The sequence below is a fragment of the Paenibacillus arenosi genome, assembly GCF_014841135.1.
Lineage (GTDB): Bacteria > Bacillota > Bacilli > Paenibacillales > Paenibacillaceae > Paenibacillus_B > Paenibacillus_B arenosi.
Window position 1 is genome coordinate 115,343 of record NZ_JACYTN010000001.1, and the last position, 115,343, is coordinate 230,685.

103 protein-coding genes, 4 tRNA genes and 1 other annotated feature (2 of these 108 running past the window's edge) are annotated in these 115,343 nt (G+C 44.4%); of the genes, 87 read left to right on the forward strand and 20 right to left on the reverse strand.

The features are described from left to right. The 5 genes from IFO66_RS00510 to IFO66_RS00530 form a co-directional block, all read left to right on the forward strand. Positions 1-57: the end of a YggT family protein gene (locus IFO66_RS00510; protein WP_036605384.1), read on the forward strand. Its footprint begins 222 nt before the window's first position; 57 of the gene's 279 nt are visible here — the last part of the coding sequence; the start codon falls outside the window, past its left edge; the stop codon is at positions 55-57. 12 nt (positions 58-69) lie between these two features. Further along, the gene (locus IFO66_RS00515) at positions 70-852 is read left to right on the forward strand and encodes a YlmH family RNA-binding protein (protein ID WP_192023228.1); all 783 of its coding nucleotides are present in this window, start codon (positions 70-72) and stop codon (positions 850-852) included. 153 nt (positions 853-1,005) lie between these two features. After that, a complete protein-coding gene (locus IFO66_RS00520; RefSeq protein ID WP_192023229.1) occupies positions 1,006-1,515 on the forward strand; it encodes a DivIVA domain-containing protein in 510 nt (169 codons plus the stop codon). 108 nt (positions 1,516-1,623) lie between these two features. After that, positions 1,624-1,903 (forward strand) — a binding site (T-box leader). Positions 1,904-1,993: 90 nt separating this feature from the next. Continuing rightward, positions 1,994-5,086, forward strand: a complete 3,093-nt coding sequence (ileS, locus tag IFO66_RS00525; RefSeq protein ID WP_192023230.1) for an isoleucine--tRNA ligase — start codon at positions 1,994-1,996, stop codon at positions 5,084-5,086. Positions 5,087-5,254: 168 nt separating this feature from the next. Beyond that, positions 5,255-5,635, forward strand: coding sequence for a DUF5665 domain-containing protein (locus tag IFO66_RS00530; protein ID WP_225445400.1), 381 nt, complete (start codon positions 5,255-5,257; stop codon positions 5,633-5,635). Positions 5,636-5,650: 15 nt separating this feature from the next. On the opposite strand, the gene IFO66_RS00535 is transcribed toward IFO66_RS00530, so the two are convergent. Next, complete coding sequence (locus IFO66_RS00535; protein WP_192023231.1) at positions 5,651-6,376, reverse strand: TraR/DksA C4-type zinc finger protein; 726 nt, start codon at positions 6,374-6,376, stop codon at positions 5,651-5,653. A 188-nt stretch (positions 6,377-6,564) separates the two neighbouring features. Here IFO66_RS00535 and lspA point away from each other — a divergent pair, with 188 nt between their 5' ends. The 10 genes from lspA to pyrE all read left to right on the forward strand — a co-directional run bounded on the left by lspA (position 6,565) and on the right by pyrE (position 18,859). After that, positions 6,565-7,071, forward strand: a complete 507-nt coding sequence (lspA, locus tag IFO66_RS00540) for a signal peptidase II (protein ID WP_192023232.1) — start codon at positions 6,565-6,567, stop codon at positions 7,069-7,071. Between the two features lie 7 nt (positions 7,072-7,078). Further along, positions 7,079-8,083 carry an RluA family pseudouridine synthase gene (locus IFO66_RS00545; protein WP_192023234.1) on the forward strand — a complete coding sequence of 335 codons (1,005 nt, stop codon included), beginning with the start codon at positions 7,079-7,081 and terminating at the stop codon, positions 8,081-8,083. Between the two features lie 151 nt (positions 8,084-8,234). After that, entirely contained in the window at positions 8,235-9,488 is a 1,254-nt protein-coding gene (locus tag IFO66_RS00550) for an LL-diaminopimelate aminotransferase (RefSeq protein ID WP_192023236.1), read from the forward strand. 488 nt (positions 9,489-9,976) lie between these two features. Continuing rightward, positions 9,977-10,528 (forward strand): bifunctional pyr operon transcriptional regulator/uracil phosphoribosyltransferase PyrR, encoded by a 552-nt coding sequence (gene pyrR / locus IFO66_RS00555; protein WP_192023238.1) that lies wholly within the window; start codon positions 9,977-9,979, stop codon positions 10,526-10,528. Between the two features lie 3 nt (positions 10,529-10,531). After that, complete coding sequence (locus IFO66_RS00560) at positions 10,532-11,443, forward strand: aspartate carbamoyltransferase catalytic subunit (RefSeq protein ID WP_192023239.1); 912 nt, start codon at positions 10,532-10,534, stop codon at positions 11,441-11,443. Between the two features lie 162 nt (positions 11,444-11,605). Next, positions 11,606-12,886 carry a dihydroorotase gene (locus IFO66_RS00565; RefSeq protein WP_192023241.1) on the forward strand — a complete coding sequence of 427 codons (1,281 nt, stop codon included), beginning with the start codon at positions 11,606-11,608 and terminating at the stop codon, positions 12,884-12,886. A 78-nt stretch (positions 12,887-12,964) separates the two neighbouring features. Then, positions 12,965-14,095, forward strand: coding sequence for a glutamine-hydrolyzing carbamoyl-phosphate synthase small subunit (gene carA, locus IFO66_RS00570; RefSeq protein WP_192023248.1), 1,131 nt, complete (start codon positions 12,965-12,967; stop codon positions 14,093-14,095). A 2-nt stretch (positions 14,096-14,097) separates the two neighbouring features. Next, complete coding sequence (gene carB, locus IFO66_RS00575) at positions 14,098-17,310, forward strand: carbamoyl-phosphate synthase large subunit (protein ID WP_192023255.1); 3,213 nt, start codon at positions 14,098-14,100, stop codon at positions 17,308-17,310. Positions 17,311-17,475: 165 nt separating this feature from the next. After that, positions 17,476-18,213 carry an orotidine-5'-phosphate decarboxylase gene (pyrF, locus tag IFO66_RS00580; protein ID WP_192023257.1) on the forward strand — a complete coding sequence of 246 codons (738 nt, stop codon included), beginning with the start codon at positions 17,476-17,478 and terminating at the stop codon, positions 18,211-18,213. A 1-nt stretch (position 18,214) separates the two neighbouring features. After that, a complete protein-coding gene (pyrE, locus tag IFO66_RS00585) occupies positions 18,215-18,859 on the forward strand; it encodes an orotate phosphoribosyltransferase (RefSeq protein ID WP_192023259.1) in 645 nt (214 codons plus the stop codon). 176 nt (positions 18,860-19,035) lie between these two features. Here the strand turns inward: pyrE and IFO66_RS00590 are convergent, their stop codons facing one another. From IFO66_RS00590 to IFO66_RS00605, 4 genes are all read right to left on the reverse strand, one after another. Next, positions 19,036-19,758, reverse strand: a complete 723-nt coding sequence (locus tag IFO66_RS00590) for a PepSY domain-containing protein (protein WP_192023260.1) — start codon at positions 19,756-19,758, stop codon at positions 19,036-19,038. 197 nt (positions 19,759-19,955) lie between these two features. After that, positions 19,956-21,161, reverse strand: coding sequence for a PepSY domain-containing protein (locus IFO66_RS00595; RefSeq protein ID WP_192023262.1), 1,206 nt, complete (start codon positions 21,159-21,161; stop codon positions 19,956-19,958). A 102-nt stretch (positions 21,162-21,263) separates the two neighbouring features. Then, on the reverse strand, positions 21,264-22,625 hold the full coding sequence (locus IFO66_RS00600; RefSeq protein ID WP_192023264.1) for a sensor histidine kinase: 1,362 nt from the start codon (positions 22,623-22,625) through the stop codon (positions 21,264-21,266). A gap of 7 nt (positions 22,626-22,632) precedes the next feature. Next, positions 22,633-23,337, reverse strand: a complete 705-nt coding sequence (locus IFO66_RS00605; RefSeq protein WP_192023266.1) for a response regulator transcription factor — start codon at positions 23,335-23,337, stop codon at positions 22,633-22,635. A 670-nt stretch (positions 23,338-24,007) separates the two neighbouring features. Here IFO66_RS00605 and IFO66_RS00610 point away from each other — a divergent pair. From IFO66_RS00610 to IFO66_RS00665, 12 genes are all read left to right on the forward strand, one after another. Continuing rightward, positions 24,008-24,733, forward strand: a complete 726-nt coding sequence (locus IFO66_RS00610; protein ID WP_420488640.1) for an ABC transporter ATP-binding protein — start codon at positions 24,008-24,010, stop codon at positions 24,731-24,733. Further along, positions 24,696-25,820 carry an efflux RND transporter periplasmic adaptor subunit gene (locus IFO66_RS00615; RefSeq protein WP_192023267.1) on the forward strand — a complete coding sequence of 375 codons (1,125 nt, stop codon included), beginning with the start codon at positions 24,696-24,698 and terminating at the stop codon, positions 25,818-25,820. The genes IFO66_RS00610 and IFO66_RS00615 overlap by 38 nt, the downstream gene beginning before the upstream one ends. Beyond that, positions 25,820-28,702 (forward strand): ABC transporter permease, encoded by a 2,883-nt coding sequence (locus IFO66_RS00620; protein WP_192023269.1) that lies wholly within the window; start codon positions 25,820-25,822, stop codon positions 28,700-28,702. Before IFO66_RS00615 ends, IFO66_RS00620 begins: the two co-directional genes overlap by 1 nt. A gap of 3 nt (positions 28,703-28,705) precedes the next feature. Further along, complete coding sequence (locus IFO66_RS00625) at positions 28,706-29,569, forward strand: ABC transporter ATP-binding protein (protein WP_192023271.1); 864 nt, start codon at positions 28,706-28,708, stop codon at positions 29,567-29,569. Between the two features lie 5 nt (positions 29,570-29,574). Continuing rightward, positions 29,575-31,056 (forward strand): ABC transporter substrate-binding protein, encoded by a 1,482-nt coding sequence (locus tag IFO66_RS00630; protein ID WP_192023272.1) that lies wholly within the window; start codon positions 29,575-29,577, stop codon positions 31,054-31,056. A gap of 253 nt (positions 31,057-31,309) precedes the next feature. Next, complete coding sequence (locus IFO66_RS00635) at positions 31,310-31,474, forward strand: hypothetical protein (RefSeq protein WP_192023274.1); 165 nt, start codon at positions 31,310-31,312, stop codon at positions 31,472-31,474. A gap of 135 nt (positions 31,475-31,609) precedes the next feature. Continuing rightward, a tRNA-Met gene (locus IFO66_RS00640) sits at positions 31,610-31,686 on the forward strand. 29 nt (positions 31,687-31,715) lie between these two features. Then, a tRNA-Ile gene (locus IFO66_RS00645) sits at positions 31,716-31,792 on the forward strand. Between the two features lie 39 nt (positions 31,793-31,831). Continuing rightward, a tRNA-Leu gene (locus IFO66_RS00650) sits at positions 31,832-31,920 on the forward strand. 132 nt (positions 31,921-32,052) lie between these two features. Further along, on the forward strand, positions 32,053-32,730 hold the full coding sequence (locus tag IFO66_RS00655) for a uracil-DNA glycosylase (RefSeq protein WP_192023276.1): 678 nt from the start codon (positions 32,053-32,055) through the stop codon (positions 32,728-32,730). Positions 32,731-32,838: 108 nt separating this feature from the next. Beyond that, positions 32,839-32,914, forward strand: a tRNA-Val gene (locus IFO66_RS00660). Between the two features lie 199 nt (positions 32,915-33,113). Continuing rightward, positions 33,114-33,317, forward strand: a complete 204-nt coding sequence (locus tag IFO66_RS00665) for a hypothetical protein (RefSeq protein WP_192023277.1) — start codon at positions 33,114-33,116, stop codon at positions 33,315-33,317. 144 nt (positions 33,318-33,461) lie between these two features. On the opposite strand, the gene IFO66_RS00670 is transcribed toward IFO66_RS00665, so the two are convergent. Further along, on the reverse strand, positions 33,462-33,665 hold the full coding sequence (locus tag IFO66_RS00670; protein WP_192023279.1) for a hypothetical protein: 204 nt from the start codon (positions 33,663-33,665) through the stop codon (positions 33,462-33,464). Positions 33,666-33,770: 105 nt separating this feature from the next. On the opposite strand from IFO66_RS00670, the gene IFO66_RS00675 reads away from it, so the two are divergent. The 3 genes from IFO66_RS00675 (at position 33,771) to helD (ending at position 37,267) form a co-directional block, all read left to right on the forward strand. Continuing rightward, a complete protein-coding gene (locus tag IFO66_RS00675) occupies positions 33,771-34,214 on the forward strand; it encodes a GNAT family N-acetyltransferase (protein WP_192023281.1) in 444 nt (147 codons plus the stop codon). Between the two features lie 142 nt (positions 34,215-34,356). Continuing rightward, positions 34,357-34,587, forward strand: a complete 231-nt coding sequence (locus IFO66_RS00680) for a DUF3892 domain-containing protein (protein WP_192023283.1) — start codon at positions 34,357-34,359, stop codon at positions 34,585-34,587. Positions 34,588-34,909: 322 nt separating this feature from the next. After that, positions 34,910-37,267, forward strand: a complete 2,358-nt coding sequence (helD, locus tag IFO66_RS00685) for an RNA polymerase recycling motor HelD (RefSeq protein WP_192023285.1) — start codon at positions 34,910-34,912, stop codon at positions 37,265-37,267. Positions 37,268-37,385: 118 nt separating this feature from the next. On the opposite strand, the gene IFO66_RS00690 is transcribed toward helD, so the two are convergent. Next, complete coding sequence (locus IFO66_RS00690) at positions 37,386-38,123, reverse strand: MBL fold metallo-hydrolase (RefSeq protein ID WP_192023287.1); 738 nt, start codon at positions 38,121-38,123, stop codon at positions 37,386-37,388. A 201-nt stretch (positions 38,124-38,324) separates the two neighbouring features. Between IFO66_RS00690 and IFO66_RS00695 the strand changes: the two genes are divergently transcribed. The 6 genes from IFO66_RS00695 (at position 38,325) to IFO66_RS00720 (ending at position 43,816) form a co-directional block, all read left to right on the forward strand. Further along, a complete protein-coding gene (locus IFO66_RS00695) occupies positions 38,325-39,098 on the forward strand; it encodes an N-acetylmuramoyl-L-alanine amidase (RefSeq protein WP_192023289.1) in 774 nt (257 codons plus the stop codon). A gap of 108 nt (positions 39,099-39,206) precedes the next feature. Beyond that, entirely contained in the window at positions 39,207-39,773 is a 567-nt protein-coding gene (locus IFO66_RS00700) for a stalk domain-containing protein (protein WP_192023291.1), read from the forward strand. A 122-nt stretch (positions 39,774-39,895) separates the two neighbouring features. Continuing rightward, positions 39,896-40,207, forward strand: a complete 312-nt coding sequence (locus tag IFO66_RS00705) for a DUF1292 domain-containing protein (RefSeq protein ID WP_028595777.1) — start codon at positions 39,896-39,898, stop codon at positions 40,205-40,207. 228 nt (positions 40,208-40,435) lie between these two features. Next, positions 40,436-42,172 carry a sensor histidine kinase gene (locus tag IFO66_RS00710; RefSeq protein WP_192023293.1) on the forward strand — a complete coding sequence of 579 codons (1,737 nt, stop codon included), beginning with the start codon at positions 40,436-40,438 and terminating at the stop codon, positions 42,170-42,172. Beyond that, positions 42,169-42,978 carry a LytR/AlgR family response regulator transcription factor gene (locus tag IFO66_RS00715; RefSeq protein WP_192023295.1) on the forward strand — a complete coding sequence of 270 codons (810 nt, stop codon included), beginning with the start codon at positions 42,169-42,171 and terminating at the stop codon, positions 42,976-42,978. The genes IFO66_RS00710 and IFO66_RS00715 overlap by 4 nt, the downstream gene beginning before the upstream one ends. Before the next feature lie 400 nt (positions 42,979-43,378). Further along, the gene (locus IFO66_RS00720) at positions 43,379-43,816 is read left to right on the forward strand and encodes a hypothetical protein (protein ID WP_192023296.1); all 438 of its coding nucleotides are present in this window, start codon (positions 43,379-43,381) and stop codon (positions 43,814-43,816) included. Between the two features lie 183 nt (positions 43,817-43,999). Here the strand turns inward: IFO66_RS00720 and IFO66_RS00725 are convergent, their stop codons facing one another. After that, the gene (locus IFO66_RS00725; RefSeq protein ID WP_192023298.1) at positions 44,000-45,478 is read right to left on the reverse strand and encodes an aminotransferase class I/II-fold pyridoxal phosphate-dependent enzyme; all 1,479 of its coding nucleotides are present in this window, start codon (positions 45,476-45,478) and stop codon (positions 44,000-44,002) included. A 218-nt stretch (positions 45,479-45,696) separates the two neighbouring features. On the opposite strand from IFO66_RS00725, the gene IFO66_RS00730 reads away from it, so the two are divergent. Beyond that, the gene (locus IFO66_RS00730; RefSeq protein ID WP_192023300.1) at positions 45,697-46,878 is read left to right on the forward strand and encodes an MFS transporter; all 1,182 of its coding nucleotides are present in this window, start codon (positions 45,697-45,699) and stop codon (positions 46,876-46,878) included. Between the two features lie 145 nt (positions 46,879-47,023). Here IFO66_RS00730 and IFO66_RS00735 read toward each other — a convergent pair whose 3' ends face one another. Then, entirely contained in the window at positions 47,024-47,650 is a 627-nt protein-coding gene (locus tag IFO66_RS00735; protein ID WP_192023302.1) for a YktB family protein, read from the reverse strand. 249 nt (positions 47,651-47,899) lie between these two features. Between IFO66_RS00735 and IFO66_RS00740 the strand changes: the two genes are divergently transcribed. Together IFO66_RS00740 and gndA are read left to right on the forward strand one after the other, a co-directional pair. Beyond that, positions 47,900-48,496 (forward strand): hypothetical protein, encoded by a 597-nt coding sequence (locus IFO66_RS00740; RefSeq protein WP_192023303.1) that lies wholly within the window; start codon positions 47,900-47,902, stop codon positions 48,494-48,496. A 225-nt stretch (positions 48,497-48,721) separates the two neighbouring features. Then, positions 48,722-50,137, forward strand: a complete 1,416-nt coding sequence (gene gndA / locus IFO66_RS00745) for an NADP-dependent phosphogluconate dehydrogenase (RefSeq protein WP_192023305.1) — start codon at positions 48,722-48,724, stop codon at positions 50,135-50,137. Positions 50,138-50,228: 91 nt separating this feature from the next. On the opposite strand, the gene IFO66_RS00750 is transcribed toward gndA, so the two are convergent. Then, the gene (locus IFO66_RS00750; protein WP_192023307.1) at positions 50,229-50,570 is read right to left on the reverse strand and encodes a methyltransferase; all 342 of its coding nucleotides are present in this window, start codon (positions 50,568-50,570) and stop codon (positions 50,229-50,231) included. Between the two features lie 192 nt (positions 50,571-50,762). On the opposite strand from IFO66_RS00750, the gene IFO66_RS00755 reads away from it, so the two are divergent. Beyond that, positions 50,763-51,299: a shikimate kinase gene (locus IFO66_RS00755; protein WP_225445401.1), complete on the forward strand. Its 537-nt coding sequence runs from the start codon at positions 50,763-50,765 to the stop codon at positions 51,297-51,299. Between the two features lie 17 nt (positions 51,300-51,316). On the opposite strand, the gene IFO66_RS00760 is transcribed toward IFO66_RS00755, so the two are convergent. Beyond that, positions 51,317-51,634, reverse strand: coding sequence for a rhodanese-like domain-containing protein (locus tag IFO66_RS00760; protein ID WP_192023309.1), 318 nt, complete (start codon positions 51,632-51,634; stop codon positions 51,317-51,319). A gap of 160 nt (positions 51,635-51,794) precedes the next feature. On the opposite strand from IFO66_RS00760, the gene aroA reads away from it, so the two are divergent. The 4 genes from aroA (at position 51,795) to ptsP (ending at position 57,506) form a co-directional block, all read left to right on the forward strand. Continuing rightward, complete coding sequence (gene aroA / locus IFO66_RS00765) at positions 51,795-53,093, forward strand: 3-phosphoshikimate 1-carboxyvinyltransferase (protein WP_192023310.1); 1,299 nt, start codon at positions 51,795-51,797, stop codon at positions 53,091-53,093. A 44-nt stretch (positions 53,094-53,137) separates the two neighbouring features. Further along, complete coding sequence (locus IFO66_RS00770; protein ID WP_192023312.1) at positions 53,138-53,578, forward strand: CoA-binding protein; 441 nt, start codon at positions 53,138-53,140, stop codon at positions 53,576-53,578. 250 nt (positions 53,579-53,828) lie between these two features. After that, on the forward strand, positions 53,829-55,706 hold the full coding sequence (locus IFO66_RS00775; RefSeq protein WP_420488633.1) for a glucose PTS transporter subunit IIA: 1,878 nt from the start codon (positions 53,829-53,831) through the stop codon (positions 55,704-55,706). A gap of 6 nt (positions 55,707-55,712) precedes the next feature. Next, on the forward strand, positions 55,713-57,506 hold the full coding sequence (gene ptsP / locus IFO66_RS00780; RefSeq protein ID WP_192023316.1) for a phosphoenolpyruvate--protein phosphotransferase: 1,794 nt from the start codon (positions 55,713-55,715) through the stop codon (positions 57,504-57,506). A gap of 123 nt (positions 57,507-57,629) precedes the next feature. Here the strand turns inward: ptsP and IFO66_RS00785 are convergent, their stop codons facing one another. Then, on the reverse strand, positions 57,630-58,154 hold the full coding sequence (locus tag IFO66_RS00785; protein WP_028595767.1) for a type 1 glutamine amidotransferase domain-containing protein: 525 nt from the start codon (positions 58,152-58,154) through the stop codon (positions 57,630-57,632). A gap of 306 nt (positions 58,155-58,460) precedes the next feature. Here IFO66_RS00785 and IFO66_RS00790 point away from each other — a divergent pair, with 306 nt between their 5' ends. The 4 genes from IFO66_RS00790 (at position 58,461) to IFO66_RS00805 (ending at position 61,239) form a co-directional block, all read left to right on the forward strand. After that, positions 58,461-58,898 carry a hypothetical protein gene (locus IFO66_RS00790; RefSeq protein ID WP_192023318.1) on the forward strand — a complete coding sequence of 146 codons (438 nt, stop codon included), beginning with the start codon at positions 58,461-58,463 and terminating at the stop codon, positions 58,896-58,898. Positions 58,899-58,986: 88 nt separating this feature from the next. Continuing rightward, the gene (ytxJ, locus tag IFO66_RS00795) at positions 58,987-59,328 is read left to right on the forward strand and encodes a bacillithiol system redox-active protein YtxJ (RefSeq protein ID WP_192023319.1); all 342 of its coding nucleotides are present in this window, start codon (positions 58,987-58,989) and stop codon (positions 59,326-59,328) included. A gap of 118 nt (positions 59,329-59,446) precedes the next feature. Continuing rightward, positions 59,447-60,457, forward strand: coding sequence for a catabolite control protein A (gene ccpA, locus IFO66_RS00800; protein ID WP_192023321.1), 1,011 nt, complete (start codon positions 59,447-59,449; stop codon positions 60,455-60,457). Positions 60,458-60,540: 83 nt separating this feature from the next. Beyond that, positions 60,541-61,239, forward strand: coding sequence for a 5'-methylthioadenosine/adenosylhomocysteine nucleosidase (locus IFO66_RS00805; RefSeq protein WP_192023322.1), 699 nt, complete (start codon positions 60,541-60,543; stop codon positions 61,237-61,239). A 39-nt stretch (positions 61,240-61,278) separates the two neighbouring features. On the opposite strand, the gene IFO66_RS00810 is transcribed toward IFO66_RS00805, so the two are convergent. Both IFO66_RS00810 and IFO66_RS00815 read right to left on the reverse strand, forming a co-directional pair. Next, positions 61,279-62,463 carry an acetoin utilization protein AcuC gene (locus IFO66_RS00810; RefSeq protein ID WP_192023323.1) on the reverse strand — a complete coding sequence of 395 codons (1,185 nt, stop codon included), beginning with the start codon at positions 62,461-62,463 and terminating at the stop codon, positions 61,279-61,281. Positions 62,464-62,483: 20 nt separating this feature from the next. Then, on the reverse strand, positions 62,484-63,116 hold the full coding sequence (locus tag IFO66_RS00815; RefSeq protein ID WP_192023324.1) for a GNAT family N-acetyltransferase: 633 nt from the start codon (positions 63,114-63,116) through the stop codon (positions 62,484-62,486). A 248-nt stretch (positions 63,117-63,364) separates the two neighbouring features. Here IFO66_RS00815 and acsA point away from each other — a divergent pair, with 248 nt between their 5' ends. Then, complete coding sequence (gene acsA, locus IFO66_RS00820; RefSeq protein WP_192023325.1) at positions 63,365-65,089, forward strand: acetate--CoA ligase; 1,725 nt, start codon at positions 63,365-63,367, stop codon at positions 65,087-65,089. A 91-nt stretch (positions 65,090-65,180) separates the two neighbouring features. Here the strand turns inward: acsA and IFO66_RS00825 are convergent, their stop codons facing one another. Together IFO66_RS00825 and rpsD are read right to left on the reverse strand one after the other, a co-directional pair. Further along, positions 65,181-68,333 (reverse strand): penicillin-binding protein 1A, encoded by a 3,153-nt coding sequence (locus IFO66_RS00825; RefSeq protein ID WP_192023326.1) that lies wholly within the window; start codon positions 68,331-68,333, stop codon positions 65,181-65,183. Between the two features lie 341 nt (positions 68,334-68,674). Further along, entirely contained in the window at positions 68,675-69,274 is a 600-nt protein-coding gene (rpsD, locus tag IFO66_RS00830) for a 30S ribosomal protein S4 (RefSeq protein ID WP_192023327.1), read from the reverse strand. A gap of 524 nt (positions 69,275-69,798) precedes the next feature. On the opposite strand from rpsD, the gene IFO66_RS00835 reads away from it, so the two are divergent. From IFO66_RS00835 to IFO66_RS00860, 6 genes are all read left to right on the forward strand, one after another. Further along, positions 69,799-71,769 carry a sensor domain-containing diguanylate cyclase gene (locus tag IFO66_RS00835; protein ID WP_192023328.1) on the forward strand — a complete coding sequence of 657 codons (1,971 nt, stop codon included), beginning with the start codon at positions 69,799-69,801 and terminating at the stop codon, positions 71,767-71,769. An 87-nt stretch (positions 71,770-71,856) separates the two neighbouring features. Continuing rightward, entirely contained in the window at positions 71,857-72,651 is a 795-nt protein-coding gene (locus IFO66_RS00840) for a hypothetical protein (RefSeq protein ID WP_192023329.1), read from the forward strand. Between the two features lie 113 nt (positions 72,652-72,764). Continuing rightward, positions 72,765-73,880 (forward strand): aminopeptidase, encoded by a 1,116-nt coding sequence (locus IFO66_RS00845; protein ID WP_192023330.1) that lies wholly within the window; start codon positions 72,765-72,767, stop codon positions 73,878-73,880. 137 nt (positions 73,881-74,017) lie between these two features. Further along, positions 74,018-74,260, forward strand: a complete 243-nt coding sequence (locus tag IFO66_RS00850) for an HPr family phosphocarrier protein (protein ID WP_144991290.1) — start codon at positions 74,018-74,020, stop codon at positions 74,258-74,260. Between the two features lie 145 nt (positions 74,261-74,405). Continuing rightward, positions 74,406-74,705, forward strand: coding sequence for a DUF1507 family protein (locus IFO66_RS00855; protein WP_192023331.1), 300 nt, complete (start codon positions 74,406-74,408; stop codon positions 74,703-74,705). A 267-nt stretch (positions 74,706-74,972) separates the two neighbouring features. Further along, positions 74,973-75,362: an Asp23/Gls24 family envelope stress response protein gene (locus IFO66_RS00860; RefSeq protein ID WP_192023332.1), complete on the forward strand. Its 390-nt coding sequence runs from the start codon at positions 74,973-74,975 to the stop codon at positions 75,360-75,362. Between the two features lie 11 nt (positions 75,363-75,373). On the opposite strand, the gene ftsW is transcribed toward IFO66_RS00860, so the two are convergent. Together ftsW and IFO66_RS00870 are read right to left on the reverse strand one after the other, a co-directional pair. Next, positions 75,374-76,552 carry a putative lipid II flippase FtsW gene (gene ftsW / locus IFO66_RS00865; protein ID WP_192023689.1) on the reverse strand — a complete coding sequence of 393 codons (1,179 nt, stop codon included), beginning with the start codon at positions 76,550-76,552 and terminating at the stop codon, positions 75,374-75,376. A 112-nt stretch (positions 76,553-76,664) separates the two neighbouring features. Continuing rightward, positions 76,665-77,012 (reverse strand): YugN family protein, encoded by a 348-nt coding sequence (locus IFO66_RS00870; RefSeq protein WP_192023333.1) that lies wholly within the window; start codon positions 77,010-77,012, stop codon positions 76,665-76,667. Positions 77,013-77,327: 315 nt separating this feature from the next. On the opposite strand from IFO66_RS00870, the gene IFO66_RS00875 reads away from it, so the two are divergent. From IFO66_RS00875 to IFO66_RS00915, 9 genes are all read left to right on the forward strand, one after another. Beyond that, entirely contained in the window at positions 77,328-78,536 is a 1,209-nt protein-coding gene (locus IFO66_RS00875) for a M20 metallopeptidase family protein (RefSeq protein ID WP_192023334.1), read from the forward strand. Positions 78,537-78,632: 96 nt separating this feature from the next. Continuing rightward, positions 78,633-79,058, forward strand: coding sequence for a CBS domain-containing protein (locus IFO66_RS00880; protein WP_192023335.1), 426 nt, complete (start codon positions 78,633-78,635; stop codon positions 79,056-79,058). Between the two features lie 124 nt (positions 79,059-79,182). Next, positions 79,183-80,892 (forward strand): DNA repair helicase XPB, encoded by a 1,710-nt coding sequence (locus IFO66_RS00885; RefSeq protein WP_192023336.1) that lies wholly within the window; start codon positions 79,183-79,185, stop codon positions 80,890-80,892. Continuing rightward, positions 80,861-82,900, forward strand: a complete 2,040-nt coding sequence (locus IFO66_RS24170; protein ID WP_192023337.1) for a helicase-associated domain-containing protein — start codon at positions 80,861-80,863, stop codon at positions 82,898-82,900. Before IFO66_RS00885 ends, IFO66_RS24170 begins: the two co-directional genes overlap by 32 nt. 44 nt (positions 82,901-82,944) lie before the next feature. Next, the gene (locus tag IFO66_RS00895; RefSeq protein ID WP_192023338.1) at positions 82,945-83,421 is read left to right on the forward strand and encodes a YlbF/YmcA family competence regulator; all 477 of its coding nucleotides are present in this window, start codon (positions 82,945-82,947) and stop codon (positions 83,419-83,421) included. Positions 83,422-83,457: 36 nt separating this feature from the next. Then, positions 83,458-83,721, forward strand: coding sequence for a YlbG family protein (locus IFO66_RS00900; protein ID WP_144991283.1), 264 nt, complete (start codon positions 83,458-83,460; stop codon positions 83,719-83,721). A 262-nt stretch (positions 83,722-83,983) separates the two neighbouring features. After that, on the forward strand, positions 83,984-84,421 hold the full coding sequence (locus tag IFO66_RS00905) for a hypothetical protein (protein ID WP_028595745.1): 438 nt from the start codon (positions 83,984-83,986) through the stop codon (positions 84,419-84,421). A gap of 217 nt (positions 84,422-84,638) precedes the next feature. Then, positions 84,639-85,565: a LysR family transcriptional regulator gene (locus tag IFO66_RS00910; protein WP_192023339.1), complete on the forward strand. Its 927-nt coding sequence runs from the start codon at positions 84,639-84,641 to the stop codon at positions 85,563-85,565. A gap of 28 nt (positions 85,566-85,593) precedes the next feature. After that, complete coding sequence (locus tag IFO66_RS00915) at positions 85,594-86,487, forward strand: PHP domain-containing protein (RefSeq protein WP_225445403.1); 894 nt, start codon at positions 85,594-85,596, stop codon at positions 86,485-86,487. Between the two features lie 327 nt (positions 86,488-86,814). On the opposite strand, the gene IFO66_RS00920 is transcribed toward IFO66_RS00915, so the two are convergent. Beyond that, on the reverse strand, positions 86,815-88,590 hold the full coding sequence (locus IFO66_RS00920) for an Rqc2 family fibronectin-binding protein (protein WP_192023341.1): 1,776 nt from the start codon (positions 88,588-88,590) through the stop codon (positions 86,815-86,817). 192 nt (positions 88,591-88,782) lie between these two features. On the opposite strand from IFO66_RS00920, the gene IFO66_RS00925 reads away from it, so the two are divergent. From IFO66_RS00925 to spoVM, 19 genes are all read left to right on the forward strand, one after another. Continuing rightward, on the forward strand, positions 88,783-91,581 hold the full coding sequence (locus IFO66_RS00925) for a calcium-translocating P-type ATPase, SERCA-type (RefSeq protein ID WP_192023342.1): 2,799 nt from the start codon (positions 88,783-88,785) through the stop codon (positions 91,579-91,581). An 88-nt stretch (positions 91,582-91,669) separates the two neighbouring features. Next, a complete protein-coding gene (dapF, locus tag IFO66_RS00930; protein ID WP_192023343.1) occupies positions 91,670-92,506 on the forward strand; it encodes a diaminopimelate epimerase in 837 nt (278 codons plus the stop codon). 250 nt (positions 92,507-92,756) lie between these two features. Then, positions 92,757-94,661 (forward strand): bifunctional homocysteine S-methyltransferase/methylenetetrahydrofolate reductase, encoded by a 1,905-nt coding sequence (locus IFO66_RS00935; protein WP_192023344.1) that lies wholly within the window; start codon positions 92,757-92,759, stop codon positions 94,659-94,661. A 38-nt stretch (positions 94,662-94,699) separates the two neighbouring features. After that, a complete protein-coding gene (locus IFO66_RS00940) occupies positions 94,700-95,584 on the forward strand; it encodes a YicC/YloC family endoribonuclease (protein ID WP_192023345.1) in 885 nt (294 codons plus the stop codon). Positions 95,585-95,619: 35 nt separating this feature from the next. Next, complete coding sequence (gene remA, locus IFO66_RS00945; RefSeq protein ID WP_005548256.1) at positions 95,620-95,880, forward strand: extracellular matrix/biofilm regulator RemA; 261 nt, start codon at positions 95,620-95,622, stop codon at positions 95,878-95,880. Between the two features lie 15 nt (positions 95,881-95,895). Then, entirely contained in the window at positions 95,896-96,468 is a 573-nt protein-coding gene (gene gmk, locus IFO66_RS00950) for a guanylate kinase (protein WP_192023346.1), read from the forward strand. Between the two features lie 78 nt (positions 96,469-96,546). Then, entirely contained in the window at positions 96,547-96,756 is a 210-nt protein-coding gene (gene rpoZ, locus IFO66_RS00955) for a DNA-directed RNA polymerase subunit omega (RefSeq protein ID WP_192023347.1), read from the forward strand. 207 nt (positions 96,757-96,963) lie between these two features. Further along, positions 96,964-98,253 (forward strand): bifunctional phosphopantothenoylcysteine decarboxylase/phosphopantothenate--cysteine ligase CoaBC, encoded by a 1,290-nt coding sequence (gene coaBC, locus IFO66_RS00960; protein WP_192023690.1) that lies wholly within the window; start codon positions 96,964-96,966, stop codon positions 98,251-98,253. Beyond that, positions 98,246-100,900: a primosomal protein N' gene (gene priA, locus IFO66_RS00965; RefSeq protein ID WP_192023348.1), complete on the forward strand. Its 2,655-nt coding sequence runs from the start codon at positions 98,246-98,248 to the stop codon at positions 100,898-100,900. Before coaBC ends, priA begins: the two co-directional genes overlap by 8 nt. A 90-nt stretch (positions 100,901-100,990) precedes the next feature. Then, entirely contained in the window at positions 100,991-101,467 is a 477-nt protein-coding gene (gene def, locus IFO66_RS00970) for a peptide deformylase (protein WP_192023349.1), read from the forward strand. Between the two features lie 3 nt (positions 101,468-101,470). Beyond that, a complete protein-coding gene (gene fmt, locus IFO66_RS00975) occupies positions 101,471-102,412 on the forward strand; it encodes a methionyl-tRNA formyltransferase (RefSeq protein ID WP_192023350.1) in 942 nt (313 codons plus the stop codon). A 248-nt stretch (positions 102,413-102,660) separates the two neighbouring features. Continuing rightward, on the forward strand, positions 102,661-103,986 hold the full coding sequence (rsmB, locus tag IFO66_RS00980) for a 16S rRNA (cytosine(967)-C(5))-methyltransferase RsmB (protein ID WP_237684584.1): 1,326 nt from the start codon (positions 102,661-102,663) through the stop codon (positions 103,984-103,986). Between the two features lie 381 nt (positions 103,987-104,367). Continuing rightward, complete coding sequence (gene rlmN / locus IFO66_RS00985) at positions 104,368-105,420, forward strand: dual-specificity RNA methyltransferase RlmN (protein WP_192023352.1); 1,053 nt, start codon at positions 104,368-104,370, stop codon at positions 105,418-105,420. A gap of 5 nt (positions 105,421-105,425) precedes the next feature. Then, positions 105,426-106,193 (forward strand): Stp1/IreP family PP2C-type Ser/Thr phosphatase, encoded by a 768-nt coding sequence (locus IFO66_RS00990; RefSeq protein WP_192023353.1) that lies wholly within the window; start codon positions 105,426-105,428, stop codon positions 106,191-106,193. Beyond that, a complete protein-coding gene (pknB, locus tag IFO66_RS00995) occupies positions 106,190-108,472 on the forward strand; it encodes a Stk1 family PASTA domain-containing Ser/Thr kinase (RefSeq protein WP_192023691.1) in 2,283 nt (760 codons plus the stop codon). Before IFO66_RS00990 ends, pknB begins: the two co-directional genes overlap by 4 nt. 3 nt (positions 108,473-108,475) lie before the next feature. Beyond that, a complete protein-coding gene (gene rsgA, locus IFO66_RS01000) occupies positions 108,476-109,396 on the forward strand; it encodes a ribosome small subunit-dependent GTPase A (RefSeq protein WP_192023354.1) in 921 nt (306 codons plus the stop codon). A 5-nt stretch (positions 109,397-109,401) separates the two neighbouring features. Next, complete coding sequence (rpe, locus tag IFO66_RS01005; RefSeq protein WP_192023355.1) at positions 109,402-110,064, forward strand: ribulose-phosphate 3-epimerase; 663 nt, start codon at positions 109,402-109,404, stop codon at positions 110,062-110,064. Then, positions 110,003-110,350 carry a hypothetical protein gene (locus tag IFO66_RS01010; RefSeq protein WP_225445404.1) on the forward strand — a complete coding sequence of 116 codons (348 nt, stop codon included), beginning with the start codon at positions 110,003-110,005 and terminating at the stop codon, positions 110,348-110,350. The genes rpe and IFO66_RS01010 overlap by 62 nt, the downstream gene beginning before the upstream one ends. 164 nt (positions 110,351-110,514) lie before the next feature. Next, positions 110,515-110,595: a stage V sporulation protein SpoVM gene (gene spoVM, locus IFO66_RS01015; protein WP_018751565.1), complete on the forward strand. Its 81-nt coding sequence runs from the start codon at positions 110,515-110,517 to the stop codon at positions 110,593-110,595. Positions 110,596-110,808: 213 nt separating this feature from the next. Here the strand turns inward: spoVM and rpmB are convergent, their stop codons facing one another. Further along, positions 110,809-110,997 carry a 50S ribosomal protein L28 gene (gene rpmB / locus IFO66_RS01020; protein ID WP_028595726.1) on the reverse strand — a complete coding sequence of 63 codons (189 nt, stop codon included), beginning with the start codon at positions 110,995-110,997 and terminating at the stop codon, positions 110,809-110,811. 203 nt (positions 110,998-111,200) lie between these two features. Here rpmB and IFO66_RS01025 point away from each other — a divergent pair, with 203 nt between their 5' ends. The 4 genes in view from IFO66_RS01025 to recG are tightly spaced (at most 54 nt apart) and all read left to right on the forward strand, a layout consistent with a single transcriptional unit that may run on beyond the window. Then, positions 111,201-111,560, forward strand: coding sequence for an Asp23/Gls24 family envelope stress response protein (locus IFO66_RS01025; protein ID WP_192023356.1), 360 nt, complete (start codon positions 111,201-111,203; stop codon positions 111,558-111,560). 54 nt (positions 111,561-111,614) lie between these two features. Continuing rightward, positions 111,615-113,336: a DAK2 domain-containing protein gene (locus tag IFO66_RS01030; protein WP_192023693.1), complete on the forward strand. Its 1,722-nt coding sequence runs from the start codon at positions 111,615-111,617 to the stop codon at positions 113,334-113,336. A gap of 34 nt (positions 113,337-113,370) precedes the next feature. Continuing rightward, positions 113,371-114,255, forward strand: a complete 885-nt coding sequence (locus IFO66_RS01035; protein WP_192023357.1) for a DegV family protein — start codon at positions 113,371-113,373, stop codon at positions 114,253-114,255. After that, positions 114,252-115,343 carry the 5' portion of an ATP-dependent DNA helicase RecG gene (gene recG / locus IFO66_RS01040; RefSeq protein WP_192023358.1) on the forward strand. 957 nt of this gene lie beyond the right edge of the window, so the window shows 1,092 of its 2,049 coding nt (coding positions 1-1,092); it begins with the start codon at positions 114,252-114,254; its stop codon lies beyond the right edge, outside the window. Before IFO66_RS01035 ends, recG begins: the two co-directional genes overlap by 4 nt.

Genomic DNA, 115,343 nt, shown 5'->3' on the forward strand with positions numbered 1-115,343 from the left:
TTCGTATTGGAATTTGTAAAAATCGGTTTGATTACTGTAATCACATATATTTTGTAGGACAGTTAAACGATGAGTGAGCAGATTAAAGTACATTTTCACCCTGACGAGCGCCCTTTCGTAGATCGCGCATCAGAATGGATTACACGAGCAGCAGAACGTCATGAAGTCCGTTTAACGGACTTCCTTGACCCAAGACAGGCCTATATTGTTCAGTCGTTAGTGAATCGCAGAGATGATGTAGCACTGCGTATTGACGGCGGATATGAAGGTGCTGAGCGATGCAGGGCAATCATTGCACCTGAATATGTCTATGTCGAGGCCGAGCCGATGGAGATGACAGTACTTTCTATCTCTTCATCCGATCAACGGATGAGCGAGTTGGAGCATGGTGACTATTTGGGATCATTGCTTGGGCTTGGCATTAAACGAGACAAAATTGGTGATATTCATACGAGTGATGCTGGTGCTCATGTACTGGTCACCGCTGATATCGCTTCCTTTTTAGACACCCACTTGAGGCAGGTCCATCGCGTTCCGGTATTAACGGATTTACTTCCTTTTACCGAATTGCGTGTCACTGGGCAAGAGTGGAAGCCATTTACGATATCGGTTGCTTCCATGCGACTGGATGGAATTGTGAGCGATGTATTTCGTTTAAGTCGTGCGAAAGTAACAGCCCCGATCAAAAGTGGGCGTTGTAAAGTCAATTGGAAAGTAGAAGAAAACCCTTCTGTTCCGTTGGCTGTTGGTGATGTTGTTTCTTTGCAAGGCTTTGGTCGATTCAAAGTGCTTGAAATAGAAGGGGTATCTAAAAAGGGACGCATGCGTGTGATGGTGGGGACTTATCAATAAGGGTACAGCATGAGACATGAAGGAGCATATTGCTCCTTCCTTTCACCGATACACCAAATAAGGCATTGAATTGCTACGATTCGACGCAGATGTCGGACGTATATTTCATAACATCAATAAGATAGGTTCGACATTTATAAGGAGGTGCATGCAATGCCATTGACACCATTGGATATACATAACAAAGAGTTTCCGCGTAAGCTTCGTGGTTACGATGAGGATGCAGTAAACGAATTTCTAGATCAAATCATTAAAGATTATGAAGCGCTCATTAAAGAAAATAAAGAAATTCATAATCATGCTCAAAGCTTGCAAGATAAGCTTGATCATTTTGCGAATCTTGAAGAAACGTTGAGCAAAACGATCATTGTTGCGCAAGAAGCAGCGGACGATGTGAAAAGCAACGCAAAGAAAGAATCGCAGCTCATTGTTAAGGAAGCAGAGAAAAACGCAGATCGCATTGTAAATGATGCACTTGCCAAGTCACGTAAGATCGCATTGGAAGTAGAAGAGCTGAAGAAGCAGGCTTCTATTTACCGTGCTCGATTCCGTACGCTTGTGGAAGCTCAGCTTGAGTTGCTTAGTCAAGATGGCTGGGAAGCTCTTGAGCGCGCAGAAGTGAGCAGACTTGAGCGTGCAGAAGTAAGTAGAGAAGAGTATTAATTTGGAGCCCTATAGAAGAGCTGATTGCTGCGTTAAGCTGGCAAGTAAGCTGCATTGACTTTTTGCTCGAAACACGATATAACATAGTAATAATCGAAATATGATGATTAACAATCAGCGACGGGAACACACCATTGCATCCGTTTATTCCATCAGAGAGTCGGGGTAGCTGAGAACCGATGAATGAACCGCATGTGGACATCATCCCTGAGATATTAAGCTGAACGTACGTTAAGTAAGCTTAATCGGCTGTCGGCCGTTATCCGACTGCGTCTTTGCACTAGGTGAAGATGCTTCAGAGTGCTATCCGGCTTTAACTGCCGATGACGAGTAGGTCATCTGTACGGATAGAACAAGGGTGGTAACGCGAGTCAACCTCGTCCCTTTATGGGACGGGGTTTTTTGGTGTTTTTGGCCGGAGACTTGTATTACTAGGCTATCGACAGTGATTCTGTATAGAGAAGAAAGGATGAGGACAATGAAGAAAGTAGACGTCAAAGAACGAGCTAGGGAACGTGAACTCCGCATCTTGGAGAAGTGGAATCGCGAAGATACATTTAAACAGACGATTGAAAATCGTCAAGGCAAGCCAAGCTTTGTATTTTATGAAGGACCTCCTACAGCGAATGGAGCGCCTCATATCGGGCATGTGCTTGGTCGAGTTATTAAGGATTTCATTTGCCGCTATAAGACGATGTCAGGCTATTATGTTCAACGTAAAGCGGGTTGGGACACGCATGGTCTTCCTGTTGAGTTGGGCGTAGAGAAACAGCTAGGTATCTCTGGTAAGCAAGAAATCGAAAATTACGGTGTAGAAGCATTTATTCAAAAATGTAAAGACAGCGTATTTGAATATGAACATAAATGGCGTGAATTGACGGAAGCAATCGCTTATTGGACTGACTTGGACAATCCGTACATTACGCTTGATAACAAATATATCGAGAGCGTATGGCACATTCTATCTACGATTCACAAGAAGGGTCTACTCTACCGTGGTCACCGTGTAAGCCCATATTGTCCTTGCTGTCAAACGACTTTGAGCTCTCATGAAGTTGCGCAAGGATACGAAACGGTAAAAGACTTGTCTGCTACGGTGAAGTTCAAGCTTGATGATTCTGGTGATTATGTCCTTGCATGGACGACAACGCCTTGGACGCTGCCATCTCATGCTGCGCTCGCAATGAATCCGTCTATGGACTATGTACGCGTGAAGCAAGATGACGAAGTATACATCATGGCGAAAAATCTTGTTGAAAATGTAATGTCTGGCGAGTATGAGATTGTATCGGAGCATAAAGGTTCCGAGTTTATTAATAAGACGTATCAAGCGCCATTTGGCTATGTGAAGCCTGCTAAAGGGCACTTCATTGTCGGTGCTGACTTTGTTACAGATGCAAGCGGTACAGGTATCGTTCATATGGCTCCTGCTCATGGTGAAGACGATAACCGTGCATGCCGTGAGAATGGAATCACTTTCTTCAGCGTTGTTGACTCACATGGTCGCTATACACCAGAAGTAACAGACATGGCAGGTCGATTCGTTAAAGATTGCGATATTGATATCGTGAAAATGTTGTCTGAAAAAGGACTTCTCTTCAGCAAAGAGAAATACGAGCATAGCTATCCATTCTGCTGGCGCTGTAAGTCGCCTTTGCTCTACTATGCGACAGAATCTTGGTTCATTCAGACGACAGCGGTTAAAGACTTATTAATTGAAAATAATAGCAAGGTCGACTGGTACCCTGGTCATATCCGTGAAGGTCGCTTCGGTAATTTCTTGGAAGACTTGGTGGATTGGAACATTAGCCGTAATCGCTATTGGGGAACACCGCTTAACGTGTGGGTATGTTCTTCTTGTGATGAGCAATACGCGCCTGAGAGCCATGCTGACTTGCGTGCTCGCTCTGTTGATCCAATCGCAGAGGACTTGGAACTGCACAAGCCGTATGTGGATGAAGTGAAGTTGCACTGCCCTCACTGTGAAGGCGGTACGATGGAGCGTACATCTGAAGTTATCGACGTATGGTTCGATAGCGGTTCGATGCCATTTGCACAGCATCATCATCCATTCGGCGATGAACAGAAGTTTGAGCAGCAGTTCCCAGCAGATATTATCTGCGAAGGTATCGATCAGACACGTGGCTGGTTCTACAGCTTGCTAGCTGTTGCAACACTATATAAAGGCGTTGCTCCGTACAAAGCAGTAATCGCTACAGGACATATCTTGGATGAGAACGGACAAAAGATGTCCAAATCCAAAGGTAACGTTATCGATCCTTGGGAAATCATTAATGAGTTCGGTACAGATGCATTCCGTTGGGCACTATTGTCTGACAGTGCGCCATGGAACTCCAAACGCTTCTCGAAGCAGATCGTGGCAGAAGCGAAGTCCAAAGTCATTGATACGCTAGTGAATACGCATGCCTTCTATGCTTTGTATGCGACAATTGATAATTATGATCCACAAGCTTACCCAACTCGTACTTCCGAGAATAAGTTGGATCGCTGGATTTTGTCCCGTCTACAAACGCTCGTTACAGGAGTAACGAAAGGTTTGGAAGCGAATGACTTCTTAAACCCTGCGAAAGCGATTGAAAGCTATGTAGATGAGTTGAGCAACTGGTATATCCGTCGTTCTCGTGACCGCTTCTGGGGTAGTGAAATGACAGATGACAAATTGTCTGCTTATCAAACCCTTCGTGAAGTGCTATTGACGCTTTCCCGTCTTATTGCACCTTACGCTCCAATGGTTGCCGAAGATATTTACGGCAATCTTGGTGGAACCGAGCAAAGTGTTCACTTGGCTGGTTATCCAGAAGCAAATGCATCGATCATTGATGCTGAACTTGAGCGCGATATGGAAACAGCTCGTCAAATCGTTGAGTTGGCTCGTAACGTACGTAATGAAACGAGCATCAAGACACGTCAGCCACTTTCCGAGCTTATCGTTTCGATGGATCGCGAGTTCGATCTAGCTGGCTACGAAGAAGTTATTAAAGACGAAATCAATGTGAAGCAAATTCGCATTGAGAACAGCGATAACGGATTTGTAGACTTCAGCTTGAAGCTGAACTTGAAAGTAGCGGGTAAAAAATACGGCAAGCATGTGGGTCCATTGCAAAATGAGCTGCGTTCCATGGGCGCAGAGCAAGCTCGCCAAGTCGTTCAAAGCGGCCAGTTCCAATTCACAACAGCAGAAGGTGAAGTTCTGCAATTGACGGAAGAGGAGCTTCTCATCGAGAAGAAGGCTAAAGAAGGCTTCGCTGCTGCTTCTGGATATAAAATGACGGTAGCATTGAACACGGATATTACACCTGAGCTTGAGCAAGAAGGCTGGGTGCGTGAAGTTGTTCGTGCGATTCAAGATACGCGTAAAAAGCTTGATTTGCCGATCGAGAAACGCGTAAACATCGTGCTTCATGTCGATGAGGAATTGCAAGCTGCTATCGTTGCCTTTGAAGGTACGCTGCGTGACAACGTACTTGTGGCTGAGCTTTCATTTGGCCAAGCGGAACAAATGGAATCCATTGACCTCGGTACGAAGACAATTGGCGTTCATATTCAGTAACAGGCATAAGATAGGCTCATGTGAGCACACTAGTTGTGCGAGCGGAAGCCCTGAGCTTAACGGATAAAGGGGAGCGTCGACCGTGCGAATATTCTCGCAGCTGTCGACGCTCTTTTTCGTGAATAGGGACTGTTGATCTTGTTGTTTGAGTAGGAGGCCTAATCAGAGATGAAGAAAAGAAAACGTACGGTTGAACGTGCTGAAATTGATATGGAGCAGTTGAAAGAATGTTTGGACGACAAAAACAAATCTGATCGTGAAATTATTGAAGGTATGCATGCAGTGCTGCAAAAAATAACATTACAATTTGAGCGCTCCAGAATGTTGGAGTATACAGAGTTAATGCTTAGTATGCCACGTTTGCTGTGGGTTAACTTTGTTGCTGGTGTAGCGCGTGGTGTTGGTGTTGTTATCGGAATCACATTTGTTACCGTGGCGCTGCTCTACGTTCTGCAATGGCTTGGTGCCTTAAATCTCCCTCTTATTGGAGACTTTATTGCTGATATCGTTCGTATCGTTCAATATCAATTGGATTCAAAAATGTATTAATCTGATAACTCGATATTATAAGTGTCTATCTGGCTCAAGCAAAGGCTCACCTTCGCCTGTGTTCATATAACGGGCATACTGTCGATTACGAACAACGGACACAAATTTACCTGTTATATCCGTTGCGACAAAGCTTTCAAAAGATTCAACACAGCCATCAATTTCTTCAGATGCTTCAATCATGATGCGGTCATAACTATCTAGGTCAGATTCTTCATGCATGGCTGGGCTGTCGGAGGTGCCCCATGCTTCTACGATCTGCCATGTATCTTCACCATCAAATCCGTTTTGTTCTTCGCGCTCGTCTAAGCTTGTGCGACCAAATGGAGGAGTAAGGAACTCTTCTTCGATAGGACGGTTTTGAGAAATAGTCTGTTCAGGGCAATCTTTGACACAATACATGGTTGAAGGTATCGCTTCTAATCGCTCATAAGGTATAGGTTGGCCGCATACTACACAGGTGCCATACGTACCTTTTTCCATTAACTTTAATGCAGTTTCAATACGTTCGAGCTGAGTTTCATGATGCTCTAATAACGAGATATCTTTCTCACGTTCATAAATTTCGGAGGCAACATCGGCTGGATGATTATCGATGGTGGACAGTTCACCTGTCGTTTCTTTTAGGGAATCTGCCAAATTGTATTGATCGTTTTGATGCAGTCTTCGTTCCAGATCAGCTTGTTCAGCCGTAAGTTCACGTTTCAGATGTTGCAATTGCTCTGACGTTAGATGTGACACGATCATTCTCCTTCCTGTCTGGACATCTTGATTATAGAATGCACGGAATGCAGGGAGTTGCCCCATGGAAAATGAATCACTGGTTGGTTCGTATTGGTTCGTATTGGACGGTCTATGGGCGGTATGTTACAATGAGCGAGTCAAACTGTTTTCAACATTGAGTATGCTAATCGAGGTGACGGGTTTCAGTGTGGTACTATATACTGGCAATTATCGTTCTAGTTTTTGACCAAGTAACAAAGTGGCTCGTTGCTACGCGTATGGAGCTTTATGAAGAAATCTCGATTATTGACGGTTTCTTTTCGTTGTTTTCACATCGTAACCGTGGAGCGGCCTTTAGTATTTTGGAAGACCAGCGTTGGTTCCTCATTTCTGTAACGATTGTTGTATTGATCGGAATCATCTGGTACTTGGAAAAGTTGAAGCATGAGCATAGTGCGATTTTACAGCTTGGCTTAGGGCTTATATTAGGTGGAGCAGTTGGAAACTTTATTGATCGCGTCATGTCGGGTGAAGTCGTGGACTTTTTCAAATTCGACTTTGGTTCCTACACGTTCCCGATTTTTAACATTGCAGACATTGGTATATGTGTAGGTGTAGGTTTCGTCATACTGGACGCTTTCTTGTCCGTAAAACGTGAGAAGAAGTTACTGGAACAACAAGAAGGATCTGAAGGATCAGTTGAGAAAGGGTAATATTCAAATGAATGAACAATATGAATTAGATGGTACAACGATAGCTTCGTCCACTAACTCCTCGAACTCGCCAGTAGAAGGCAAGGGCGGGGAGTTTCATTCGTATACATGGACGATAACAGCAAAGCAAGCGAAGGAACGACTTGATAAGCGAGTACTTGAGTCACTAGGTATGGATATTTCTCGTACGCAAATTCAAATGTGGATTAAAGATGGACACGTACTCGTAAATGGAGCTGCGGTAAAATCGAATTACAAATGTGCATCCGGCGATGTTGTGGAGCTTACGATGCCAGAGCCAGAATCTGTTGATATTGTAGCTGAGAATATCCCGCTTGATGTGTATTACGAAGATAGCGACGTTATTGTTATTAACAAACCTCGTGGGTTAGTTGTGCATCCGGCGCCAGGTCACACATCTGGAACGGTAGTAAATGCACTTATGCATCATTGTAAAGATTTGTCTGGGATTAATGGCGAACTTCGTCCTGGTATCGTTCATCGCATTGATAAAGATACATCGGGATTGTTGATGGCCGCGAAAAATGATAAAGCGCACGTATCACTTGCTGATCAATTGAAAGCTCATACCGTACTGCGTAAATATTTAGCGCTCGTTCATGGCAACATACCTCATGACCAAGGAACAATTGATGCACCTATCGGTCGTGATGAGCAAGACCGTAAAATGTACACGGTCACTGAACGTAACAGCAAGCATGCAGTTACTCACTTCAGAGTGTTGGAACGTTTCGGTGATTCGACATTGGTGGAGCTACAGCTTGAAACAGGGCGTACGCATCAAATTCGTGTTCATATGAAATATATTGGACATCCACTAGTAGGTGATCCGATGTACAGCCGCGGTACACGAGGATTAAAAATGAATGGGCAAGCACTTCATGCACAAACACTAGGATTCGTTCATCCGATATCCGGTGAAACTTTGCAATTCCAGGCACCTTTACCAGAAGATATGGAAGAACTATTGAAATCAATTCGTAATAGGTAGTGATTGTATGATTGCCAATGATTTCTCTGTACAAGAAGTACAAATGTTTGCGTGAATCATCCATGGTGTTTCGGGCATGCTTCCTTCATAGTAAGGATGCAATACATTCGTGCTTTAACAGGCGAGTTTTACGGTAAAGGAGAGGTCATTTATGTCTATTCAACATTATCAACAAACCTATATTCAGAGCCAATTTTCCAATCGCATTGGTGGCGAGAATTATGGAAAAGATACAAACATTTATAAGTTTGAGAAAATTAAACGCGCTAAAGCAGCGGCGAAGCAAGCTCATCCTGAAGTAGAGCTTATCGATATGGGTGTAGGTGAGCCTGATGAGATGGCTGATGCTGGCATCGTAGCAAAGCTTGCTGAAGAAGCGGCGAAGCCAGAGAACCGTGGTTATGCGGACAATGGTATCGTAGAATTCAAAGCAGCAGCAGCGAAATATCTTCAAGAAGTATTCCAAGTGGAAGGTATCGACCCTGAGACAGAGGTTGTACACTCAATCGGTTCGAAGCCGGCACTTGCTATGCTTCCTACTTGCTTCATTAACCCTGGTGATGTCACAATTATGACGGTGCCTGGTTACCCTGTACTTGGTACGCATACAAAGTATTTAGGTGGAGAAGTGTTCAATGTGCAGTTGACGAAGGAAAATAACTTCCTTCCTAACTTGGACGCTATTCCAGCTGACATTTGCAAGCGTGCTAAGTTGTTGTATTTGAACTACCCGAACAACCCGACTGGTGCAGCTGCAACGGTTGAGTTTTTCGAAAAAGTCGTTGCATGGGCGAAGCAGCATGAAGTGATCGTGGTTCATGATGCTCCGTATTCAGCATTGACTTATGATGGCGTGAAGCCGCTTAGCTTCTTGAGTGTTCCTGGTGCGAAGGATGTTGGTGTAGAACTGCATTCCTTGTCCAAGTCCTACAACATGACAGGATGGCGTATTGGATTTGTAGCAGGTAACCCGCTTATCGTTAAAGCTTTCTCTGATGTGAAAGACAACAACGATTCTGGTCAATTCATTGCCATTCAAAAAGCGGCTGCATACGGTCTTGCTCATCCAGAAATTACAGAAGCGATTTCCGAGAAATATTCTCGTCGTCATAACTTGCTTGTTGCTGCTTTGAATGAGATCGGCTTCCATGCGGAAAAACCAAAAGGTTCTTTCTTCTTGTATGTAGAAGCGCCTAAAGGTGTGAAGAATGGTCCTACATTTGAATCGGGCGAGGCTTTCTCTCAATATTTGATTCGTGAAAAGCTTATTTCCACAGTACCTTGGGATGATGCTGGACGCTTTATTCGTTTCTCTGTTACGTTCCAAGCTAACGGTGAAGAAGAAGAGAACCGCGTTATCTCTGATTTGAAGCGCCGCTTGACAGATGTAGAATTTGTATTTTAATGGAAAAGAAAGTGACCTTGACAATTGTGAGATAGGATGGCATAATCCTAGTAATCGCATATTGAACCTTTAATTCAGTCCCGTGAGACTGGCAAGGTCACGCTCGTAACGAGAATGAGCTGATGTAAGATGAAGACGTAGGTGTCCAGAGAGACCCTGTCCCATCACTGCAACAGCTAGAAGCCTGCGCACAGAACGAAGCATGCATATAACGCATGCCGCGCACGATTTCTTCAGCGTTTTGGATAGTCGAGTGATTGGTGTGATACACCATTCATCGATGGCTAGCACTGTAATTTGATGTGCAGTCTTCTTTCCAGCGCTATCATTCTACACTATGGTTGATACGAACTCCTTGCCTGTGGGCAAGGAGTTTTTTTGTACCTTCTTCACAGACATTAATCAACGTTAAGAAGTTAAGCAAGCATAGAGGTTTATTACAGCGGAGCAAGCTATATACACAGGATGAAGATGAAGGAGGACGTACGGTGAGCACGAAGGAATACAACGTTATTATGGATGACGCCGCCATCCGACGAGCATTGACACGAATCGCACATGAGATTTTGGAAAGAAACAAGGGCATTGAGGACTGCGTGCTAGTAGGCATTCGCACAAGAGGAATTTACTTGGCTAACCGAATTGCAGAACGCATCTTCTCAATTGAGAACGAGAGCATTCCAGTTGCAGAGCTAGACATTTCCGGATATCGCGATGATCGCAAAGATGCAGGTAAAGAGATGGGTAGTCTGACAATAAACGACGGCTTCCAAATTGAAGACAAAAAAATTATTTTATGTGATGACGTCTTATACACAGGCAGAACGATTCGGGCTGCGATGGACGCATTGATTGATAAAGGAAGACCTCAAATGATTCAGCTGGCTGTATTAGCCGACAGAGGTCATCGGGAACTTCCGATTCGACCAGATTATGTAGGGAAGAATGTTCCGACTTCACGTTCTGAGGAAATTGAAGTAGCACTCAGCGAAATAGACGGCATGGATGAAGTCAAAATTGTTCACAACAGGGGGCTATAACAAATGACTACCGCTCAAATGGAGAGCAGAACGAAGGAACGAAGTCTTCTCGGGTTGAAAGACCTGAGTCGCGAAGAAATTCAATCGATTCTGGACCGCGCGACGTATTGGGAAAATCATGTACTGAAGGTGAACCAAACATTTGCTCACAAAATTGTGACGAATATGTTTTTCGAAAACAGTACACGCACGCGCTGCTCCTTTGAAGTTGCTCAGCGTCGTCTCGGCGCTGAAGTCATTAACTTCAGTGCATCAGCTTCCAGTGTTGAAAAGGGAGAATCCATCTATGATACGGTTCGCACCTTGGAGTCAATGGGGCTCGATGCAGGAGTTATTCGACTGAAGCCAGTCGGTATGTTGGCTGAGTTGGCTAAGCGGGTCAAAATGCCTCTAATTAATGCAGGGGATGGTAACAATGAGCATCCAACGCAAGCTTTGCTGGATATGTACACGATGCGCAAACATTTCGGTGACTTATCCGGGCTGAATGTAACGATAGTCGGAGATATTGAACACAGCCGTGTCGCTCGCTCTAACTACTGGGCGCTTCGCAAGTTTGGTGCCAATGTACGCTTCTGTGCACCAGACAGCATGAGAGCCAAAGATATGGATGCACCTTACATTACAATGGAAGAAGCTCTTTTATCGGATGTTGTGATGATGCTGCGTGTACAGTTCGAGCGTCATGAATCGAATGTGTTCTCTACAGCCGTACAGTATCGAGATGCTTATGGGATGACAGCTGAACGAGTTAGTAAGCTGCAGCCGCATGCGATTGTAATGCACCCAGCGCCTGTAAATCGCAACGTTGAAATCGATGACGATGTGGTTGAATGTCCGCAGGCGAAAATTTTTGACCAAATGTCCAACGGGGTGCCGATTCGAATGGCCGTCATGGAACGAGCATTGCGATAAGTGTTGAACAGCAAGTGAAACAATGAGTGAAATGTAAGATGAGCGGTATCAACGAGTACACAACTAAATACCGCTCTTTAAATAGGAAGTAAAAATAGAACGGAACGCAAAGTAGGTAACGGAACAACAAACGATACAAGATGCGGGAGAGGGGATAACGCAATGTATATTTTAGCAAATGCACAAATGTTCAATAATCAAGGTGAGTTGGTAAAACGGCACATTTGGATCGAAAATGGCATTATCTCGCGCATGACAGACGTAGAAGTGGAACTGCCTGAACAGGTGGAAATCGTGGATGCAGCAGGTAAGTTCGTATCCCCAGGATTTATCGATATGCATGTCCATTTGAGGGAACCGGGCTTCGAACATAAAGAAACAATTGCTACAGGCACACGCTCTGCAGCTAAGGGAGGCTTCACGACGATAGCGTGTATGCCGAATACGAAGCCTGTGATTGATACACCAGAAACGGTTCAGTTCATCCACGACAAGACGAAGTTGGAAGGTATCGTTAAAGTTTTACCTTATGGAGCGATTACGAAAAATGAGCTTGGACGTGAATTAACGGATTTTGAAGGTTTAAAGGAAGCTGGAGTGATTGGCTTCACGGATGACGGAGTAGGTGTGCAGTCCGCACAAATGATGAAAGATGCTATGGCACGTGCTCATGCTCTTGATATGCCGGTCATCGCACACTGTGAGGATGGCACCCTAGTAAAGGGCGCGGCTGTAACTGATGGAGCATTTGCACGCAAGCATGGATTGAAGGGAATCCCGAATGAATCGGAAGCGATTCATGTAGGCAGAGACATCTTGCTCTCAGAAGCGACAGGTGTTCATTATCATGTGTGTCATGTGAGTACAGAACAGTCGATTCGCCTTATCCGCCAAGCGAAACAAATTGGCATTCGAGTAACGGCAGAAGTGTGTCCACATCATCTCATCTTATCAGATGAGGACATCCCAGGCCTGGATGCAAATTGGAAGATGAATCCGCCGCTTCGCTCACCTCGTGATGTAGAAGCGTGTATCGAAGCGATAGAGGATGGCACGATTGATATTTTAGTAACGGACCATGCTCCTCATAGTGAGGAAGAAAAAGCTCGCGGTATGGAGCTGGCACCGTTCGGCATCGTAGGCTTGGAAACAGCGTTCCCGCTTATGTATACGAAGTTTGTCTCTACAGGAAAATGGTCGCTGGAACTGCTTGTAAAGCGTATGACAGCTGACCCGGCACGAGTATTCCGCTTAAATACAGGGCGCTTGGAAGAAGGGGCGCCTGCAGATATCGCGGTGATTGACTTGGAAACAGAACGCGAAGTGAATCCAGAAACATTTGCTTCTAAAGGACGCAACACACCATTCACAGGTTGGAAGCTGAAAGGCTGGCCAGTGATGACGATTGTAGATGGTCGAATTGTATGGAGCGAACAAGTATAGAGCTTATATAGATTAGCTTGAACAAAAGCCAATCAGTGCGGTTGAGTTGATAAGAGTGGAGAGCGAGGAGTGACGAGCATGCAAGCAAAACTATTATTGGAAGATGGAACTCTATTTACGGGCCCGGCGTTCGGAGCAGAAGGTGAGTCCGTTGGTGAGGTTGTATTTAATACAGGAATGACAGGATATCAGGAATTGTTGTCAGACCCATCATACTGTGGTCAAATTGTAACGATGACTTACCCGCTTATCGGTAACTACGGGATTACTAGAGATGACTTCGAATCTATTCGCCCTTATGTACATGGATTTGTCGTTCGTCGTCACGAATCCATTCCTAGTAACTGGAGAGCTGAATATACGGTAGACCGCTTGTTAAAAGAATACGGCATCGTTGGTATCAGTGGAGTGGATACTCGTATGCTTACTCGTAAGCTGCGTCACTATGGGACGATGAAGGGCATTTTAGCAACTGGCAGCAAGTCTGTGGAAGAGTTGCAAGAAATGCTTGGATCAACACCGTTGCTGCGCAACCAAGTGGCACGCACTTCGACGAAGAATCAATTTACAAGCCCAGGATTGGGAGAGCGCATCGTGCTGGTTGACTTTGGTGCGAAGAGCGGGATTTTGCGTGAACTAACGCAGCGTGGATGCGATGTTATCGTCGTACCGCACGATACAACGGCTGATGAAATTCGTCGACTGCGCCCAGATGGTATTCAACTATCCAACGGACCAGGGGACCCGAAAGATGTGCCGCACGCTGTGAAAATGATTCAAGAGCTGCTTGGAGAAATCCCAATCTTCGGTATTTGCCTAGGACATCAATTGCTAGCTTTGGCTTGCGGTGCGGATACTGGCAGATTGAAGTTCGGACATCGCGGAGGAAACCATCCGGTAAAAGAGCTTGCAACCAACCGCTGCTATATCACTTCTCAGAACCATGGCTACACGGTAGTGGATGAGACGATTGCAAGCACGGAGCTTGAAGTGACTCATATCAACAACAATGATAAAACGATTGAAGGCTTGAAGCATAAGCGCTTCCCAGCTTTCTCTGTACAATACCATCCAGAAGCAGCACCAGGACCGCATGACAGCAGCTACTTGTTTGATGAATTCCTGGAGATGGTTCGTGACCATAAACGCAATTTGCCAGCTGTACCGCGCCAAGCGGAGCTCGTGGCTCAGTTGAAAGGAGAACTATAATTATGCCGAAGAATCAAGAACTTAAGAAAATACTCGTCATCGGCTCCGGCCCAATCGTCATCGGTCAAGCAGCCGAGTTCGACTATGCTGGAACACAAGCTTGCCAAGCATTGAAAGAAGAGGGCTTGGAAGTCGTTCTCATCAACAGTAACCCAGCTACGATTATGACAGATACAAATATGGCGGACAAAGTATATATCGAGCCTATTACATTGGATTTCGTGAGACAAATTATCCGCCAAGAGCGTCCAGATGGTTTGCTTCCAACATTGGGCGGTCAAACGGGATTGAATATGGCTGTAGAACTAGCTCGCGCTGGTGTTCTAGAGCAAGAAAATGTTCGCTTGCTAGGTACGCAGCTTGATGCAATCGAGCGTGCAGAAGACCGCGACTTGTTCCGCGAGCTCATGCGTGAATTAGAGCAGCCAGTACCTGAAAGTGAAATTATAACGACGGTTGAAGGTGCAGTAGACTTCGCAAATACAATTGGCTACCCAATTATCGTTCGCCCGGCTTATACGCTTGGCGGCACAGGCGGCGGAATTTGCGACAACGAAGAGCAGCTTCGTGATATCGTAGCTTCCGGTATTCGCTACAGCCCAATTGGACAGTGCTTGGTTGAGAAAAGTATCGCAGGCATGAAAGAAGTAGAATATGAGGTTATGCGTGATGCGAATGACAACTGTATCGTTGTCTGCAACATGGAGAACTTTGACCCAGTAGGGGTTCATACAGGCGACAGTATCGTAGTAGCACCAAGCCAAACGCTATCTGACCGTGAATACCAAATGCTGCGTTCAGCATCCTTGAAAATTATTCGTGCCTTGAACATTGAAGGTGGATGTAACGTTCAGTTCGCACTCGATCCGTACAGCTATCAATACTATGTAATCGAAGTTAATCCGCGTGTAAGCCGTTCTTCTGCACTAGCATCTAAAGCAACAGGCTACCCGATTGCGAAAATGGCAGCTAAAATTGCGGTTGGCTACACGCTTGACGAAATCGTTAACCCGGTAACAGGGCAAACGTATGCTTGCTTCGAGCCTACGCTGGATTACATCGTATCAAAAATTCCACGTTGGCCATTCGATAAGTTTACACAAGCGAATCGTAAGCTTGGTACGCAAATGAAGGCGACAGGCGAAGTTATGGCGATTGGCCGTACGTTTGAGGAATCCATGCACAAGGCGATACGCTCCTTGGAAATCGGTGTGCACCGTCTCTATTTGAAAGGCACGGATGCACTTGATAAAGAAACGCTTGAAGCACGTCTAAACAAGCCAGATGATGAGCGCATGTTCCTTATTGCAGAAGCTTTCCGTCGTGGCTATACCCTACAGCAACTGCAAGACCTTACGAAGATTGACTGGTGGTTCCTTGATAAATTGGAAGGCATGATTCGTTTCGAGGATCGCATTCGTGGGGAAGAGGAACTGTCTGCTGAGACATTGTATGAAGCGAAGCGTAACGGCTTCACGGACCGTGCCATTGCCGAGATTCGCAATGAGGTATTCGCAGGCGGCAGTTGCACAAGCGAAGCAGAAGTGCGCAGCCTTCGTAAATCTCACAATCTGGAACCAGTTTATAAAATGGTAGATACGTGTGCGGCAGAGTTTGAAGCAACGACGCCATACTACTACTCGACATATGAGATGGAAAATGAAGTTGTGCAATCGACGAAAGAGAAAGTGCTTGTACTAGGTTCCGGTCCGATTCGTATCGGGCAAGGGATTGAGTTCGACTACTCTACTGTACACGCAGTGTGGGCCATTCAAGATGCTGGCTACGAAGCGGTTATTATTAATAACAACCCTGAGACCGTATCTACAGACTTCTCAACATCTGACCGACTCTACTTCGAACCGCTCTTCTTCGAAGACGTTATGAATGTAATCGAGCAGGAGAAGCCAGTAGGTGTTATCGTCCAATTCGGTGGACAAACGGCAATCAACTTGGCTGCACCGTTGGCGAAAGCGGGAGTACGAATTATCGGTACAAGTTTAGAGAGCATTGACGAGGCGGAAGACCGCAAGAAGTTCGAGGCATTGCTTTCACGCTTGAACATCGCACAGCCTAAAGGTAAAACCGTAACTTCTGTAGATGAAGCAGTAGGTACGGCACAAAGCTTAGGCTACCCGGTACTTGTACGTCCATCTTATGTACTAGGTGGTCGTGCGATGGAAATCGTCTACTCTGACGAAGAATTGCTCAACTACATGGAGCATGCGGTACAAATTAATCCGGAGCACCCGGTATTGATTGACCGCTACATGCTAGGAAAAGAAGTAGAGGTAGACGCAATATGCGATGGCGAAACGGTATTGATTCCAGGCGTTATGGAGCATGTTGAGCGTGCAGGCGTTCACTCTGGTGACTCGATTGCGGTATATCCGCCGCAACATCTTAAGCCAGAATTGAAGCAAAAGGTTGTCGACATTACGATACGCATCGCGAAGGAATTGAAGACGATTGGTCTCGTCAACATCCAGTTCGTCATTTTCCAAGACGAAGTGTATGTCATTGAGGTAAATCCTCGCTCCTCGCGTACGGTGCCATTCTTGAGCAAAGTGACAAACATTCCGATGGCGAATGTGGCAACGAAGCTTATCCTTGGCAGCAAATTAACAGACCTTGGCTATCAAGAAGGCTTGTGGCCAGAAGATGACCATGTGTCTGTAAAAGTACCGGTATTCTCCTTTGCGAAGCTACGCCGCGTAGAGCCGACACTTGGCCCTGAAATGAAATCTACGGGTGAAGTTATGGGACGCGATGTTGAATATGCGAAGGCGCTCTATAAAGGACTCATCGGTTCCGGTATGAAAATTCCAGCATCAGGTGCTATCATCTGTACGGTTGCTGACAAAGACAAGGAAGAAGCTGCGAAATTGATGCAAGGCTTCAGCCGTCTGGGATATAAGCTTATTGCAACAGGGGGAACGGCAACTGCGCTTGAAGATGCAGGCTTGCTAGTAACACATGTTCAGAAGCTGACGGAAGGCACACCGAACATTCTTGACTTGATTCGCAACGGTGAAGCACACTTTGTTGTCAACACATTGACGAAGGGTAAAACACCAGAGCGCGATGGCTTCCGCATCCGTCGTGAAGCGGTTGAGAACGGGGTCGTATGTATGACTTCTCTAGATACAGTACGCGCGTTGCTTGAGATGTTGGAGCGTATTAACTTCTCCTCACGTCCGATGCCAGTGCTGTAAGGTGAATAGAAACGCTTACGACGAGGAGGCCAATTGGCCTCCTCGGACTGTGTGCTGGTAGTTTGATTGGGCTTCATGAGTAAGAGTAAGTATTGCAATAACTAAAGAGTAATGAGTGGTGCGCATGGAACAAGCGAGACAAAGATAATAGGGGGAGCATAACGGATGACAAATCGAATGACGATCGAACAGGCAGCAGGCCGAGTGATGGTAGCACTTGACTATCCTAATGTAGAAGCAGCTAAGCAGCTAATGACGCAGCTTGAAGGTATACCTTGCTATATGAAAGTAGGTATGCAGCTGTTCTACGCATCGGGTTCAGACTTCATTCGTGAGCTTAAAGCTAGAGGTTATCGAGTGTTCCTTGACGTAAAGATGCATGATATTCCGAATACAGTCAAAGGCGGTTCACACAGCGTGACGAAGCTAGGCGTTGATATGTTTAACATACACGCAGCAGGCGGCGTAATGATGATGCAGGCGGCTGTAGAAGGGATTGAACAGGCATTAGAGGAAGATAGCAGCTTGATTCGACCTACTGTTATCGCTGTGACTCAACTGACAAGCACCAATCAGCAAGTGATGAATGAAGAGATTGGCATTGCTGGCACGGTTCCTGATGCCGTTATCAAATATGCGAAACTGGCTAAAGAAGCGGGACTAAATGGAGTAGTTGCTTCACCACAGGAAGTGCAGCTTATTAAAGATGCATGTGGCGCATCATTCCAGACGATTACGCCCGGTATTCGACCTGCAGGCAGTGCTGCAGGTGACCAATCTCGAATTATGACACCAGCTATGGCTATACAGCAAGGTACAGACTACCTCGTAATCGGCCGTCCTATAACAGCTGCGGCAAATCCGCGCGAAGCGCTGGAACAAATCTTGAAGGAGATGATTTAATATGACAACAACATCAAAATCTTTAGCGTCAACAATTGCAAATCATTTACTTACGATTCAAGCAGTGGCACTTCGCCCGAACGATCCATTCACATGGACATCCGGTATTCGTTCTCCCATCTATTGCGATAACCGCTTGACGATGGGGTATCCAGAAATCCGTAATGCGATTGCAGAAGGATTTGCACAACTTGTTCGTGAACACGCACCTGATGCGGAAGTAATTGCTGGAACAGCTACAGCGGGAATTCCGCATGCGGCATGGGTAGCAGACAAACTTGGATTGCCTATGGCCTATGTACGCGACAAAGCAAAAGGACATGGCAAGCAGAACCAGATTGAAGGTTCGATCAAGCCAGGCCAAAAGGTTGTCGTGATTGAAGATTTGATCTCGACAGGCGGCAGCTCTATTAAGGCAGCTCAAGCTATTCGTGAAGTAGGAGCGGAGCCAATGGCAGTTATGGCCATTTTCAGCTACGAGTTCGACAAGGCAACGGAAGGATTTGCTGAAGCAAACGTTCCTTTGCGTACGTTGTCTAACTACACAGCGCTTATTGAAGCGGCAGTAGAGATGAATGTCATCGAAGAAAAAGACGTAGATATGCTGCAAGCTTGGAGACGTGACCCAGCATCTTGGGGTGTATAGGTTCGCGCTTATGGCTGGCTAAGGTAACTACCTTTTTAAACGACTGATCCATGAATGGGATAAATAGATAGAAAAAGCACCTCGACTTTTTTAAAGTTTGAGGTGCTTTTTTAATAGGGTAATCATGAAGTTACTGCACAAATAGTTTGTTAAATGGCAGAAACGATTATGATAAATTAGTCATCCCATTTTACTTTAAGTACTTTGCCATCTGTTGCGGAAACGTACACTTTAGCGTCATCATCGTCGTTCTTTTTCTTTTTTGCTTTAATTTCAATTTCGTAAACAAGCTTGTTGTTTTCTTTTTCAAGCTCAACTTCCTCTATTTTTCCTGGTACTTTCGCTAACGCAATTTTAATTGCTTGTTCTTTTGTTATTTTTGCAGATGGTTTGTTTGGTTTGTTGTTTTGCTTTGGTTTAGCTGGCTTCTTATTATCGTCATCGTCTTTGTCATCATTATCATCGTCGTCGTCGTTCTTTTTCGTGCTTGGCTTGTTGTTTTTATTGTCCTTACTTGTATTGTTGTTCTTGTCTTTCTTTTGTTTGTTGTCGTCATCATCGTCATTGAAATCTTTTTCCCATGTTACTTTGCCTGTATATGCGTCAATGTAGACTTCATCTTCTTTATCTTTACGGTTTTCGAATTCTACATGATAAACGAGACGACCGTTTTTCTTCTCAAGCTCGATTTCCTCGATTTTAGCGTTTTTAAACAAACCAATTGCAATTTTTTTGGCACTATCGATTGAAATTTTCGCTTTGTTATTGTTGTTGGATGTTTGTACGGCTGGAGTAGGTTTACTCGTATCGTCGTTTTCTTTAGCCATTACGTTATTTCCTAATCCGATTCCGCTAAGAACTAGCGCTCCTGCTAGTGTAGTTGCTGCCCATTTTTTCATAGTAAATCCTCCTAATGTAGATATTCCCTTGAAGTTCTAATGTTTATATCGTAATAATAACTTTCAATTATTAGAGTAAAAAGGCAATTAGATGAGAATTTGATGAGAAATTGCTTTAAATCTGAAAAATTTGTGCCTCACATAGAAAGCCGTCAACGGTTATGGTTGGCGGCTTGTAAGTTTGGAAGCATGTTCATTTAATAATCATCATCGTCATCATCATCTGAGTTGGTACTGCTATTGTTACTACTGTTATTGCTGGTGTTATTACTGTCATTACTGTTGTCATCATCGTCGTCATCGTCATTATCATCGCTCGGTTGGCCGCCTACTTGATCATCATCATGGTTGACAGGCGTGTTGGTATCCGTAGAACTGCCGTTATTATTGGTGTTGTTATTGCTCGTATTATTCGTATTGTTCGTGCTAGTAGGCTTACTGCTGGTAGGCTTGCTAGGTTTATTGACTATGGACCCAGCGTTATTATTTTTGTTGGTATTTTTGCTGTTCACAGTACTATTGTTTTTATTATCGGTGCTAATGCCCTTGACCTCTCTTTTATTTGCATTATCATCGTCGTCAGAGTCGTCGTCATCATCATCGTCTGAGACAGTGCTAATTACAGCTCCAGAATAGGCATTAATGTATACCTTTTTTGTACCGGTTGCCATTTTTACCTCTACCTCATAGACAGGCACTCCATTTTCATCGTCTAGTTCAATGGATTTGATGGTACCTTTTACATGTTTGAGTGCAATGGACTTGGCTTCAGCTTCCGTGATCGGCATCGTGTTGTTTGTTGGTTGTTTATTGGGTTTGGACGTGATCTCTTTTTTGAGCACTTCGCCGTTAGCTTCATTAATATACATAATGATTGATTCTTTATTATTTTCTAACTTGGCTTGGTAATAGCGGCTGCCGTCCGGTTGTATTTTCAATTCGAGCGAGCTGAGTTTTCCTTTAAACTGTGTTTTCGCGATCTCTTTCGCTTCTTCTTTTGTAATAGGCGTAGAGCCATTTCCAGGTTTATTAGGATTAGTAGACTGACCAGTGCCGGGTTTCTCTTTGCCGGGTTCATTAGGATTCGTTGAATCCCCTGGAACACCTGATTCATTTATTTGTTTCAGATGAAGGATATCGCCATTATATCCACCAACATGCAGCTCGTACCATCTATCACCATTTTTAAGTTTGGCCACATATTGAGGTGGATTGCTATGTTCATTGAGTTGGATGCTATCCACCTTGCCAGCATAGGCGTTACTAATGATTTGTTTCACTTCTTGCTCAGAAAGGAGTGGATTCGTTTGCTGCGCCCATATTTGTCGTACTCCGAATACAAGGAAAGCTAGCAGCAGTGCGCTGCTTGCAGCATAGATCCATTTTGTCTTAAGTCGTTTCATTGTATATTCACCTCTATTCGAGAAGAATCTGTGCGTTGTTTTAAAGGTAACAGATATACCTTAGTTTGCAATGATAAAATAATGAGAAATTGATGAGAGTGACTACGCTTTTACTTGCCAAGTAAGTGGAAAATGAATAATGAAGCTAGTTCCTACGCCTTCTTGGCTTTCTACTTCGATTGTACCATCATGGGCATCCACGATTTGCTTGGCGATGGAAAGTCCTAAACCAGTTCCGCCTGTTTCCCGATGTCGAGCTTTATCTACGCGATAGAATCGTTCGAATAGATGTGGGATATCATCTGCAGGAATGCCGACTCCACAATCTTTGACCACAATGTGAGCATGGGATTGGTCAGCAGAGACGTGGACGTCGATATCGCCCGAGCTGTATTTGACAGCATTATTCAATAAAATGAACAGTAACTGTTTGTACTTCGCCTCATCTGCATTTACTTCAAGTGCAGTCAAATCCTGCTGCAGCGTAATTTCTCGATGGTAGGCTTGTTTCGTTAATTTGACAGCTTGAGCAGTAGCGTCGATCAGATCGAACGGACTGGCCTCTATATGCAAGCCCGCATCATGACGAGCTAAGTCCAGCATTTGATGCGTCATTTCTTTCATTCGCACGGCTTCAGAATAGATAGCTTCTACAGATTCTTTGAGTACTTCCGGGTCGTTCATTCCCCAGCGTTTTAGCATTTCTGCATAGCTTTCGATAACCGTTAAGGGTGTCTTCAACTCATGTGAAGCATCTGACACGAATTGCTGCTGCTGATCGAAGTGAAGTTTTAATCGTTCTATCATTTTATTAAACGTATTGCCGAGTTTGTACAGCTCGTCTTGGGATTTACCTTTTACGTCGAGTTTTTTGAACGTGTTCTTCCGTTGGATTTCTTCCATCGTTGCGATTAGTGCATTAATAGGACGCAAAATCAGATTGGTCAAAAACCTACCAGCCAAGAAGGAGGGAATTAATACGGCAATGGTTGCAATCGTTAATACCCATCTTAATTGTGATAAATTTTTTTGAGTTGACTGTATGTTCTCTGTTACTTCAAGCATTGCAATCCGACCATCTTCATAAATGATAGGAAGATAGCTGCGTGCGAACATCGTATCTAAATAAAAAAACAGCTCGTTTTTTTGTTCCTGAAAGTACGTTGCGGGCATTTCTTGATACTGTACTTGACGAGCTGGATCATGCTTAACTTTTCCATCTTCAAATATAATTCGAATCATTCCGTCTTCAGGTAAATAACCACCGCGAAGAAAATCGTTAATGTCGCCTCCCGTAAATTCTTGAAGCGGCTTAGATATTTGTTGTGCTTGAAGCTGTACACTGCTTAATGCATCTCTTGTCGTCATATTATAGAACAAAGCGTAAATTGACATGTTGATAATGAGAATAACGAGCAGCAGCCAGACGGATGACAGCAAATAAATTTTCGTGCGCATGTTCATTAGCGATCTACTCCTTCATGACGTACCCCACACCGCGAATCGTGTGTATAAGCTGTTTGTCGAACTGGTGGTCGATTTTTTTGCGCAAATAACGAATATAAACATCGACGACATTGGTATCTCCGAAATAATCAAAGCCCCATACATTGGTTAGTATTTGTTCGCGGTTCATAACTTGATTCGGATGTTTTAGCATGAAGACAAGCAAGTCATATTCACGAGGTGTCAGTTCAATATCATGATCTCCTCGCTTGACTGCTCTTGATTTGTCATGGACGCTTAAATCAGCCATCGACCATACATCACCACTATCTACTGGGATGGTAGGTGCTGGCTGGAGTTGAGCTTTCATGCGCAAACATGTGCGGATACGTGCCAACAGCTCTTCAATTTGGAACGGCTTTGTAACATAGTCATTTGCACCTAGATCAAGTCCGCTTACTTTGTCATGCACAGAGTCCCGCGCCGTCAACAAGATAACAGGTGTCATATTGCCAGACGTGCGAAGACGTCGCAATACCTCTAAGCCGCTTATTCCTGGCAGCATCACGTCAAGCAGAATCAAATCCCAGTTCTGTTCCTGGCATAATTGATATCCGTCTAAACCATTATCTATCGTTTCTGATTCATAACCTTCATGCTTCAATTCAAGCTGGATAACTCTCGCAATTTTTACTTCGTCTTCAATAATAAGAATACGTGGCTTCTCCATAATTGCACTCCTGTTCGTTCATCATGTAGAATCGCTTGCTTTATAACAGCATATCTGCAACTGCATTGTATTTCAACAAATTATCATTCCAGAGACGGAGTTCAAATCCACATGGAGGTAGGGTAGATGCTAACCACATTTCGTTATATATTACACTTTGTGCCACTCATAAATTTGTGAATGGAATAAGAGATACGATGCTTTACGATACGAGCCTAAGCAATGTTACCTAAGGGGGAATGTCTTTATTTTAGTCCTGTGGGGAGTGGGGTATTATAGCTGAATTTGTAACTGAGTCCATGATTATGATGCGAAAAATTTGCAGTAGTGTATGTGAGAATACGCATAATAGTGTAAATATAGACATGAAGCAGACCTGTTTTTGGGGATAAAGTCCTACAAGGGTGGGTCTGTTATTTTTTCCAAATAATTTTAAAAACGTGTAGGATTATGTTAATCAGTCTGTAACTTTTCCATTCATTTCTTCGTTTATACTTGAGAAGAATTTTTATTACGGGGAGAGGGGGCAAAGTCATTGCTGAAGAAACTTCGGCTCAAGAAAAAGCAGCAACAGCAGCCAGATGTCTCAAGTGCTGATACAGAGAAGCAACCAACGATAGAGGCAGAAGTTGAAGCGGAAGCGAAAGCGAATGTAACAGCAGACATCAAAATCAAAGATTCGACTAAAGAGTGGCCGCAGCGTAAGGTGACGTTAGCACCTGATCAGCCGCTGCTTGAAGTGCGTAATGTTGAGCGAATATTTGACGTGGGCAGCCAAAAACTGCATGTCTTGAAAGGCATAAATATGCAAGTTATGCAAAGTCAGCTTGTCATGTTGAAGGGCCGTTCAGGATCGGGTAAGACGACGCTGCTTAACATGTTGGGCGGACTAGACTTACCTACTAGCGGAGAAATATGGTTCCGTGGCGAACAGCTATCCGCTTGGAGCGATGATAAGCGCACTCGTGCCCGCCGGGATGATGTTGGATTTATTTTTCAGGCGTTTGCTCTTATGCCGCTATTGTCTGCGTATGAAAATGTAGAATTATCATTAAGGATGGCCAACATCCCTCGACATTTGTGGAAAGCGAGAGCCCAGCATTGTCTTGAACTTGTAGGGCTTGGTAAACGCATGTATCATCGTCCATTTGAGATGTCAGGTGGTGAACAGCAGCGTGTTGCTATAGCAAAATCAATTGCGCATAAGCCCTTGCTGCTGTTGGCAGACGAGCCTACAGCTGAGCTTGATACGCAAATGGTTGCTCAGGTCATGGGTGTGTTTCAGCAAATTATCGAGACTGAGAACATTTCCATATGTATGACAACCCACGATCCAACAATAATGGAGGTAGCCGATCATGTATACGAAATGGTTGACGGAAAATTCGTCTCCTAATTCAGAACGATCTCGCAGCAGACGTCTACAACGCTGGATGTTAATTGCTATATCCAGTACATTACTGTTCACTTCTGCTTGCTCGCTTCTGCCTGCTGAAGAGGAAGAAGAGGCATTGCCAGTAATTACACCGCCAACGATCTCGAAGAAGCCTGAGCATGAAGTTACAACGCAAACGCTAACCAATCAGTTAAGCGCAAGTGGTAAGATTATGTCGCAGCAGGAGGAACATGTGTATTTCTCTGTAGACGGCAAGCGAATTAAGGATGTACTTGTGAAAAATGGTGACAAGGTTAAAGCGGGACAAGTTATCGCCGTTTTTGAAACTGAGGATATTGAGAAGAACATCCGCAACAATAAATTCGATCTTCGCAAAGAAGAATATGCGATGAAAGAAAAATTGCGCACGCGCGATGAAATGGATGAACTCGAATTTGAACAACTGCAGCTGAATTATGAGCAGAAAAAACAAGATCTAGCAGACTTGGAGAAGGATTTGAGCAAGGCTACGATCCGTGCTCCTTTCTCAGGCTCTATCGTTGCATTGTATGGGCAGAAGGGGAATCAGACCAAAGCCTATGATCCCATTGCGACTATTGCCAATACTTCTACGCTGACAATAGCTGTTACGTTATCCAAAGACGAACTTGAAGATGTTGTGGTAGGTATGGAAGCTGAAGTCAAAATTAACGGACATGACAAGCCGATCAAGGGTAAAATCAAAGCACTTCCGAATCCAAACAGTTCTAGCGGCTCCGATCAGCCAAATCAACCAGATAGTGGACAAGGCGGTAATGGTACGAAGAAAGAGAAACTAGAGGATTTTGTCATCGTGCAGGTCGATAAGCTCCCAGCCAATGTTCAACGCGGTACAAGTCTTGGTGTCAACATTATCAAGAGCCGTAAAGAAAATGCAGTTGTCATTCCAAACTCAGCACTTCGTAAGATTGGCTCGCGTAAATATGTGCAAGTCGTAGAGTCAGATGGAACGAAGCGAGAAGTAGATGTTGAGGTTGGACAGGAAAACCCAACGGTAGTTGAAATTTTGAGAGGCTTAGAGCCTGGTCAGAAAGTGGTAGGTAATTAATGGGGATTCCATTACTTAGATTCCTGTTCCGCAAAATGTGGAATACACGCTGGATGACACTTAGCACATTGCTCGGCTTGCTCGTCGCAATTTCTTTTACAGTTAGTATCCCGATGTACTCGGATGGCGCATTGAAACGCGTTGTCAGCAAGTCGATTGTAGATAATAGCCAATCACTTCCAGCTGGTTCGCTGCTGATGCGTTATCAAGTAAGCGGTGCTGATAAGACCGACTTAAATGCGCTGCAGTCAGTTGACCAATACATCAAAAAAGATGTGAAAGAAAAAATAGGGTTTCCTTCACAAGTGTTCGTCAGGACACAGTCGCTTAGAGCGACAGAAGTTTATCCAGAAGATCCAACAAAGGTAGATGCGAGTCGAATTCGGACGATGACGATCGCGTCGATGGATGGATTGCAGGATAAAATTGAATGGACGAACGGTCGTACATACAAAGAATCGGCACCAGACAGTCCGATAGAAGTAGTAATGTTGGAAGACGCGATGTATCGCAATGATTTGCATATCGGTGCTGTGTTGGAATACCCAGTTTCCGGTGGTACCGAATCAATCGTGAAAGTGAAGATCGTAGGTACATTTAAGCCATTGAAAGATACTGATCCGTATTGGTATCAAGGATTTGACAGCATGGTTAACATGCTGTACGTGGCCCCCGACATATTTGAAAACAAGCTTTTGAAAGAAATGCAAATTCCGATCAATCAATCAAACTGGTACTATGCGTTTGATCTGCGTGATATCCAGACGAGTCAAATTACTGATTTGAGTCGTACCCTAGAACGTATGAAGATTGATTTGAATCAGCAGCTCAAAGATACGAAGATCGAGCTTTCCTTTGAGAAGCTGCTGGAAGAATTCCGTAGTCAAAGTATTCAGCTTCAAATGATGTTACTTACATTAGCTGCGCCGATGATAGCGATGGTATTTTACTTTATTGCGATGAATGCCAATCAATCTCTGCAAAAGCAGCAAAGTGATATTGCAGTACTGCGAAGCCGTGGAGCAAGTACACGCCAAATCATTATGCTTTATTTAATAGAAGGAATTATTCTTGGCGGTATAGCTCTTGCTATTGCTCCATTCGTAGGTTGGTTTATGGCTAAGTCTATCGGTTCGGCAAACGGATTCCTCGAATTCGTCAATCGTAAGTCTATACCGGTCGGCTTTACAACAGATGCCGTTATTTTCGGAGTTGTAGCAGTCATTATTGCATTATTAGCGAGTATTATTCCTGCTGTTATTTTCGCGCGCTCGTCGATTGTTAACTTGAAGCAGAAGCTGGCACGTTCCGACAGAAAGCCGTTCTGGCAGCGTTGGTTCCTAGACATATTGCTGCTAGGTGTTGCGGGATATGGCTATTATTTATCCAGTCAGCAGCAAATGCTGTCTTTCCAGACAGGAATGAGCGCTGATCAATTGCAAGTACAGCCATTCTTATTCTTTGTACCCGCAATTGCGATATTTGCATCAGGGTTGTTTTTCCTACGTTTATTCCCATGGATACTAAAGTTTATTCAATGGATTGGCGGGAAATTGCTCCCTGTACCGTTGTATTTGACATTGACCCAACTTTCACGCTCGTCTACAGCTTATTATCCACTAATGATCTTGCTTATTTTGACGCTCGGCCTTGGTGTATATAATTCATCAGCTGCACGTACGATCGATGTGAACTCAACAGAGCAAATTTTGTATAAGCATGTTGCTGATGTTGTCATTACACCGGTGTTTGAAAGTTATCAAGAGCGAGATCCTGATGCGAACAAAGGAAACCAAGGTGGCGGTGGCGGCCAAGGTGGTGGTGGTGGCAGACCTCCGGGTGAAGGTGGAGGAGGTCAAGGTCAGCAGCCACAGGGCAAAATTATATACAATGAGCCTCCATTCGGAGTATTTAAGCGACTGCCAGGAGTTGAGGCGGCAACGAGAGTGATGCAGGTGAAAGCTAATGTTCTCTCAGCTGGCAGCTCACTTGGTTCTGGTAACTTGGTCGGTATCGACAATGTCGATTTTGCTAAAGTTGCGTGGTTCCGTGAAGATATGTACCCATTGCATCCTAATCTATATTTGGATGCGCTGGGCAAACATGTGGAATCGGCTGTCATTATTCCAACAAGTATTGCGAAGCAGTATCAAATAAACCCTGGAGATCCACTTACCTTAACCGTTAATGGTCAAGAGCTGGAGCTGGTAGTTGTCGCTACATTACCTTATTGGCCAGGGCAGTATCCTGCGAAAATGCCATTTTATATCGTGAACTTAGATTATGTTTATGATCAGCTTGGTACGATTCCTTACGATGTTCTATTGAAGATGAAGGATGGAGCCAAAACGAAGCCAATTGTAGATGCGCTGCAAAAAGAGCAAATCGATCTCGTTTCTATAAGAGATACGAAAGGAGAATTGGCTAGTCAGAGCAAGCATCCAACGAGAGGTGGAGTGTTCGGTATTTTGAGTCTAGGCTTCCTAATATCGATTATCGTTTCACTTATTGGTTATATTTTGTATTGGTTCTTTAATTTATCGGGTCGGGTCGTGCAGTTCGGGGTACTACGAGCAATGGGTCTATCACGCCGCCAGCTTACAGGTATGCTTCTGTTGGAGCAAATCTTTACGGCGGGGCTATCAATTGGTCTGGGTATTCTGATAGGTAAGTTTGCAAGTATTTTGTTCCTTCCATTCTTGCAAAGCACGACAGATGCACAAATGCAGGTGCCACCGTTCCGCATTATATTTGATTCGAAGGATACGACGCAATTGTATATGGTTGTCGGTGTCATGATGCTATTGGGCGCCTCCCTTCTCTTTGTTCATATTCGTCGTCTACGCGTGCATCAAGCCGTGAAGATGGGAGAGGAGCGTTAAACGATGATACATTGCGAAGGTCTAGTGAAAATATACAAAACGGACGATTTGGAAGTTGTCGCCTTGCAAGGACTTAACTTAACCGTTAAGGAAGGCGAAATGATGGCCATTATCGGAAACAGTGGTAGTGGTAAATCTACATTTCTAAACATTCTAGGTGGCTTGGATCGTCCTTCAGCTGGTACGATCCAAGTTGGGGAATGGAATTTATTAAAAATAACCGATGATCAGCTCGTTAAATACAAACGAGATACAGTTGGATTTATTTGGCAAAATAATGCCCGTAATTTATTGCCGTACTTAACAGCACTGGAAAATGTAGAAATGCCTATGATGCTGTCGGGGCGATTGGACCGGGCTTATGCGAAGCAGTTGCTAGAATGGGTAGGTCTCGGCCATCGCTTAAATAACAAGCTACAGCAGCTATCAGGTGGAGAGCAGCAGCGGGTTGCAATTGCAATCTCTCTTGCTAACAAACCTAAGTTATTGCTCGCAGATGAGCCGACAGGATCAGTTGATACGCAAACTTCTGATCTGATTATGGACATTTTCCGTAAAATGAATAAAGAATTGGGCGTTACGGTTGTTATCGTAACGCACGACTTGTCCATAGCTGGTAAAGTCGATCGTGTAGTAGCTATTCGTGATGGTTTAACAAGTACAGAGTTCATTAAGCGTAATCCAGGGTTGGATGAAGTAGGCCAAGGTTTGCAAGAGATACATGAAGCATATGTTGTTGTGGATCGTGTGGGTCGTTTGCAAGTGCCAAAAGACTACTTAGAAGCGTTGAGTATCAACGATAAAGCATCGATGGAATTGGATGGCGATAAGATTATTATCCGCACACCTAGACAATTGGGGGAGTAACAGAGATGAAGAAATCATGGGTGAAAAAGGCGTTAATGCTGACAGTAGCATTGACGATGATCGTGCCAATGCTGGCTGCATGTACGAAGAAAGAGGAAGCGGTTCCTCCTGGACAGGAGCGTGTATTACGTATTGCTGTTCCTTATGGCGGTGGAGATGACAGTTGGTTTAGACAACAGTATGTAGAAGCGTTCGAAATGTCGAATCCGAATGTTCGTATCGAGCTTGTTCCTGCGGTTAACTACGAGGATCGCAGATTTGAAAATAATAATGATCCGAAAAAGAAAGAGCCTTCGATGAAAGAATCTTGGAAAAAAGTATTAGAAGGTGCTAATGCTGTCGATGTTGTTATTTCCGATACACAAAGCTTCCGTCAACTATCTAAAGATGGCATGTTGGCGAAATTGGATGAGCGTATTGTACAAGATAAGTTTGACACTTCTGATATCGTGCCTGCTGTACAAGATGGTATTAAGGCAATGGGAGATGGTAGTGTTTATGGCTTAGCGCCTACCTTTAATTCTAGCGCTCTGGTTTACAATAAAAAGTTGTTCCAAAATGCTGGGGTAGAATTGCCTAAGGACGGAATGACTTGGGATGAAGTGTTTTCATTAGCGCAGCGTGTAAGTAAAGGGGAAGGCAAAAACAGAACGTATGGTTTCGCATTTGATCGTTACCCGGGTGATTCGTATTATTCCATGAGCTATGCGTATATGAGCCCACTTCAGTTGCAGACGTTTGATAACAAAGCTGAAAAAATGCTTGTCAACTCGCCTAATTGGGAACAAGCATGGGATAAAGTAGCCAAATTATACAAAGATAAAGTAATCCCTACGCAAGATGCAATGATGATGGATGGTCAGCAGCAAGAGGATAATCCTTTTGCTCATGATCAGTTCTTATCTGGAAAAGTTGCAATGATGCTTACAGATATGTATTACATGAATGGCGACCTTGCGAGTGCTGTTCGTAATGCAGGCAAGATTAAGAATTTCAAGCCGTTTGAGTGGGATGTGGTAACCGTTCCGCATCATTCTGAGGTACCTGGTGTTTCAAGCATGATTAGTATTAACAACATTTTCTCCATTAATGCAAAAGCACCAAATGCTGATGATGCATGGAGCTTTATTCAATATGTAAATGGTGAACAGTGGGCTAAAGTTCGCAGCCGCAGCACGAGCTATGAAATGGTTACACGTAAATCTTATATCAAGCCTAAAGAAGGTCTGAATTACAATATCGCAGCGTTCTATAATGTAAAGCCTGCAATACCTTCTTTAGTCAATCAAGAACTGTATGAAACGAAGTCGGATTTGCACCAAGTAGATTCCATTGCTCAGCAATTGTTCAATGAAATAATTACTGGTAAGAAAACGACGAAGGATGCATTAAAAGAGTGGGAAACAAAAGGTAACGAAATGCTGCAAAAAATTAAAAATGGGGTTCCTATCCAACCAGAAGGTGTTCCAGGTGGGGTATATCGCTAAAGATGAGAGAGGCGTGCCAATTATGGCATGCCTTTTTTATATTGTGCTCCTATCGAAAACGAATATTGCGAGTTCGCAGTGACTATTTGTTCATGGAAATGCATGAAATGGGGTACATTACTTCTATGATAAATATAAAGAGTTAAATCATGCCTAATAGTTACTGACTTTTGATGCTGGGTCTTACATGATAGGAGCATATCCATTCAAGATCTGAGATGAGTGAGTATGAGTAAGGAAAGGATGTATGAACATGCAATGGATCTATTGGGGAAAGCTTTACGATACGAAATTTCAGGCTCGAGTGCTTCAGCAGCGTCTGGAGCATGATGCGTGGCTATATGGCTACAGTACGCCTCAAGATATTGAGGTTTATCGCTCTCGTCGTGGGAAATATGGGGTAAGATTCGTGTTGTAATGGGGCTATAATGTGGTGAAATTTCATTCAAATTTTTAGTTTTAAAAAAAGTTTAAATAAATGGTTGACTGAACATGTGTGATGTAGTATAGTATTACTTGTCGCTGATGAACGACGCGATGGAAGAAATGATGACGCGGGGTGGAGCAGTTCGGTAGCTCGTCGGGCTCATAACCCGAAGGTCGTAGGTTCAAATCCTGCCCCCGCAACCAAAGCAATCATATACCCTTGTGGCAATCAGGGGCCCTTAGCTCAGTTGGTTAGAGCGGTCGGCTCATAACCGATTGGTCGGGGGTTCGAGTCCCTCAGGGCCCACCATAGTTCAACATATATTTTACGAGTTAGTGCTTATTATATGCCGGGATGGCGGAATTGGCAGACGCACAGGACTTAAAATCCTGCGGTAGGTGACTACCGTACCGGTTCGACCCCGGTTCTCGGCACCATTACATAACCTTTTAGCGCTACTTATGAATATAGCATTGAATATGGACTGGCTAAACTCCTTTCGCGAAGCGGAAGGGGTTTTTTAGTTCATTGACATGAAAATCCATTTAACTTGATAGGGAGGAATAGAAATGGCTATGAAGGTCGATAACGATTGGTCAGAAATGCTGCATGATGAAGTCCGCAAGCTATATTTTAAACAACTATGGTCGTGGTTGAAGGGGGAGTACGAGCGAGAAGAAATTTATCCTCCTTATGATCAATTGTTTACAGCATTCAGACTAACTTCATATAAAGATGCGAAAGTCGTAATCGTTGGACAAGATCCTTACCACGGCCCCGGACAGGCGCATGGATTAAGTTTTTCAGTACGCCCTGGTGTGCGGATTCCACCTTCGCTGTTGAACATGCTTAAGGAAGGTGCGTCAGATGTAGGTATAACGATGCCGAATCATGGTTCGTTGACTTCTTGGGCGGAACAAGGAGTGCTGCTGTTGAATACGGTTTTAACGGTGCGTGCTGGACAAGCTGCTTCACACAAAGGTATGGGATGGGAACAGTTTACCGATCGCGTAATTGAGCTGTTGAATGAGCGTGAGAAACCTATTATTTTCGTCCTTTGGGGCAGTCACGCGCAAGCGAAGGCGAAAATGATAGACCAGAAGAAGCATTTTATTGTTCAATCACCGCATCCGAGTCCTTTGTCGGCTCATCGTGGATTTATGGGGAGCAAGCCTTATTCGAAAATCAATGCCAAACTTCGTGAGTGGGGTGAGCCTGAGATTGATTGGCAGCTGCCACAGCTATAAATTGGATGGATTGTGTAAGGTCGTATAATGGCTGTTATATGCGTTGACATTAGCAATATTGCTTGTTATATTATTGGTAAGTATTTCATATGGATGATGATATACAACGATCTGATAGCTCAGCTGGGAGAGCACTATCTTGACAGGGTAGGGGTCGGCGGTTCGAACCCGTCTCAGATCACCAAATTCATACACCCAAACCCTTGTTGCAACAAGGGTTTTTTCTTATTTATCCCCAGAAAGTTGAGTCGGCTTTATATATATTTTAAGGCACAAGAGTGTCCCAGTTAGGTTCGGTTATCGTTCAAATTTATTTGGAGCAGGGTTTATGGACAGGCGGACGCGGGTACACTGTCGGTAGATTTATCGAGGAGGTTAGCTTGATGAATGTATCGGATGTGCGTAAACGAGCTGTCACATACGTGGTGACGGGTGTTCTTGTTGTTATAATGTCAGGATGCACGAGTTTGCTTATGGTTGAACCAGGGGCGAAAGAAGAAGTTTGGGATATGCAGGAGACTAGAGTTCCTATATATGAAGAGGTATATGGAAAAATAGTTATTCCTGAAGAGGTGTATCAACCGTAGTTTATACAAGATGAAAGCTAAAAATTAAAAATGTACCTCGAAAATCGATGCTCTTACATGGCGATCTTCGAGGTTATTTGTTCTTCATACCTATTAGTTGTGAACGTGAACCACGTAAGTGGTGATGGTGATCAAGTGATAAAATTATGATTTAACATGTTGATTATGCTGAGGAGGAGCGCTGTTCGATTGCTCTGCTTGCTCGGTTGTAGTTGGGAGATTACATGTATCTGGATTGAATTTATCCCAGCTTCTCGAATAGGCTTTACGTGTGACGACTAGCAATAAGGTAATCATGCCGATTACCATCATAATGACGGCAACTATGGTAGCGGTAATTGGATCCATGTTCGAACCTCCGGGATGATTTGGTAAAATTCGTGTCAATATAACTATACATGATATCCAATTTTTTGTATAATGATGTTTCCTGATTAATGGAGGTGCCGAATAATGACGTCAGAGCTATTAGAAGTAAAAACACAAGAGCAATTGGAAGCATGTATTGCGATAAGATTGGAAGTGTTTGTAGAAGAGCAGCAAGTTCCGGTTGAGGAAGAGTGCGACGAATATGATAAATTAGAGGCCCCTGCCTATCATGTGCTCTTGCAACAAAAAGGGGAATACATAGCTACAGGCCGCATTAAACTGTTAGATGAGCTTACAGCAAAGATGCAGCGAATCGCTGTTCGTAAATCATACCGTGGGCAAGGTATTGGGCGTGTACTCGTGTTAGGGATGGAGCAAACTGCTCGTGTACATGGGGTAGAGCGTAGTGTATTAGATGCTCAGTGTCAAGCAGAAGGGTTTTATCAATCACTTGGTTATGTAACGATTTCGGAAGAGCCTTTTTATGATGCGGGCATTTTACATGTTCGCATGGAGAAGAAGTTGTAGCGACGAACAAGTGTATATGTGATTCATTCTAAAGGTATGCTAACCATATGTGAATGATTGGCTGCTTCATATAGGATGTTAAACAAGATCGGGAGGGCAGTTGATCGTTCGCCATTACAGATATGTGAAGGGGCTGCGTAAGATGAATGAGCGAGAATCTTTTGTTGCTGTTCAGAAAAATGGTGATGGTGATCTAACTGCTTTCCAAACGAATAGTGGTCGAGTACTTGGTTATGAGCAAGCGTTACAGGCTGTTCAAACCGGTGAAATAGCAGGTGCTAATGTTTTTAAAGGGAGAAATGGAAAGATGTATATCCGTGGTGATGCCGATGGAGACCCAACTAATAACTTGGACAGCTTACCTCTTATTTAGTGATAAATGTTGAATTGAAAATGAATGACAGCAGCTATCCTGATGTTGGACAATGGACTGATTGAGGGATGGCTTTTTTATTTGTGCGAAAATGGGCATTAAAAAAACGGGGACGCTATGTCACCGCTGTAAGTTGTTATCTAATTATATGAGCACACAAAAAATCCAACCGAATGGATTGAATGAAACTGTAAATTATGTTAAGATAATTTTATTCATTAATCGGATAATAAATGTAATCATTTTTATCCTAATCATATCTTATCACGATCAATTCTTGTTGTCAACACAATTTGATTATATGTATATAAGGAGTGGTGGAATGACTACCAATCATGACCAATTTGAGGCAGAACAATCGCGAGTGGTGCGTGTGCTCGAATGTATAGACGACCGTCTAGACCGTTTACAGGATGAGCTCAAGTTCGTAAAAGGGGACGTTGTTAGCATCCGCCAAACATTCTGGGACGACGTTACGGTGAATATGGAAGACGCGAGCGAAGAGGCAGAAACGGCAGCTAGTATTAAGCAGCAAGCTGAGCTTTTGTCAGAGCGTGAGCGAAGCTACAGACGCGCTCATAAGCAGGCGAAAATATTGCAAAGATTGCAGCAATCTCCTTACTTCGGTCGGATTGATTTTCAAGAGAAGGGCGAGTTGAAGGCAGAACAGGTATATCTCGGCACGGGATCTTTGTTGGACGACGAAGGAATGGAGTTTTTGATCTATGATTGGAGGGCTCCTATTTCTAGTTTGTACTATGACTATCCACCAGGTAAAGCCGAGTACAAGACGCCGGATGGTACGATTAGTGGAGAATTGGCGTTGAAGCGTCAATTTATTATTCGTGGCGAGCAAATTAAAAGTATGTTTGATACGGGTGTTACAATCGGTGATGAACTATTAAAAGAAGTACTAGGTAAGCAGGCAGATTCCCAAATGCGCAGCATTGTCGCTACGATTCAGCGAGAACAGAACCGTATTATTCGTAACGAGCACAGCCGACTGCTTGTTGTACAAGGAGCAGCAGGAAGCGGAAAGACATCTGCGGCACTTCAGCGCGTTGCGTATTTACTCTATCGTTACCGAGAGACGCTACAAGCGGAGCAGATCGTGCTATTTTCACCGAATCCGATGTTTAATCATTATGTTTCGACCGTATTGCCTGAACTTGGTGAGGAAAATATGCAGCAAGTGACGTATCAGGAGTTTTTAGAGCATCGTCTACAAAACGAATATGTCGTCGAAGATCCATTTACATTGTTGGAGTACGAGTATTCTGCGATGAACAAGCCTGAATATACTGCTCGCCTGCAAGGTATCCATTACAAGTCGTCTGCGGCATTTTTGGCTGTTATTAAGCGATATGTTGATTACCTTAGTCAGCAAGGACTGAAATTTAAGGATTTGACATTCCACGATAAAGTTATTATTACAGGCTTGGAAATGAGGGAGTACTTCTATTCTCTAGAGAGCTCCTATTCTGTGCCTAATCGGATTGAAATTGTGAAAGACTGGATCCTTAAGCGACTAACGGACATTGCTAAGCAGGAACGGAGCAAGACTTGGGTTGAGGATGCTATTGAGCTATTGGACAAAGAAGACTATTTATGGGCGCATCAAGAGCTGAAACGTAGACGCGGCAAGCATGAGGATGAAGAAGCGTTTGATGATTTTGACGCGGAACGGAATTTACTAGTTGCTAAACTTGTACAGGAACATTTCAAGCCTTTACGCAAAATGGTTAAGCAGTTAGAATTCCTTGATTTATCGCGTATTTATACGCAATTATTTGAAGATGGTGCCATTATGGAACAGTTGTGCTCGGATGGAGAACGACCTGCCGAATGGGCTCGAATAGCAAGCGATACGCTCTCGAGGTTAAAGGGTAACATTATGCCTTATGAGGATGCTACTCCGTTCCTTGATTTGCAGGGCAGACTGGAAGGCGTACAGGTGAATACGAATATACGACATGTATTTATTGATGAAGGGCAGGATTACTCGCCGTATCAATATTTCTACATTCGTCGTATGTTTCCGCGTAGTAAACTAACGGTGCTGGGTGATTTCAATCAGGCGATATTCACACATACTGGTATGAGCAATGGACTGCAGGAAATGCTGGCACATTATGACGAACATGAGACAGAGATGATTATTTTGGCTCGCAGCTACCGCTCCACAAGACCGATTATTGAATTTACGCGTCAGTTTATAGAAGGTGGACAGGAAATAGAGCCGTTTAATCGCGATGGCAATAAGCCAACTGTAACGTATGTATCAGATGAAGCAGAGCTATCTTCGCGTATCGTGGCGCAAATAAGCCAATTGCAGCAAGAAGGTTATGAGTCTATAGCTGTAATTTGTAAAACAACAGCGGAAAGCAAGCGAGCGCACAAGATGCTGGCATCTCAGTTATCTATTCGGCTCGTTCACAAAGAGACATCGGTGTTTGAAGGCGGTGCTATTGTAATTCCAGCCTATTTGGCAAAAGGTGTAGAATTTGATGCAGTTATCATTTTTGATGCTTCATCAGATCGATATAGTAAAAATAATGAGCGAAAATTGTTCTATACTGCGTGTACACGAGCTATGCATGAATTGCATCTGTACTACATGAATACGCTCAGTCCATTCGTAACAGAGGCTTCAGACGATAGTTATACACGGATAAAATAAGGTCATAACGAAAAGGGGATATCTACCGTCATCTAATCCATGATGAAGGTAGGTATCCCTTTTTTGTTCATGGTGCTAAATCGTGAATAGTTGCACAGTAGTTCAGTTTGGCTACAGCTTATGTCACGATCGTATATACGTGATGAGGCTCTACGAATGGCATCAAGCCTGTTCGTCCTTCCCACTCCGATCGTTCATCTCCATAATGCATTAATGAAATAATTGATTGAATAGCAGGTGGAAGGGATAGTAATTCTGTTATGGTTGCATGTACCTCGCCTGCTCCAACAAGCTGGCAATCATGCCAAATCGAGGAAACCCCCTGTTGTACGAGTTGTTCTAGCAGTTGAGGCTGGAAGCGCATATCCGCACTGTAGAAAAAAGTCTCATTTACTAATAAAGAATAACTGGACTTATTCGGAATATGCGGGGTTTGGATAAGACGGATAGAACATTCATCGTCAATGACATAGCTTGTATCTGGTACGAGCGGTTGTACATCAAATACGTCTTCTAAGCATTCTAGTCCAGGCTGACTCATCCCGCCTTTTAAAGTATGCTCCCACAACGGCTCTACGAGTGTATTTGCTATGTACAGCTTAGGCTTACGTTTATACCGAAACATCATTTGAAACCCATATTCTTCAAGTCCGCCAACGTGATCCCCGTGTAGATGCGTAATAATGGCCCCGTCTAGTTGATCGAATGTTAGTCCTAATTGGTGCAAGGCTAGAGGAGCTGTAATTCCGCAATCTATGAACAACTTCGTAGAGGAAGTGCTAATGATCCCATTATTGTTGGCATATTGCTTAGCGAAGGCGCTCCCGGTTCCGAGCATTTGCAGCTTAACAGTCATATATAGTCCTCCTATGTACAAGCCAATTCGACAATATTTCTAATGTATCATGAGCTAGGTTAGCACACAAGCGAACGTATTCTAGCATGAATATGATAGTTCATAGAGAAGTGGATAGTTCTTGTTTCAAGTGAAACGACATCATAAAAGGAGTGGATCATTTACAGGAGTTAAGCAGGTAAGGAAGGAGGGACAACGCGCATGAAAATGGTGTGGAAAGGAAATGAGTACACCAATAGTAGCTCTCGCAAGGGACAAGTTCCTTCAATCATTGTTGATCATATTTCTGCTGGCACGATGTCCAGTATGGATTCATGGTTTACAAGTCCAAACAATAAAGTCTCTTCTGCTCATTTTGGTATTTCAAAGCGAGGAGATATTCATCAATATGTGGCGATTGAACAAGCGGCATGGGCACAAGGTATTGCTTTGGACAAGATACCGAACGCTTTGTCACCGGTTGTACGTAGTAAGCCTTACAATCCTAATCAGTATGCGGTTTCTATTGAGCATGAAGGAATGGATGGGGATCTGACGGAAGAGCAGTTTCAGGCTTCGGTACGGTTGCATCGCTATATTCGGGATTATGTGAAGCGGGAATATGGTCATGAAATACGATTAAATCGCAATTATGTTATCGGTCATTTTCAAGTTGATCCTGTTCGTAAAGCGAACTGCCCTGGGCCGAAGTTTCCTTGGACACGACTGTATGAAGAGTTAGCAAAATCGGATGAGGAGGAGAAAAAAATGCAGGAGCTGAGAAATGAGGTGAATGAGTTAAAAAACAAATTGGTAGTAGCAGAACAGCGAATCAAGCAACTGGAACAAGCAAATAGTCTTGCGGAAATACCAACTTGGGCAAAGTCAAGTATGGACAAGGCTGTTCGTAGCGGAATTGTTCGTGACCCGGAGCACGCCTCTTTAGATGTATATCGACTGATCGTCATTCTCGATCGTCTGAATTTGATAAAATGATCAGGTCGTTGTAAAATGAAAAGTTACAATTCTGTTATTATTTCTAGCGCAACTCTCCTGTAAAAGTAGAGTATACATTTACATCAAAGCAGTTGGGGGTTAACAGAAATGAAATGCAGGAGAATTGCTGCACTTGTACTAGCAGGGATGATGTTCGGTGGAACACTACTATCTGCAGTACCTGCGCACGCTGAAGCTGATAACATGCGTGTTACTTTAAATGGCGAGGCGTTAGCTGACGGAGGATACATCATTGACGGCAAGACTTATGTCTCTGTGCGTCAACTGCAGGATGCGTTACAAGCATTCGTACATTTCGACGAGAAAACAAAAAAATTATATGTGGAGAAGCCTAATGTTCACATGCTTCTTTTCCAAGGGAAGAATCCTTTTGGCAAAGTAGAGACAGGTCGTACTTCTTTCTCTGCACTCGTTCAAGTTGATAGCTTGAAGACAGAGGTAGATGCTATTCGATTGACAATTACCGATCCAAAGGGAAATACGTCAACGATTCAGGAGAAGGAACTTAAAGGGAAGGATAACTTCTGGTTCCGCTCTGAGGAATATAAGTATGATTTTAAGTCTAAAGGTGTATATACAATTAATTGCTATATGAGAAAGAAGAATGAAGATTTTACACTCTTGTCTCAGATCAAAGTGGAAGCTATAAAATAAAACAAACCATCATTTCAATTTTACATAATATTGTACATGCACTCCTCCGCGTTGACCTGTTGACTATAACGTGATACGATACGGTAGTATTACACTACTTGTACTAAAAGGAGACCCGCATAATGAGCGAACATAAACATGACTGCGGCTGTGGTCACGACCATGACCACGATCATTCTCATGAAGAGATCATTGTAACGTTAATTGATGACGAAGGCAAAGAAGTAGAAATGGTTCTTGTCGAGACATTTAACGTAGAAGATCAACTATACGCGCTTCTTCTTGAGCGCAACAACCTTGAAGCTGACGGTGCTATCTTCCGTATGGACGAAGATGAAGAGGGCATGGCTCTTAACCCGATTGAAGATGATGCTGAGTGGGATCGTGTTCAGCAAGCATATCAAGAGTTGCTAATTGACGAAGATCAAATGTAATATTTGATGAACAAAGCTCCAAGGCGACTTGGGGCTTTGTTTTATTTTGTTTCTCAAAAAATAGGACTTTACTAAAATGGAAAATACAGTATAAAATAAAAGCTGTTACGAATGTGTCTTTCCTCGCTCGACCTCGTTTCATGCGCTGTAATGTAGAAATGATGCTCTCACAACTATCCATTCTAAATACGAAATCGCTCAACATAAGTAATTAAAGAGGGTATATTGATGAAGAAAAGCTCAAAGATGGTTACCATTGTGGCGCTATTGATGTTATTTCTGCTGTCCATTAATCATATTTTTTATTATTACTCCGCGAAAAATGCACTGCTTTCGAGTAATCAAGAACGGATGGAGCTTGTTTCTCGTCATATTCTGTATATGATCGAGTACTCGCAACAAGTAGCTAATCATTCGGAGAATTTGATGGCTGATAGCTTGCGAATGGCGGCCATTGCAGCAAAGCTTAAGTTACCTCGCAAGCTTGAGGATGTAACAAATGAGCAGCTTATTGAACTGACGCATGAATTAGGTATCTCTCATTTAACGCTCTTCCAGCGAGTCGGCAATTCCATTAAAGGCTTGCGCTCCTCTAATCCGATGGAACGAAATTTATCAACTGATAATTTTGCATTCTGGCTAAAGGCCTTCCAGCAATTATTTGAATCTCATAACGTTACAATTGATGAAGGCTATCGCAAGCCAAATTATTGGTCAGGTCCTCTTGATGTCACTTCTTCTGATCCTTCACAGCTGAACAAGCTAGGTTACTACTATGACGGAACAACAGACTATATGATTAATGCTTATTATCGAGAACGATATTTAGAGTCGCATCATGCAGTCGTCGATAATGACAAGTACATAACTCGCATGCGTACGGAAAATCCGTTTTTAGTAGAGATTACTGGGTATAATCCAACTCGATTCGGGAAACCGCCAGTTATATTGAGACAGAATAACTGGGATATTAATCCATACCCGGAGCGGCCTATTTATTTTGGTGAACGTAGATTCGTGGCAAAAGATGATGAGCGCTACGTGAGGCAAGCTTATGAGGAGAAGAAAACAGTTCATGTTCAATTGAAATTAAACGAAAAAAAGGTGTTAAAAAGCTTTATCCCAACAGAAGCTAGCTTTCCCCTTGTTCTCGGAATTGTTTCCGATTACGAAGTCATTCAACATAAGCTAGATGAGGAAATTCGTAAAATAATTATTGATTTGGGGACGTCAGCTTTAGTTAGCTTCGCGGTTGTTTTATTGGTATATAGAAAGTTAATCAAGTCTAAGCTACTTGTGGTTGCATCAGCTGAAAAAATGTATTTGGATAATTTGAATAGTTTATACACTACGATTCATGGATTGAAGCATGATTTTCTTAATATTGTTAATGTGATTCATACGTATGTTAGACAGGGTCGATATGAAGAATTAAAGCAAGTATCAGAGGCTTTAGTTGGTGAGGTTGTTGAAATCCAAGAAATGATTAAAACCGGAGATCCTACGCTAGCTGCCATTGTACAGTTTGCGCTAAGCCAGTCTATTGCAAGGAAAGTTAATTTTGAGCATGACATTGCTTCTATACAATTGCTTAGGCAGGAAGGTGAAAAATCATTGGATCTCATTCGAATCTCAACGAATTTGCTTACAAATGCTTTCGATGAAACGACACAGTTGCCTATAGAGCAGCGCAGCGTCAGAATAAGCATCTGGGTTAAAGAAAGTTGGCTGTACTTTAAGGTGTTTAATACAGGTAGGATATTAGAATCGGAAGAACTGCCTGAATTGATTCGTGAAGGGTTCACGAGAAAGCCGTCACGCCAAGGATTAGGACTACATGTGGTCAGTCAATTGCTTGTTAAGCATAAAGGGATGTTGTGGGTCGAGAAACCAAGCAGTGATGGGGTAAAAGGGACTACATTTGCCTTCAAGATGAAATTTTCATCACAGGATGGGGAGTCATGATGTTAGCAAAAACAGTTGCGAATCCAACATTTACTGCAATTATTGCGGAAGATCATTTAGCGCAAACTGAGATGCTTATTAGCCTTGCAGAGGGGTGCGGAATTGCCGTTGTTGATACCGTTTCAACGGGGGCGAAGTTGATCCAATCGTATGTACGCTACGTACCAGATATCATTATTACTGATATTGGGCTGAAGCAATCTTCAGGGCTTGATGCATGTCGTGAGCTAAAGCATCAAGGCTATGATCCGTTTATTATTGTCGTCACAGGCATCATGGATGTACGAATGGCTGAGCAGAGCTTTGAACTTGATTCACTATCTTATTTGGTCAAGCCTGTTACAGAAGAACGATTTAAGAAAAGTATTCAAAAAGTGATGGAGCGCATGGATAATCGATTACGCTTATCTTCACCATATTTGTCCAATGGACAATTACTTACATGCCGACAAAAAATTTATGATGTTGATGGGAGTGTCATTTTTCGTGATATCCATCTTAATGAGGAGCATATTGTATACATAACGAAAGACGGAAAAGAAACGACGATTACGCTAATGTACAATAATGTGGGTCACATGATAAGGTCGACATCCTCATTAAAGCAACTTAACGAGCTATCAACTGAACATATTTTTCAAGCGAACAAAAGCCAGCTCGTTAATGTAAAGTTCATTCAACAAGTATGTGCAGACCTAGTTACGTATGGAAACTATGAAATTATACTGCACGGTGTTCAGGAAACGGTGACATTAAGTCGCAATTGCGTTGTTTATTTTGAGCGTGCAAGTACAATTATAAAATGAAATAATAGATTCTGCATGTCGGTTCGCTATTGGCTAAAACTTTGCTAGTAAACTAAACAGGGTGTTTCTTAAGTTGTATACATGACTTAAGGAACACCCTTCTATATGTTATAGCAATAACTGCAACATATTTAATTTATTTAGGACTTCATTCTTAATGATAGTAACTTTTTCAGCTTTTAACAAGGTAGAACTAGTTTTGATTTAGATTCAGACAAAAAATCTAAAAATTCAACAATTTCTGTACAGGAAAATCCGTTATTTTAGCCACACTAGCTTGAATTACAAAATTACCGTTTAGTTGTTTTAAAGTAATGATACTTCCACTGAAATTATGTAGGAAACATAATTTGTCTATGTGGAACTCTCAATTGATTCTAGAAAGAAGAGGAGATGTGTAATGAGAAAAAAGTTTAGTGTGTTGAGTTTGGTCCTTGTACTTTGTTTCATGGTGTTTGGACAAGTTGCTTCAGCAAATACTACTGTTGCAACGTGGAACACAAATTTGTACCCAGGTGAAAGTATTCAAACAGCATCATTCTATGTTACGGGAAATTACATTAATGTTACCTTCGAAGCACAACATTATTATTCATCTAGAAATGCGAAGAAAATCCCAGATGTTAATTACACCTTGTATAAAAAAGGTGCAACGCCTGCTCAAGATAAGAAAGTGGGTTCCTCTTATAGCTTCCATTGGTATCAACTCGAAAGTCATGAGCCACACCATACTACCTTTAGAAATTTAGAGCCAAACCAGACCTATTATCTTGTCGTTGCCAAAAGAACGACTGGTCTTGATGATGGTGCACATGTGAAAGGGAAGGTTTCGTTCTAATATAATCGATTTTTAAAATGAGGACTGACTTGAAAGTTAATTAGACGCTCAAAGAATTAAAATGTAATACAAGAAAAAGGTCGAGTAAGGGATAAAACTAATCCCTACACTCGACCTTTTTTAACTTAAGGGCCATCTCACATATAGTATATCCTATATATGGAACAGCACTAATTTTTATATTTATTCAAATATTGCTTCTTCTTCGCGAATGACTTTTACATATTGAATATAACGATCTTCTGGTCCTTTGACTGGCAGACCGATCTCAACATGATCACGAATATAATCAATATTTTCCTGCGATATCACTTCACCTGGCAGCAAAATAGGAATACCTGGAGGGTAGACATATATAAATTCCGCAATAATGCGTCCAGCTGATTGTTCGAATGGAACAACTTCTGTATCCCCGTAGAACGCATCGCGCGGAATGAGTGATAGCTGAGGGATTTCTGGAATTTTAACGACAAGTTCTTGTACTTCATTTCGCTCAAAATGTTCTTGCGATAGAACTTGAAGTGCATGGAGCAGAATGCCTACGGATTCCTCTGAGTCTCCAGGTGTGACAAGACATAGAATGTTGTACATGTCACTCAGTTCAACTTCGAGGTTAAAACGATCGCGCAGCCAATTCTCCACCTCATATCCTGTAATGCCAAGATGGCGTACATGGATAGTCAGTTTCGTTGCATCATAGCTATGTGTAGCTTCTCCGCCTAATATATCATCTCCGAAGCAATACAGCCCTGGTATCTCATTGATGGCTTGTCTTGCTCCTTGTGCCAGCCTAATCGCTGTTTCTGCGATTTGATGCCCGTTCAACGCAAGGTTTCGACGAGACGTATCTAACGAAGCAAGCAAAATATAGGACGTTGAAGTTGTAGTTAACATGCTAATAATCGTTTGGACACGATGCATATGGACGAGGCCATTTTTCGTGTTTACGTTTAATATGGAGCTCTGTGTCATAGAGCCCCCCAGCTTATGGACGCTTGTTGCTGCCATATCGGCACCGGCTTCCATAGCTGACATTGGCAAATCCTCATGGAAATGAATGAGTACCCCATGTGCTTCATCGACAAGTACAGGTACATCATAGGAATGTGCGAGATCAACAATCTCTTTTAAATTGGCACAAATGCCGAAATAAGTTGGATTGATGACTAACACTGCCTTGGCATCAGGATGTCTCTCCAAGGCGCGTCTCACGGAACGCGTTGTAATACCGTGATCGATCCCCAGGTTGGAGTCTCGTGCCGGAGATACGAATACCGGCTTAGCCCCAGCGAAAATAATCGCTGACATGATCGATTTATGCACATTGCGCGGAACAATAATTTTGTCTCCAGGAGCGCATACGGACATAATCATCGTCATGATAGCTCCACTTGTGCCTTGTACGCTGAACAGCGTATAATCGGCACCGAAGGCGTCAGCTGCTAGTTGCTGCGCTTCTGCAATTACACCAGTAGGCTGGTGCAAATCATCAAGGGGAGCAATGTTGATTAAATCTATAGAAAATGCTTGCTCACCGATGAAGTTACGGAATTGTTCATCTGCTCCTGCGCCTTTTTTGTGTCCAGGTATATGGAACTGAACAGGGTTGCGGGATGCATGATTCGTCAATGCTGTAAATAGTGGAGTTCGATGATGGTCCATCGCGGTCTCACAACCTTTCATATGGAAATGCCGGTCACCTTAAATAGGTGACGGCTAAAAGAAACAAGGATTAGTTTAACAAAAACCCCCCGGAATGCAAGAACAAATTACAACAGCAGTCGACGACATCGCTAGAAAGCAGTTCCGGTATATTCGAAGTTTGTTCATTTTGTTGCCATGAAAATTGTGGTACGATGGGATTTACGGAGGGAAAGTGTATGAATAAACAACTAACTGTCGTCATGCTCATGCTAATGATGGTATTTATTGGTTTCGGTATCGTTATCCCAGTATTGCCGATGACAATAACGGATACTGGGGCCAATGAGATGCATTTAGGATGGATGCTTTCGATTTATTCGCTTGTGGCCTTTATCGTGTCGCCGATCTGGGGGGCTTGGTCGGAACGCGTTGGACGCAGACCAATTATCTTAATCGGTATTAGTGGATTTAGTGTAAGTTATTTGTTATTTGCAATTGGTACGGATATGCTGTGGCTTATGTATGTATCCAGGATATTAGGCGGCTTGTTCTCTGGGGCAGTCACGGCAGTAATTGTAGCTTATGTGGCAGATATTACGACAGATGAACAGCGTACAAAAGGAATGGCTTATGTTGGGGTGTCCATTGGTTTAGGTTTCACCTTTGGCCCTGCATTCGGTGGTATTATTAGTGAAGTTGCTGGTTCAGCAGCTCCGTTTTATGCAGCGGCAATCCTTACGTTTATAACAGCGGTTCTTGGAGCATTGGTATTGAAGGAATCCTTACCTGTTGAGAAGCGTATGTCCAACACCAATTCTTCGCCATCCAGATGGACTGCCTTTACGGGACGGATGAAATATTTGTATGTGCTTTCCTTTTTTGTCACGTTTACGTTGGCCGGACTTGAAGCTACGTTGATGTATTTTCAAATGCTGCGCATACCAGGTACGACAGCATGGGATATTGGTTGGATGTTCTTCTTCTGCGGTCTGGCAGGAGCTCTTGTGCAAGGTGGCATTGTGCGCCGTTATATTAAGAAGGGAACAGAGAAGTATGGCATTATGGCTGGACTTGTCATTTCAGCGCTAGGTTTTGTACTTTTACTGTTCTCATCTACGCTAGTAAACGCAACGATTTTCCTATGTATTTTTGGTATCGGAAATGCCTTAATTCGACCATGTGTCACATCGTTGATTACCCAGAAGACAACAGTCAGTCAAGGCGTTGCATCTGGGCTTAACTCATCGATGGATAGTTTTGGGCGTATCGCAGGACCAGCACTAGCAACTGCTGTATTTAACTGGAGCGCTAATATGCCATTTATTATCGGAGCGGTACTATCGATTGCTGCAGTAGCATTAGTTATCCGCTTTAACTCCTTAGACCAAACTTCTTCGCTTAACACGACAATATCTTAATCAGGTTAAGTACGTATACGAATGAAAACGATATAAAATAAAGGGCTGTCTTGCAGGTGTTTATTTCCTGCTAGGACAGCCCTTTTACATGCGTGGAGTTAAATCCATGTATTGTGTAGTTGCGTTATTCGTAGAAATGGTGATGTTACATATTTGCAGCTTTATAGATCGGCATTAGTGTATGAATCGTTTCTGATGCGAGCTTTATAAAGGCTTGTCCATCCTGCAAAATAGGATCGTTTGGTTTCAGATGGAGACCAACTAGCCATTCAGAGGATTTGATGTCACGGAAGCGGGTTAACGTCGTCTGTAGTTCCTCATCCGTAAGTTCTGTAATTTTAGCTGCATCTTTTTTCATATGGTCCATGGACAAGACATAATGATTAGGGAGGGCATTTATAAGTTCGTCAGATTGAGCTAAGAGACGCTCTGCGATTTGTTTCTTGTTCTCAACTTCATAGATGAATGCGACCCAAATAAACAAATGATCGTCGAACAATCCGACTTGGAAATGCGGCAAAGATTTATATCCTCGTTTGTTAGGCCCTATAGCCATCCATGTATCTTTTGGTGCATTGACAGTGCGACGAGCGTGCTTAGCAATGTGTAAATGCATTTCTTGTCCAGCAAACACGGACGCATCTGCGACGAGTTGTTCACCGATTGCGCGAAATTTTGGCTGTATGCGAGTGCGAATACCCTCCATTCGCTGCTCTAATCCTTCAATGTGAAACGTTGCAAAATCTGATGATTCAAAACCGTTAAACGTCATGCTCTAGTCTCCTTCGTGTTTCTTTTGCGATTGCAGTAGTTAGGTATATAAACACCCCATAGTGCTGTCATTGGAACAGGAATACCTTTATTTTATCACATATTTAAAATCGAAGAGACATCAGACGAAGTGGCAAGTCTGAGAAGAAAAGTTTCATTTTCATTGGTTCCGCTTAAATTTCCAGTCAATAATCCAAGTTGCACCGTCATATGATGAACTACAGTCGAAGTTAGCAAGGAGGTATTTGCCGTGAATCGCAGCGATGAAGTGGAATATTGTAATCTGGAGTTACGCTTTGACCGGCGGCAAATCCAGGACCTGATCCGCGATCTTATCCGAGAAGGATATTCGCTGTACTGGAGTGAGAATGAGTCATTGTTCATTATCTCCATTCGAACAGGCAGAAAGCTCGTGAAGCTTCGTTTTCAGCGTATTCAGCAGAGATATAAAATTGTAGGTGATTATACGCTGCGTGACGAGCGATTGTCTGAATTTATGGAGAAGCTCATTGGAGATGCGCGTGGTCACGCAGTAGTTAAGCGCTTTAAGGATCGTCATATATTTGTGGAAAACATTATGTTTGGGGAGCGGATTCGTTTAGTAGAAATATGTGGGCTGGAGCAAAAAGTCATATTTCAGAAACGTCCAATTGTTTCGGCAGAAGAAATGATGCAAACCTTTTTATCCACGAGAGCAGAAGAACGAATGGATATGATGCGAATTGAAATTGATGAAACATTGACAGAACTGTCCGAAGCGTTGAGGGTAGAAGATGTTGACCAGATGGAACAGTGTAAAGCAAGGCTAAGTCAGCTTCGCTGTGAGATGATTCAATTGGAATGGTAAGTATTACATTATTCTCTTCACCCTGCCTGGCGCATTGCTGAAAAGTGATGTGTAGCGGCTAGGGTGATTTATTGTGTGCAGAGTGATTGGACAAGTATCCACTATGAGGAGATTCATTTCATTTATGATCTTGACGAGGGGTTCACTTCTCCATGTAAAAAGGGTACAATAACAATGTTATACAGTAATTTATCTAAATAAAGAACAAAGGGTGGAAGAACCAATATGGCAAAAACACAAATCGGTGTCATCGGACTTGCAGTCATGGGCAAGAATTTGGCTCTGAACATTGAGAGCCGCGGCTATTCGGTATCGGTATTCAACCGTTCCCGCGAAAAGACAGATGCGCTTATGAGTGAAGCGCCAGGCAAACAGCTTACGCCTACATATACAATCGAGGAGTTTGTTCAATCGCTTGAAGCACCGAGAAAGATTCTCATCATGGTTCAAGCTGGTAAAGCAACAGATGCAACAATCGAATCTCTCCTCCCACATCTAGATCAAGGCGATATCATTATCGATGGAGGTAATGCTTACTTCCCAGATACAGTGCGTCGCAGCGCGTATTTGGAGGAGAAAGGCTTCCGCTTTATCGGTTCTGGTGTATCCGGCGGGGAAGAAGGAGCACTTATCGGCCCTGCGATTATGCCAGGTGGACAAGAGAGTGCATATAAGCTAGTTGAGCCCATCTTAACGGCTATTTCTGCTAAAGTTGGCGATGAGCCGTGCTGTACGTATATCGGTCCCGACGGTGCAGGACACTATGTGAAGATGGTTCATAATGGTATTGAATACGGCGATATGCAGCTAATTTGCGAAGCATATCACCTTCTTAAGACAGTTGTAGGGGTAGATGAGAAGGAACTTCACTCTATCTTTACAGAGTGGAACAAAGGTGAGCTAGACAGCTACCTAATCGAAATTACAGCTGATATTTTCTCCAAATATGATGACGAAACAGGTAAGCCAATGGTGGATGTTATCTTGGATGAAGCTGGTCAAAAGGGTACAGGAAAATGGACAAGCCAGAGTGCACTTGATCTAGGCGTTCCATTGACTATGATTACCGAGTCTGTATTCGCTCGTTTCTTGTCTGCTATGAAGGCAGAGCGTGTTGCGGCAAGCCAAGTATTGTCTGGTCCAGCGCATAAGCCATTCACAGGCGACAAAGCGGAATTCGTTGAGAAAGTACGCAAAGCGTTGTTCGCGAGCAAAATTATCTCTTACGCTCAAGGCTGGGCTCAAATGAGAGCAGCATCTGAAGAGTATAACTGGAATTTGAACTACGGCAACATCGCGAAAATTTTCCGTGGTGGTTGTATCATTCGTTCTCAATTCCTTAACAATATTAAAGAAGCCTATGACACGAATCCAGAATTGAAGAACTTGCTTCTGGATGATTACTTCAAAGAAATCGTTGAGAAGTATCAAGATGCATGGCGTGAAGTGATTGGATCTGCAATTACTTACGGTGTTCCAGTACCTAGCTTCTCGGCTGCATTGGCATACTATGATAGCTATCGTACAGAGCGCTTGCCAGCTAACTTGCTGCAAGCACAGCGCGATTACTTCGGTGCTCACACGTTCAAGCGTGTGGACCGCGAAGGTTCGTTCCATTATAACTGGCTCACTAACGAATAATAGACAACAACGCCGAGCCCTAGGGCTCGGCGTTGTTTATCATCGTGTGATAGTTCATGGATGGTCTTTGATAGGAGCAGGGATATATTATTCATGATGGTGTATCTTCGTTGGCAGACGTTGTTGTGTTCCAAAGCCCATATGCTGCTTCGGACAAATAATATCGCAAGCGCTCGCTTTCTTGGCCGTATCTCCCGTTACGTTTGAGCATTAACGTAGATATTTCTGCAAAGTATCGAAAGTTACGGCGCAGTCGTTCAGGATTTAGAGCATCAACATGTGCATCTGGCTGAGCAAGCTTTTGCTTGACCATATTTAAAGCCCATAAAATGTCGTCTTTACACAATGGATGTGAAGAATCTAGAATTTGTGCCATACGATTGGCAGTAGAAAGCGCTCGTCCATTGGATGAAGGCAGTTGGGATGGAGACATCGTCTGTTCACTCCTATTAATAGGCTGATACGATACAAGTTGTATAATTGATAGTCACGTACTATTGGATTATTGAATGTTCTGAGTATTACTATGTTTACGTAGAAAAGTTTTGTTTTATACGTATCCATTGTCTAACTGTTTCAAGCTATGTTATCATATGGGCAGTTTATGTGGAGTAGGAGATATAGTATGCATATACACGATAAGAGAAATCATCTAATCTTAATCGGCTTTATGGGTACGGGCAAGTCTACAGTAGCGCAGTATTTGGCTGAGCAGCTTGCATATCCTTTTGTAGACCTTGATCAAGAAATTATTCACTTAGCTGGTCGATCAATTCCGGATATCTTTGCAGAAGAAGGGGAAGTTGCCTTCAGAAACTATGAGTCTGAAGCGCTTAGCAAAGTATCGGAATGCACTTCTCCAGTTGTATTGGCAACTGGTGGTGGAGCAGTACTGCGTGAAGGAAATTGCCAAGTAATGCTGGATAGCGGTTGTGTGATCGCCTTAACAGCTGAAGAGCACACAATCGTCTCGCGTGTGCAAAATGATCGCAATCGTCCACTTTTGCAAGGTGAAGCGTCGAAGAGAGTCAGTGAACTTATGGAACAACGTAGAGGGAAGTATGATTTTGCCCATCTGAGTGTGAAGACGGACAATCGTCATGTACAGCAGTTGGCGGAAGAGATTGTAGTCTACTACCGCCAGTTCGCGCAATATGAGTAGAGTGACCAAGCATAGTATTATGCTATTGGACCTTCAATCTCAGCCCACGCTAACATGCCGCCTTCTAAGTTAATGCCGCAATTGATTCCGACTTGCTGTAAATATTCACACACACGTTCACTGCGATATCCGCTTCGACAGATGAAAATCGTTTCAGCATGAGGATCAATCTCATCGATACGATTCGGAATATCGTTCATCGGGATATGCTTGGCACCAGGTATAATGCCATGTGCGACTTCTTCATGTTCTCGCACATCGATCAACTGGATAGCTTCACCGTTATTTAATCTAGCTTTGAGCGTATCAACTGCCATTTGAGGGACTGGTTGCATGTTATGTTGCCTCCCATGTTATTACATCGTTCAACTAGACCAATGCCTATAGTATACTTTCCCCGTTATCATATTCATCCTTTATAAATTTGTCAAATCAAACTTGCCTTTGGAACATCCAGTTGTAATGGGGGTTTAGGCACGAAGAGGAGTGTTTTCGATGGATATCATTGTTAATCCAATTTCGCGTTTGCAGGGAGATATTCAAGCCCTATCATCTAAGAACTATACGACAAGATATTTGCTAGTTGCTGCATTGGCAGAAGGGACAAGCACAATCTATTATCCTGCACACAGCGAAGATAGTGATGCGATGCGTCGTTGCCTTCGTGATCTCGGTGCGACGCTTGATGAAGATGATACAAAGATCGTTATCAAGGGATTTGGGGCACTACCTGTGCTTCAACCTGATTCTAAGCAGCTAGATGTAGGTAATGCAGGAGCAGTACTTCGTTTCTTAATGGGTATCGCATCCTTGCTACCAGAGGTACACTTTATTAACGCGTATCCTGATTCACTAGGTAAAAGACCGCATCATGATTTAATTGATGCTTTAGAACAGCTTGGTGCTGAAATACAGCATCAAGATGGGAAATTGCCAATCACGATTAAGGGCGGTAAGCTCAAAGGTGGGGCTATTCGGGTATCTGGTAATATAAGCTCGCAATATTTGAGTGCATTGTTGTTCCTCACACCACTGCTTTCTGAAGATAGCACAATCGAAGTAACAGATGATCTGAAGTCCAAAGTTGTTGTAGGACAGACGCTGGAAGTTATTCGAGAAGCGGGCATCATAATCGAAGCAAGTGAAGATCTTATGTCATACCGCATACCAGGCAATCAGCGCTATGCAGCGCGCACGTACCGCGTACAGGGTGATTACCCTGGTTCTGCTGCCGTATTGGCAGCGGCTGCTGTACTGCCTTCCGATGTTACGCTGCGCGGACTGACGGAGGACAGTAAGCAAGGGGAACGCGCTATTATAGATGTGCTGCGAATGATGAACGTTCCTTTAACGCATGAAGACAATGTAGTGCGAGTTCAGGGGAACGGTCAATTGAGTGCAGTTACGTTTGATGGAGATGCTGCTACGGATGCAGTACTGGCTATGGTAGCGGCTGCTGTATTCGCTGACGGTACATCTCGCTTCTATAACGTAGAAAATCTACGTTATAAAGAATGCGATCGAATTACAGACTACTTGAATGAGCTGCGCAAAGCAGGGGCTAATGTAGAAGAACGCCAAGCGGAAATTATCGTCCATGGACGCCCAGAAGGTGTAGAGGGTGGCGTGGAAATAAATGCGCACTATGATCACCGTGTCATTATGGCGTTATCCATTGTAGCGCTGCGAGCTAAACAGCCGATCCGAATTAAGGATGCACATCATGTTGCGAAGTCCTACCCGCAATACTTTGATCACTTGACTGCACTAGGTGCTCAGGTAGAATGGATTTAATGGCTTACAGCATGGACAAGTCTTACTAATAGAGGTGTATACAAATGACTACTCATCAAAATCCGAGTCAGCAAGAGATTAAACAATTACTTAACAACGCCAATACAGTCGCTGTTGTTGGTCTTTCTGAAGATGAAACACGTACGTCACATATGGTTGCCAAAGCGATGCAAGCAAAAGGTTACCGAATTATACCGGTTAATCCAAAAGCAGAAAGTATTTTGGGCGAAAAGTGCTATGCTACTTTACAAGAGGTTCCTGAGGCCGTTGACATCGTCAACGTATTCCGTCGCAGCGAATATTGTTTGGATGTTGCCAAAGATGCGGTGTCTGTTAGGGCTGGAGCAATCTGGTTGCAGCAAGGCGTGATCAACGAAGAAGCAGCTAGCTACGCGAAAGAGCATGATCTTACAGTTGTCATGGATCTTTGCATTAAAGTGCTAGATGCTATTCTGCTGCCACATGGCAAAGTTGCATCCGAATAAGACTCATCTTATACAGTGAATGTCAAGATGGCATTCGCACAATCTCATACATCATTCTCAACGGATCATGCTATAATGAATGCATAGTAACGATACGTTGAGCGTGTGGAATGCCGGAGTCGGCTGCTGCATTCAGGGCGGTCTTGCTTCGGCATTTTCCTGTGCGCTCATGATTACGAATAAAGAACATATACAACGGTTATAGGGTCCAACCGTCATAGGATGATGAAACTGTGAAGGAGAGATGCTCTTGAACCAATTAGGATCATTACAGCAGCTTTCGCGTGCCATAATGCAACCGTTAATGATACTGCCAGCTATAGCAGTTGTATTATTTGTAGGCTATGTGCTCAACTGCTTTGGTTTCGTTGAAGCTTCTACGTGGATGCAATCTTCGGCCAAAGGGCTCTTGGATATGATGCCTTACCTATTTGCGGCTGGTGTAGCCTTGGGTATGTCTAACAACTCCGGCGTTGCAGCGATGTCAGGATTGCTCGGCATTTTTATTTTTTATAAGCTTGTTAGTGAAGTGCTGCCAACTAATGTTGTAGAACCGACTATTTTAATTGGAATTGTATTTGGTATGATGGCTGGGGCCATACATGAGAGATTTCATGCGATAAAGCTGCCGGAGTACATGCAAATATTCGGTGGCGCTAGGTTAGTTGTACTTATCATGATCGTATTATCTGTGGCGTTATCCTTTTTATTTATTCAGATTCTTCCTGGCTTAAACAATGTCATTCAGATTATAGGACATGAAATTATGGCATTAGGCAGCTTTGGCGTGTTCTTATATGGGGTTGTTCATCGTGTGTTGATTGTATTTGGCCTGCATCATTTGCTGAACAACTTAGTATGGTTTCATGTGGGAAGCTTCACGGATGCGAGTGGTAGTGTGTATACCGGCGATATGGTTCGCTTTTTTGCTGGAGATCCGACTGCAGGCGGTTTTATGGCAGGATTGTTTCCGATTACGATGTTTGCATTGCCAGCCGTAGCAATGGCGATTATCCATGAGTCAAGGGAAGATTTGAGACCAAAAGTAAAGAAAACATACCTAACAGCAGCAGGCTCCTCTTTCCTAACAGGAATTACGGAACCGATTGAATTTGCCTTTTTGTTTGCTGCTCCTTACTTATTTATTGTTCACGCCTTGTTGACAGGGCTGGCAATGTGGATTACCTTCGAACTTGGTATACTCCATGGATTCTCTTTCTCTGCTGGAGCCATTGATTATATCGTTAATTTGCATTTGGCGAATAAAGGGTTGCTCTTACTGCCTATCGGTATTGTGTTTGGCTTGTTGTATTACGGTATATTCCGCTTCGCGATACAGAAGTACCAGATTCCTACTCCAGGAAGGGTAGAAGCAACACTGTTAGACGATATGGCAGGCGATTTGCTGCATCGGGTACCTTTAATTATTCAGGCGCTCGGAGGAAAAGACAATCTCGTAGAAGTGCAAGCTTGTATTACAAGACTTCGTCTTCGAGTACGTCAAGAGAAGAAGATTGATCGTCATGCATTACGAATGCTTGGCGCAGTCGGCGTACTTCGCTTAGGTGGAGGTCATGTGCAGGTCGTTTTTGGAACCTATTCCGAATTTATTCGTGATGAAATGCTAAAACGATTGCAACGAGATAGCAAGCAAGTATCACTGGTCGCTCCTTTGCAAGGGCGTATGATTCCTATCGAAGATGTTCCAGACACCATATTTGCTAAGAAGCTAGTAGGGGATGGAGTAGCCTTTATTCCTGATAAAGGGGAGCTTGTAGCGCCTGTAGCGGGCTTTGTGCGCCATATTTATCCGACGATGCATGCGATTGGCATTGAAACAAAAGAAGGAGTTGAGGTTCTGCTTCACATCGGAATCGAAACTTCTGGCTTGAATGGGTCTGGCTTCCAGTCTATTGTAAAAGAGGGAGATCAGGTCAAGCCTGGGCAACTATTGATTAAATTCGATATGGCTTATATTAAGAAAAGGGGCTGTTCGCTGGTAACGCCTATGGTTATTACAAACTCGAATCGTATAGCTTCTTGGAGTAAGGCTCCTTTTACAATAGTAAAGAAAGGACAGACGTCAGTGCTGTCAATTGTATTGCATGAAGACGGACATGGGGGGTGAGTAGAGATGATACAAACAGCGCGTGGAATTGGTGCATCCAGTGGAATTGCGATTGGCAAAGCTTTTGTACTGCCGTCGTGGGAATGGGACGTTCCTGAGAAGAAGATGGACCCTTCTGATTTGGCGAAGGAGTTTGAGCGTCTGTACGAAGGTGTTCGTTCTTCTAAAGATGAGATTCAGTATATAAAAAATGAAATTAGCGAGATGGTTGGCAAGGAAGAATCAACGATATTCGATGCTCACTTGGCTATTTTGGAAGATCCGGTGTTTATGAATGAAATTCAAGGGATCATCCAACGCCAATACAAGGCGGCAGAAGTGGCTGTCAAAGAAGCGATCGATCATTTCGTAACGATGTTCGACTTGCTGGATGATGACTATATGAAAGAACGGGCATTAGATATTAAAGATGTCGGCAATCGTCTATTGAAGCATTTATTGGGAGCACCTGAAATTACACTTCCGACGGATGCCAACCCGTATATTTTAGTTGCAAAAGAGTTGTCGCCATCTCAGCTTGTGCATTTGAATCCTAAAAATGTGTTAGGTATTGTCATGTTGATGGGTGGGAAGACCTCACACTCTGCTATTATGGCTAGAGCGCTGGGAATCCCACTTGTGCTTGGGCTGGAAGGCAAGCTAAAGGAGCCGATCCAAACTGGAGAAAAAGTCGTTGTGGACGGCGAACAAGGGCATGTATTGGTTGAACCGTCTGCTGAAGTGTTGGCATGGTACAAAGAGCGTCAACGTGTGTTTCAAGATGAGATGGCTGAATTGTGTAAAATTAAAAGCTTGCCTGCTGTTACAACAGATGGACATTCTATTCATTTGGCGGCTAACATTTCTTCAACAAGGGAATTGGATATAGCTGTTCAAAACGGGGCGGAGAGCGTAGGCTTATTCCGCACAGAATTTATGTATATGGATCGAATTTATCCGCCTAATGAAATGGAGCAGTTTACGGTTTATCGTGAGCTTGCTCAAACTTTTAGAGAGAAGACGGTCATCATTCGAACGTTGGATATCGGTGGAGATAAACCAATGGATTATTTGCAAATACCAGAGGAAGACAATCCATTCCTAGGGTATCGCGCAATTCGCATTTGTCTGGATCGGACCGATGTATTTAAGACACAACTGCGTGCTATATTGCGAGCGAGCGATTATGGCCCGATTAAGGTCATGTTCCCTATGATAAGCTCTATGGAAGAAATCGTGGCCGCAAAACGTATTCTTGAAGAAGCTAAGCAGGAGCTTAGAGAAGAAGGACAGGCGTTTAACGAGGACATTCCAATCGGAATTATGATTGAAGTGCCTGCAGCAGCAGCGATGGCAGATTTCTTGGCTGAAGAGGTAGATTTCTTTAGTATTGGGACGAATGATCTTGTTCAGTACACCCTTGCGGTTGATCGGATGAATGAACAAATCGCTCATATGTATGATCCCTACCATCCTGCTGTATTGCGTTTAATTCGTCAAACCGTTGAAGCTGCGAAGCAGAAAGGCATCCATGTCGGGGTATGTGGGGAAATGGCTGGTGATCCGCGTGCAGTGCCATTGTGGGTTGCGCTTGGCATTGATGAGCTAAGTATGTCGTCGCGTACGATTCCGCGTGTTAAAGCTGCGATACGCAGAACTTCATGTGAGGATTCCAAAAGCCTTGCTTCTCAACTGTATCGCTGCCGTACCAAGGCAGAAATAGAAGGGGTGCTGGGCTTCGAATCGTTACCACCTACTTCTTCATTTGAGCAAGCAGAGGCAGCCATGAAATATGTAAATTCAGAATCGCTTGAGCAGTAGAGCGATGATGTAGGTTTTACGTTATAAATCGGCGAAACTACAACAAAAAGCTCTCGATCCGAGGATCGAGAGCTTTTTGTTGTCATCAATATAGCCGTGTGTATGTTTGTATCATACTTATACTTACGCTTGAGCAAGTACATCACAAAATGCTTTGCCGTAAGCAGGCAAATCTGGTGGGCGACGTGAAGATACTAAGTTGCCGTCAATGACAACATCTTCATCAATCCACGTTGCTCCTGCATTCTCCATATCGTCACGAATACCAGGTGTAGAAGTAACTTGGCGCCCGTTTAGAATTTTTGCAGAGATAAGCACCCAGCCAGCATGACAGATTTGTCCGATAGGCTTGTTAGCCTCGTTCATTTCACGAGTGATGCGAAGCACATCTTCATATCGGCGCAGTTTATCTGGAGCCCAGCCTCCTGGAACGAGTAGACCATCATAGTCAGCTGTATGAATATCTTTAAAAGCATAATTCGAGGTAGCAGGTACACCATATTTTCCAATATACGTTTTTCCTGTCTCAGCACCTACAAGATGAACCTCAGCACCTTCTTCACGAGCACGGTATACGGGATACCACAATTCTAGGTCTTCAAACTCTTCATCGACGAGTGCAATGACTTTCTTGCCTTCAAGTCTCATCATGACTTCCTCCTTTCAATCCAAACAAGATGGGCGAATAGAATAAGCTAGTGTTTGTGCAGCTTGCTTTTTATTACCCATAAACGTACTTAAATTAACATATTTAGACGTCATTCACAAGGACAAGAGAGAGAATTATCATTGGAAAACATAACAGGTATATGAATTGTAAATATATTCATGCGAATGTACAGGAGGATAACGGTGGAAGAAGTCGAAATAGTATTGATTATTAATCGTGTTGTGCTATTACAGAGAGAGAGAAGTTAGGTGAGAGAAACTATATACCGGCTAGGGGGATTACGGATGAAGAAGAACTGCTCTTGTGGTCAAGGAATGGACATTACAATGCGTACTATTGTTCATGCACGTAAAATACATATACATCATGTGCCCGTATACACCTGTGGAAGTTGTCAATATTCCGAACTGCTGCCCAATGTAAAAGATGAAGTTGTGTTTATTATGCGCCGTCTCGTTCAAAAAGGGATGGTTGAAGAACAGAGTGTTGCGTTTGATCATATGCATGAAGTGGCCAGCGTAATCAAAGAGTGCTTGGAATACAAGGAAGACGATCATCTTGCCTTATTTGAGAGAATCAGCACTGAGCGTGTTAATCATTTGTTGGACGTGTATCTTGTCGCTAAAACATGCAAAGATACCGATTGGATGACGGATATAGAGCGTAGATTAAATCAGCTGGCAGGTTTTAGAGTTGAGGATCATCAGGCTAAAATAAGTTAATGAGCATCGACCCATAATAGAATGGATTAGAGGAATAGAAAGACAAACTATATCTTGTGGCCTATTGCTGCAAATGAGAGGTGTCGTTATGAAAACTATCACCACACATGAAGAGCTCCAACAGGGGATTCAGCGTTCCCACGAAAGTACTTTCGTTATTTTTAAGCATAGTACGCGCTGTCCGGTTAGCAGCAGTGCTAATGAAGAAATGAAGCATGTCGTTGATGTTTTTGAACCGAAGGGCATTTCATTTGGGCTTATTTACGTCGTTGAGAACCGTGATGTTTCGCTCGCTTGCGCAGATCAGCTTGGTATAAAACATGAGTCTCCGCAAGTACTGGTCTTAAAAGACGGTCAAGTGGTGTGGCATGACTCTCATTATAGAATTCGATATGATAATATAGAGCAAGTTTTAACGACTACTCCTTAAAATCCGACATTTTGTGATGAAAACTGATTGCTTCATTGCGATTTTTCAGAAAATAAAGTAATATGAAATGTAATATGTATGTACGTATTAAATAACTCGGTAATTGGAGAGAAGGATCGTGACGGTAACTATTTATGATGTAGCTAGAGAAGCTGGCGTGTCAATGGCGACAGTTTCCCGGGTTGTAAATAACAATCCGAACGTGAAGCCGCAGACGCGTAAGAAAGTATACGAAGCGATTGAACGTTTAGGCTATCGCCCAAATGCGGTTGCTCGTGGTCTGGCGAGTAAAAAGACGACGACCGTAGGTGTTGTTATACCTGATATTTCGAATTCGATCTTTGCTGAGATTGCGCGTGGTATTGAAGATATTGCTAATATGTATCATTACAATATCATTCTTTGTAACGCCGATAAGAAGAAGGAAAAAGAAATTCGGGTTATTAACACGTTATTGGAGAAGCAAGTTGACGGCTTGTTATTCATGGGCGGTGTCATTACGGAAGATCATATTCAAGCTTTCCGTACAGCGTCTGTTCCGATTGTTTTATGTGCGACGAGAGATGAGAACGGTATCATGCCGTCCGTGGATATAGATCACGAGGCAGCTGCATTTGATGCTGTAAATACGCTGATCCGTCATGGACATCGTGAGATTGCAATGATCAGTGGAACGTTGCAGGATCCTGCTAATGGATATGCACGATTCCAAGGCTACAAGCGTGCCCTTGAGCGCGCTGGTATTGATTACAAGGAAGACATGGTTCGCATCGGTAACTATCGTTATGAGTCCGGTGTAGAAGCTATGCAGTATTTCTTGGGCTTGAAGAAGCGTCCAACAGCTATTTTCTCTGCAACAGATGAGATGGCGATTGGAGCGATTCATTCGATACAAGATGCAGGGCTTAAAGTTCCTGACGATTTCTCGATCATTAGTGTAGACAACATCCGCATGGCATCGATGGTTCGACCGCAGTTAACTACGGTTGCACAACCTATGTATGATATTGGTGCTGTAGCGATGCGTTTGCTCACAAAGTTGATGAAGAAAGAGAATGTGGAACAATCCCAGGTCATTTTACAACATGAGATCATTCATCGTCTGTCCATTAGCCATGTGAATGAATAGTCTGCTTGGACAGCGGTACGAAGCCCCGTATCTCGGGGCTTTTTTTGACCATATAACGGAATATAGGAGCGGGGGTTATTCAGATGACAATTGGTATTATCGGTGCAATGGATGAAGAAATTGCTTTGTTATTGCAAGCAATGGGTCAAGTTGAGGAACATGAGCAGGCGGGAAATCGTTACTATCGTGGAACGCTGCATCACCACTCTGTTGTTGTATGTAAGTCCGGCGTCGGGAAAGTGAATGCGGCTATTACGACTCAAGTACTTATTGATCGTTTTAGTGTAGAGCGTATTCTCTTTACAGGTGTTGCAGGTGCGGTTAATCCCATGCTGAACATTGGCGATATTGTCATTTCTTCTGCCTGTATTCAACATGACATGGATGTAACGGCATTAGGTTTCAAATTGGGTGAGATTCCGTACCAATCCAACTCTATTTTCCGTGCTGATCAGCAGCTAATTGAATTAGCGAAACGTGTCTGCGAAGAAATTGTGCCGCAGCGCCATATGGTAGGTATCGTACTTTCAGGTGACCAATTCATCGCTAGCCGTGAAAAAGTAAAAGCGCTATATGAGACTTTCAATGGTGCTTGTACAGAGATGGAAGGTTCGGCTGTTGCTCAAGCTTGCAGCCTAAATAATGTCCCATTCGTTATCATTCGCTCGATGTCGGACAAGGCAGATGGCTCGGCACATGTGAACTTTGCTGAGTTTACAGTGGAAGCATCAGAACGCTCTTATCAAATGATCGATCATATGCTGCAGCAATTGCCTGCATAAACGTTAAGCCGCTCTTATATAAAGAGCGGCTTTCATTATTTATCTAATATACTCTTGCGCTAAGGTTACAATGTGGGAGTTCTGCTTCTCAATAAGCTCACGCCTTGGCATTGGCGTCCAATCGCTCGTATCATCGAGCCAAGTAGTAGGCAGTGGTGTAGGGGACTTGTACTGCCATTTATGCAGCCAAGCAGCGGGTAGTGGTGTAAGTGGATCTGTTCTCAGTTGAGCGGCTAGAGGATGCTGAATCATTTCGAGCCATAGAAGGCTCCATGCACGTGGAACGACACGCCAAATGTCATATCCTCCGCCTCCGAGAGCTACCCATCTGCCATTACAGTAGGTGTGAGCAAGTTGATGAATGATAGCAGGCATCTCTTGATAAATTCGCATACTGCAATGCATGTGGGACAGTGGATCCAAGGCGTGTGCATCACAACCATGCTGACTTACGATAATATCTGGCTTGAAGCTAGCAGCAGCTCGTCCAATCGTGTCTCGAAAGCTTGATAGCCATGAATCATCTTCAGTGTAAGGCTCCAGTGGCACGTTGACACATATACCGAATCCTTCGCCTTCCCCTCGTTCTTGCACGAATCCTGTGCCTGGAAATAAGTATTTGCCTGTTTCGTGGATGGAATAGGTCATGACTTCAGGGTCTGTGTAAAATGACCACTGCACACCATCGCCATGGTGCACGTCCGTATCGATATACAGTACACGTGCACCGTACTTTTTGCGTATAGACGCTATGGCAATTGAGGCATCGTTATAGACACAGAAACCTGCTGCTCTGTCAGGGAATGCATGATGCAGACCTCCTGCCATATGAAGAGCATGGAGCGCTTTCCCTTCCATCACAGCCTCGCATGCAGCTATGGATCCGCCTACGATAGCGCTTGCAGCTTCATGCATGCCTTCGAAGTATGGTGTATCTTCGTGATCGAGGCCATATTGAGCAGTGCGGACAAGATAGTCTGGGTCAGGGATCGTTTGGCTAAGTTCTTTGACGGCTGTAATATAATCTTCACGGTGATTCAATTGTAGTGCCTCAAGTGAAGCGCAGGCTGCTTGAATTTGTTCAGTTGGATACAGGGCACCAATTTGAAACAAAAGATCCTGAGTCATCTCAATTCTTCTCTGATCGAAAGGATGATCTGCATAGAAGCGGTACTGCAGCGCGTCATCGTGCAGAAAAAATAGAGACTTATGCGAATCTGTCATCGCGCTTTCCTCCTGACGATCTAATACATGAACCGCTGCTTGAAGCGAACGCGGTCGAATTGTTCTTTGGATGACAAAGGAACATCCTTACCAATACGAACCATTAGGCAATTTGCGGGATGAGAGCAGATTTCAGGATCATCCGTAGCGTACCAGATCATATCTACCGACTCCATCAGTTTTTCCATCATTTTGCGATAATCCCATACGCTTAATTTTGATCCTTCTAGATCCCAGTGCCAATAGTATTCGGTCGTAAATACGATGTAGTTCTCCATTTGTTCATCCTCAAACGCGGTTTGAATCATTTTTTTTCCTAATCCATAAGAACGATATTCTCTTGCTACTTCTACGGCTCCAAGCTCGACCAAATCATCCATTTGACCCTCTGACCAACGTTCTAGTTCGTCAGCATAGTGGAAGGTAACGTAGCCGACAATGGTCTGTCCGTCTCGTGCAACGATGATGCGTCCTTCGGGTAAAGCTGCTATCTCAACTAAGGCTTCGTGCTGTTCGCGCGGGCGTCGGAAGGCGTTAAGTCCACTGTGCATGTCCATCGTTTGGAGCACTTCTGGCTTAACGGGACCTTCGATAACGATAACGACATCATCACGTGTAACGACGTGCGCATGATAACATTTTCGATGTTCCATAGTCGACCACTCCTTATTCTCTTCACATAGGTTATAACAAAAAAAGGAACAGTTGAAAAGGAAAAGAATAGGCGAATTACAATTGGTGTGCTATAATAATGCTGTTGTTACTATGTTCATAGAATTTCCTCTTGACAACATGTACAGTCAACATCGTCCTTAAGCTTACAACTTCGTGAAAGCGGTTAACTATCGGTATCACATGGGAAAGTCCTAAAGAAGTGAATGAAACAGGAGGATGAAAGACAATGGGTAATGTGCAAGGAGAAATCATCGAAGCATCGGCATTGAGTCCGAACCTGAGCAGCTATGAATCAGCAGCAGAATCGTTTAATTGGGAAGAAGTTGAGAAGTATTTTACATGGCATGCGACTGGCAAAGTGAATATGGCACATGAGGCTATTGACCGTCACCTGGCAGAGGGGCGTGGTGATAAGGTTGCACTTTATTACAGTGATGCTGTGAGAGATGAAAGTTATACGTATGCGGAGCTCAGCCGCAAGTCCAATCAATTTGCGAACGTGCTGCGTAAGCAAGGGATTACGAAAGGTGAGCGTGTGTTTGTATTTATGCCGCGTACGCCAGAGCTATACTTTAGTTTGTTCGGTATTTTGAAAATAGGTGCTGTTGTAGGACCGTTATTTGAAGCGTTTATGGAAACAGCCGTAAAGGATCGACTAGAGGACAGTGGAGCGAGTGCCATTGTTACAACTCCTGAACTCCTTCATCGCATTCCGCGTGAGCAACTGCCTGAATTGAAGCATATCGTGCTTGTTGGTGAGAACATTCAAGCCGAAGAAGGTATTGTTGATTACTACGCAGAGATGGCTGTTGCTTCGGAAGAAGCGGAGATCGAATGGTTGGATCGTGAAGATGGACTCATTATTCACTATACTTCCGGTTCAACAGGTAAGCCAAAAGGTGTATATCATGTACAAAATGCGATGATCCAGCATTATTTTACGGGTAAAATGGTACTGGATTTGAAGGATGACGATATTTACTGGTGTACAGGTGATCCTGGTTGGGTCACTGGAACATCTTACGGTATATTTGCGCCATGGCTGAATGGCGCTACCAACGTAGTGCGTGGTGGTCGTTTCAGTCCACAGAACTGGTATTCAACGATTGAGCGCTACAAGGTAACGATTTGGTATAGTGCGCCTACAGCATTCCGTATGTTTATGGGTGCTGGAGATGAAATTATTAAAGAGTTTGACTTGTCGAGCTTGCGCCATGTGCTCTCAGTAGGTGAGCCGCTTAACCCAGAGGTAGTGCGTTGGGGGATGAAAGTGTACGGTCAACGCATTCACGATACGTGGTGGATGACAGAGACGGGCGGCCATATGATTTGTAACTATCCGAGCATGGCCATCAAGCCTGGCTCAATGGGACGTCCAATTCCAGGTGTGCAGGCATCGATTATTGATGATCAAGGTAATGAGCTACCTCCATATCGTATGGGTAATTTAGCAATTCGCACACCGTGGCCATCAATGATGCGCAAAATTTGGAATAATCCAGGCAAATACGAAGAATATTTCCGCCTCAAGGGCTGGTATGTGTCTGGCGACTCAGCTTATAAAGATGAGGATGGATACTTCTGGTTCCAAGGACGTGTCGATGATGTAATCAACACGGCCGGCGAACGCGTAGGGCCATTTGATGTGGAGAGCAAGCTTGTTGAGCATCCAGCAGTTGCTGAAGCAGGTGTCATTGGTAAGCCAGATCCACTTCGTGGGGAAATTATTAAAGCTTTCATCTCGCTAAGGGACGGCTACACACCGTCAGAGGAATTGAAGGCAGATATAGCGAAATTCGTCAAAGAGGGCTTGTCAGCCCATTCTGCTCCGCGAGAAATTGAATTCAAAGATAAGCTGCCTAAGACGCGTTCAGGCAAAATTATGCGTCGTGTGTTGAAGGCTTGGGAATTAAACTTGCCGACTGGTGATTTATCCACAATTGAAGATTAAGTATTTCACTGAGCATAATAAAGAGGGATATAAGCTACTATCAGCTTATATCCCTCTTTTATGTGTATTCGTTATGAAATGCGCTTTGTTGTTATTCTATCGTCACGCTTGATGATGCGGAGGATTCTCCTGCGCGATTTTCAGCCGTTACATGATAGGAGCCTTGTGGAGCATCGCTCGTATAGGTGAATGATGTACTGTTTGTGTTGCCTATACGTTTATAGGAACCACCTTGGCTGCTTTTGTGATACACATGGTATTTAGTAGCTGTAGCAGAGGAGTTCCACGACAGGGACACTCCTCCAGCTGTCTTGCTAGCACTCAGACCTGATGGAGTGTCCGGCTTGATGGATGATGACTCGTTGCCAGCCGAACCTGTTTCAGATGAGCCATTTCCATTCGTTGTCTGTCCGTTAGTTCCAGGTGTTTCAGTCGTGGAACCAGATGTATTACCTGGATTCGTGCCTGGTTCTAATGATGGATCTGTAGAATTGCCGTTGTTCGGATCTGTCGGTGGTGTTCCGCCGTTTAATGATGCCGTAGCAGATGCTACTGATTCTTTACCAACGACATCAACTGCTGTGACATAGTAGTTATAGCTGTGGGCATTAGAAATATCATTGCCGAACGTATAATTGTCACCAGCTAGGACAACTTTCCCTGTTCGTTGATAAGGTTTGCCATCGATAGAACGATACAGACGATAGCCTACAACATCGTTCGAACCGCTAGGGTTGAAGCTTATCGTTGCCTTGCCATTGCTCGATGAGACGCTAACAGAGCTTGGAGCTGTTGGTGCTTTTCCATCATCTTTGCGCGGGTCTTTCTTGGTTGGCGCGTCAGTTGATGCATCAAGTGGCAAGTACCATTCTAACGAGCGACGGCTGCTGCCGGACGATAAGTTTCCAAGGGCTCTTCTTAATTCGTCCATTAAAGTTTGAATCGGCTTTTCACGTTTGACAACAACTTTTTGCTGTGTCATATCATCAGGTGTAGCCGGATTGGCAATATAATTGACACCGTTGTACGTAATATACGTCATGCTGACAAGGACATCTTCGACTTTAGTCGGTACGTATTTACGGTTAAATAAATCTGTATTGAATTTATCCGTATTTTTGCTTGGCAGCTTACCGCTGTAGCCAGATACGGTCATTCTAACGATATCATCTGGACGTTTGAACGTTTTGTTTTTGAACATCTGTGGCTTGAGTTCAATGGCCTCGTCCATAATTTTTGCCCATATTTGCATCGAATCTTTCACTTCGTTACGACTCAATGTATGTTTTGGTTCTTTAAAGCCGACCCATACACCAAGCGTTACATCAGGACTATAACCAATGAACCAAGAATCAGCATCATTTTGTGTCGTCCCTGTCTTACCGGCAATCGTATAGTCATCATGACGGAATTTTCGATTTACCTCGCCGCCAGTACCATTCGTTACAGCTGTACGCAGCATATCTGTCATTAAGTATGCGGTTTGTGGCGATACAACTTGTGTTGGCTTAACTTTATGCGTGTAAACTTCTTTTCCGTTTGAATCTACAATTTTATTAATTAGGAATGCATCGTTAAATTTACCGCTATTTGCGATTGCCGCATAGGCATTTGTAAATTCTTCTACGGTAACTCCATTCGTTAGACCACCGATAACACCCGTTTGTGCTTGATAGTCTCGTTCATGTAAGGTAGTAATTCCAAGTTTTTCAACGAAATCCCATGCATTTTTCACTTTGAGTTTCTCGTTGAACAGCTTAATAGCAGGTGCATTCAAAGATTGATTCAAGGCATGCCGAGCTGTTACGAGACCTTGGAACTTACGTCCAGCATTAATTGGGATATGGTATGTTCCATCCCCGTTCTTCAAAATGACTGGAGCATCATCGATGATAGATGCAGGCTGTATAATTCCTTGCTCTAGTGCTGGCAAGAAGGCAGCAAGTGTCTTCATCGTTGATCCTGGTTGACGTAGCATCTGAGTGGCGTGATTCATTTGTTCTTTATAGAAATCACGGCCTTCAATCATACCTAAAATAGCGCCTGTACGATGATCGATCATCATAGCTGCTACTTGTTCTGTGCCTTTGACTGGATGATCCTTTGAGAAATTGCTAGGATCTTCTGCGATATTTCGCATCATCTTGTAAATTTTCTTATCAATCGTAGACGTAATGTGATATCCACCACGTAGAACTTCTGCTTTTGTATCCTCTAGAAGCTGCTGATGCTCTTCTTTGCGCAGATCAGCCTTTGTCATCTCAGGATTTCGGCTAAGAATAAGAGTTTCAACGGCTGCACGTTCTATATCCAACATTAAGTATGGATATGTAGAATATGCTTTCTGCCTCGGCTGCGCTAGTGATTTGCGGATATCGAATTTTAGTGCTTCTTCATATTGCTGCTGCGTAATTTTGTTCTCTTCTAACATCCGCTTTAATACAAGCTTTTGTCTTTTGATTGCGCGAGTGATGCCTTTTTCGTTATAAGCGCCTTTACCAGTAAAGGCGGTATAAGCAGAAGGCAGCTGCGGAAGTCCTGCTAAATAGGCGGATTGCGCAATATTCAGTTTATTCAAATCATGAACATTGAATATTCCTTTTGCAGCTGATTTGATTCCAAATACTTGATAGCCGTTTGCACCATTTCCGAATGGTACTTTATTCAAATAGGCTTCTAAAATTTGTTCCTTCGTTAGTATCCGCTCGATGCGCAAGGATAGGAAAATTTCTTTTGCTTTACGTGTATTTGTACGTTCAGCATTTAGAAACACACTTCGAGCAAGCTGTTGCGTTAATGTACTTCCCCCTGTCTGAACAGGTTTATCTAGTACTTGTTGCAATACAGCTCTTGATGTACCTCTTATGTCTATTCCGTTGTGCTCAAAGAAACGGTTATCTTCCGTTGCGATGAGTGCGTCTATTACGACTTTAGGGATCTGATCGTATTTAATAGGGATACGATCTTCTTCTGTGCGAAGCTGACCGATAGGAGTGCCATCATTAAAATAAGCAAACCCGGTTATGGCATTCTCATCGACCTTCTGCACGATATGTTCTTTGGAGCGTATCGGGTCGTCTTTGACGAGAGAGGTAATGTATCCCACCGCAATGCCGCCTGCTAAGAAGCAGCAGAGAACGCCAAATAGCGTGAACCATTTGAACGTATTCCAAATGATACGTCCCACGGAACGCTTTGGACGAGTCGGGTCCCCCTTTGACTTCGTCAATGTCTCCTCAACCATACTTTCTTCCTCCTTAATGATTGCAGCGCTTCCCATTATACCACAAAAAAACACAAGATAAGTGTCTGTATATTCATGTAAATGCTTTTTTGTTTGGCGAAAAATATCATTAAATGTGAGTGCTTACACTTGCCACTCATTGCGATGGAAGAGGTTGGTGAAATAGTAGGGATAATGTGTGAATGTTGTAGAGGTATAGTTCCTTCTTTTGAAGTTATGTAGCAATAAGGATCTTGATGTCCGGATGGCTCAAGCTTGAGTTGAACGTAGGTAGGTGAATAAAAAAAAGAGGATATCCTCCAAGTTGTACAACTTGAAAGATAACCTCTTCTTCACATTGATTAACGGCTGTAGAACTCGACGATTTGCTTCTCATCGATTTCTTGGGACAACTCAGCGCGCTCTGGAAGGCGAACATACTTACCTTCAACAGCTGCTTCGTTGAACTCCAAGTAACCTGGCAAGTGGTGACGGCCTTCGATAGCTTCTTTAACCACTTTCAAGCTGCGGCTCTTCTCACGCAAACCGATAACGTCGCCAATGCTTACAGAGTAAGAAGCGATGTCAACTTTTTTACCGTTTACAGTTACGTGACCGTGGGATACCAACTGACGAGCTCCTGCACGGGAGTTGGAGAATCCAAGACGGTAAACAAGGTTGTCAAGACGGCTCTCAAGCAAGAACATGAAGTTCTCACCAGCGATACCTTGCAACTTCGTAGCGCGGTTGAACAAGTTGCGGAATTGCTTCTCGTTCATGCCGTACATGTGACGAAGTTTTTGTTTTTCTTGAAGCTGAACACCGTATCCGCTCAATTTTTTACGTTGATTTGGACCGTGTTGTCCTGGAGGATAAGCACGCTTCAATTCTTTACCAGTACCGCTCAAGGAAATTCCAAGACGACGGCTTAATTTAAACTTAGGACCTGTGTAACGAGACATAATATATTGACTCCTTTTTCGTTCAAGTATAGGTTAGAATGCGGGTCTTTTGCGTCGAATTCATACTTATGCAGACTCAATCGATTCGTGTCGTTGAGTAAGCTCAGACATAGTTGTTCAGCCGCAGCCATGCCTGCTATGAGATTCGTGAGGGTGACACAGATTCGCCCATATACATCAAGTAATTCTATAAGATAAGGCCAAGTCATGTCAAGATCCAGAATGTGAATCTAAATATACAATAAGTTGAAAAGTTGAAAAATTATCTTGAAATCATGACATATTTATGATTAGTTTTAATGTAGGATAATTTTTCAAGGGAAAGTATGTCATTACTACTTTACATATTGAACAGCATTAGGTTATAGGATTTCCAATTCATAGATGAAGTATACGAATTTTTATTCCTCGATATAGTTCTTATGGCCTAAAAATTTTTGCGACGATGATTGGACGTAGTACCTTTTCACAGTAATCTATTGTATGATTAATGAAAGAGACTATAGCGTTTGAAGGAGAAGGAAATGACGAATCGTCGACTCCATCCTCAGAGCAATGCTGGCTTAATAGCCAACTATCAACAGAATTGGAAGCGTAGTTTTGGTGCTGATCGAAGCCCGGAACATTGGTTGCTGCAACGTGATATCACGCTGCATGATTTGCCGTACACGCATTCTCTTCTACAAACCGCATATATCCAATGGTTACTAGAAATCCCATCCTCAATACGCAAGCATCTGAAATGCGTAATGTTGTATGACTATAAAGGTGAATGTTTGGAAGGTTTGGACAAGCTGAATGAGCTAGGAACGGCTACGCCATTACAGGAGCTTGTACAGCGTGTACTATCTAAGCGCAAACCCGTGTGGGATGAAGAAACAGAATACGCAGGCAAAGTAGCTGCATTTCCAATCGTTTCCCGTTATACAAAGGAATTGGTTGGTATCGTTCAATTTGTATGCGAGGAGTCGGACTTGCTGCATTCGTTTGCGTTAGAAGGCTGGGTGTACGCTCTAAGAACCCATTTTTATCGCGAGTTCGAGCATTTGTTTGTAGAAGAGATGTATCATACACACCGTATGTCAGAGCGAGAAGCAGAGCGGCGAGAAGTGTTGTATTATGTGATGCGGCATATTCACGATCGGATAGATGTTGATTCTGTTCTATCGCAGATTATAGATGGCATACAGCGGCTCGTGCCAGATACGATTGTCGAGGTATACTTGTCTCAAGATCACCGCAGTGAGAATCCTAATGTCAAAGCGTTAGTGTTCAAGTCATGGGGCGATCCAATCGTTATGGAAGCCTTTATGAAAGGTGAGACATGTACCGCGAACTCTGATGCCGGATTCGAGGTTGCCTTTGCCCTTAACGGTAAACAAGGCTCGTATGGTGTGCTGAAGCTAATATTTGCACAAGAGCAGCCTGAAACTTCTGATCTTCAAGTTATCGAGCTTATTATCGAGACGGCTGGTACAGCGTTTGAAAATGCACGTTTGCACGAGCATGCCAACAATGTTATCCAAGAGCTGCGCCTTATTAATGAATTAACGAAACGCATTAATCAGAGCTTGCGTTTACGCGATGTGTTTGACGATGCTATGCATGAGTTGTTGCGCGTATTCCATGCTGATTTCTGCATGCTACTGCAGCTTAATGAGGACAAGTCCTTATTTGAGGTTGTTTCTTCCAACATGGCTGAATATGTAGGATCGTCGTACTCCACGCAAAAAGGATTGTTTGGATACGTACTTAACTTGCGTGAACCCGTTATTATTTCTGACAGTGAAGATCATCATATTGAACGTATTCAAATGATTGAAGATTTAGGATTGCGCTCCATTATTGCGGCACCGCTGTTTAGTGGTGGTGAATTAGTGGGGATTGTGGCGGTTGCTGATAAACGTCCTCATTTCTTTACGTATGATAATTTCAAGTTGTTGCAGATGCTAAGTGCGCATCTAGGTCTTGCAATAGCGAATGCGACTCTACATGATCGAGTGAAACATCTAGCGAATAAAGATCAGCTCACGGGCTTGTATGCAAGGCATTATTTGGACAAGCAAGTGAACCGTCAGCAGCAAAAAGATTTTTGCGGCTCGTTAATTGTTGTAGATATTGATTATTTTAAGCAGGTTAATGATACGTTTGGTCACCAGATTGGTGATAAAATACTCGTTCAAGTCAGCGATATTATTCGGTCCTCCATAAGAGAAACCGATATTGCTTCACGTTGGGGTGGAGAGGAAATTGCGGTGTACTTGCCTCAGCTTAATACAACGCAAACAAAGAAAGTTGCGGAACGGATTCGTAATCGTGTAGAGCAGGAGACGGATCCAAAAGTAACGGTTTCTTGCGGAGTTGCAGAGTGGAGCTGGCAAGATGAAAAGGTAAGTGTTGAAACGTTATTTTATCGAGCTGATATGGCACTGTACGAAGCAAAGAAAAAAGGGCGCAATGTGATTCAAATTGCAGTTGGCGAAGAACATGTATAATTGCCCTTCATATGAGTGAGTCTAAACGGGATGAGTCGATGTGCTCATCCCGTTATTTGTCTTCGTTCAGGAATGGAGGGGTCCCCTATGTTGAGGAACAGGGGCTGCACAATTTGGAAGCGGAACATAATTGTAGGGATTGTCCTACTGTTACTACTCGAATTGGTAGGATGCGATGCGCCGTTCTCCCAAAAGCCAGAAGAGGTACTGACTCGTGCTATCAGTGGGATGGCAGGTAAAGATCAGTTCTTTTTCGAGGGGATAGGCGAACTGAAAGTTGGAGAAGGTCAATTAAAGACGAAGACGATTCGGTTTCAAGGTGAGGTTCATAATCACAGAAGCACCCGTATGAAAATGACTCGGCAAGAGTATGCGGAAACGACGCCTCAGCGCTGGAATCCTATTCGACTGCTTACTGATATTCGTACGTCTCATAAACAAGTGAGCTATGTGGATTCAACGGTGGCTGCTGCTGGGAATGACCTTGACAGCTCTCCGTCAGAAGCAGATCGGCCCAAAATACTCGTGCGTGTCGATCTTGACCCTGATGAAGCTAAACGTGTGTTTGGCGAGCGAATGCTAGAGGAGTTCGATACAGCTGTTGTGCCAAGCCGAATATGGTCGCAGGGCAAGGAAGAACGTTCTGAGGCAGAACAGCAGGCACTGCAATCTCTTCTGTATAACCAAGTTGAAAGCTATCGGAATTGTTTTATTCAGATGCTTCAAGAGTCAGAAGTGAAGGCTAGTTACTATGTATGGATAGACCGCAAATCTCAGCTCCCACATCGGATCGAAGGTCAAATGGATGTTGTGTATAAAGAGCAAGGAATTCCTTACAGAGAAGCGATTCGAACGACGGCCAAGTTTACGCAATTCCGCTGACTTCTGGCTCCTTACATGGTACAATATCGTCATTGCGGCAAAGTTAACCAACAGTCAATAAGATTGTATAATCGCAATTTTAACAGCAAAGGCGAACTAGAGGAGGAGCATGTATGAAAGATCCTAGAATACAGAAATTGGCAGAGAATTTAGTGCAATACTCCGTAGATGTCCAACCCGGTGAACACATTTTGGTTGAAATGATTGGTTCTGAGCGTGAGCTCGTAGAATGTTTAGTTCATGAAATTGCGAAGCGCGGTGGACACCCTCATGTTGAGCTTACGGACCGCAAAGTACAGCGGGCATTGCTGATGAATGCAACGAAGGAGCAAATGGAAACGTGGAAAGAGTACGATCTCCTTCGTATGCAGCGTATGGACGGTTATATTGGCATTCGTGCAGGCGAGAACGTAAATGAAATGTCAGATGTTCCGGCAGACAAAATGAAGTTGTATGAGTCTTTCTATTCACATCCTGTACATATGGAAGAGCGTGTTAAGCGTACGAAGTGGGTCGTATTGCGCTATCCTAACGCATCGATGGCACAGTTGTCGAATACATCGACGGAAGCGTTCGAGAACTTCTATTTTGACGTATGTACATTAGATTACACGAAAATGGACCAGGCTATGGATGTTTTGAAAGATCTCATGGAGCGAACGGATCGTGTGCGTCTAGTAGGTAAGGGAACGGATTTGACATTCTCGATCAAAGGAATTCCAGCAGTGAAGTGCGCAGGCAAGCTTAATATTCCAGATGGAGAAATTTATACATCACCAGTTAGAGATTCTGTAAACGGCACGATCACATACAATGCGCCAACTTTATACAGTGGCACAACATTTGAAAATGTATCTTTCCGTTTTGAGAATGGCAAGATCATTGAAGCAACAAGCAACAATACGACACGTCTGAACGAAATTCTAGATTCAGATGAAGGCGCTCGCTACATTGGTGAGTTCGCTATTGGTGTGAATCCATATATTCTTCACCCGATGAAAGATATTTTATTTGATGAAAAGATTACAGGTAGCATTCACTTTACACCAGGACAGGCTTATGAGCAGGCGGATAACGGCAATCGTTCCTCTATTCATTGGGATCTTGTTATGATTCAGCGTCCAGAGTATGGTGGAGGAGAAATGTATTTTGATGATGTTCTAGTACGTAAGGACGGCTTGTTTGTTCTTCCTGAATTGGACGTTCTTAATCCAGATAATTTGAAATAGAAAGCAAATAAGGTCGTAATTTCCAAGTGTGGAATGGCCGATTATTACGCTTCTCCCTTGCATCGAGAGATATATTCAAGGTATGATGGAATTAGCAAACACTCATGTGCACAGAGTTTGATATTGGAGGGATTACAATGGCAGACAACAATGCTGCAGTCGTGGAAATTTCACAAAAGGCGAGCTCTTTCCGTTCTTCCATCGTGCTTCAAGCAGAAAATAAGTATATCGATGTTAAGAGCATTTTAGGCTTATTCACAACATTGGTAAACAGCCATGCTTATGAACTACATGTTCATGGCCCGGATGCTGAAGAAGCAAAGAAAACAATGGTAGAAGTGTTCCAGAAGCACGGCCTTAACATTAACATTGTTGAATAGTTATTCTATATAACAACGTACGCAAAAGCCGAGTAACGTAATTCGTTCTCGGCTTTTTCCATACCTACATCTTGTGTTCAATGTCATGATCGTCTAATATGATAATAGAACAATCGTGACCTCAGGTCATAGGGGGGAATTAGATATGACATCGTCGAATGTGCTGCAACAGTTGAACGATCGAGCGCTCGCCCTGTTGGAAGATGAGGCGCATCAAATAGAGAAGCTGATTCAAGTTCAGATGGAGAACTTGGCTACACGCTACTGTCCTCTCTATGAGGAAGTGTTGGACACGCAGATGTACGGATTCTCTCGCCAGGTCGACTTCGCTGTAAAGGCGGGTCTGTTACAAGAGCTGACAGGCAAACAGCTTGTCAGCAAGTTAGAACGGAATCTGGCAACCTTATACGAAGCATTGGAAAACCGTTCGGTATCTTCTTCGTAACGAAGCTTGGGTGACTGTAGTCGCCCAAGCTTTTTTGATCATAATATAGAATTATAAGCATCTGCTTCTTGAATCACTTTTAACTTCTATATGATCGAAATAAGAAAGATTCTAAACGCAGCTGCTCATCCTCAAAAGATTACAATAAGCATTTTTTGTCAGAAAATTAGCATTTCACACTAAGACAACATTCGCGAAGTTTCAACATTTGATTTCGGCGTTCAGTATCGGTACAATATTATCAAATGGAAAAGGAGGATGACGACGATGACGGAAGAGCAATTGATGAATCAAGAGGGGAATATTCGGATATCAGATGATGTCGTCGCCACCATTGCAGGACTTGCTGCCCTTGAAACTCCAGGTATTGCTGCGATGTCAGGGGGGCTGTCGGAAGGATGGGCTAAGCGTCTTTCAGGCAAGAATGTACAAAAAGGGGTTTCAGTCGAAGTAGGGCATTTAGAGACGGCGATTGACTTGCGTATTGTAGTACTGTATGGTATGCCAATTCATGAGGTTTGTCGTCAGCTTCAGCTGACAGTTCGAGAAGCTGTACAGAACATGACAGGCCTGACAGTTGTGGAAGTGAACATCAAAGTTGAAGGTGTAGCCTTCAAAGATGAAGAACTAGATGAAATTCAGCGTGTTGTACGCTAAAGAAAAAAAGACTACAGAGGCCTAATAGGCCGGTAGTCTTTTTTTTGTGTACGGGTTTGGGATGATTTACGCTCAGATGTCCGCTCTACACGACTCTGCTCACGGGAAATACTGAGTAGTATACCGATGCTTGTCATCGTGATAAGTAGAGATGATCCACCGTAACTGATAAATGGCAAAGTAACACCTGTAATCGGTATCGTACGAGTTACACCGCCAATATTAATAAATGCCTGGATGGCGATGCAGCCCATAATACCGACCCCCACTAGTGTGCCAAAAATATCAGGACAGCGCAGCGCGATTAATAGACCGCGCCAAACAAAGTAGGCGTAAATGAGCAAGAAGATTGATGTAAAAATAAAGCCAAGTTCTTCTGCAATGACAGCAAAAATAAAATCATTATAAGGATAAGGCAAATAGAACAGCTTCTGAATGCTTTGCCCGAATCCAGTGCCGAACCAGCCGCCATGAGCAATGGCCTTCAATGAATGAAGCAGATTGTAGCTGGCGTGTTGTGGATCATAGAATGGATCCAACCAAGACTTGATCCGATCCATCTGGTACCCTTGTGAAAAGGGGCTTCCACCGGAGAACAAAGCGTTAATACCTAATACAATTAATATCCCTAGCACACCGACAATAAAGCAATTGAATATATGCTTCAAATTGGCGCCCCCTGCAATAACGATGACACCTGCTGTCAATGTCAAAATAACAGCAGAACCAAAGTCAGGCTGGAGCATAATTAAGCCGACAACAACGCCGACGATAATCATGACGGGGAATAGGCCTGTCTTAAAATTACGGAAGCTCTCACCTTTCTTGGCGATTAGAGCAGACAAATATAATACAAGTGTTATTTTTGCTACCTCAGTAGGCTGTATTCCTAAGCCCCCGATTCCAAACCAACTGCGCGCTCCGTTACGCTCTTCTCCAACGTATGGAACAAGAAGAAGCATAAGAAGGGTGATTAGGAAAAATGGCATAAACCATTTTTTGAAAAACATATACGGTATGTTCATCGTTATAAGCAACGCAATGGTACCAAGTACAGCCCACATCATTTGCTTCTTTACAAAGTAAAGGGCATCGAAGTTCATCTTTTGAGAAACAGCTGCGACGTTAGAACTCGCACTGAATATCATAACGATTCCGAAGCCGACAAGCAGTAATGTGAGTGCAAGCATTGTGAAATCCGGCGTGCCACGGCTGAGTTGTTGTGTCTGAGGTGACTGACGTTTAGTTGGCTTAGCTGGTGGTTTGATGGATTTGTAAGTCGTCCGATTCAAAATGATCCTCTTATGCGCTCAGAGCTTGCTTTAGTTCAGACAACTTGTCTGTAGCGGCATTGAAAATCGGTTGAGGGATAGGTGTCTCATAGTCTAAGCCATGTGGGAATGTAGCTCTTCCCATGTATACATGCTCGATTTCAAGCAAAGCATCAGGCTTTTCTAGCTTGCCCTCTGTTACTCTCGTGTTAATGCGCAAATAGTAATCTTCGCCGCTTTTTTTGTCTTCGATCTTGAAATCATATGTAGCGCGGTAATATTCCCATTGCCAGCGAACGAAGCCGAGTGATTCACTAACTTCGTCAATGTGTGCTAAGTCCGTTACAAGCCCATTAAGGCCGGAGTTGTCAATAATCATGTGCCGATTCCTCCCTTATTCTACTAACGTCTAGTTCAACCTCCATTCCATGATAGTATGTTTCTACATCAACCGCAAGATATCCCAGTAGGGAAGGAGCGAAGATGGCGATTTTTAACAAAAAAAAGAATGCGTTTCATTTTCGTAATATAGTCCGTTCAAGGAAAAAGATTGTGTTACAATAATAGGAAATCTAACGAACAGCATCTACATATATAAGCGGATGCGTGTGGTAAATAAGTGTATTCGCGTGATACATGAAAAACAGTCACATACATAAATAAAACTTGTACCAGCAGAAGGGTGGAAGTAAGGATGAGGTATAATTGGTTCAATCAACAGCTGCTAGAACTGAACGACCAGATAGTAGCATGGCGTCGATATTTACATCAGCATCCTGAACGTTCCTATCATGAAGAGCAGACTGCAAGCTATATAGCGGAGCAGCTAGATACGATGGGGATTGACTATCGTAGTGGAGTTGGTGGTCATGGTATCGTCGCTACTATTTTCGCTAATGAACAGGATAGTGCTCCGATTGTAGCCTTGCGTGCTGATATGGATGCGCTAGAAATACAGGATGAAAAGCAGTGTGAGTATACATCGACTGTGCCTGGGACGATGCACGCGTGCGGTCATGATGGACATATGGCTACTTTGTTGGCGGTAGCGAGTGTGCTGCAGCGTAATAGAGACAAATGGCGAGGGCAAGTTCGCTTACTGTTTCAACCAGCTGAAGAGGTTAGTCCTGGTGGAGCTCAGCAGATGATCAAAGATGGAGCGTTAGATGGTGTTTCCTCCATATATGGGGTTCACCTCTGGACACCGATTCCTTACGGAAAGTTTGCTATTTGCGAGGGGCCAATGATGGCGGCAGTAGATGACTTTTTCTTAACGATAAATGGAAAGGGCGGACATGGTGGAATGCCGCATACTTGTATCGATGCGGTAGTCGTTGGTGCCGCGCTTGTGCAGCAATTGCAAACGATTGTTAGTCGTCACCTCTCTCCACTAGAGCCTGCTGTTGTCTCTGTTGGTACGCTGCAAGCAGGAAAGACCCAAAATATTATTGCAGACCGAGCCATCATGAATGGTACACTCCGTTCGTTTAGTCCGGTTGTTCGAGAGCAAATAATCGAACGTTTGGAGCATATTACACGACATGTTTGCGAGATGTATGGCGCTTCGTATGATTTACACATTCGACGTGGATATCCTGCATTGAATAATGATTTGATTGAGACGGAGCGTATGCGTGCGGTAGCTGTTGAACAGTTTGGTGCAGCAGCGTTGGAAGTAGCTGAGAAAATGATGCCCGCTGAAGACTTTGCCTACTACGGTCAGCATATACCTGCCTCATTCATGCTAGTAGGTGCTGGTAATGAACAAGAAGCGAAGTACCCTCATCATCATCCAATGTTTGATTTCGATGAGCAAGCTATGATTCTAGCAGCAGAGCTGCTTGGTGTGACAGCGTTGGAGGCACTAGAACAGAAATACCTTGAGGTTGGTGTGAATGCATAAAAGTCGAGAAGGAGTTAGCCGTGAATGAGGGCATAGCTTTGAGGGGATGATAACCATTGTTGGTACAATGTAAAGTATCCTCAGGAGGAATGGGCTATGACCATCGTTCGTGAAGTAATGACTACGTCTTGTGCTTCGCTCACGCTGCTGGATAATGTGTATGAAGCTGCTGTGATGATGAAGGAACATAATATTGGCTTTGTTCCTGTAGTAGATCAAGGGCTTGTTGTCGGCGTTGTAACGGATAGAGATATTGTCATTCGCGGTGTAGCGGGAAAAAGGCCTAATTCGGCTCGGATTCGAGATGTGATGACAGAAGCAATTATAGCTGTAGGACCGGATACATCTATTGAGGCTGCTGCTGCGTTAATGTCCGATAAACAAATACGTCGCTTGCTCGTTACGAATAATGGCAGACTAGAAGGGATTGTGGCACTAGGCGACCTAGCTGTTCGTACGCCACTTGTTAATGAGGCGGGGCATGCGTTAAGTGAAATTTCGGAGTCGTCGTATACGCATTAATGATTAGGAATTCGGTTAATACGATCATCTTTTTCCTGAGTGTATGCGCTTCTTCGGGTGAGCAAGCGGCCCGAAGTGCTGCGTAGGGGAAGATGATTTTTTTATATGCATTAGGAGGCACGGCATGAGCAAGAGTGCGTTTGAGTTGGCTGTTCAGCCAGATATGAATATTTTAGTCCATGATGGGAGCAAACGCTATGATGAGATACGAGAACAATTGCAGCGGTTTTCATCATTAGTCAAGCATCCGCAAGGTATACATACATTCAAGATGACACCATTGTCGTTGTGGAATGCTGCTGCTTCTGGAAGAAGTGCAGTAGATGTGACTCAGGTGCTGGATAAGTACGCAACTTGGGCCGTACCGATGAAGGTAAAACAAGAAATCGCGATGTGGATGGATCGTTACGGTTTGTTTGTTCTGGAAGGGGACGATGAAGGAGACGTGCTCATGCTTAAGTGTACGGAAGAAGCGCGTCTTCTAGCTTTCATGAATGACTCAGAGATCGGTACGATGTTCATTGGTAGACCTGCAGCCGGTAGTGTTCAGGTTGCAGCAAAGCATCGTGGTAAAATAAAACGTGAGCTTGCCCGTGTTGGGTATCCGGTTATTGATCGCGTTGGTTACAACGATGGAGAGCCGCTGCAAGTAGAATTGGCAGATAAGCTAGGTGAATATCCGTTTTCACTCCGCCCGTATCAGGAGTCAGCGGTGGAGGCTTATATTGGGAGCGCCACACAATTAGCAGGTGATGGGGTTATCGTATTGCCATGCGGGGCAGGCAAAACGGTCGTAGGCATTGGTGCGATAGCTGAGTTAGGGAGCGAGACATTAATTGTAACGTCGAATGCAACCTCTGTGAAACAATGGAAAAACGAGATTCTAAACAAAACAACGCTTTCGTCGGAACAAATAGGAGAATATACATCCCAACATAAGCAAGTACGGCCGATTACCATTACAACCTATCAAATGATGACTTATCGCAGAGATGAGGCTGAAGAATGGGTTCATATGGGCTTATTCCATCAACGGAACTGGGGATTAATTATTTATGATGAAGTACACCTGCTTCCTGCCCCCGTATTTCGAACTACTGCAGATTTGCAAGCCACTCGCCGACTTGGTCTCACAGCTACTCTTATTCGTGAAGATGGCTGTGAGCGTGATGTATTTTCACTAATCGGTCCCAAACGGTTCGAGCTACCTTGGAGAGAGTTGGAGCGGCAGGGCTGGATTGCTTCGGTCGCTTGTCATGAGATACGGGTGCCAATGGATGAAGCATGTTGGGATAAATATCGTTCGGCCGCTTCACGAGAAAAGGCGCGCATAGCAGCTGAGAGTCCGACGAAAATGGCAGTTGTGGAACGTATCGTGGAGCAGCATGCTGAAGCACCAACACTTATAATCGGTCAATTTTTGGATCAACTGCATCAACTTGCACGGCAGCTTGGAGCTCCTCTTTTAACGGGAGAAACGAAACAAGAAGAAAGAGAGCGTCTCTATAAGGCATTTCGCAACGGAGAAGCGCGTGTATTAGTTGTATCGAAGGTAGCAAATTTTGCAGTCGATTTGCCAGATGCTACGGTTGCGATTCAAGTGTCAGGGACATACGGTTCTCGACAAGAAGAGGCACAGCGTTTAGGGAGATTACTTCGTCCTAAAGAGGATGGTAGAGCTGCCTATTTCTTTACGGTTGTATCATCAGGTACGAGAGAAGTAGAGGACGCGATGAAGCGTCAGCTATTTCTTGTTGAACAGGGTTATCAATATGCGGTAAGTGAAGAAGGGGGTAGAAGTAGTGCGCACATCGGAGTTAGCGGCGCGAGCTGAATCGCAAGCTCAAATCGTTGACGTAGAAAAAGTGGGGACAACCGCACAAAATGATCCGCTTCGTGTCGGATTTGCTCCTTATACGAACTGGCAAAAGTTCTCCGCTGCACCCGAGCTAGTGCTGCACACGCTTCAACAACTGCCACCTTCTTTGCAGCAGCTCTATGTACATGTGTTAAAGCAAACAGGGCCGCTTCCATTTCACGAAGAAATGATAGAGTCATGGCAACATGCGAATGCTGCGGCAGCTGAGGTGATGGCAGCCCTCCCTGTATGGTACGAGGAAGGTTTATTGGCCGTATTCCGCAAAGCTTGGGGAGAACGTTTATATGTGGTACCAATTGATGTATATGTAATGATGCTTCAACATGGCTTGGCATCGCTTTCTATTGATTCGGCTGATGAGCTGCCTATTGATACTTTTGCCCATTCAGAATCTGGACAGGGTGTCATCAATGACTTATTCCGTCTACTCGTATTTACGGCTAATGAAGGACTGCCAGTCACGGCGAAGGGGACGCTGCACAAACGAACGATACAACGGCTGGAATCCCAGTTGCAAATGTCTACAGAAGCATTGAGTGCATGCAAGGTCAGCTATGCATTTGCGGAAGCTGTATCTCCTAAGCTAGCCGTCAGTCTTGATTTAGCGATGCGTCTAGGGTTAATCCGCAAAGATACTCAGTCCTTCTCTATTGAGACAAAACCATTGTATGAGTGGCTGCAACAGCCACATTCGAAGTGGAACGAAGCGATATGGCTGCTTGTCGGCCAGCACTATACAGCAGCAAATGTTCATACGAAGCATCTATTCTACGCTATAAGCGCCGCTGCTCGACCAGGAGAGTGGGTACAAGCAGAGTCAACTGTGAAGCAGATGCAAGAAAGTGGTTGGCTTGGGTTTGATGCAGAGCAGTCACTAATTGAAACGACGAAAGCCTGGTTGCACGCGCTCAACACGTTTGGTTGGTGTGAGCTCCGAACAGTGTCAGATGGCTCTCTTTGGTACAAGTGGCTGTTGAGTGGTGAGCATGATGCAGATGAGCAGATGGAAGATGGGCACGGATTTTTCGTGCAGCCTGATTTTGAAATTATCGTTCCTCCCGATTGCTCTATGTTGATTCGATGGAAGTTGGAGCAAATCGCAGAGCATCTGTCTTCCAGTGGAATGCATATGTACCGATTAACAAGAGATTCATTTCAGACAGCGATTGATGCTGGTCATACACGTAAACAACAACAGGAGTTTTTGGAGCGACATGCTCTAACAGGCATTCCTGAAAATATTATCGATGCATGGGAACGATGGAATGAACAATATGGTCGAGCGTGGTTCAGTGAGGTAGTATTGCTTCGCTGTGAAGATGAATCAGCAGCGCATCTTATCCAGCAAGAATGTGAACAAGGTAAACTTATCGGGAAGCTTAGTAAAATTGGGCCTACTGCATTTGTGGCTGCTCGTGATCAAGTGGAGCAGATAAGAATGGTTATGGAGCAAATCGGTTTGCCGCTGCTTAAGAACTGGAGAAATGATAATTATGATGAACCTGCTTCTACAGAGCAGCGCGGGGCGGAAGATGAGCTGCTTAAACTTAGTACAACAGCAAGTATTCGATCTGCGAAGCACTTCCAGAATAGTTCGACAATGAATGGAATAGTTTACAGTCCCAGTTCATTGCAGTATTATGAAATGGATATGGCTTATCGTCGAGATGAGTCATGGCTGTCGTCTTACATTGGGCTTCCTCTCATGTGGACGAAAGAAGTACGCACTTACCATGCCTCTACAATGATGGAAATCGTGGAGACTGCGATCCGTTTGAAGCTAGCCTTGCAAATTAAAGAGAATGGCCAACTCCTTCGAGTCGTTCCGATTCGGTTGAATGGACAGGGTAATATGGATTCTGCTCTTGAAGTGTACATGAATGAAGATTCCAGAGCAGTGCGTAAGACGCTGATGCCGAATCAATGGGAAGGTGTTCGTCTCCTCGTACCAGAGTGGTTGTAAGGAAGACACAGCATCAAGTATAACAAGAATTGAGCGTGATAGTCATGCCACATATACATGTGTCACAATCGGAGTATCCCGAACAGAGTGGTCAACCAGATACGGCCATTTTGTTAACGGAAGCTTATGAACTGGGGGATATGATTAAGCATTCTGCTGAGTTAACGAGTTATTTAACTTGGAAGCAGCGGATGGAACAACATGAAGAAGTTAAGCAATTGCAGCGTGAATTTCTTCGAAAGAAAGATTTGTTTGAGGAAACAGAGCGTTTCGGTCATTTCCACCCTGATTACCATGCTGCAAGAGATGCGGTATTTGCCATTGAACGAAGGCTTGATGAGATAGAGGAAGTTCAACAGTTCAAGCGTGCGGAAGAGCAGCTTGATGAAATGTTATATGAACTGTCTAAAGTTATTGCTCATTCTGTCTCTGAATCGATCAAGGTGCCAAGCAACGCACTGCAGCCAACGGGCGGTTGTTCTACTGGTGGATGTAGTGGCGGGTGCTCAAGCTGTGGCTAGTAACAGCTGAAGTTACGATGGAAAGCGGGGGAAAATATGTTTCCACAACGTACAGGCTATATTATATGGGTGAGCGATGTAAAAGCAGCTCGTAATCTGGAGAAATACGGTTCTCTTCACTATATTTCGCGTAAAATGCACTATGCAGTACTGTATGTTAACGCAGATCGTGCGGAGGATACAGTCAAAAATTTGAAGCGCTTGAACTATGTGAAGAAGATTGAGCGTTCTTATCGCAATGAAATTAAGACAGAGTACAGCAATGAGTTCGAAGAAAAAACTCGTTTTTACGGAATGTAATTCATGTAAAGTATAACCACCACAATTCAACTGAGATTACATTGTTTTCTATATCTAACGTTAATTTAATGGAAATCGTTTTCGCTACGTGCGAAAGCGGTTTCCATTTTTACATGTGTCTTAATTTGATCATTTAAGTTAAAGATTTTCTAAAAACACCCATAAATGAGCGTTTTGAACTTGTGATCGACTTATACTTCCTGTAATATAACGGGTAAATATACATAGACATAAAGACCTATGTGGTGGAGAGTGGTATCCGGTGAAAGACAAAGTAATGGAACGCTGGAGTACGTATGAACCGTTCTATGTCTTGCTCGGCGATAAGAAGATTTCAGACATCATTATAACGAATCACGCACGTAGTCGATGGAATGACCGTATTGCGTCAGAGACGCAGGATATGGAAGCTATTGCTTCGTATATGTGGGACTGTTTGAAGACGAACCGGATTACCTCCTATTACCGCCAAGAAGAGGATGTGTACCTGATCGATGATGATATCGTGATGGTTGCGGAACTAGTAGAGTCTGAACGTGATCTGGATTTGTCGGGAACGCCAATGACGAAGATGGTAGTTGTAACTTATTTGGGACGTATGTCACAAACTATTGAGCTTCGTGATTTGAAGTCATATTATTCTTGGTTACGTCATTCAAGACGTATGACATTAGTGAAGAACAGTCGCAAGCATCGGTGAGAAAGAAATGAAAGCTACACCTTTCAGGTTTTCTCAGATAAATTCTTCGACTGTATAAGCGTGTAATAGCTATACGGATCTCTTATCGGTAGAGCAACGACTCTCATGATTGTTGAAGTCGCATTCTTTGGAATGCGGCTTTTTGGTATTGGTCGACTGTTTCGATGGGACAGTGTGATATAATGGAAACCAATGTGATTAGAAGGTGGCGGATTCGATGGCAGTTAGTTTCCATCAGTTGCATATTTTTTATACCGTAGCTGCGAAGAGCAGTTTCTCGGCAGCTGCTCAAGCGCTTCATATGACTCAGCCCGCCGTAACGATGCAAATTCAAAGCTTAGAGGACTATTTTGGAACGAAGCTCTTTCATCGTTCTACCAAGAAGCTACAGCTGTCTGACGCTGGAAGAACGTTGATTCCTTATGCGAAACAGGCGGTTGACCTTGTACAAGAAACAGAAGAAGCGATGTCACTCTTTACGAAACAGCTTCATGGTAAATTGCAGCTAGGAGCGAGTTTGACGATAGGAGAGTACGTTATCCCTCCCTTGCTTGGGACCTTTATATCTTCCCACCCTGAAATGACTATTAGTATGGGGGTAATGAATACAACACAAATTGTAGAAGGTATTCGACAGCATCAGTTGCATCTTGGCTTGGTTGAAGCGCCAGTGAATGACCCGGATATGATAACAGAAGAGGTTATGGAGGACGAATTGTTTCTTGTCGTTCCCAAGGGCCATCCTTTTATAGGGCGGGATTCTGTTGCTTTGGAAGAGGCATTAGCTTGTGCTTTCATTTTGCGAGAGAAGGGTTCGGGTACGAGACAGGTGATGGAAAATGCGCTTCGAGATTATGCGCATAACTTCTCGGCGCTTCGGATCGTAATGGAGCTGGGTAGTACAGGTGCTGTCAAATCAGCGGTAGAAAACGGGCTTGGTGTCACGATTATGTCCAAGTCTGCTGTGCGGCACGAGTGTTCTCTAGGCCTAGTAGCGGCAATTCCAATCGAAGGCATATCGTTTAAACGTAAGTTCTATGCCGTTCAACTGAAAGATAGCATGCTTGCTTGGCCAGCAATGGCTTTCCTAACGTATTTACGTCAACAGAGTATCGTTCCTGAAGCGTTGGCACCAACCGATTGACGAATAAGAAAAGATGGAAGTGATAGCAATGACTGAACAACAGTTTGAAGCAATTGGTGTTCCGCAGCGAGATGGTGGGGCTGATCTTCATACGCATACGACGGCTTCTGATGGTGTATGTCGCCCATTGGAAAATATAAGACTAGCAAAGGAAGCGGGTCTTGAAGCGATTGCGATTACCGATCATGATACGACAGCAGGTCTTACCGAGGCAGCTGTAGAGGCGGGGCTTGTTGGCATTCACCTTATTCCAGGTGTTGAAATAAGTACGGTGGAGCAAGGCATTGATATTCATGTCTTAGGCTATTATGTGAACCTAGAAGATACGTCTTTTAGTGGTCGTTTACTCGAATTACGCCAAATACGTGATGTACGCAATGAAATGATGGTTGCTCGATTAACGGAACTTGGTATTCCGTTAACGATGGAGGAAGTAATAGCTGAGCTGCCTAATCCACTGCAAGAAGGGGAAACGGTTGGCCGTCCACATATGGCAGATGCTCTAGTACGTCGTGGGGTTGTAGCGAATATGAAAGAGGCTTTTGACCGATATTTGGGGAAAGACGGATTGGCATACGTCAACCCTCCGCGCATCACTCCGCTTACAGCAGCAACTTGGATACGTGAAGCGGGTGGGGCTGTTGTATTGGCACACCCTGGTTTATATGGCGATGATGTATTGGTCGAACGTATTGTGCGAGAGATTCAACCAGATGGAATTGAAGTATGGCACTCGGATCATACGGATGCGGATGTAAGTCGCTATATCGAAATGGCGGATGTGTGTGGGTTGTTGAAAACAGCAGGGTCTGATTTCCATGGTGCGCGGCAAGGGAAAGTATTCCACGGAGCACTTGGTAGTCGACGAATAGATATGGGGACTGTGGAATCATTGCGAGAGATTGCTGACAGTCGTAAGTGAGACACGGTCACCTGATTTAACAGAATTAGATGGTGTTTTCAACGTTGACAATAAAAAGCTTACGTGAAACGGTATCGCTTGCTCGGAACTTCTACATAGGTAAGCGAGCGCAGTGGATGAAGCGTGTTGAAATAAATGAAATGATAAATTAAAAGGTGCCCAAGCAAGATATTAAACTGTCCACAATTGGGGTTACAGTTCATTTTCTTGCAGGGCACCTTTTGCAGTTTGGCTATTTTTTAGATTTCGCAGCCTCTCAGATTTTTGGAATATAAAACACCTTAGCCTGTGCTGGTCTGGTGCTAGCTAGAGTGTGCTGTGCCAGTGCTAGCTGTTGCTTTGTTTCACATGCAACGGGAGCTTGGCAATACGATCTGCATCAGGCGTTATGAATAATGTCTTCTGTCGTTCATAAATGACGAAACCTGGTTTCGAGCCGTTCGGTTTGCGAACATGGCGAATCAGCGTATAGTCTACTGGCACAAGACTAGAATGCTTCGCTTGGCTGAAATAAGCAGCTAGCTGAGCAGCTTCTTCTAGCGTGACATCGCTAAATTGCTCGCTGCGAATGACGACATGAGATCCGGGAATATCCTTCGTATGCAGCCAAGTATCGTTTGGATGAGCTAAGCGATTGGTGACATATTCATTTTGGATATTGTTTTTACCGACATGAATGGCAATACCTTCAGAAGACGTATACGTATACACCGTAGGGCGATTGTCTTTACGCTTGCGCTTTGTACGCTTGGAGCGATCTCGCAGCAAGCCCTGCTCAACCAATTCTTCCCGAATTTCTTGTGCATCTTGAATATTCGCATCTTGCAGCTGCTGCAAGAGATTATCATAGTAACGATTCTCTTCTTTAGCCTCGCTAATTTGCTGTTCCACCACGAGGATGCTGTTCTTCATCTTGTTATAGCGTTTGAAATACCGCTGTGCATTATCCGAAGGGGACAGCAGCGGATCTAGTGAAATGGTAATCATCCCACAGTTTTCATCGTAATAATTCATTAGTTCTATTTCACTGTCACCGCGCTTCAGTTGATGCAGGGAGGCGAACAATAATTCACCCATAATGCGATAGCGATCAGCGGCGTTTGCGTCTTCTAGTGTTTCTTGCAGCTTTGCTATTTTCTTCTCGTTTTTATTTCTTTCTTGCTGTAAGAAACGGGCTAGGTCACCTACACGCTGTTTGACCATGTCGCGTACAGCTTTGTCGCCATAGAACGCCTCCATGCAAGTGCTCATTTCAGCATATAGCTTTGCCTCACCTTGTAGATGTGTAAGCGGGAGTGCTGAGAAGAACATCCGTCCGTCTTCGGCCTCAATCAATTGCGGCGTATACTGATGATCCAGCAGTTGCTGAACGATACTCTCCAATGCTGTCCAAGCCTGCTCGGTGTCACTATTCTCCGTCAATAGAGTCAAGTTAGAGCGATATGCCCATTCCTCGGCAATACGCGGGCTGATGCCGGACATATGTTGTACAAGCCACGAGGATGCCCTTGTTGGCTCTTGTCCATCAGCAGCCTCAGTCACTGCCTGATCCCATAATGCTAGAAACGCCGACTTGTCTATTTCTAATGGATTATGCTTGTGCTGCTCTGGCGGAGCCGTGTACTGGAAGCCAGGCATAACGATCCGGTAGCTGTTGATGGCAGGGGTAAGATGATGAATACCATCAATGATCTGGTTAGAAGCAGGATCGATCAAAATAATATTGCTGTGACGTCCCATAAGCTCGATAATGATGACCTTGACAGATTCATCTCCAAGTTCATCTCGCTGTCGAACGACGATATGAACGATCCGTTCCATTCCTACTTGTTCTATCCGCTCAATAAAGCCGCCTTCACAATGTTTGCGCATAAGCATGCAGAACATAGGTGGTTCTGCTGGATTACTATGTGTCTGCTCTGTATAGTGAATGCGCGGATATGTTGGATTCGCAGATAAGAGCAGTTTTTTGTTCTGGCCTCTTACACGAAGGTGAAAAATGATTTCGTGCTCTGTTGGCTGGTGTATTTTATTAATCCGAGCGCTCGTTGCTTGTGTTAATTCATGGACAAGGGCGCGTGTTACGATTCCGTCTAATGCCATAATGGGTTCTCCTATCTCGTTACGATGCTTCCTCTATGATGCCATATTTTCCACCAAAACTTAAGAGGCATTTCAGTGGGTGGGATATTTTAGGGTTGTACCGAATACATTGGTGTCATGATGACTCGCTCGTCCGATCACAGTTGTTGAGTCGGGGAAGCGACAGCCTAACGGGTGAAAGGAGATCAGGGCATGGATCATAATAAGTGGCACCAGATGTCGGTCAATGAGCTGCTAGCTGAGCTGGACGTCCACGCTGAAAGCGGATTGCCGGAGGAGAATGTTACCTTACGACGAGAGCAAGTAGGCCACAATGAATTATCAGAAGGTAAGTCGGTGTCGCCTATTGCTTTATTTTTGAATCAATTTAAAGACTTTATGGTGCTTGTACTTGCTGGCGCTACATTAGTATCAGGCTTGCTCGGAGAATATTTGGATGCAGTCACGATTATTGCCATTATTTTAATTAACGGAATATTGGGCTTCGTTCAAGAGTTTCGTGCAGAGCGTTCACTGCGAGTGCTTAAACAATTGTCTGCGCCTTCTGCCAAAGTCATTCGGAACGGAAAGTTCGCGCAAATCTCAGCCAAAGAACTTGTGCCTGGAGATATCGTGCTGCTCGAAAGTGGGGATCGAATTCCGGCAGATGTTCGTTGGTTGGAAACCAATAGTTGTTACACAGAAGAGTCGGCCCTAACTGGGGAGTCTATGCCTGTTAACAAACATTGCGGGGCAATTGCCGGTGATGATTTGCCGCTTGGTGATCGCCGTAATATTGGATTTATGGGTACGATGGTGACCAGAGGTACGGGGAAGGCTTTAGTTGTTCGGACAGGCATGAACACGGAAATGGGTAAGATCGCTCATTTGATCCAAAGCACTGAGGAAATGGAGACACCATTGCAGCATCGCTTGGAACAGCTCGGGAAAATATTGATTGGCGTAGCTCTTGCATTGACTGTGATGGTCGTCGTTGCAGGTATTTTGCATGGACAGCCTGCACTAGGCATGTTCTTGGCAGGGGTTAGCTTAGCGGTGGCTGCTATACCCGAAGGGCTCCCAGCCATTGTGACGATTGCGCTTGCCCTCGGTGTGCAGCGCATGATTAAGCGCAAGGCAATTGTGCGCAAGCTTCCATCGGTTGAGACACTTGGTTGTGCGTCGGTTATTTGTTCAGATAAGACAGGTACGTTGACGCAGAACAAAATGACCGTGACGAAGCTATGGATCGGCGGCTCACATATGGATGTAAGCGGTGAAGGCTATGAGCCGGTTGGACAGGTAACAGCTGCCGGTAAGCCTGTTGAATTGAAGCAGGAGCAGGGGCTGCGCCGTTTTATGCAAATTAGTGCGTTGTGCAACAATGCAATTCTGGAGGAGCAGCAAGATACTGGCTCTGCAAAAGGCATGCGGGGTTCCAAACGGGGCGTGGTCGCAGATCCTTCTAACACGTGGGCGATTAAAGGGGATCCTACAGAAGGTGCTTTGCTCGTGCTTGCGGCTAAACTGGGAATGACATCAACGAACTTGAAAGGAATGTACAATCGAACACAAGAAATTCCGTTTGACTCTGATCGCAAGCGAATGTCGGTCATTGTTGATCATCAGGGTGGCAGGCTTCTCTACACAAAAGGGGCGCCAGATGTGCTGATGGAACGCTGCTCCTACGTGCTGTGGGAGGGGAAAGTAGTGCCATTTACCCCAACTTTGAAGCAGCGTGCTATTGCAGCTAATGAAGAAATGGCCAAACAAGCCCTGCGTGTGCTTGGCGTTGCTTATCGTGAGTTGAAGCCATATGAAGATTTACAAGATGAACGGATTGAGAGTCAGCTTATTTTTGTTGGGTTGGGTGGTCTCATAGATCCACCACGTAGAGAAGTACGCGAAGCCATACACAAATGCCGACGTGCTGGTATCAAGACCGTCATGATTACAGGTGACCATCAGCTTACTGCAGAAGCGATTGCGGGTCAGCTTGGCATCGTGCCGCGGGGGGGAATGTCTGTCAGCGGTGTACAGCTGTCGCAATGGACGGACGAAGAGTTGGATAAAGTAGTAGATCAAATCTACGTATACGCTCGTGTTTCACCTGAACATAAACTAAGAATCGTCAAGTCCCTCCAACGTAAAGGTCATGTAGTGGCGATGACAGGCGATGGGGTTAATGACGCACCTGCGATTAAGGCGGCGGATATTGGTATTGCGATGGGGATTACAGGAACCGACGTTACCAAGGAAGCGTCATCACTTATTTTGAGCGATGATAACTTTGCAACGATTGTGGCGGCGATAGAAGAAGGTCGTGGCATTTATGAAAATATCCGTAAATTTATACGTTATTTACTGGCCTCCAACGTAGGCGAAATTCTCGTCATGTTCTTCGCCATGATGGCGGGACTTCCGCTGCCACTCGTTCCGATACAGATTTTATGGGTCAACTTAGTGACAGATGGCCTACCTGCAATGGCCCTAGGTGTCGATCAATCGGAGAAAGATCTCATGGAGCAGCGGCCTCGTGCTGCGAAAGAAAATATATTTGGCAGAAGATTAGGTTGGAAAATTGTAAGCCGCGGCTTCCTCATTGGAATATGTACATTGGCGGCATTCTGGCTAACGCTGAAGGCTGATAACAGCAGCCAACAGTTAGTACATGCCCAATCGGTTGCTTTTGCAACACTCGTTATGGCACAGCTTATTCATGTGTTTGACTGCCGCAGCTCACGTTCTATTTTCCATCGTAATCTATTTCAAAATAAATACCTTGTGCTAGCGGTACTTTCTTCCGTCGTATTGCTGCTCGCTGTGCTGTATGTCGAGGCCTTGCAGCCTATTTTCAAAACAGTGCCGTTGTCGCTGCGTGACTGGGCGATTACATTGGTAATGGCAGGAATTCCAACGTTTTTACTTGGTTTTGGGTCGATTATTTCAGGGAAAAAGTCTTCTTTCAAGCGGAATCGGGCGCAGCATCGGTCCATAAAAAAGGTAGCATAGTGCAAACATTTTTTCAGTTGGTGAATATACTTTCCCTTCCTTTTGCGTTATTCTAGTAGCAAGTTTTGATTTAGAGGAGTGGAAGTAGATGCAATTTACAAAAATGAACGGACTGGGAAATGACTTTGTTATCGTATTTGGTGAACAGCAATTGCCTGCCAACGCAGCTGAATTAGCTATTGCAACGTGTAATCGTTATTTCGGGGTTGGTGCAGATGGCTTAGTATATATCTTACCGTCCACACAGGCGGACTTTATGATGCGTATTATAAATTCAGATGGTTCTGAGGCAGAGCAATGCGGTAATGCAATTCGTTGTGTAGCGAAATATGTATCAGACCGTGGCTATGTTTCAGGTGATGAGCTAACGATCGAAACGCTGGGAGCTGGTGTGCAGCGTGTTCAGCTGAACAAAGTGGACGGCGTTGTGACTACGGTCCGCGTGGATATGGGCAAGCCTATTCTACAAGGGTTGCAAGTGCCTACGACGATCGATCAAGAAACAATTGTCAATCATCCTATTGAAGTAGAAGGTACGACATTCCATTTTACGGCGGTATCGATGGGCAATCCGCACTGTGTCATTTACGTTGATGATGCAAAGGTATTCGATTTCAACACTTGGGGACCGAAGTTAGAAGTTCATCCGCTATTCCCTCGTAAAACGAATGTAGAGTTTGTATCTATTCGTTCTCGTGACTATACCGATATGCGTGTTTGGGAGCGTGGTGCAGGGCCGACACTTGCTTGTGGTACAGGCGCTTGTGCAACACTTGTTGCAAGTGTGCTCAATGGGAAAACGGATCGTGCGGCAACGGTTTCACTCGCTGGTGGAGATTTATTTATTGAATGGAATGAAGAAGATGGACATGTATACATGACAGGACCATCCGAAATGGTATATGATGGTACTTGGTTGAAGTAATGGACCACCTCTATTAATGACATTGTGTAATATAGAAGCAAACGATAGAGAAGATTCCTCAGTGGGGATCTTCTCACTCTTATGATCACAGAACAGTATCTAGGTAAGTCACTTGTAGTTCATGACGCTCCAGCGGAGCGTCTTTTGTTCATCTGGCAAGCTTTTAGGCTGTTATCTTACTTCGTGCGCATATCGAGAGAGTGTAATACGAAAAAGTGCGGCCGCATCATGGGAGATGGGGTGTAGAGGAATGAATACTAGTCGGTATGAGAAGTTCAGACAGGCCATTCAGAACCAATTGATAGTCGGAGATGGAGCGATGGGTACGTATCTGTATCAATTGGGCTATCCAGTAGGTAAGTCATATGAAGCAATGAACATTAGTGACCCAGATATCATCCTGGGCATTCACCGTGAATATGTAGAGGCCGGGGCTACTTTGCTTGAAACCAATACGTTTACGGCGAATCGTGAGAAACTTGCTAAACATGGTATGGAGCATCTCGTGAAGGAAATGAATCGCGAAGGTGTGCGCTTGGCTCGTGAGGCTGCGCAAGGCAAAGCTTTCGTGGCAGGTGCATTAGGCTCTATTCGTGCTGGTAAGCGTGAAAATATTTCTACGGAGCAAGTCGTTCGGGATTATGAAGAACAATTGTCTGCCCTTATTGAAGCAGGCGTTGACGCCATCATGTTCGAGACGTTCTATGATCTGGAGGAAATGCGTCTTGCTTTTAAGATTGCACGTCAAATTGATAATGATGTACCGATCATTTGTCAATTTGCAGTAGAAGATTCGGAGCGTACGAAAGATGGTTTCGTACTGCCAGAAGCATTTCGTATTTTACGTGAAGACGGAGCAGATGTCGTAGGATTCAACTGCCGTATGGGTCCTAACGGTGTGCTTAGGGCAATAGAGTCCGTAGAAGGTATGGTAGGACTGCCTTTGTCCGCATTCCCAAATGCAGGTTTGCCTGATTATGTGGATGGACGTTATAACTTTGTCGCTACGGCAGATTACATGGCGCAAAGTGCAGTAGAGTTTGCTAATAAAGGTGCGCGCCTCATAGGTGGATGCTGTGGTACGACACCAGAACATATTAGTGCGATCGTAAGTGCGCTTCAGACGGTTGAGCAGCTTCCATCCTTAGCTATTAAGGAGCATGCGGCTAAGCTTACTATTTCAATAGGAACAGAAGAGCCTGTTGGTGCTTCTTCATCTTCCGATAAGGACTGGAACAAGCAGCCTACTATTGTAGATCTAGCAAAAGAAAGGCATACGGTTATCGTAGAGCTTGATCCGCCACGTGATTTGGATATTGCAAAGTTCATGCGCGGTGCAGCGGAGTTGAAGCGAGTAGGTGCAGATGCTGTCACGTTAGCTGATAACTCGCTAGCGGTTACTCGAATGAGCAATATGGCTCTTGGTTATTTAATTAAAGAGCAAGTAGGAGTAAGGCCGCTCGTTCATATTGCATGTCGTGATCGCAACTTAATTGGAACGCAGTCTCACATGATGGGATTGGATGCATTAGAAATGGATCATGTGCTTGCCGTAACGGGTGATCCTGCTCGTTTTGGTGATTTGCCAGATTCCAGCTCGGTCTACGACTTAACTTCCTTCGAAATTATTCGTATGATTAAACAATTGAATGATGGTGTTGCATTTTCAGGACGTCCATTGAAGCAAAAAGCGAATTTTGTTGTGGGCGCAGCCTTTAATCCGAATGTAAAGCATTTGGAAAAGGCGGTTGAGCGGTTGTATCGTAAAGTTGAAGCGGGTGCAGATTATATAATGACGCAGCCCATTTATGATCCGTTGTTAATAGAACGAATGGCGGAGTTAACGAAGTCGATTTCGATTCCTATTTTCGTGGGCGTTATGCCGCTAGCAAGTGGACGCAACGCGGAATATTTGCATAATGAAGTACCGGGCATATTATTGTCTGATGAGGTTCGTTCCCGCATGTCGGGCTTAGAAGGAGAAGTTGGGCGAGCGGTAGGTGTCGATATTGCGCGAGATTTGCTTGATGTAGCTATGAAGCATTTCAATGGTATTTATTTGATCACTCCATTCATGTTCTATGAGATGACGGCAGAGCTTACATCTTACGTTTGGGAAAAAGCGGAACGCCCTGCTAACCTCTTGTCTCGTTAGACGTAATCAATTACAATAGGATAATGGATGTGGTTCCCATGGTTTATAGTATGACGGGCTATGGTCAGGCCGCCAGAGAATTAGGCGGCTATAAGATCAATATTGAGATGAAATCCGTCAATCACCGATATAGCGATATCGTGCTTCGTATGCCTCGCGAATGGGCGGGGAGCGAAGATCGTTTGCGACGTCTTGTTGCACAACACGTCAGTCGTGGTCGTATTGATGTGTATGTGAATAAGGAGCGTACGAGCGAATCCGCCTTTGAAGCGGAATGCAATATGGGTGTTGTCGATGCCTATGTGCAGGCCGGTGAGCAACTGAAACAGCGCTATGGGCTGGAAGGATCGCTGCTTGTAAATGATTTGCTTCGCCTTCCTGATGTGATGAATGTGCGTGAGAAGGCAACATGGTCTGATGAACAATTGATTGCTGTTCTAGAAGACGGCTTCACTGAAGCGTTGAACGGCTTATGCCGGATGCGCGAGATTGAAGGCCGTCATCTTGCTGATGATACATTGGAAAGGTTGTCCCGACTTGAAAGTTTACATACGGAGATGATCCAATGGGCGCCAAGCGTCGTGGAGGAGTATCGGAGCAAGCTTAAGCAGCGGCTTGAGCAATTGCTCGACCAGTCTGCTGCATTCGATGAGTCTAGATTCGGTATGGAAGTGGCCATCTTCGCAGAGCGCTCTAACATCGATGAAGAGTTGACGCGCTTGAAGAGTCATTTTGCTCAATTCCGACAACTATTGTCCAGTGGAGAGCCGATTGGCCGTAAGTTAGACTTTCTTGTACAGGAGATGAATCGCGAAACGAATACAATCGGTTCGAAAGCTAATCATCTGGAATTGGTCAATCGAGTTGTCGATATGAAAGCCGAATTAGAGAAAATTCGAGAGCAAGCAGCGAATATCGAATAGAGTATGTAGCGTTCGTATATGAGGGAGGACCTATCATGGCAATTAAACTGATTAATATCGGTTTCGGGAATATCGTGTCCGCGAACCGCATCATTTCAATCGTGAGTCCCGAATCGGCTCCGATTAAGCGTATCATTCAAGAAGCACGAGATAGACATATGCTTATTGATGCAACATATGGCCGCCGTACGCGCGCGGTTATTATTACAGATAGTGATCACGTTATTTTGTCCGCGGTTCAACCGGAAACGGTTGCCCATCGTTTATCAACGAAGGATGACGACAACGACGAATAAAAGATGGAGACGATTATGAAAAAGGGTTTATTAATTGTACTGTCTGGTCCCTCAGGCGTAGGCAAAGGCACGGTATGCAAAGCACTAATGAAAAAAGTGCAAAATGTAACATACTCAGTATCCGCTACGACACGTCAACCACGTCTTGGAGAAGTGGATGGCGTTAATTATTTTTTCAAATCTCATGAAGAGTTCCGCAGTATGATGGAGAACGATCAGTTGCTCGAACATGCTGAATATGTAGGCAACTACTATGGAACTCCACGTGCTTTCGTGGAAGAAACGCTTGCGGCAGGCAAGGATATCATCTTGGAGATTGAAGTTCAAGGTGCCTTGAAAGTAAAAGAGAAATTCCCAGAAGGTATTTTTATTTTCTTGCTTCCTCCTTCTTTGGAAGAACTCAAAGATCGTATCCGCGGACGTGGCACGGAAAACGAAGTCGTTATCGACCATCGTATGAACGTTGCTGTTGAGGAAATCGCATTAATGGAGCATTATGATTATGCGGTCGTTAATGATGAAATCGACTTGGCTTGCAAGCGAATAGAAAGCGTCATTATTGCCGAACACTGTAAGATTGAGAAATAAGGGATACAACGATTGTGTAAGGTGCACTGTCTCAGTGCACCTTGTCATACGTTTATTACGATAAGAGGGGTGCAAACTATGCTTTATCCATCTATTGATGAACTAGTAAGAAAAGCTGATAGCAAATATTCGCTCGTGGTGGCAGCGTCAAGACGTGCTCGTCAATTGCGCGAGGGCAGCCGTACGGAATTGACTCAACCCAAATCCCACAAATATGTTGGGGTTGCGCTTGAAGAGATTTATGGTGAACAGATTCACATCGAACAAGAACGTCAAAATCATTTCTAATGAACAAGAGCATCGTATGCTGAATCTTTATGATTCAAAGGCGATGCTCTCGTGTTGTATATAAGCAAGATGACTGTCTGAGCAAGTGAGTTGTGTTAGGCAGTTACTTATCCATGAACAACCCGTTGGTGAATGACGTCTGTTGACGTTTTGAACCGAAGGTTGTTATTTTTTTCATCAGCATGTTTAGGGAAAGGCGGGGACATGATGCTACATGGAAAAACGATTGTGCTTGGTATAACAGGCGGGATTGCTGCCTACAAAGCGGCAGCGCTGTGCAGTAAGCTTACTCAGGCTGGCGCGAGCGTGCATGTCATAATGACAGAGAGTGCAACGAAGTTCATTCCCGAGCTGACATTACAGACATTATCACGCAATCCAGTCTACACGGATACGTTTGATGAACGTGATCCATCCGTTGTGTCCCATATTAACTTGGCGGATCGGGCTGACTTGTTCTTAATCGCGCCTGCAACAGCAAACATACTCGCAAAGATGGCCTATGGACTAGCTGATGACATGTTGTCTACAACATTATTAGCTACTACTGCGCCAGTGATGGTGGCACCTGCTATGAACGTGCATATGTATGCGCATCCTGCCGTCCAGCACAATATGGAGCTGCTGCGTCAGCGTGGCGTCCATTTCATTGAACCGGCTGAAGGGCCGCTAGCATGTGGTTATACGGGGAAAGGGCGTCTAGAGGAGCCTGAATTGATCGTAGAGCATGTGAATCAGTTCGTTGAGGGTGCTGCAATACGATCCTCGCTGTATTCGGTTAGTAGCGATGGGATCAATGAGTCAGTTGCTGCGATCGACAACAAACCAGACCTATTAGCAGGACGCCGAGTGATGGTGACAGCTGGCGGAACACTGGAACGTATTGATCCCGTTCGATATTTAACGAACGATGCATCTGGAAAAATGGGGATTGCGATAGCCGAGGCTGCACGCGACATGGGTGCGGATGTAACCCTTATCGCTGGACAAGTTCAGACGATGATCCCTGCGGGGGTTGACGTTATTCGTGTAGAGTCTGCTCTTGATATGTTGACAGCTGTACAAGCCCATTATGATAAGACGGACATCGTGGTTAAGGCAGCTGCCGTAGCGGATTATCGTCCGAAGTTTCGTGCTGAGCAAAAAATAAAAAAGACAGCCGATTCGCTAGTACTTGAGTTAGAGCGGAATCCTGATATACTTGCATGGCTTGGTGAGCATAAGCAGCATCAAGTGCTTGTGGGCTTTGCGGCAGAGACGCACAATGTAGCGGAATTTGCTCAAGGGAAGCTTAAGCGGAAAAATTGCGATTTGATCGTAGCTAACGATGTGTCTCGTTCGGATATTGGCTTCGGCTCGGACAATAACGAAGTACTTATCTTTGATGGACAAGGGCTTGTTGAATCTGTATCGGTACGTGCGAAGCAGGATGTGGCCAAACGAGTACTAGCGCAGGCGGCCAAGCTGCTTCCTGAAGAGGTGCTTGTCATTGACTAATTCGACCGATTCGGTCCACATCGCGCGAGTCATTGTAGATGTGCCGAGCAAACAGACTGATCGACCGTTCGACTATGCCATTCCACATGATATGGAACCTTGGATTGAAATCGGTAGCCGAGTAGGAGTTCCGTTCGGTCCGCGCACGATTCAAGGAATTGTTATCGATCGAGTAAACGGTACGAACATTCCGAGTAAAAAGCTGAAGCCGATTCAGCAATTATTAGATCTTGTTCCACCACTCCCTCCTGATTTGGTTAGGTTGGCGGAATGGATGAGTCATCAGTATGTATGTACGTTTACAGCTGCACTACAAGTCATGATTCCTGCTGCTTTGAAGGGTAGGACGGAAAAGGCGCTTCGACTTGGGACTGAGGCGCTGCGTCTGTTAGAGACTCAACCTGTCATTGATGACTGGGATGAGAATGGAGCAGGTGCGGACGATAGTTTCTGGCAGCAAAGCGATGAAGAGCTCGAGCTAGGCAAGTGGAGCGGTGAGCAGACGTTGATTGGCTGGCTGAACCGTGAGCTGCTGCATCAGCCTATGTATCGCCGTTTGCTCGCTTATGTGAAACAGCATGAGCCTGTAACAGCAGAGAAATTACTGCAAACATTCCCTTATGCAGCAAAGGCGATCCGCGCTTCTCTGTATGCAGGGTGGCTGGTGGAAATTGAGCGCATTAAAGATAGAATTGGCGTAAAGAAGCTGAAATGTGTTTGTCTAACATTATCTGAGGAAGAGGCTCTTGCCTTTACAACTACACTCAAAGCCAAACGTCAGCAAGAAACGATGGAGTACTTGCTCGCTATGAATGGCGAGGCTCCATTGAAAGATTTGAATGCTTCTGCGGTTAAGGCATTAGCAGACAAAGGGGTAGTGCGGATTGAGGAGCGAGAAGTGCTTCGTGACCCATATAAGGAGAAGCACTTTCAGCCTACACAACCATTACCGCTGACAGATGAACAAGCGCAAGTGTATGGTCAATTGCAAGAAGCGTTAGATCATGAGAAGGCAAAGACATTTTTGCTTCATGGCGTGACGGGCAGTGGCAAAACAGAAGTATATCTTCAAGCGATTGCACGCTGCCTTGCCTCGGAACGGGAAGCGATTGTGCTCGTACCTGAGATTTCACTTACTCCGCAGATGGTTGAACGATTCAAAGGTCGCTTCGGATCTAAAGTGGCTGTGCTGCACAGTCGATTGTCGCAAGGCGAACGTTATGATGAATGGCGTAAGATACGTGAAGGAAGTGTTTCGGTAGCAATTGGAGCGCGCTCCGCTATATTTGCACCATTTCGCCGCATCGGTCTTATTATTATTGATGAGGAGCATGAAACTTCCTATAAGCAAGAAGAGACGCCTAAATATCATGCACGTGATGTTTCGATTGAGCGAGCTGTACAGCATGGAGCGGTCGTTGTGCTAGGATCTGCTACACCTTCAATGGAAACCTACTACGCCGCGAAAATGCATGGCTATGACGCCCATTCTCGGGGATTGGAGCGTCCGCTATGGGATGTTGAGCTGTTAGAGATGCCAACACGAGTTGCTGGTCGTCCATTGCCCCCAGTTACGGTCGTAGATATGAGGGAACAGCTAAAGATTGGTAACCGTTCGATGTTCAGTGCCCCATTGGAGGAAGCGTTGGAAGATCGGTTGGCAAAAGGGGAGCAGGTTGTGCTTCTCTTGAATCGAAGAGGGTATTCCACCTTTATCATGTGCCGAACTTGCGGTTATGTGGCTCAATGTCCAGAATGTGATATTTCACTGACGTATCATATGAAAACGGAGCATCTTCGCTGCCATTATTGTGGATATACGGAACGTTCGCCGCAAACTTGTCCAGAATGCGAGAGCGAACATATTCGATTTTTCGGGACAGGTACGCAGCGTGTTGAAGAGCAGTTGGCGCGGCGGTTCCCTGGCATTCGGGTCATCCGAATGGATGTGGATACGACGACGGAGAAAGGCTCGCATGAGAAAATGCTACAGCAGTTCCGCGAACGACGTGCGGACGTCCTGCTTGGTACACAGATGGTAGCGAAAGGATTAGACTTCCCTTATGTTACGCTTGTTGGCGTTATCGCTGCGGATTCTGCCTTGCATATGCCTGATTTCCGAGCGGCAGAAAAGACGTTCCAACTGCTTACTCAAGTGGCGGGACGTGCTGGAAGACATCATCTGCCTGGTGAAGTTGTCGTACAAACGTATGCGCCAGAACATTATTCGATTATACATGCGTCTCAGCATGATTATAAGGCTTTCTCATCTGAGGAGCTGCGGATGCGTAGAGCTCGGATGGTTCCACCGTTTTGTCGCTTGGCATTGCTTACGATGACACATGAAGAGCTGCCGTTGTTAGTCCGTGCTGCTGAGAATGCAGTCATTCGCATTAAGGAAATAGCAGAGGACTGGGGCTTGCTTAAGCCGTTACATGGCGCGGTTCAGGCTGTAGACGTGTTTGGGCCTGTAGCCTCTCCGATTCCTCGGATTAAAAATAAGTACCGCTTCCAATGTACGATTAAATGTCGGGGAGAGGTGGATTTACCTTCGCTTGTGGCAGCTGCATTGAAGACACTGGAACCGATGACTCGCGAACAAGGTGTATTGTTCCACGTGGATGTTGATCCGCAAATGATGATGTAAATCTATATTTGTACTACTTTTTCGTATGATATTTTAGAATAAGGATATATATTGATTTTTATAAGCAAATGATTAAGGATGGTGTCTTACATGGCAATTCGCATTATTGTTCACGAACCAGATCCGGTTCTTCATGAAGTAGCAAAAGAAGTAACAAAGTTCAACGCTAACTTGCATAAATTGCTCGATGATATGGCTGATACGATGTATCATGCAGAAGGTGTAGGCCTTGCTGCTCCGCAGATCGGTATTTTGAAGCGTGTTATCGTTGTTGACGTTGGCGATGACAATGGTTTGATCGAAATGGTTAACCCAGAAATGGTAGAAAAAGAAGGCGAACAGCTTGGACCTGAAGGCTGCCTCAGTATTCCTGGGTTGAATGGCGATGTGCGTCGCTACAAGAAGATCCATGTTAAAGGATTCGATCGTCACGGCAAGCCAGTTGAAATGACGGCAACGGACTTTTTGGCTCGTGCGTTCCAGCATGAGATTGACCACTTGAATGGTGTGTTATTTACCTCTATTGCTGAAAGTGTGTATGAAATTCCGCGTCAAGAGAAGGAGTAAGGGATGACAAAAATCGTATTTATGGGGACACCGCAGTTCGCGGTGACAACCCTGCAAATGCTGCTGGATGAAGGTTATGATGTGGCGGCAGTTGTTACCCAGCCTGATCGCCCCGTTGGACGCAAACGTGTGTTGACGCCAACTCCGGTAAAACAGCTGGCCATGGAACATGGCATTCAAGTATGGCAGCCTGAAAAGCTGCGTACTTCTGAGACAGTAGAAGACATTCGCAAGCTGGCGCCTGATCTCATTGTGACAGCAGCTTATGGACAAATTTTGCCGAAAGCGGTGCTTGATGTTCCACGTTATGGCTGTATTAATGTGCATGGTTCTTTACTGCCTTATTATCGTGGTGGTGCGCCTATTCAACGTTCGATTATAAATGGCGAACCTAAGACTGGCGTAACGATTATGTATATGGCCGAAGGTATGGATACGGGAGACATGCTTACGCGTGTAGAAGTGCCAATTACCGATGAAGACAATGCTGGCACGATGTTCGAGAAATTGAGCGTCGAGGGAGCAGATCTTCTTCGTCGTACTCTGCCTGACTTGTTAGCAGGTAAGTTGACAGCAGAAGTGCAAAATCATGATCTTGCAACGTATGCACCAAACCTTAAGCGTGAAGATGAGTTGATCGATTGGTCCAAGTCTTCGCGTGCCTTGTTCAATCAGGTTCGAGGGCTTGTTCCTTATTCAGGCGCGTTTACGACATGGAACGGAGAAGTTTTCAAAGTGTGGAAATGCGTATGGAAAGAGCAAGGACAAGCTACTTCCTCTGCTGTCCCTGGAACGGTACTCAACGTATCCGAAGATGGTATCGAAGTGCAAACTGGTGACGGTTCGATCTGGTTAACAGAAGTACAACCAGCGGGGAAAAAGGCGATGGAGGTTCGTGACTTTGTTCGCGGAGGCAAGCTTGAGACAGGGACGGTGCTAGGGTGAAGAAAGGCAATTCTAATAGCTCTAACGATTCCAGTCAGCAGAAGTCTACTCATTCCCATGCTCAACAAGGAGCACAGCGTAAACGTACTAGCTCAACGCCTACATCTCAATCGAAGCGTTCGAGTTCGGATCAAGTCTCTTCTTCCCTGAAGAAGGGTGCGGGAGCTTCTCCGCAGAAGCAAGGCGGAAATCACGCGCCCCGTCCTCGACGGAAGACAGCACGCGAGGTAGCACTGGACGTACTAGTTATGGTGGATAAGCATCGCTCTTATAGTAATTTGCAGCTGAATGCAGCATTGCAAGAGGCGGAATTGGAACGAGTCGATGCGGGCTTAGCGACAGAGCTTGTATACGGAACGATTCAACGGTTGAATACAATTGATGGTGTCCTGCAATTAAAAATTGCGAAGGGAATCGACAAGTTGAAGCATTGGATGCGCAATTTGCTGCGGATGAGTTTGTATCAGCTGCATTATTTAGACCGGGTACCTTCGCATGCTGCTGTGAATGAAGCAGTCGCGATTGCGAAGCGCCGCGGCCAGCAGGCAATGGGTGGATTCGTGAACGGTGTATTGCGCGCCGTGATGCGTGAGCCGGAATTGTGGAACGCTCCGCATCCAGACGATGCCGTGAAGCGTATTGCCTGGACACATTCACATCCAGAGTGGCTTGTCTCCCGCTGGGTGGAAGCTTATGGTGTTGATGCGGTCCGCAGCATGTGTGAAGCGAACAATACCGCTCCACATGCAAGTGGAAGAGTGAATCGTATTCGCTCGACGCGCGATGAATTGTTGGAAGATCTGCGTGCAAACGGGATCGATGCAGAACCATCTTCACTTAGCCAAGATGGTATTGTTGCTCATCAGGCTGGTAACTTTGCGTTTACATCCGCGTATCGGGAAGGCAAACTTTCCGTACAAGATGAAAGCTCTATGCTTGTCGTTGAAGCTGTTCGTCCGCAGCCGGGCATGCGCATCGTAGATTGCTGCGCTGCTCCTGGTGGCAAGTCCATGCATATTGCAGAACGGATGGATAACAGGGGAGAGCTTATTTCTAACGATGTCCACGCTCACAAGGTCAAGCTGATCGAAGAGCAGGCTGCACGACTAGGATTATCTTGCATTCGGGCAATCAATCACGATGCGGCGGAGCTTAGTCAGCATTTGCCGGAGCAGTCTTTTGATGTTGTTCTACTGGACGCGCCATGCACAGGATTCGGTGTCATTCGACGCAAGCCGGACCTGAAGTGGACGAAGACGGACTCTGATGTAGCGGCCATAGCAGCGCTGCAAGCGCGACTTATCCGTGAAGCAGCCAAGCTTGTTAAGCCGGGCGGTAGATTAGTTTACTCAACGTGCACGATTGAGCATGAGGAGAACGAGGATGTTATACAAGCGTTTGTAGAAGAAGCAAGCCTTGAGCAACAATGGTCTATGGATGACACTTGGAAATTAGCGCTAGATTCTTCGAAGCTTGGTGCTGCACTTAAACGCAGTTCGGCAGGTATGTTGCAAGTGCTGCCGCACGATGCGGATTCGGATGGGTTTTTCATTGCTTGCTTGCAAAAGCAGTAGGGTGAGATTTACAAGGTAGAGCCTAAGTTATATTCCAATTTAGCTGCATATGCCACGGTACATGAAGCACATGACCCCGCTATTGGCTGCCTCGGTTTAATCCAGCGGCTTAGCGGGGCTTTTTTAGGAAATTATACAGTTGGAGCAGGCAATAGCTTTTTGAAAGTAAGCCAACTGTGGTACAATAAATTATTACGATGCTGTGTTCATTGTCAGTTGGATGATGTAAGGCTGAATTCTTTACTGAATGAATGAGCTGTTTGACGGAAAATAGTGCATAGTATATTCTACAAGCGGGCGGAGTTTATCCGTCTACAGAGATGATGGAAACAGGCACAATCCGATTATATGACATAGAGAAAGCGCAGGGATAGATACCGAATGAAACCTTTTATATACGACTTAACGTTTGATCAATTGCAAGTTTGGCTTAAAGAAAATGGGGAGCCGGCATTTCGTGCTGGGCAAATTTTCGATTGGATTTATGTAAAGCGCGTAATGAGCTTTGAGGAAATGTCTAACTTGTCCAAAGGTTTACGTGATAAGTTGATGGATAACTTCCAATTCGTTACGTTGAAAGAAATTACACATATGAAATCGTCTGACGGGACAATTAAGTTCTTGTTCGGTTTGCATGATGACAATGCAATTGAAACGGTTGTTATGAAACACAACTATGGCAATAGCGTTTGTGTAACGACGCAAGTCGGCTGCCGTGTTGGTTGTACGTTCTGTGCTTCCACGCTCGGTGGTCTGAAGCGTAACTTGACAGGTGGAGAAATTGTTGCTCAGGTTGTTGCTGCTCAAAAAATACTGGATGAGACGAATGAGCGTGTCAGCAGTATCGTTATTATGGGAATTGGCGAGCCGTTCGAGAATTATGACGCGACAATGGTCTTCTTGCGCAATATGATTCATGAAAAAGGTCTTAATATCGGTCAGCGCCATATTACCGTATCTACCAGCGGTATCGTGCCGAGCATTTATAAATTTGCAGAAGAAAACACACAGATTAACCTTGCGATTTCCATCCATGCACCGAATGATAAGCTGCGTTCGAAGCTAATGCCAGTTAACCGTCGCTTCCCATTCGAAGAAGTGATGAACTCGCTTAAATTTTATCAAGAAAAGACAGGTCGTCGCATAACATTCGAATATGCACTAATTGGTGGCGTAAACGACCAAGTTGAGCATGCAGAAGAACTTGCAGATGTACTTCAGCGAATGGACATGCTAGCGCACGTCAACCTAATACCAGTTAACTATGTTCCAGAACGCAACTACGTTCGTACACCGCGCAATGACATCTTTAAGTTCCATCGTGCGTTGGTGGATAAAGGAATTAACGCGACGATTCGTCGTGAACAAGGGCATGATATTGCCGCAGCTTGCGGTCAATTGCGTTCGAAGCATATGGAATCCAATGCGAGGTGAATGAGATGAAGGCTGTGCACCGTTCTGATATCGGCAAAGTACGCGCAGTAAATGAAGATCGTGCTTATGCAGCGACGCTGTCTAACGGCTACACGCTCGTTATCGTCGCTGACGGCATGGGGGGACATCAAGCTGGTGATATTGCAAGTCGCTTGGCCGTCGAAACCGTTGTAAATGAGCTGAGACAGCTACCTTCTGAGTTAGATGAGAAGGATAGAGAAGATGCTTTGAAAAGTGCTATTTTTCGAGCAAATGATACGATTTATCATATTGCATCGCAAGATGAGAAGTACAACAACATGGGAACGACGATTGTCGCTGCGCTGCTTCAACAGGATGAAGGAACGGTTGCTCATATTGGGGACAGCCGTGCTTATATCATTAGCCCGCAACATATTCGGCAGCTCACCGATGACCATACGCTCGTCAATGAATTATTGAAGTCAGGGCAAATTACGCAGGAAGAAGCGAATCATCATCCACGTCGCAATGTGCTTACCCGTGCGCTAGGTACGGACGCTCGTGTGCGCGTGGATGTAGCGCCACTTCGTGTGGAACAAGATGAAACACTGCTTCTATGCAGCGATGGCTTAACGAATATGATTAGTACGAAAGAAATATGGTCGACAATTGTTGATCCATCTTTGCCGCTGGAAGTGATTGCAGATCGATTAATTGAACAGGCGGTAGAAGCTGGTGGAGATGATAACGTTACGGTGATTCTTGCCCAAGCTCAAGCAAGTGTTGCGGAGAAAGTGGGGTGGAACTCGTGATAGGAACTACATTAGCAGGTCGATATGAAATTATTGCTCGTGTTGGTGAGGGTGGCATGGCGCTTGTGTACAAAGCGCTGGATGTACTGCTGAATCGCTACGTAGCTGTGAAGGTGCTGCGTCAGCAATTCGTACATGACGAGGAATTCGTGCGCCGCTTCCGACGCGAAGCACAATCGGCCGCATCATTATCCCATCCCAATGTCGTAAGCATTTATGATGTTGGACAAGAGGATGAAGTGCATTATATCGTCATGGAATGCATCGATGGCCAGAATTTAAATGAGATTATTAAAGAACGGGCTCCGCTTCAGTCAGAAGAAGCCATTCGCATTGCGACTCAAATTTGCGATGCGCTTGATCATGCCCATCACAATCATATTATTCATCGTGACATTAAACCGCATAACATTTTAATTGGTTCAAATGGTCGCGTGAAAGTAACGGATTTCGGTATTGCTAGAGCTGTAACGTCTTCGACGATTACACAAACAGGATCCGTAGTAGGCTCTGTACATTATTTTTCACCTGAGCATGCGAAGGGCATTTCAACAGGAGAGAAGTCCGATCTCTACTCATTAGGCATCGTTCTGTATCAAATGCTGACAGGCCAGCTTCCTTTCTTAGGAGAGAGCCCTATTAGCGTTGCGCTTAAGCATTTGCAGGAGCCATTTGAGGAGCCTCGTGAATTAAATCCGAGTATTCCGCAAAGTGTGGAGAACGTTATTTTAAAATCAATGCGTAAAAATCCGGATGAACGTTATCAGTCTGCAGCGGAAATGATGCGTGATCTAGAAACGGCTCTCCAGCCTGAACGTTTGCGTGAATCCAAAGTAAAATTCGTGTCTCCTAATTCTCCTAATTATCATTACGGGGATCACGAAGAGACGCGTGTTATGCCGGCTATTCGCCTTCCTTATGAACAAGATGCTCTTCCGTCAGATACGCAAACGGGCGCGTCTGCAGGAAGATACGTGGAGACGAAAGGGTTTGATCATCAGTCTGAGCCATCGATTGGTAGTTCTTCATCGACTGCCAATACACGTCAGTCTTTGGCCCCTAGAGGGAGTATGCAGGAAGGAGTGGGAGCTGTGCAATCCGCACCACCATCTTCGACCGCACCAGTACAGAAAAAATGGGTTAAACCAACATTATGGATTACATTAACATTGGTATTCCTTGCTATTATGATCGGTGTTGTATTTTATGTAAAAAGCTTGCTGGCTGTTGAGGAGATTAGCGTCCCTGAATTAGTGAACTTGACGGAATCCGAGGCGAAGGCGGAATTGGAGAAATTCAAGCTTGTGCTGGAAGATCCTATTATTCGCAAGCCGCAAGCAGGTGTTGCAAAAGGAATTGTATACGAACAGAGTAAAGCGCCAGGTACAAAAGTGAAGGAAGGCGCCTCTATTAAAATATCCGTTAGTGAAGGCGAGCCTGCTAAGCCGCTGCCGAATTTGATTGGTCAACCTTATGACGATGCAGTTAAGATGCTGCTGGATATGGGATTTGACAGCAAGCGTGTTCACCGTAAACCTGTCTTTAGTGATGACGTGCCTGAAGATTCGGTAGTGTCGATGACACCAGGAGCTGGAGAAAATATCGACCCGCTCAAAGACTCAGTAACGTTAGAAGTGAGCAAAGGCAAGGAATCGTTCAAAATGCCGAACCTAGTCGGCTCTACGAAGGAAGAAGCCATTGCCAAAATAGAATCGCTTGGCTTGAAGTTGAAGCAGCCTGACGGAATAATTGATGAGAAGAGCTATCTGCCAGAAGGTCAAGTCATTAAGCAGATGCCTTATTATCCGAATGAGCTTGTTACAAGAGGAATGGAAGTAAGCATATACGTAAGTGCTGGATATCCTAAAGACGCGGTGGAATACAGCCTCCAAATTCCGGTTCCTCCTAAGGAAGAAGGTAAACTGAGTACGATTGAAATTAAGTATACCGACGCACGTGGAGAGAACGTAAAATTGGAAAAAAGAAAGATCAGTACGACACAAATATTCAGTGTTGATCTTGTCGTAGATCCAAGGAAGGATGGAGTTGTATCCGTCGAACGAGATGGTGAATATTTGGGGGCCTACCCCGTAACTTATGTGGATGTGAAGCAAGGTACGGTGCCGATTCCTCAGATTCAGCCTTCAGCGCCAAGTGAGCCTACTGGGGGCAGCGAGAGTCCTCCTCCTAGTGAAGGGGAAAGTGGAGGCGAGGGTGAGTCCTCTGAGTCAGATAATGAAAATGCCCAGGATGGTGAACATGCTGGGCATGGAGGTTAAGTGATGCCAAAAGGTTTGATCGTGAAAGCTCTGAGCGGATATTACTATGTGCGCCCAGACGGTGAGTCGATGGATGCAGTCGTTCAATGCCGAGCGAGAGGCGTATTCAAGAAGAAGGGCATATCCCCCCTAGTGGGGGATCGTGTCAACTTCTCAATGACTGACAATGGGGAAGGTACAGTGGAAGGCATCGATGAGCGCCATAGCGAGCTTATACGTCCTCCAATCGCCAATGTTAGTCTTGCGATATTAGCATTTTCCGTATTAGAGCCTGATCTGAATACGCAATTGTTGGACAAGTTCTTAGTACATATTGAACATGCTGGACTTGATGCAGTCATTGTACTAACGAAGTGGGATTTAATCTCGGACTTGCCTGATGAACAATTCAGCAAGCAAGAATCGAAGTTGAAGGATGCGGTTGCGCTGTATCGTTCCATTGGCTACGATGTGATCGAAACAAGTTCAAAGACAGGTTGGGGCTATGATAAGCTGTCAGAGCTGCTGGCTGATGATATTAGCGTCTTTGCCGGACAGTCAGGCGTGGGTAAATCGTCGCTGCTTAATGCGATGTTCCCTGGGCTTTCTCTAGAAACGAATGCAATCAGTCACCGATTGGGGCGCGGTAAGCATACGACTCGGCACGTGGAACTTATTCCTCTGGCGACAGGGGAAGGATACATTGCTGATACACCAGGATTTAGCCAACTGGACTTCTTGGAACTCGGTGTAGAGGAGCTTGCTAGCTGTTTCCGCGAGTTTCGCACCTATGCTGAATCATGCAAGTTCCGCGGATGTACGCATACGCATGAGCCAGGCTGCCGCGTGAAGGTAGCGTTGGAGGAAGGCGATATTTCGTCATCCCGATACGAGCATTATCAGCTCTTTATGGAAGAAATGAAAGACAAAAAGCGGAGGTACTAACTAAGATGATACGTATTGCACCCTCTATTTTATCAGCAGATTTTGCACGTCTAGGGGAAGATGTGCTTGATGTCGAGCGCGGCGGCGCGGATTGGATTCATATCGATGCGATGGATGGCCGCTTTGTGCCTAACCTAACATTCGGTCCAATTGCGGTTCAAGCGATTCGTCCTTTGACGAAGTTGACGCTGGACGTTCATTTGATGATCGTAGAGCCTGAGAAATATGTAGCAGACTTTGCGAAGGCGGGAGCAGATATCATTACCGTGCATGCGGAAGCATGTTCCCATTTGCACCGTGTCATCTATCAAATTAAAGAGTCTGGTGCTAAGGCTGGAGTAGCGATTAATCCGCATACTTCTCTTGCAGCTATCGAAGAAGTCATTCCAGATCTTGATTTGGCACTTGTCATGACTGTAAATCCGGGCTTTGGCGGGCAAAAGTTTATTTCCAATACATTAGATAAAATTCGCCGCCTGCGCAGTCTAGCAGATGCTAAGGGCAATCAAGCGATGCATATCCAAGTAGATGGTGGCGTTAGCACAGAAACAGCTAGAGCAGTAGCAGAGGCAGGAGCAGACGTTCTTGTAGCAGGAAGTGCTGTATATGGTCAATCTGATCGCGGAGCTGCGATTGCAGCAATCCGCCGTGCAGCTGAAGGCAAGTAATGACCAATTAAAGGGGGAGAGGGGCTTGAACTGGCGGCAAGCTTTAACATTGGGAGCAACGAGCTTTCTTTGTGGGTCATTAATTGGATGGTATGCGTTTATTCCATTCCCGTATAATTTAATCGCTTCGCTAGGTGCTTTTTTCGTAGGCGTGTGGTTCTTCCGCAAGTTTGAAACGAGAGGCATGCGCATTACGTTTGTTGTGCTGTCTATCTTTTATTTATTCGCATTTCTCGTCTTGATGGCCATGGTAGAATACACAAAAAAGCTGTCTATTAACGCTTAATTTGATGGTTATGATTTATTTGAAAGGGTAGACAAGCATACGAGGGAAACCGACAGCATATGATGGTTACATGAGGTAAGGTCTCATGTAACCTTTTTTTGTGGCTATGATAGTGAGGCTCACTGTTTAAGGATAACTGAGAATTGCGAGGAGGGTGGAAATGGATGAAGTTTTATACATTTAAGCTGCCGAAGTTTTTGGGGGGATTCGTCAAAGCCATTTTAAACACGTTTCATAAAAATTGATGCTCCAGGCGGCGATATGGCGAACTCCGTTGTCATTCCATCCAACTTGATTGTAATCTAGTTCGTACGGGGCGGAAACGTGTTGTTTGTTGTTTAGTGAAGTGGCAGCTTATATGGCGGGATTCGCTCTAGCTGCAGCAGGGGAAAAGAGGGTAAGTGAATAGAGAAAAAGCACCTGGAAGACCAGGTGCTTTTTGTATATGGTGCATGGTATTAGACGCGAGTCAATTTACCTGCTTTCAAAGCACGTGTACTCACGTAAACACGTTTAGGTTTACCATCAACCAAAATGCGAACCTTCTGCACGTTTACTCCCCAAGAGCGGCGAGTTTTGTTGTTCGCGTGAGAACGGTTGTTACCGGAGCCTGCTTTCTTCCCCGTAATAAAACATTTGCGAGCCATGCTTAACACCTCCTTTATCCCCAAAAAGCAACCAATGCATACGTTCATTTGCTCAATTCAAATACTCCAATATCATACCATAGGCGGATTTGGCTCGTCAACTGAAACGAAAACTTTATATATTTGGGTTGTTTATTTCTTTTTTCTATTATAGTACAATAATGATTAGTCCATAATACTCAAAAAAAAGGAGTGAACCAACCATGGCCATCGAACTTGGATTGGAACTAGGGAAAGTAAACATCTCCGAAGAAGTCGTCGCGGTTATTGCAGGTTCGGCGGCGATGGAGGTCTACGGTCTCGTGGGCATGGCTTCACGCAAGCAACTGAAGGACGGCATTGCAGAACTGCTAGGACGTGAGAATTTGTCACGCGGTGTCGAAGTTCGCCGCGAACACAATCATGTGCATATAGATTTGTACATTGTCGTAAGTTACGGTACGAAGATTTCCGAAGTAGCGCACAACATTCAACTTAAAGTAAAGTATGTGTTGAACGAGGTAGTCGGGCTTCAGGTTGAGCAAGTGAACATCTTTGTGCAGGACGTGCGTGTACTAAGCTAGGAAGGGGAATATTCGTTGAACATTCGTTCATTAAATGGAACACATTTTTCCAATATGGTGCTAAGTGGTGCTGAGTTATTGAACCGCCATGCCGAGTACGTTAACGCACTTAACGTATTTCCGGTACCGGACGGTGATACAGGTACGAACATGAATCTGACGATGACTGCTGGAGTTACAGAGATGAAAGGCAAATTGTCCCCATCTATCTCTAAGACTGCAGAAGTGTTGTCTAAAGGTCTATTGATGGGTGCACGAGGAAACTCAGGCGTTATTCTATCACAGTTATTCCGCGGATTCAGCCGTGGGGTAGCAGGGTTGGATGAGATTAACGCTGTTCAGTTTGCACATGCACTTCAAGCAGGTGTTGATACTGCTTATAAGGCGGTTGTTAAGCCTGTTGAAGGTACGATTCTTACCGTTGCCAAAGAGGCAGCGAAGCATGCGGTACATATTGCGCGCCGCACACCAGACGTTGCTGACCTGATGCGTGAGGTATTGGCAAAGGCAAATGAAGCCCTTGCTAAGACACCTGATCTTCTTCCTGTCCTTAAGCAGGTTGGAGTTGTAGACTCTGGCGGTCAAGGTCTTGTTTATATTTATGAAGGATTTATGAGTGCTATTGAGGAGTTCAGTGGATCAGATGTTGCTTCTGTAACTTCTGCTGTTGCAACACCTGCAGCACCAGATCTATCTGTACTTGAGAAGCTGAAGGCAGCGGACAAGCATACTTCTGCGCAAGCGAAGCTGGATACTGAGGATATCGAATTCTTGTACGATATGGAATTCTTTATCGATCTTTCTCGTGGCACGGGACGTCCGTTCCAAGAGGATGTGTATGAGCAAGCGCTAGCGAAGAATGGTGACTCGATTATCATTATCCAAGATGATGAGATCGTCAAAGTCCATGTACATTCTCGCAAACCAGGCGAAGTGCTTGATCTTTCTATGCAGTACGGAGAATTGATCCGCATTCATATTTTGAACATGCGTGAACAGCATCGCGAATTGCTTGAACATGAGGGCGAATTGTCTGCAATGCCAGATGTATTCGCTGATATGCCTGTTCATGAAAGTGCAGCTGATGTTGTTATGGCTGAACCGCCAGCGGATGAGATTGCTGCATATGGATTTATTGCTGTTGCGATGGGTCAAGGTGTTACGGATATCTTCAGCAGCTTGGGTATAGATATTGTATTGTCCGGCGGACAAACGATGAATCCGAGCACGCAAGATTTTGTGGAAGCGATCAATAACATCTCTGCACAACATATCTTCATTTTGCCGAACAACTCGAACATCATTATGGCAGCGAAACAAGCTGCTGAGATCGTTGAGCGAGAAGTAACGGTATTGGAAACGAAGACGATTCCGCAAGGAATTTCGGCTGCATTTGCTTTCCAAGAAGAAGAAAGTGTAGAAACGAACATCGAAGTAATGAAGGATGCAATTGCACATGTTAAATCCGGTCAATTGACATACGCAGTACGTGATACGACATTCGATGATTTGGAGATTAAAGCTGGTAACTTCATCGGTATTTCCGGCGGTAAGATTGTAGCTACGACAGAGGACTTGACAGAAACTTGTCAGCAGCTCCTTCTGAAGATGATGGAAGACGGTGGCGAAATCATTACCTTGCTTACGGGTGAAGATGCGAAGGAAGAAGATACAGCGAAGCTGGTAGAATGGCTTGAAGAGCATTATCCAGATGCTGAGGTTGAAGTTCATGAAGGTGGACAACCGATTTACTCCTATTTAATCTCGATCGAATAGAATCTGGTTATAAGCATCGGAAGGGAGTCAAAACATGGCCAACGTACGTATAGTTACGGACAGTACAGCGGACATTCCCCAGGAATTAAGGGAGCGTTACAACATTGAGATGGTTCCGCTGAAAGTGCATTTCGGCAATGAAATGTATCAAGATGCAGTAACGATCAACCCAGACCAATTCTATGAAAAATTAGCGAACGCTTCGAAGCTACCGACGACATCGCAACCTTCTCCGGTTGAGTTTTTGGAAGTTTATAAGCGTCTTGAGGCACAATCACCAGATTGTGCGATCATTTCTATTCATCTCTCCGCAGCGATGAGTGGAACGTACCAGTCAGCACTGCTTGCGAGCAGTATGTTGGAAGAAGAGCAAGTGGACGTAACGGTCATTGACTCGAAGTCCGCTTCGTTCGGTATTGGGGTCTATGTCTTAGAAGCTGCTAAGCTAGCTCAAGCTGGATACGATAAGGATGCTATTTTGGCTCGAATTGCTCAATTGCAGCAGGAGCAGAAGCTTTACTTCCTTGTAGATACACTTGAGTATCTACAAAAGGGCGGTCGCATAGCGAAAGCTTCTGCTATGCTCGGAACGCTGCTTAATATTAAGCCAATCTTGTCGATTGACAAGGATGGCGAGGTTTATGCAGTTGAGAAAGTACGCGGGCAGAAGCGGTTGCTTCAGCGTGTGTTGGAAATGTACAAAGAGCATTTTGGTGATCAGCCTGTAGATGTTGGAGTTGGTTACTCCACCGAGAAATCTACAGCGGATACGGTTGTTGCAGAATTGAAGTCTCAATTCGACGTTCGATCTGTTCAATATACACGTATTGGTGCCGTTATTGGCACACATGTTGGACATGGAACCGTTGCGGTGTTCGTTCGCCCAGCTGCTCCTGATCCGGAGCCATTGAATTCATGATTGATTATACCGTTATTCCGGTAACACAGATTAAAGGCGTGAGCGCTTTGAAACAACAAGAGCTTCACGCCTTTGGCATTTCTACCGTTGCTGATTTGCTCTTGTACTTTCCATATCGTTATGATGATTTTCGGGTACGCCAGCTTAGTGAAGTGAAAGATGGCGATAAGATTACAGTTGAAGGTCGTATCGTAAGTGAGCCAGTCATGCAGCGATTTGGCAAGAAGTCTCGCTTGTCATGTCGTGTAATGATCGAAAGCTGGCTTGTAACGGCGACTTGGTTCAATCGTCCTTATTTGCGTGAACAACTTACACAAGGGCGAGATATTGTGCTGACTGGGAAGTGGGATCAGCGCCGCTTGCAATTAACGGTGTCCACTTCGGAGTTCCCGGGTCAAGGCACACAGCGTCGAGACACGTTCCAACCGGTGTATTCGGTTGGAGGGAAGATTACGCAAACGTGGATGCGCAAGACGATGGCGCAGGCATTCGTACAGTTTGGTGAGACAATCCCAGAGATTATGCCTGTATCGTTTATGCAGCGTTACAAATTGATGCCGCGGAAGCAAGCCATTCAAGCGATGCATCAGCCTGATAATGTGGAGATTGGCAAGCAAGCTCGACGACGTATGGTCTATGAGGAGCTGCTGCTGTTCCAGCTTAAGCTGCATATGTTCCGTGCGATAACACGTGAACGAGCAGACGGTGTTGTGCATGACGCTTCTAATGCTACCGTTCGTGAGTTTGTTCGCAGTCTCCCATTTGAATTGACAGAAGCGCAGAAGAAGGCTGTGACGGATATTCTCAGTGATATGCGTTCTCCGTTGTGTATGAATCGACTGCTGCAAGGGGACGTTGGTTCTGGTAAAACGGTCGTAGCTGCCGTTTCTTTGTATGCTGCTGTTCGCAGCGGCTATCAAGGAGCATTAATGGTACCTACTGAAATATTGGCGGAGCAGCATATGCGCTCTTTGACGAGGCTGTTTGAACCGCACGGTATCGAAGTAGGTCTATTAACAGGAAGTGTAACGGCGCGTAAGCGACGCGATGTACTGAGTGCCCTGCAAATGGGTACGGTACACATTGCC

Coding starts and splice junctions, on each gene's coding strand:
- IFO66_RS00515 (WP_192023228.1), top strand. CDS start 70: ATGAGTGAGCAGATTAAAGTACATTTTCACCCTGACGAGCGCCCTTTC.
- IFO66_RS00520 (WP_192023229.1), top strand. CDS start 1,006: ATGCCATTGACACCATTGGATATACATAACAAAGAGTTTCCGCGTAAG.
- ileS (WP_192023230.1), top strand. CDS start 1,994: ATGAAGAAAGTAGACGTCAAAGAACGAGCTAGGGAACGTGAACTCCGC.
- IFO66_RS00530 (WP_225445400.1), top strand. CDS start 5,255: ATGAAGAAAAGAAAACGTACGGTTGAACGTGCTGAAATTGATATGGAG.
- IFO66_RS00545 (WP_192023234.1), top strand. CDS start 7,079: ATGAATGAACAATATGAATTAGATGGTACAACGATAGCTTCGTCCACT.
- IFO66_RS00550 (WP_192023236.1), top strand. CDS start 8,235: ATGTCTATTCAACATTATCAACAAACCTATATTCAGAGCCAATTTTCC.
- IFO66_RS00560 (WP_192023239.1), top strand. CDS start 10,532: ATGACTACCGCTCAAATGGAGAGCAGAACGAAGGAACGAAGTCTTCTC.
- IFO66_RS00565 (WP_192023241.1), top strand. CDS start 11,606: ATGTATATTTTAGCAAATGCACAAATGTTCAATAATCAAGGTGAGTTG.
- carA (WP_192023248.1), top strand. CDS start 12,965: ATGCAAGCAAAACTATTATTGGAAGATGGAACTCTATTTACGGGCCCG.
- carB (WP_192023255.1), top strand. CDS start 14,098: ATGCCGAAGAATCAAGAACTTAAGAAAATACTCGTCATCGGCTCCGGC.
- pyrF (WP_192023257.1), top strand. CDS start 17,476: ATGACAAATCGAATGACGATCGAACAGGCAGCAGGCCGAGTGATGGTA.
- pyrE (WP_192023259.1), top strand. CDS start 18,215: ATGACAACAACATCAAAATCTTTAGCGTCAACAATTGCAAATCATTTA.
- IFO66_RS00590 (WP_192023260.1), bottom strand. CDS start 19,758: ATGAAAAAATGGGCAGCAACTACACTAGCAGGAGCGCTAGTTCTTAGC.
- IFO66_RS00595 (WP_192023262.1), bottom strand. CDS start 21,161: ATGAAACGACTTAAGACAAAATGGATCTATGCTGCAAGCAGCGCACTG.
- IFO66_RS00600 (WP_192023264.1), bottom strand. CDS start 22,625: ATGAACATGCGCACGAAAATTTATTTGCTGTCATCCGTCTGGCTGCTG.
- IFO66_RS00605 (WP_192023266.1), bottom strand. CDS start 23,337: ATGGAGAAGCCACGTATTCTTATTATTGAAGACGAAGTAAAAATTGCG.
- IFO66_RS00615 (WP_192023267.1), top strand. CDS start 24,696: ATGTATACGAAATGGTTGACGGAAAATTCGTCTCCTAATTCAGAACGA.
- IFO66_RS00620 (WP_192023269.1), top strand. CDS start 25,820: ATGGGGATTCCATTACTTAGATTCCTGTTCCGCAAAATGTGGAATACA.
- IFO66_RS00625 (WP_192023271.1), top strand. CDS start 28,706: ATGATACATTGCGAAGGTCTAGTGAAAATATACAAAACGGACGATTTG.
- IFO66_RS00630 (WP_192023272.1), top strand. CDS start 29,575: ATGAAGAAATCATGGGTGAAAAAGGCGTTAATGCTGACAGTAGCATTG.
- IFO66_RS00635 (WP_192023274.1), top strand. CDS start 31,310: ATGCAATGGATCTATTGGGGAAAGCTTTACGATACGAAATTTCAGGCT.
- IFO66_RS00655 (WP_192023276.1), top strand. CDS start 32,053: ATGGCTATGAAGGTCGATAACGATTGGTCAGAAATGCTGCATGATGAA.
- IFO66_RS00665 (WP_192023277.1), top strand. CDS start 33,114: ATGAATGTATCGGATGTGCGTAAACGAGCTGTCACATACGTGGTGACG.
- IFO66_RS00670 (WP_192023279.1), bottom strand. CDS start 33,665: ATGGATCCAATTACCGCTACCATAGTTGCCGTCATTATGATGGTAATC.
- IFO66_RS00675 (WP_192023281.1), top strand. CDS start 33,771: ATGACGTCAGAGCTATTAGAAGTAAAAACACAAGAGCAATTGGAAGCA.
- IFO66_RS00680 (WP_192023283.1), top strand. CDS start 34,357: ATGAATGAGCGAGAATCTTTTGTTGCTGTTCAGAAAAATGGTGATGGT.
- helD (WP_192023285.1), top strand. CDS start 34,910: ATGACTACCAATCATGACCAATTTGAGGCAGAACAATCGCGAGTGGTG.
- IFO66_RS00690 (WP_192023287.1), bottom strand. CDS start 38,123: ATGACTGTTAAGCTGCAAATGCTCGGAACCGGGAGCGCCTTCGCTAAG.
- IFO66_RS00695 (WP_192023289.1), top strand. CDS start 38,325: ATGAAAATGGTGTGGAAAGGAAATGAGTACACCAATAGTAGCTCTCGC.
- IFO66_RS00700 (WP_192023291.1), top strand. CDS start 39,207: ATGAAATGCAGGAGAATTGCTGCACTTGTACTAGCAGGGATGATGTTC.
- IFO66_RS00705 (WP_028595777.1), top strand. CDS start 39,896: ATGAGCGAACATAAACATGACTGCGGCTGTGGTCACGACCATGACCAC.
- IFO66_RS00710 (WP_192023293.1), top strand. CDS start 40,436: ATGAAGAAAAGCTCAAAGATGGTTACCATTGTGGCGCTATTGATGTTA.
- IFO66_RS00715 (WP_192023295.1), top strand. CDS start 42,169: ATGATGTTAGCAAAAACAGTTGCGAATCCAACATTTACTGCAATTATT.
- IFO66_RS00720 (WP_192023296.1), top strand. CDS start 43,379: ATGAGAAAAAAGTTTAGTGTGTTGAGTTTGGTCCTTGTACTTTGTTTC.
- IFO66_RS00725 (WP_192023298.1), bottom strand. CDS start 45,478: ATGGACCATCATCGAACTCCACTATTTACAGCATTGACGAATCATGCA.
- IFO66_RS00730 (WP_192023300.1), top strand. CDS start 45,697: ATGAATAAACAACTAACTGTCGTCATGCTCATGCTAATGATGGTATTT.
- IFO66_RS00735 (WP_192023302.1), bottom strand. CDS start 47,650: ATGACGTTTAACGGTTTTGAATCATCAGATTTTGCAACGTTTCACATT.
- gndA (WP_192023305.1), top strand. CDS start 48,722: ATGGCAAAAACACAAATCGGTGTCATCGGACTTGCAGTCATGGGCAAG.
- IFO66_RS00750 (WP_192023307.1), bottom strand. CDS start 50,570: ATGTCTCCATCCCAACTGCCTTCATCCAATGGACGAGCGCTTTCTACT.
- IFO66_RS00755 (WP_225445401.1), top strand. CDS start 50,763: ATGCATATACACGATAAGAGAAATCATCTAATCTTAATCGGCTTTATG.
- IFO66_RS00760 (WP_192023309.1), bottom strand. CDS start 51,634: ATGCAACCAGTCCCTCAAATGGCAGTTGATACGCTCAAAGCTAGATTA.
- aroA (WP_192023310.1), top strand. CDS start 51,795: ATGGATATCATTGTTAATCCAATTTCGCGTTTGCAGGGAGATATTCAA.
- IFO66_RS00770 (WP_192023312.1), top strand. CDS start 53,138: ATGACTACTCATCAAAATCCGAGTCAGCAAGAGATTAAACAATTACTT.
- ptsP (WP_192023316.1), top strand. CDS start 55,713: ATGATACAAACAGCGCGTGGAATTGGTGCATCCAGTGGAATTGCGATT.
- IFO66_RS00785 (WP_028595767.1), bottom strand. CDS start 58,154: ATGAGACTTGAAGGCAAGAAAGTCATTGCACTCGTCGATGAAGAGTTT.
- IFO66_RS00790 (WP_192023318.1), top strand. CDS start 58,461: ATGAAGAAGAACTGCTCTTGTGGTCAAGGAATGGACATTACAATGCGT.
- ytxJ (WP_192023319.1), top strand. CDS start 58,987: ATGAAAACTATCACCACACATGAAGAGCTCCAACAGGGGATTCAGCGT.
- IFO66_RS00805 (WP_192023322.1), top strand. CDS start 60,541: ATGACAATTGGTATTATCGGTGCAATGGATGAAGAAATTGCTTTGTTA.
- IFO66_RS00810 (WP_192023323.1), bottom strand. CDS start 62,463: ATGACAGATTCGCATAAGTCTCTATTTTTTCTGCACGATGACGCGCTG.
- IFO66_RS00815 (WP_192023324.1), bottom strand. CDS start 63,116: ATGGAACATCGAAAATGTTATCATGCGCACGTCGTTACACGTGATGAT.
- acsA (WP_192023325.1), top strand. CDS start 63,365: ATGGGTAATGTGCAAGGAGAAATCATCGAAGCATCGGCATTGAGTCCG.
- IFO66_RS00825 (WP_192023326.1), bottom strand. CDS start 68,333: ATGGTTGAGGAGACATTGACGAAGTCAAAGGGGGACCCGACTCGTCCA.
- rpsD (WP_192023327.1), bottom strand. CDS start 69,274: ATGTCTCGTTACACAGGTCCTAAGTTTAAATTAAGCCGTCGTCTTGGA.
- IFO66_RS00835 (WP_192023328.1), top strand. CDS start 69,799: ATGACGAATCGTCGACTCCATCCTCAGAGCAATGCTGGCTTAATAGCC.
- IFO66_RS00840 (WP_192023329.1), top strand. CDS start 71,857: ATGTTGAGGAACAGGGGCTGCACAATTTGGAAGCGGAACATAATTGTA.
- IFO66_RS00845 (WP_192023330.1), top strand. CDS start 72,765: ATGAAAGATCCTAGAATACAGAAATTGGCAGAGAATTTAGTGCAATAC.
- IFO66_RS00850 (WP_144991290.1), top strand. CDS start 74,018: ATGGCAGACAACAATGCTGCAGTCGTGGAAATTTCACAAAAGGCGAGC.
- IFO66_RS00855 (WP_192023331.1), top strand. CDS start 74,406: ATGACATCGTCGAATGTGCTGCAACAGTTGAACGATCGAGCGCTCGCC.
- IFO66_RS00860 (WP_192023332.1), top strand. CDS start 74,973: ATGACGGAAGAGCAATTGATGAATCAAGAGGGGAATATTCGGATATCA.
- ftsW (WP_192023689.1), bottom strand. CDS start 76,552: ATGCTTGCACTCACATTACTGCTTGTCGGCTTCGGAATCGTTATGATA.
- IFO66_RS00870 (WP_192023333.1), bottom strand. CDS start 77,012: ATGATTATTGACAACTCCGGCCTTAATGGGCTTGTAACGGACTTAGCA.
- IFO66_RS00875 (WP_192023334.1), top strand. CDS start 77,328: ATGAGGTATAATTGGTTCAATCAACAGCTGCTAGAACTGAACGACCAG.
- IFO66_RS00880 (WP_192023335.1), top strand. CDS start 78,633: ATGACCATCGTTCGTGAAGTAATGACTACGTCTTGTGCTTCGCTCACG.
- IFO66_RS00885 (WP_192023336.1), top strand. CDS start 79,183: ATGAGCAAGAGTGCGTTTGAGTTGGCTGTTCAGCCAGATATGAATATT.
- IFO66_RS00895 (WP_192023338.1), top strand. CDS start 82,945: ATGCCACATATACATGTGTCACAATCGGAGTATCCCGAACAGAGTGGT.
- IFO66_RS00900 (WP_144991283.1), top strand. CDS start 83,458: ATGTTTCCACAACGTACAGGCTATATTATATGGGTGAGCGATGTAAAA.
- IFO66_RS00910 (WP_192023339.1), top strand. CDS start 84,639: ATGGCAGTTAGTTTCCATCAGTTGCATATTTTTTATACCGTAGCTGCG.
- IFO66_RS00915 (WP_225445403.1), top strand. CDS start 85,594: ATGACTGAACAACAGTTTGAAGCAATTGGTGTTCCGCAGCGAGATGGT.
- IFO66_RS00920 (WP_192023341.1), bottom strand. CDS start 88,590: ATGGCATTAGACGGAATCGTAACACGCGCCCTTGTCCATGAATTAACA.
- IFO66_RS00925 (WP_192023342.1), top strand. CDS start 88,783: ATGGATCATAATAAGTGGCACCAGATGTCGGTCAATGAGCTGCTAGCT.
- dapF (WP_192023343.1), top strand. CDS start 91,670: ATGCAATTTACAAAAATGAACGGACTGGGAAATGACTTTGTTATCGTA.
- IFO66_RS00935 (WP_192023344.1), top strand. CDS start 92,757: ATGAATACTAGTCGGTATGAGAAGTTCAGACAGGCCATTCAGAACCAA.
- IFO66_RS00940 (WP_192023345.1), top strand. CDS start 94,700: ATGGTTTATAGTATGACGGGCTATGGTCAGGCCGCCAGAGAATTAGGC.
- remA (WP_005548256.1), top strand. CDS start 95,620: ATGGCAATTAAACTGATTAATATCGGTTTCGGGAATATCGTGTCCGCG.
- gmk (WP_192023346.1), top strand. CDS start 95,896: ATGAAAAAGGGTTTATTAATTGTACTGTCTGGTCCCTCAGGCGTAGGC.
- rpoZ (WP_192023347.1), top strand. CDS start 96,547: ATGCTTTATCCATCTATTGATGAACTAGTAAGAAAAGCTGATAGCAAA.
- coaBC (WP_192023690.1), top strand. CDS start 96,964: ATGCTACATGGAAAAACGATTGTGCTTGGTATAACAGGCGGGATTGCT.
- def (WP_192023349.1), top strand. CDS start 100,991: ATGGCAATTCGCATTATTGTTCACGAACCAGATCCGGTTCTTCATGAA.
- fmt (WP_192023350.1), top strand. CDS start 101,471: ATGACAAAAATCGTATTTATGGGGACACCGCAGTTCGCGGTGACAACC.
- rsmB (WP_237684584.1), top strand. CDS start 102,661: ATGGTGGATAAGCATCGCTCTTATAGTAATTTGCAGCTGAATGCAGCA.
- rlmN (WP_192023352.1), top strand. CDS start 104,368: ATGAAACCTTTTATATACGACTTAACGTTTGATCAATTGCAAGTTTGG.
- IFO66_RS00990 (WP_192023353.1), top strand. CDS start 105,426: ATGAAGGCTGTGCACCGTTCTGATATCGGCAAAGTACGCGCAGTAAAT.
- rsgA (WP_192023354.1), top strand. CDS start 108,476: ATGCCAAAAGGTTTGATCGTGAAAGCTCTGAGCGGATATTACTATGTG.
- rpe (WP_192023355.1), top strand. CDS start 109,402: ATGATACGTATTGCACCCTCTATTTTATCAGCAGATTTTGCACGTCTA.
- IFO66_RS01010 (WP_225445404.1), top strand. CDS start 110,003: ATGGTCAATCTGATCGCGGAGCTGCGATTGCAGCAATCCGCCGTGCAG.
- spoVM (WP_018751565.1), top strand. CDS start 110,515: ATGAAGTTTTATACATTTAAGCTGCCGAAGTTTTTGGGGGGATTCGTC.
- rpmB (WP_028595726.1), bottom strand. CDS start 110,997: ATGGCTCGCAAATGTTTTATTACGGGGAAGAAAGCAGGCTCCGGTAAC.
- IFO66_RS01025 (WP_192023356.1), top strand. CDS start 111,201: ATGGCCATCGAACTTGGATTGGAACTAGGGAAAGTAAACATCTCCGAA.
- IFO66_RS01030 (WP_192023693.1), top strand. CDS start 111,615: ATGGTGCTAAGTGGTGCTGAGTTATTGAACCGCCATGCCGAGTACGTT.
- IFO66_RS01035 (WP_192023357.1), top strand. CDS start 113,371: ATGGCCAACGTACGTATAGTTACGGACAGTACAGCGGACATTCCCCAG.